Below are 115,343 nucleotides of genomic sequence, written 5' to 3'. Positions count from 1 at the left end.
TTTATGTTATCTGCATACGTGGGCGTCGTGGAATGGTGGATTAAAAACAATATGCCCCTGTCTCCGCAGACCGTTTCCGAGCAGCTATGGGATATGTTAGAAAAAAATTATATGCAAAAAATCCCACCAACAGGCGGGACGATTGATTTCTAATCATCAGATCCTACTCTTACTCATCCCATTTGGAATTTAGGACATGATGGCAAAAGTTAGGGCGTTTATATCCCGGAAGAAGCAGCTCGCACACATCAGCGTTAATCGTGCCGTATGTCGTTTCCGGTTTATGTTTGAAGCCTTCCAAGAAGGCATGTAAGATGTTGTGTTTGAAGCGGTTGCGAGGAAAAGCCTCGACGACTAGCTGCCGTGCTTCTGCTGAAAGGAGATCGAAGTTCTTCCCGACCACATCATAACCGACGCCAAAATTCATAAGCGCCACTTCAGTTTCCTTATATTCGACGATTCCGATGGTTGTATGCAGGGCAACAGCATCCCATACAAGCCGAATGGAATCTTCCGGGACACCGCGACTTTTAAGAAAATCACGGGCAGCATTAGCCCCATCGACCTCAAAGCGTTTGTCCGTGCTTCGGAATGCGGGAGTAAGACCGATATCGTGGAAAAGCGAACTGATATAAAGCAATTCTGCATCGTATTTCACTTGATTCAAGTTACCCTTCATAGATGCAAAAAGAAATACCCGGTTCGAGTGGTTCCACAGAAGGTCGTCACTATGCTCACGCAATAATTCAGCAGCTTCAACGGCTAGTTTACTATCGGGAATCTTTATATTAGCGACAAGATTCGTCATGGGCAACTTCCCCCCTCATTAATTGTTAACCTAATTATCGGACTTTATCGATTCAAGTTCAATACGTTAGTTTCTATCATAATAATAGATCAACTGAATGGAAACTTGGCATACTGCTCAATCTCGGCGAGCAATCCGCTCGCTTCCTTTCCATATTTCTCAATTATGGGACCAAATATGCCGAACAATTCACCCCAATACTGTTCAATGCCGTTTTTCAATTAAAATTATTAATCACCTATATATCCGGACCCTAGCAAGGCCTGGTAGCTCAAAATGAGCTACCCTTTCATTTTTTAAACTATTGCTTATGTTAATAAAGCACTACTTTAAAATATCAAGACCAATAACTTTCATGTCATCAGCATCGACGACTAGGCACAACCTACAGCTGAAGGAAGCAAAGAAGCGAACAGCAATTGAGTTTCTTAAATCATCTTGAAATACCCATCCAGTTGGCGATAAAGCCAGTCGTTCATTCCGTTGTACATATCCTTCTTCGACCCAATGGAGTAGTGAATCTGTTCCAATTAATTTCGTAGGCTCTAATTTATCAGGCAACACAATAAAATACCTGCATGTTCTACTCATCTTATGAGGCCCAAGTAAGTTTCTATCGCTACTTCGATAAAAGTCTTTTATTAAAGGAGACAGTTCGCCTCTTTGCTCCATAGATCTAAACATCTCTTCTGAATCATTTTTTAATTGCTCCATAATGATTGTTTCTAAGCAATTTTCAAAGAAAACAGCTTTTACAACCTCATAGTGGGGAACTAGTTCCTTCAGAATCAAATTATGGACCTCTTCGTTTACCACATTAAGCTGAACGGATGTATTGCCTGGTAGTAGAACACTGGATGCATTAAGAAATTGAGCAAAAACAGTCATATTACTAATTGACTTATCACTGTTCAATTTTTCGATTTTAAATGGCCTATGAACCAACATTGAGTTTTCAACGTCACGATCGAATAACTCTTCTATAGAAATTTCTTTCACCCATGTGAGCATAAATTCTCCTCATATAATGATGCCCATTCTAAAAAGCTTGTGATTGTTCATACTTACTTCCACCAGGTAATTTTCATCACTATATCTATGAAATTCCCTGTCTTTTTCCATAGTTTATACTTCTTATTGTCATATTGATTCTCAAAACCAAGTTGTTTCATAACCGAGTTTAATAGTATGGCGATATCAGAAGTATTTAAGTGGGTTTCTATTTCGGAATCTCTTGTACAAGTGACTTACCCTAAAACTGTAAATTGATACTACAACAAGCCCAATCACCCATATAACAGTCCATGCAGCATGTATACCAAACCTTTCAGAAAATAGCTACTGTCTACAATGGAATTTACTTCCGATTAAATTAACCATTTGCTTTCTTTACTTCCTTAAGCTGATAATACAGGCCGCTCGAATCTGACCATTCCGCGAAAAGCACATGCTCATGATGCGGAATTCCGCTAAGCTGCAGAAGCTGCTCCACCCAAATCCTGTCTCGCCCGAAGCGCTTCAATGTATCTTCATTGATGCTCCCGTTTTCAATGATATATGCGGGAAGGCTGACGCTGCCCTGCAGGTCTTTGGCATTGCCGCTGATCTCTTCCGGGTCCTTCTGGCGCAGCACGCTGATGCTGCCGTTCGTCTCGAACAAGGCATAAGCCACTTCGCGCAGCGAGAAAATATTATTTTCCCGAAGCAGCATGCCCAATTGGGCGAAATCGAGATTATTGCGCTTCATCGCCTTGAAATCGACCACGCCTTCCCGAATAATCAAATCGGGCGTTCCCGCGGCATAGCGGGACAATCTGGGGAATAGTGCGATAAACTTTTCCAACCCAAGCGCTAGAAGTGTCCAGATAATCAGAGCGAAAAGTAGATGGCTAAGATGAATTTCATCATCATAAATCGTATTGCCGACCAACTCGCTGAGCATTAAAGAGGAAACGAAATCAAAGGCGGTCAATTGGGAGATCTCTTTTTTTCCCAGCAGTCTGGTCATGATCAAAAGACCGATCAAAGCAACTGTGAGCTTGACACCGATACTTACATAAAGATTAGCATCCACCTTCATCGTTCCCTTCGGAGTATCCATTAAGCAGAAATCTTACCATGCTTGCTCTCTTTCAAAAGTAGGCGGATACCGCCCAAGCTAATCCGCCTACGACCGTGACGCAGGCCCAAAAAATGCCGTAACCCCTCCGGAACGAACGATTTGCGATTGCAATTCGTAGCAAATACTCGTTCACGATGATTAGGATGATTCCGATAAGCGCATATCCTCCCCAAATCGAAAGCAGTCTAATAGCTGACTCTCCGGTATCGTTGAAAAGAAAAGCGACTGCGAGCAGCAGTATCGCGCCGAGCGTTGCGAGCACTAATATGGTACGGGTAAAGTATGCCAGTAGCTTCATGTTTGCCTCCATAAAAAGCAAGTATTTGAATGTTCTTGTAAATTTAACCGATAAAACTTACTTAAACTTCACTATGTTTTTTAAAACAACATCATCAGATATTTGGTCGATACAAATTTATTACATCCTTCAATGCAGCTGCAGCCGCCCCTCTAGGACTGGATGAACCTCCGATCGTACAAACAGCCCCCATTGAATCCGTATGAAAAATGATACCTTTATTAGTGCCGTCAACAGCTGACAACATATGCCCAGGGCCGATTTCTGTAGGAGCGATGATGATTTGGACTTTCCCATCCTGTTTATATGCTTTGGCAAGGAGCTTAAATTTCGTCCCCCTCCGTTTAGATTCGGCTATTTGCTCTTTTGTAATACGGTCAATCCCCTGTATCGACAGATCCTCAAGTGAGTAACGAGTACCAAGTAAATCATTAGATAATAAAAGAATTTTACAAGCGCTATCTATCCCTTTTACATCCAAATCCGAATTTGTTTCCGCTACGCCTTTCTGCTGAGCAGACCGTAATGCCTCTTCAAAAGAAAGTCCTTCTTCATGCATACGGCTTAAAATATAATTTGTCGTCCCGTTAAGGATCCCTTCAATTCCAACAATTTCGCTTCCTGCTAAACTAATCTCACCAATATCCTTTGTTGGTAATGCTGCTGCAGTTGCTGCACTATATTTAATCCTTACATTGTTGGCTTTTGCCACCTCGAAAACGGTATCATAACGTGCAACAAGCGCACCTTTGGAAATGGCTACAACATCTATTCGTTTACTGAATGCTGTTAAAATGTTGGTAAGCCCCGGCTCGCCACTTTCTACATCCGTAGGAGTAGCTTCTACCAATACATCCGCATTAACATAACTGTTCGTTAGCGGTATGCCAAAATTCTGAGCATAATCCGATAACGATCTGGAGCCTAGCTCGGCCTCAGACAGCACATGGATGTTCAACCCTTCCTCCGAACTAATAAAACCATCCCGTCCTCCTAACGCTACTAACCTTAAGTCAAGATTGTATTTTTCTTTAATAATTTCTGATTTCTCTCTTAGAAGACGAATAAATTCTCTGCCTACGGTGCCAAAACCTGTTAGTACAATATTTTTTTTGATCATATACACTCCCCTTTTCTGCTCCCTTTATTTCTAATTTTCATTTATGCTTTTTCTTTGTCCTTCTGGAGTTAATTCAATATCATTCGTCAGTTTCCTGCTCGTTAAGCCAGCTACTTGAATGAACAAAATGAGGAACCGCAGCTGGGCAGGCTCCTTCCCCTTCTGAGCTGGAAAGACTGAAGGAATAAAACAAAAAAAGCAAGGCAGAGAGTACTCTGCTTTGCTTCTTTTTACTGATATTCTTATCATATTTTAGGTTAACCACGTTATTCAGCCTGCTAGACACTTAACGCTTCATACCTTTTTGCCTGTTACTTTTACAGTAAAAATACTCAGGATAATGGTAAGAATCACATATGTCCAAAATCCATGAATTTCAAATCCCGGTAAATACTTATCAAGCAGCCATAACTTTATTGGTGTCAGTACAAGTGAAGCTGCAATTAACAGCGGAGTAGTTAAACAACCAATTCCAATGACGATGGAAATCATTGAAACTGCTAATAATAAACCGTAAATCAAACTGATAACAAACATAAGCACTGTTGCAAGTATCAATGTTTTTGTATCTGATATGGATATATACGAATTGAAGTAATGGCTCCCACACCAAAAAACAAGAAGCGTAACCAGTAAGTTAAGTATGTTTCTCAAATACAGTCCTCCTTACTATCTACTGATAAAATTAGTCTTTCATCACCTACTATATGAAAATTTCTTTCGTCGCATGATTACTTAATAAACCAAAACAGGAGTTGCCTTATGCAAGCTCCTTCGTAATCGTTATAAAACCCATCGGAATATATCTCTCATCGTAGTGTACATTTTTTAGAATATATCTCCATCAATCATAAATGATGACATACTGCTGTCAGCTTTTATGAATTATACTACATTTATAACTAAAAAGAGGTTTTACTATGGAGGCACTATTTCAATGATGGAAATTGAAAATCTAATTCCAGCAAAATCGAGAAAAAATTTGAGGATTTGGCTTCAAGATAATTCTAAGACTAAGAAATCTTGCTGGGTCTTGGTTAGTATGACTTCACTCCCTGATACGTTGTTATATTTGGACGCGGTCGAGGAAGCTTTGTGCTTTGGATGGATCGATGGCGTCAAAAAGAAAATATCTGAAACTGAGATGGCTCAAAGACTATCTCCTAGAAGCAAAAAAAGCTCATGGACTGAATTAAACAAAGAACGAGTCCGCCGCCTCGAAAAGTTGGGGTTAATGAGTGACGAAGGAAGAATGGTTCTTCCTGATATGGACTACAATTCTTTTAGAATAGATAGAGTTATAGAACAAAAACTACAAGAGGAACAGCAAACATATGATAATTTCATGTCATTTCCTGATCTATATAAAAGAGTTCGGATCGACACGATACAAAGCAATAAGAATCAGCCAGAGCTATTTAAGAGCAGGTTAGACAAATTCATAGCAAACACGAGAGAAAACGAAATTTATGGTCAATGGCATGATCATGGACGTCTTCTAGATTATTAAGATGCTCTGGGGTATTTTTCCTGATTCTTATTCATATCAGAACTTTTGCATGGTCGTTCTGAACTCGAAGGCCATCTTGGAAATCTGTTCGGCCGTTGCCGTGACTTGCTCAATGCAAGCCGTCTTTTCCTGCAACTGTTGGACGCTCTCCGACGATTCGTTAACGGCGATGTGAATCGACTGCATCTGGCTGATCATGTCCTGCATCACGATGGCCACACGACCTTTTCTACTCCCGAGACGGCCTAAACGACACTCTCAACTAACATCCTGCTGCTTTTCACACGGTGAGACGGTCTTTTGCGCACTCTCAGCTTCCTTTTACTGCCACATGGGCACTTTCTTTCCACCGAGACGGCCTAATCAGCGCTCTCAGCCAAATCTAGCTACTTTTGACGCGTTGAGACGGTCTTTTACGCGCTCTCGGCCGACTTTCACTGCCACACGAGCACTGGTTGCAAATCAAATATGAAAATTACATATAAATAAATCAAAAAAGCTGCAGCACCTTGTCCACAGCTTAGGAATCTTTAAATCCATTTTGAAAAATCATCACACTTCACCCAACTGAACAGGTTGAACCAAAACCAATATCTGATTCGGCCCTGTACGTTTCATAACCCGATATCCTGTGTTTGAAGTGGTAGCAATCCCTTGATCATTAGGCTTACAAAATCCCTTAGGATGGCATGTCCCGTCGTCTCGAACAAGAATTTGGCCTAATAGACCTACAGCGACCCATTCCAGCCTCTTCGACCTTGCCGCGTAATCTTGCGCAGAATCATACTCGGGATTAATAATTGGACGGGATTCCCTCCGTTCGGGAACGATTATTCTCCCTTCTTGATCGATCACTGCAGGTATGAGAACATCCTGCAGCAGCACCCTGCCCCATTCATCCGTCTTAAATTTGTCCTTCCATCTCAATTCCCCGCTATTGGCCAAGAAAGAAGGGTTTGCACTCGTTATACCCAACAGATAATCATCATTCGATTTCGCTTTTCGTATTCGATCACCATCTCCATCCAAAGTCACCATGTAACCGGCATCTATAGGCTGGCCATCAATGGTTTCAAACATCTCTGCGAAGTCTGCGCCGCCTCCAAACCAACCGACATCCGCAAAACCCTTCCCATTATTAGTGCCTGAACCAATGATTTTTGCCGCCAGATTGTTTCCTGTACCATCATTATTGAGACCATTGGCTAAAAACCAGGAGAAATCGGTGTCCGCTTTTCCGGTTGTTCCCATAATATGGGCACCTACATGTCCATTGGTACTTGTCTGAATCCCTTCTGCATGGGAACCAGTTCCGCTGGCCGTTGTTAAAATCCCCTCTGCATGGGAATTTAGCCCGCTTGCGATCGTACCGGCACCTTCTGCATGCGAGACAGGTCCACTTGCTTGCGTGCCATTTCCTTCGGCATGTGACGCAACACCGCTCGCGATCGAAGAACTTCCTTCTGCATGCGAAGCCTCTCCACTTGCAGTAGTTCCTTCTCCTTCGGCATGGGAAGCCACTCCACTCGCTGTTGTGCCTTGACCTTCAGCATGTGAGGCAATTCCACTCGCTGTTGTGGTAAACCCTTCTGCATGCGATATCCTTCCACTGGCCGTAGTCAACCGTCCTTCCGCATGCGAAGCTAATCCGCTGGCTGTTGTATTAAACCCTTCCGCATGGGAAGCGTCGCCAATTGCTCTTGCAATTTGTCCTTCCGCATGACCTGCGAAACCACTTGCAATTGACTCCACACCTTCAGCATGGGAACCATCCCCGCTTGCAGTGACAACTACACCTTCCGCGTGTGCAGCCAGACCACTTGCTATAGTTCCAAGACCTTCGGCATGGGAAGAATTTCCGCTAGCTAGATTAGGGAAAGGTCTGCCAACAGAATCCACGCCCCCTCCTTCAACATGCGCGGCCCTTCCGCTCGCTGTATTCCCTTCACCTTCCGCATGCGCATATAAGCCAGTTAGCGTTGTATTTGTTTTCGTCCCCTCTGTGTGCGAAGCTACGCCATTCGCAACTGTTTTATATCCCTCAGCATGAGAAGCGAAACCAATAGATTTCGTGCAAGAACCCTCAGCCAATGAACACGGACCTATAGATTGCGTATTACAACCAGGAGTAAACGACCAACCAGGGGGACCTTGTGGTCCTGCTGGTCCTCGAGGCCCTCGAGGTCCCGCGGGTCCTGGAGGACAGGAGCAACATCTATCTTTATTTTTTTCTTTGTTCTTATCTTTGTTTGACATAAGCCACCTCCAAAAAAATACTAAATAATACATTTTATTTTCAAACAGCCATGTACGCATCCATCACTTGCAGGTGGAAACTAGTGGAATTTCTCTGATCTCGTTCCTATCTTCCTCATAGTTAAGAGACCCACAGCAAAAGCTGAGAGTCTCTACCAACAGATAAGCATACTTTAGAAGAGCCTCCGCTTACGCCTGACCGTAAGAAGCTTGCAGGTGTATAGACAGCCGAATTTGGCATTAAATGGATGATTAATTCACTCCAAAGATAGGCAGAATATTGTTGTTCAAAATTACTCTGAGGGGTGGGATCCTGCATGACAAATACTCAAAACAACCAACAAGAAAAGCATGTTAAACAACAAGATGACAACAAACCAAATCAAAGTAGCAGAAAAGATAAAAAGAAAAATTAATACCATGCTATAAGTTAAAAGGCAAAAAAGCCTGAGGGTACTTACCCTCGGGCTTTTGTTTTGCTCCATTTTTGCCAATTACCATACAAATGTCATCGTAACAATAACCAATAAAATGAAAAGAACCAAAATTGCAGCTGCGCTCGTACTACCTGCTGTATACCCCATAGTTCATATCCTCCTCTTAATCATACAAATGCAATAAGTTGTAAGACCTTACAAGCTGACTGAAGTTAGAATGATAACCAGTAAGATGAAAAGAACAAGGATGATTGCAGACGAAGTATACCCTCCACCACAGTTTCCAGTAGATGTCAAAGCTCCGTAACCCATAAAGAGATCCTCCTCTTGTGAAAAGTTGTAACGACTTTATAGAGTACGAACCTATTAGTTCAATTGCTTGGACGTATTAACCAGATCCATTTACCTGTATGGCGTACACTTTCGCGCTTTTTCAAATCTTTCAATGATATTTGATATCGCGCTGATGCTGATCGGCTTGCTGATGTAAGCATCCATACCTTCAGATAGATATTTCTCACTATCGCCTTTAATTGCATTAGCTGTCACTGCCACAATACACGGTCTTTTCTTACCTTTATTCTGTTCATGGATTAACTTCGTTGCCGTTAATCCATCCATCCAAGGCATTTGAATATCCATAAAGATAATATCGTAAGGATAACGCTTGACAGCTTCTACGGCTTCTTCTCCATTATGTACTAGGGTCGCTTTGTGTCCGAGCTTCTCTAACATTTTCTTTAACACATGTTGATTCACTTCATTGTCTTCTGCTATTAGAATTTTTAAGGATTGTTCCGTTGAATTTTCGGCAATGTCATCTTCTTCGCTCCTCAAGTCATATTGCAATGAGTCTGAATGATTCAATGGGACCCGAAAGTTGGCTGTGAACAAGAACGTTGATCCAGTCTGATCCTTGGAAGCTTCATGCCAGATTTGACCATCCATGAGCTCAACAAGCTTTTTACAAATAGCTAATCCTAAACCTGTACCCTCTGTTTTCCGAGTCATAAAATGATCTACTTGATAAAAGGGATCAAATAAATGACCTACCTGATCTTTGGGTACACCGATACCTGTATCACGGATTGCAAATTGAAGGCGCACCGAATCCAGTTCCTGCGACACCGTTTCGACGCTGATCGAAATCGCTCCATTAGGCGTGAACTTTATGGCATTGCTGAGTAAATTCATCAGAACTTGTCTTAACTTAGTAATATCTCCATGAACCCAATTAGGAACCTTAGGACAGACGGATGTCGTGATCTCCAGATTTTTCTCAAGAGCCTTAGGCATCACCATATACATCGTTTCTGATAAAATAATCCTCACATTCAAAGGTTCTTCCAATAAGTCAGTCTTGCCAGATTCAATTTTGGAGAAGTCCAGAATATCGTTGATAATCGTGAGCAGCGTGTCGCCACTCTTTTTAATAATTTGTACATATTCAATCTGCTCTTCATCCAATTTCGTCTCTAAGAGCACATCCGTCATACCGATAACTCCGTTCATAGGCGTCCGGATTTCATGACTCATCATAGCTAAAAACTCGCTTTTAGCCTTATTCGTCTTTTCAGCGGCTTCTTTCTCAATGATCAACTTCTTTTGTTCCGTCATGTCTTTCGCTATGATGTAAAAGCCCATAGTCTGAGTCTGGATGATGATTGGAGCCAGCGTTACCAGCACTTCAACGGAATGTCCATCCTTGTGTTGAATGAGCGTGATGTCTTTTTCAACTTTTTCGATATCTGCATGATTGTTTAAAGCCAAAAGCAAATTCGTTGAATTGTTCTCGCCAATTAATCTGGACATTCCATTGCCGATTAACTCTTCAATCAGATATCCGGTCATCTGCTGTACCACAATATTGCCATTCATAATAATGCCGTCCAAACCAAAAGAAATAATGGCATCGTGGTTGTATTTCTTTAAAGACGTATACCGTTCGATACTCTCCTGCAACTTTAGCTCTGCTAGCTTGTTCTTGGTCACATCGATAAATTGGGCAATAAAATACAAGGGCTTCCCGTCATGATCATCACGAACTAATGAAACATGCACGGAGGTCCAAATGATACTGCCATTTTTACTAAAGTACCGATTTTCTAATTCAAATGAAGGAATGAGCCCTTCTAATAATTCTGCTATTAAAATCCTAGTGCTAATTTTATCATCTGGATGTCGGAGATCTTCTAGTGTAAAGTTCATGAGTTCTTCTTCGGAATAACCAAAAATTCTGCAAACTGCCGGGTTAACATGCATCCACTTTCGGTCCATAGAGATTAAAGCGATCCCAATCGGAGCATTTAGATATATATGTCCAAATAAAGCTTGGGGATTAAATGACTTTAAATCCTGCATCCATGATTCCTCCTTTGAAGTATAGGATATGAATAATTATAACAAAAAAAGAGTACCCCCGTCCCTCGAGAACACTCTTTCTTTGATTTCTTGACACACGTTCTTATTGAGGAGACCTGCTCCTAGGTCGCCATTCGACACTTTACTGCAGTAGTCCAGCAGATTTCAGCCAAGTTTCCGCCACATCCCGAGCCTGGAGTCCTTCAAGATCCACCTTGGCGTTTAATTCGGACATTACTTTCTCATTGAGTTTGCCGGCGAGTAGATTAAGAGTCTGCTCTAGCTCCGGATGAGCCTTTAAAGCGTCCATGCGAATTATAGGAGCGGCATAATAGGGTGGGAAAAACTGTTTGTCGTCTGTGAGCACCGAAAGATGAAAAGCGGGAATGCGTCCGTCTGTGGAGTAGGCGTCATTCACGTCGACCTTCCCGTCTCTTACGGCAGCATAAGTAATGCCTGGATCCAGACCCTTCGTCTCCTTGAAGTTTAATTGGTATGTAGTTTGCAGGCCTTTGTACCCGTCTGGCCTTTCCAGAAACTCGTGCGTGGCTCCAAGAACCAGACTAGGCGCCTGTTTCGATAATTCCGAGAAAGAAGTGATGCCGAGCTGCTGAGCCTTGTCGCTCCTCATTGCCAACGTATACGTGTTATTGAAACCGAATGGCTGCAGCCAAGTGACATTGAATTGTTGCTCGTAAGCTTCCTTTACTTTTTGGTAGGTTAGTTCGGGATTTCCACCGATCGGTTGTTCCTTAAGCACAGCCGTCCATCCTGTTCCGGTGTATTCCGGATACACATCGATATCGCCACCAATAAGCGCGCTGTGAGTTACTTCCGAGCCTCCTAAGTACGTTTTGCGAACTGCTTTTAAATCCGTCTTCGCTTCAATCAGAGAAGCCATCATATGGACCAGGATATCTTGTTCCGTGAAGTTTTTGCCGCCTACGACTACGGTACTAGCGCCGTTTGACTGCCCTAAACGCGATACTAAATCGGCTGCCAATGCCAAAACCAACACCGTGCCGAGCGCGATTTCCAAGCCTTTGATCAACTTCGGTCTCCGTGTTTTTTTCCGGAGTCCGCGAGGAGTCAATGCCTTCTCCATCCGGCCTAAGAAGTAATCGAACAGTAGCGCCATAAGCGCGGCCGGAATCGTGCCTGCCAAAATTAGTTCTGAATTGACAGTGGAGATCCCGCGAAAAATCAAATCACCTAATCCACCAGCCCCAATCAGCGATGCGAGCGTGGCGACACCAATAATCATGACTGTCGCTGTTCGGATGCCGGCCATAATGACGTTAAGTGCAAGTGGCAGCTCCACCTTCCACATCACCTGCATGCTCGTCATGCCCATGCCGATTCCAGCTTCCTTGATAGGCTTTTCTACATTCATAATTCCCGTATATGTGTTCCTGAGTATCGGCAAAAGAGCGTACACCGTCAAGGCTACGATGGCCGGAGTAAAACCGATCCCGAGTAAGGGAATCATGAAACCTAACAAGGCCAAGCTAGGGATCGTCTGGAACAGGGAGGCTACCCCAATGACAGGTGCGGCCAATCTAGGCAACCGGGTCAATAACAGACCGGTGGGAATCGAGATTACGATCGCAATGATCAAAGCAATTAGAGAAATCTGTATATGTTCCAACGTGGCGCGTAAGATATCTTCTTTTCGGTTTAAAAATACTTCCCAGAGATTCATAGCTACCTCCGCATCAGAGTTGTTTCAACAAAGCATTAATTAAACTTGAATTCGTGACCAACCCTGCAACTTGTCCTTGTCCATTAACGATCGGCAGGCTGTTAATACTGTGCAGCTTCATGATCTCCACGGCTTCTGCGACGCCAGTGCCGAGGGGAGCGGAGGGCGTTTCGGATTTCATAATATCCTCAAGGATAAGATCCTCTTGTAGAAACTGTTCCTCCAATATCTCTTTCGAGACAATGCCTTTTAGAACCCGGTTCTTATCAATCACAAGCAGCCCGTTTACGCGGTGCTGTCTCATCAGCTTCGCTGCAAATGCCAATCCTCTCGTTAGATAGACCGTCACGGGATTGGGCAGCATGACGTCTTCGACTGTCAGCTTCTCTGAGTGGCTTAAGCGCTCTTCGCCGATAAAGGTACGGACGAAATCGTTACGGGGGCGCCTGATGAGGCGTTCTGGCGTATCCGCCTGGACGATCTCCCCGCTTTGCATAAGTACGATCCGGTCAGCGATCTTCAGCGCCTCGTCCATATCGTGGGAGACGAAGACAATCGTCTTCCTTACTTCCTCCTGCAGCCGGATCAGTTCATCTTGAAGCTGCTCTCTGCTGATCGGATCAAGCGCACTGAACGGCTCATCCATCAAAATAATGGAAGGCTCCGCAGCCATTGCGCGGATGACGCCGATTCTTTGCTGCTGCCCCCCGCTTAACTCCGCCGGATAACGGTTCTTGTAAAAGTTCGGGTCGAGCCCGACCATATCCATTAATTCGTCAGTTCTTCGTTCATAGACACCCTTATCCATTTTCTTCAATCTCGGTACGATTTCAACGTTATCCTTGATTCTCATATGCGGAAAGAGGCCGATATGTTGAATAACATACCCGATATTTCTACGGAGCTCGATCGGATTTATCTTCGAAATGTCTTGCCCGTCAACCAAGATAGTGCCCGAGGTGGGCTCAACCAGACGATTGATCATTTTCATCGTCGTTGTTTTCCCGCATCCGCTCGGTCCGATCAAGGTGACTAACTCTCCCTCCTTTATTTCCAAATTGATCCCATTCAGCGCCGTAGCACCATCCTTGTATTTTTTCACAACGTTGTTGAACTTTATCAAGGAAGACACCTCTATTTCCGATTTCTTCATGTATAGGTAAACTTTGATCTTATGATGTCCAAAATCCCATTACAAATGTATGGGAGTGCCTTGTATCGGCAAAATCCAAACTGTTTTCATCATTTGTGCCGTGGCGATGCGGAGTTTAAAACGTAAACTATACTATCTCCGTAATGAAAGGATAAATCCAATGAAAATTTCAAAAGCCTACATTTCGCAAGCGCTGCGTCACCGCATGTCGGGCAACACTTCAGTCAATGATGGCCACCGCCATGCTTTCAACAATTTTACAGGCATGTTTATTCGAGACGATGGCAGTCACCGTCATACCTTTTCGGGAACGACTGCGATGGCGGATGGCCACCGTCACCGGTATTCGGGCATTACCGGACTTGCGATTGGCACGGGTATCAACCATTTTCATCGCTTTCGGATCCAAACAGCCATAGCACAAGGTCACCGCCATATCATCTCAGGCAGAACGACTGGGCTCGTCCGCGTCGGCGGCATTTTGGGTCATAAATTGATCGTAGAAAAGGTCGTTCGCGTACGCGCTTAATGAATATCGATGGCTCAAAAAAAAAATCAAAGGGGCGAGCCCCTTTGATTTTTTTATTTAACCAGCCATATTATTGACAGAGTGCTTGGTATCAAATACAGAAATGTGATCTACTTTTCCGCTTGATTTAGGAATAATAAATTTCAGTTGAAACACATCGGATGCTTTGTAAATATAAATCGTGTCATCCCCGTTTACCTTCGTATCCGCAGGCTTTCCAAGCGCTTGTTCAATTTGTTTCAAAGTTAGTGTTTGCAGCTTTGAATCACTGGAACGAATATCGATGATTTGACCGCCCTTATTGAAGCCAATGACGGCATTTTTCTTGGAGTAAGTCGCATATATACCAACTCCCACCGCTTCTGTGCTATCTGCTTTCCCCCAAGCTTTCTCCACATCATCGATGAGTTTTGTTTCTGCAGCAAACTCAATGCCAGCCACCTTGCCTACCTTTGCTAATTCAAGCATATCTTTAATTTGCTTAGTAACGGTCGTTGTTTCTGACGATACTGGTTTTACATTTACGCTGCCGCTAGGTGTTGATGTCGGAGTTGCGCTTGGTGCAGTTAAAGGTGTTGATGTAGGTTCAATTGATGGACTAGATGTAGGTGTAGTGCTGGCTATTGGAGGAGCCGCGCTCGCAGCTGGTTTTTCAGTTGATGTACATGCCGTGAACATAAGCATACTCGCAATTAACATTGGATATGCCGCTGCTTTTTTACTATAACTCTTCATAATTTGCCTTCTCTCTTAAATGTTTAAGTGTTTAAGTACTTACAGTATCTAGACGATACTCAGATAACTATTGTTGCAAAATATTTTTTGCTAAATAAGAAGATAAAGAAAAAACTGCCATTTAGGGGGATTTGACTGTGACTATTTACTTTGTGCTCGGGATCGGAGTTGATTGAACAACCATATCTCATTGATTGCCGCTATCACTCATTCCATTTTTACATGTACCTGAAAATTTACTTTTAAATTCGGATAATAGTCTTCCCTCCAGTTTATTAAGTCATTATAAGGAATTTGATTACGGAAATATTGGCCAAATCCGTAAATATCCGTTTTAATTTTTTGGGCTTGTTCGAACAAATCGTAAAATCGCTTTTCGATCAGTTTCTCAAGTCCCCTTTGTATTTGATCATTCGTGACCCCTGCTTTTTTTTCTAAAACGTCTATTTTTAAAGATAAATCGCTCGTCACCATAAGCTCTTCCGTTTTCTTTGACGGTTTAATTTGTAATGAGCTTTCTTTTATCATAATGCTCGCGTAGCCCAGATTCTCAACCTTTCCTTCACCATGTTTCTTCTGTAACGCATTAACAAGTTGATTTTCACTTGGGCTAATTTGTTCCATTATTCTCCCGTTTTTCAATACGGCGGAACCTTCAAATCTTAATAAAGTATCTTTTCCGGAATTTACAACCGGTATGGCTATATCATTTGTATATGAAAACAAACTCCGATAAACTTCCCAAATGCGGGTGGTCGAGATTTCCGGTGCCCAATCCGTCCCTTTATAAAAATAGTCAATGATAGAGGTTGCATGAGCATCAAGTTTATCATTAATAGATGAAAACATTTTCTCGATATCTTCATCTGTAATGGCTAGCAACGCTATAGATGGTAATTCCTTAGATTTCATTAAAAACTTAATGACTTCACTTATATCTTCTTTTTCATCTGCCAAATTGCTTTGGATGATAATTAATCGTACTTGTTTATAGTACAAGGCATCTTCCGAATTTGTTTTTAGTTGTTCCAGAACACTTGAAACGTTTGCACCATTTTGGGTTACTGTCCTTGACAATTTGCTGCCTTTTTCCGTTACTGGAATATACAAGGTCACTTTGTAGTTGTCATCGTTTTCTTTGTGAATCCCGATGATTAAAGGAATGTCACGCTTATCTATTTCTTTAATATCCCAACAGCCGGAGAGAAGTGTTAAAGCCATAAGAACAACAACACTTTTAAAAAGATTATTTTTTTTCATAACCCAACCTACCCCTACCGGCTAAGACACCATAGATTAAAATGGTAATTGGAAAAACAACGATAGAAAAAACATTAGCACCTGCACTCCATAAAGCGATTTTATCAACCCAGACCATATTCGGAACGGATATAGCGAATATTAATGCAATAAGGGAAAAGGCGCAAATCCAATAAGAAGCCCTGCTTCTTTTCCAACTGAACAATTTCTTGGTGACTTGACCAATCATCCACAGTAGCACGGCATTTAAAATAATTGTGAAACCGACCATGGACAGACCGAAAAACATGGTTTGCTGGTTAAACACAAACCAATTCATATCAACGGAATCCGCCGCTTCCTTGGCAGGGAATAGAAATGTATCTACTGTTTCTTGCCCAAAAATAAAGAGCGGAATATATACAACAGCTAGATAGAAGCCAACCACATATGCCCATACCCCAAAAAGTTGGCCGAATGTCAGATTGGTTTCCGGAGGCACAAATCCTAAAAATATAGACGAGAATCCCATCAGATAGAGAAAATTTATATTCGTTACAAAATTAAGATTTGGCGGCAAAATCGGCAAAGCGTTCCTATAATCAAAATTTACAATCGAAGAAGAAATAACAAAAATCACCATAACATTAACGATGAAGAAAATGAAAACGGAAGAACGTAATATGGTACCTAAACCTTTTATAGCTGTATACGTTGAAATGAAGAGGAGAAGAAACATGATAGCCCAAATAGGTGTCCGAATTAAAAAAATCGCCCCAATGACTTCCGCATGGTGGCGAAAACTCATCGCAGCCAGAGCAGTCACATTGAGTACATAGGGGATTAGAATAATGAAAGCAACCCATCTGCCCATTTTCAAATAAATATCAATCATATCTTTTTTGGGAAAATAATCTAACCCTTTCTTGTAGATCATCATTAAGATCAGTTGTAAGAATCCGTAACAAAGAATCACTCCCCAATGGCCGGTTTTTGTCAACTTATATATGAGACTAGGATACTGCAAATAGCCGAATCCCATATGCATGATAATTAAAACCAATCCAAGCTGTAACCTTGAAGTCACTTCGTGTCGCCCTTTCCTTCTATGCGAAATGTCACATACGGTATATCGCATGACGTTAAACTCGTCAAATAGATGCAAACAAAAGTTAAACCAGCAAATAAACCAAAAATTCCGTATATAGATGCCAAAACTAAAATGGGATACTTTAAAGCACGAATGTACAAGGAATTTTGCACGCCAACTACGGTTGAACTTGCAATTAGCATCGCAGTAATCACGATAACTAATAAATTACTGACTAATTTCGCTTCAACCATCGCCTGGCCAAGTATGATTCCTCCAACCATAGTAATCGCAGGACCTACGCTTTTCGGGAGTCTCACAATCGCTTCAATGATTAAATCGACGATTACGACCATTGTAAGGGTTTCAATTATGGGTGTTAATGGAATACCTTCTCTACTTTCTGAGATAAACAAGGCGAGATCGATTTTTAAGACATCAGGATTAACAGAAGTTAAGGCAACATATAAAGCGGGAAGTACCAGTGTAGCTAAGGCGCCTAGTCCTCTTAGAATTCGAATCATTAATGACAAGCCATAAGGGAAATTGCGGTCGTTTACCGTACTCAACATATCCAAAAAAAGATGAGGAAAAACAAGCGCGTAGGGATAATTGTCTAGAAATAGTACAATTCTGTTCTTTTTTAATGAATCGATAGCTTGATTCGGAATTTCAGTTGAGAATAGATAGCTGACAGGGTTAAATTTACGTTGTCCAAAATGCTTATTGAGGTCATCAATTGTATCAATATCTGTTTCAATTTGTTTTAACTGCTGGTCAACTTTTTCAATAAGAGCACTTGGAGCTTTTCCTTTAATGTACAGCATAGAAATCCTTCGCTTACCAAGTTCTCCAACTTGATAAGAACTATGACACAAACGATCTGTGCTCAACCACTTTCGAAGCAACCCTAAGTTAGTATCAAGATTCTCAACAAAGGCATCCAAAGGACCAAAAACGGTGCTTTCATTCTTGGGCTGATCAATACTTCGACATAGGTTGCGGTAAATTGGTTCCACTACGGCATTGCGATTGCTTGCTGATACGAGTACTAATTTGCCTTCTACAATAGCTTTGGGTATTTGTTCTAATTCAACATCAAGCAGATCACTAAGGTTGGTGAATAGTTCATTAACTGAAGATGAGTTATTCGCCATTTGTCGAATATATAAATTTGTATCAGTGAAATCTATCAGCGAATTAAATCCCATAAGGAAAATGGCTGTTTGATCAAATTGTTCTTCCTGAATGAAAAAATCATCATGATCGGCGAATATGGATTTAATTTCCTCAACTACATTTAGCATAAATTAAACCCCTAATTTCAGACGTGGTATTAGTTTAAGCTGTGAATGGGATTTTTATACAGGTAAGAATGATTGTAAATAGGAACAAGCTCTTCCCTACACGCCATTTTATATTTTTACTCAAATTAGGGAATATTACTTATAATTTGAAGTGTGGGGGTCTAGAATTGGAACAACGTTTAGTGTTAACTGAAAAATCCATGCATGTGGCTTTACATCAATTTATTTTCCCTTTTTCCATCAATCGAAACTCTCAAATCCGCTTTAAAGAACAATTGCAGAAAGATGAATTTATGCCTTTTTTTATTTGGGAGACGAAGCAAGAAGATATGTATTATGGACCAGGCTACCAAGTGTCCCACCGGGAAATGGAACGGTATTATCTACCTTTCACAAGCAGCTTCTTATATCCCCATGAGGAGGATAATGAGGAGGGCTTCAGGCGTTATTCCAAACAAATGAATTTAGATTGTTCCCTTCACTCCCCATATTACAACTTACCTTTTAAAATTCATTCTGTTGACGTCATTTTTTGCCCATTTGATCTTGGGTTTATCACCATTCGAACGGAGCTAAAATGCGAGGATATCAATTATTCATTGGCGCTGGAATTTGCAAAGCGTTTTAGAGTACTTCAAAATATGAACAAGCAAGATGACGAATCCTACATTCAATATGACAATACGACTTTTAAAGAAAGTGAAACGTTTATTTTTCATATTTTAGGGCCAAATAGCTCAGCGTTTTTGGACAATGGACGATTGGACGAGGTCTACTTTCAGAAGCTGCCATTCTTTCTTGATGAATGCATGTATGTAGAATGTTTCTATTCGTTAGTTGAAGGCTCAGACATCTCTCTAGTGGACATTTATCGAGCTGCACGAATCGACGGGTTGGATAAAGAAGGCAAACCTTTTATCGGTGCAACAAATTTGAATTATATAAAGTCATATAGCGAGCTCCACACTTATGACAGATGGGGTCCTGACACTTTTTTTATAACAGATGAAAATGCATTTTCTTGTATAACGAAACAATCTCATCCTACAGCGGTCAAAATAGCCAATAAAATGTACGGCGAGTATTACTATGGCCTATTACTTAATTTGTTTCACAAAATCGTGCTTCTTAAAATATCAAACCAGTACTCACAAGTTCGTCTGGAGCAAAATCAGGGAAAAATTGAAGAACTAATTCGTTCCATTACGGATTTTTCTGCAAAGTATTATTTTATTGAAGTCGTTTCTCAGTCCCAAGGTAAAGAGATCTTTCTTCAGCTGCGCAAGTTCTATGGGAACGATGATCTTTTTGTTGAGGTAAAACGGACTCTGACCGATTTATTTGAATATCAGTCCAATTATACGAATAAACGTGCGAGTTATTTGCTTCGCATTTTAACGATCTATACGGTGATAAGCGGCATTTACGGCATGAACCAGGTCATTGAAGATTTAAAAGGACCAATTAACTGGAGAAAAATGCAGGATTATTCGGTTTTTCAGTATTTTGCTTTAATAGTAGCTGTATCAGGAATTCTCATCGGAATTAGTTTAGCCATTGATTCTCTGCGGCAACTAATAAAAAAGCGCAAATATTAAAATAGCGGCAGTCTAAGACTATTATTTACTAGTCCAAGGCTGCCGCTGTTTTTATAGTTAGGTTCCGTAGAATTCCTTTATTTTTTACCTACATTCTCATTATCAAAGAAAGAAGTGTCTACGATCCTCGCATAAATATAAGGATTTAAATTATGGCTTTGTACATGGATTTTGATTCTTTCCAGTCCCTCTACCTTAAACTCAAGACGCTTGATATTATCTTTTGGACTCACCGATTGCGTCTCTAGAACGGTTGTGGCAGCGTTACCTGCATTATCCGCAGCGTTATAAAGCGAAAATTCCACGTCATGTTCGCCAGGGTTAATGACAGCAACATCTAGCACGAGGCGCTTGTATTTACGGTCAATTGTAAAATACGCATCCCCATATTGGTCGATTTTCAAAACTTGTTGGAACTGCTTCTCTTTAACTAGCGTTTCTTTAGGGTCTTTGGATGAAACCATGTAGACGTTGTCAATCTCCATCGGTACTGCAAAAATCGGCGTTGCTTCTCCGGGCTTGCCGCCTATGTAAATTTTCTGAGTAGTTGCATCGTAGTCGATCGGTATTTTGAGGGCTTCAGCTAGAGCGCGGACCGGCAAGTAGTTACTTCCGTCATAATGGATCGCTGTAAGTTGTTTTCCATCAACATCTTTGGGCTGCCATAAATCTCCATTCAGTACAAACGAAACACCTCGGTTAAAAAAGGCATTGATCGGTTCCAGATTGACAGCCGCATAGGCAGAACCAATGGAACTGGTAAAGATAAGAACAAAGAATAATAAAATTTTTGCAACTTTCGTTTTCTTACCACTCATTTTCATAAAACTCACTCCTCTCAAAGGTTACAAACCAACAACCAGAATATGGAAAGCCTTTGAATTAAGCATACGACCGATTGATTTTGAAGACAAGGGCTTTACAAAATATTTGAAACCGCTACCGTGACGGTTAACGCTCTACTGTTTTGAAATAATCATATATTTTCTCTAATTTGTGCTGATGATTGCCTCGAGGACTTTCCATACTGCCAAATTCAAAAAACTTGACCTTTTTGATCCCAACATAGTTAAACAGTGCTTTTTTCATTAATACTTTGTGAGCGTTATTTAGCCAATACAACGGATACAGAACGGGTCCCTTCATACTTGAAATACACACCACTGACTTCCCCTTCAGAAGCCCTTCCGGCAGCAAGCCTCCCTTATCCTTATAGGCAAATCCCGAAGCAAACATCTGGTCTATATATCCCATTAGCATTGCTGGAGGTCGTCCCCACCAGATTGGATATACAAAAACGATTTTCTCAGCCCACTCGAGTTGTTCCCTGTAGATAGCAAGATCAGGATCGGCGTGCATATCCCTCCTACGTTTATGTTCATTGAAAACCAGGATCGGATTGAATCCTTCCTCATATAGATCCAATACCTTCACTTCACTTATTTTCGGATTCTTAGCGCTCCCCTGGACGACCTTCTGCAAAAATGCATAACTCAAACTTTGATGATTTGGATGCGTGTAAATAATCAATGTTTTCATTGTAACTCTCCTTTACTTGTCTTTTGATAAGTAAATCGTAGCACACGTCAATTTTAGTTGTCAAATGATAATTGTTAATTGATAATTAATCTGTTATTATTTTTGTATGAGGTGATCATGTGGACAAGAATGTACTGTTTCAGAAATTCGTGACCTTCACGGCCGCAGTCCACCAAGTAACGCATGATTTGACGAAAGATGTGAGATCAGAATCGCTTACACCCGTTCAATATAAGATTCTAGAATACATTGCCGTTAGCCAGCCCGTTACACTTAGCGAAATCAGTGACTGTATGCATATGTCCATGCCAAACACAAGCCGTGAGCTTAGGAAATTGAGTGAAAAACAATTGTGTGAAAAGATTGCCGATGCCGAAGATCGACGCAAGCAGTCTATCCGACTTTCAAACGAAGGAAATGCCATGATGGGCGAAATTTTTCAGCGTTTAGAATCCCAATTCGTCGAGAGAATCGGAACTGTCACCGATGACGAGTTGAAAGAGATCGAACGTGCGCTGGATGTTCTGATGAGCAGGGTATTTTATTGAATTGAAAAAACCAGCAAACTTAAGTTTGCTGGTTTTTTCATCTGGTGTCATACACCACGGTACGGGCAAACTCGAATAGCGCTTGGATCGCTGGTAAATTCAGTGAAGGCAGGCTCCTAACTGCTTGTTTCAAGCTTACGGTATTTGTTGGAATACATCATCTTTTGCGTGTATAATATCAAACAGGAAATGATTATTTAGTAGAAAAGGAAGTGCTCACTCTGGATAAATACGACGATTTATTAATGACTTTGCTACAGGAAGAAGATGAACTCCAGTTTTCCGTTTTCACGAATGAAACTGCTTACAGGGTTGGCAACAGGATTATAGAAAAGGCGCTGCGAGAGAATAAAAAAATTGTCGTCGATATCCGAAGAAACCATGAGTTGTTATTTTACAGCAGAATGGACGGCACGTCTTCTCATAACGATGAATGGGTGTCATGGAAAAATAACGTCGTCCATCACTTCGGGCATAGTTCCTATTATATGCACGTATTTCTGAAATCGACCGCTTCAACGGTGGAAGCCTCCGGACTCAATTCGAATGACTTCAAGGCTGAGGGTGGCGCTTTCCCTTTATTTTTGAAAGATGAAGGCATTGTAGGCTCAATTTCGGTATCAGGACTGCCTGGTGAGGAAGATCACAACATGGTTACTTCTGTATTAAAGGAATTTCTCTTAGGGAACTAATCAATGTAGGCAATGCATCTATATCCATCTAACAAAAGATTTATTAACCACTTTCACATTGTTATCCTTAGCCCATTTAATAATATCTTCAATGCCTCTCTCTTCATCTCTTGAAAAACGAAAACACATATGAATAGGGACTAACTTTTTACCAAATGGCTTTAATCCAATAACGGGTTTGAAATAACCCATCTTCATTATTTTTTGAACATCCTTAGCTTCAACTGTACGCCCATTTAAAGAGATTTTCTCACGATATAAGCACAACTCTTTTGGTTTCTTCAATGCTCTATACAACGTCAATGATAAAATAACTATACTCAGGAGAAACACCATAACCGAGGGGATAGTTTCCCTCATAGTAGATATTCCGTTTAATATGTCAATTATATAGGGCAATTGAATCAGACAAATAAATGCCGTGCCGATAATGACTCTAATCCCAGTAGGATTTTTCACAAAATACTTTATTTGATCCATTTTCTGCCTCCCCAACTAGCCAGCTCAAGCTTTATCAAAGCTTAAAACTAGCCCCCAAATAAAATATCCATAATAGTCCCTAACTTTCCTGACTTATGTCCTTTTAGTACATCCGGATTATAAATTTCTACAAAGCCACAATTCAAGCAAGAAACAAATAAAAAATGATTATATTCGATATCAAATATCTTACTAAAACCAGTGCCACTCATCGCAACTTCTTTGACAGAACATTCCTGAGTTCCACACTTAGCACACTTGAATTTATTAATAATAGCATCCTCAATGCTAAGTTCCTCAACATCAACGCTGTAATTCTCGTTTATTGAGTCCGTTTCATCTTCTAAATGTTCTGGTAGAACTTCTTGCTTACAACTTGGGCAAACGTTACCTTTCAAATCAATGAGTTGATTACACCATGGGCATTCAATCATAGATCTCCATTCCTTTCTAACTTTCCAAAAGTATCACCCGCAGCTCATATCACAAATTAATTTTAACACATATTGGAAGTATGCTACCCGTTTACATTACTTTCCAAGCAATGAAAAAGAAAACAAGCTGGGATCAGCTTGTTTCATTAACTTAAAACTTAGCTATGGCGTTTCCCAGATGCCCCCCAACACAATCTTTATTTCTGCTGAAAAGCCACTGGTTGATGCTTACTTCGCTTCTCTTTCAGAATGAAAGTAAGAGGAATCGCCACGATACAAATAAATACGGCGATCAGGAATACATCCTGAACCGCTAGCGTCATGCCCTGATCCTGTATGAAAGAGGCGCTTGCCGTCGCGTCAACTCCTATTTCCTTCTGATGAGCTATTGACTTTGCAGCAAGAAGGGAGCTGAACACGCCAATCGAAAGCGCCCCCGTTGCTTGCCTCACCCAGTTCGTCACGGACGAGGCGTGCCCCGACTTCTCCTTAGAAATGGACGACATTCCCGCGTTCATGACTGGCATGAAAGCTAGCGAAATCCCGACATAACGAATTGTCATCCAGCCGGCGATATATACATGGGAGGCATGCAAGCTAATATGGCTCAGCTCCCAATTAGACGCAATTAACAAGATTATACCGCTCATTATGAGAAGAAAAGGTCCCGTTCGGCTATACAGCTTACCGACAACGGGGGAACAGAGTGCCATGACCAGTGAACCGGGCAGCAGTACGAGCGCTGTAACCAGCGGGGTAGAATGCTGGACGTCCTGCACAAACACGGGAATTAATAGAGTGCCCGAGTACAGCGAAGCGGTAATAATGCAGTTTATGATCAAGCTATACGTAAAACGGCTCGTTCGGAACACGCTAAGGTTAAGCAGAGGATTAGCAACGCGCAGTTCCCTGCGGACAAAGTAGATTAGCGCTGCCACTCCGACAAGCAAACAGACGAGCGTTTTCCAATTCGTCCAGCCCCACCCGTTTCCTTCGGTAAACGAAAGAATGATAAACGAGCTGCTGAGCAGCACGGTAATAAATCCCGGAAAATCAAACGTCTTCGACGCGTTGATACTATGATAAGGCAAGCATTTGAACGCGACGGCTACAGCTGCAATTCCAAGAGGCAAATTAAGCAAAAATAACGACTGCCAACCGAAATATTCCGTCAGCAAGCCTCCCAAGGTCGGACCGCATGCAGGCGCCAGCATGGAGGACAGGCTCCATAGGCTCATCGCGAACGGTTGTCTGTCTTTTTCGATAAACTGATAAATCATTGTTAAAGTCGTCGGAATAATTAAGCCGCTGAACACACCCTGAAGCGTACGGAAAAGTATCAGCGTATCGATGCTCCAGGCCACCGTGCATAGAGCGGAGAACAGTGTAAATCCCGACAACGCGAAAATATACAGCCGCTTATAGCTGAATCGGTCACCGAAATAGCCCACAATCGGAGCGACAACTCCCGTAGCAAGTAAAAAGCCGGTAATCATCCACTGAACCTTGCCGAGCTCAGCATCGAAATCTTTCATAAAAACCGGGAACGCCACATTGATCGTGGTCGAACTGAGAATGGACATAAAATTCCCGAAAAAGATAGCTAAAATAATGAACCAAAACGCCGATCGACCGGATGAGCTGTTTGTCACTTCGACTCCCCTTTTCACTGATAACGAATGGCTTATTTAGGATTTGATTGTATGATGCAATTATTTGTTAATATATGTATTATACAACTACACGCCTATTAGTCAATAAAAGCTGCTCAATCATCTTGCACTTTCTGAGCCATTTTCGGTTCTCTAAATGAACAATAATTGCCAACAATAAGACCAATTAACCCAAAGAGAACACTCCTGCCGCGGCAGAACTGCTCCCTGTTGGGTTTTGTTTCGCTAACCACATGTTAATTACTGGAATGATTTTATCACGTTTCTTTCCAGTTTCCTGTCTAACATGGATCTTATGTCTCTAACGAGTTGAACAGATGCCTCTATTTCTACTTTCCTTGTTGAGACACTTTCAACACTACAACCAATTGGAATTCCTTTCTCCAAAGCAAAATCTAAAATCTCTTCGAAAATTCCAAGAGACAATCTAAGTGATTTGTCCAGCACATCTTTTGAATATATTAATTCATTCTCTAGCCAAGTCGGTATGCTTATCCCTAACCATTTCATGAATTCTAACGTTTTTTCGGAACCGCACGGTGCTAGATTGAATAAAATGGGCACCATTTCCAATCCATTATTTGTATAGTAATAATAGTAATCGGATAAGAAATTTTTCGAGGCCTCCACATTATAGGTTGCTTGTGATACAAAAAAGGAGCATCCATTTTGGGACTTATGATGAACTCGGATGTGCTCATCATTTTTTTTCATATGCCGTTCAGGGATGACAACTCCCCCAAAAGTTAAATTGTTATTTAACCCCTTACTTAGGTTATAAGCGTCAGAGAGATCCAAGTTAATCTCTTGCTTACTTGAAGACGCACCTACGTACACGGAATATCTATCCCGATCCATGTCGGCTTTTACCCATTTGACGAACTGATCTTCACTATACCTTCCCACGCAACGATAAATGATTTGGGGAACTCGCAAATGATTTAAATATTCATCGCTATAAGTTGCAGGATCCATCGTTGGCAAATAAGGAAATGGCCTTTGCTGTTCAACTCGATCCGTTTCTTCCTGCACATCATAAAGAATTAATGCATCTATATCGAGATCATTTATTCTTTCAACTTGCTTCTGAGCAATCTCTGCTACCTTATCTGACGTATTCGTTATCTTCGGAGGCGTCATGCCATAGGTCAAAATACCCGCCTCTTTACCTAATATTTTATCTTTTAGCATATTCCCTTTACCCTCCAGTACTATAGTCCCCCAAACCAGTCCCCCAAACCCATCTTCACTATAAAAGTAATGATAGCACTGACTATGGACTAAAAGGTAACTTCTAAATCCTATATCCTGCTATAGTTTAAAGCTATAACAAATGCACCTTTCGTTATTCCAAGCTGGCGCTGCAGGAGCTAATGAACTCGCTCCGCGGCATTCCGTTCGGACGACCAGGTTTGCCCGAAGAAGTAGCAGATCTAGCCGCCTTCTTGGTTTCCGATCGCGCAGACTCCATTACAGACAGCGAATATGTCATTGATGGCGGTATGTTGCCAACCGTTTAATCGTACAAACACAGAAAAGGAAATGACTCCAAATAGGATTCATCTCCTTTTCTGCTTACATAGCTTATTCCTGTATCTTTACTGACTTCCAATACTCCCACGCATTTAAATACTCCTCTAAATCATGCGGATGGAATCTTATGCAAATCCCTATTCGACAATAAAGTTGAAAGATGACTTCTTCAATCAATGTTGATCTATGCATCGGCTCATGATCAAGCAATTCAAAAGCTGCCGTCAAGGTTTCTAAGTTCAGATCATCCGGCGAAGAGCAAAAAGCGTAAGTAAAATCGTATATTCTAGGACCAATCATCGGCGATGGGTCAATAACACCAACCAGTGTGGATTCATCAAAGACAAAATTATGTACACCGGTATCTCCATGCAGCAAATATCTTACTTTTTCATTCTCATTCTTCGATATGTTCTCACATATTAATTCTACCCTACTGTAATCTTCACCCGATAAAAGGTTGCCCCAGTCCTTTCTCGTATCCACTAAGCTCCGATAGTTCCACTCACGCCAAGATTGAATTGAAGATCCTAGCCTTCCCCATTTGTCCATATCTGCACATTTTTCGTAGTTATTGAAAAGTTCTTTGACTAAGATCGTCAGCCAATTTATTTTTGAACCACGGTTATAATGCGTCGTACCTTTCATGTACGAATACACGATATATGCTTTTGCAGGATCAGTAATTTGAATTTCCGGAAAAAGTTTAACGTGCACGTAAGCTCCTAGAAACTGTTCAGTCAAAGCAATTTGATGCGGATGGTCAATTTTCAGAACATATTTTACTTCGTCATGCTCAGAAAGAAAGTAAACAATACCATCAGTAGTACCAGTCTTAATATTAGTTGCACTAATATTGTTATCAACAATGCCTTTTTCAAAAAGAGTAGTAATGATGCTGTTAACATCTGTTTTTTCTAACATGATCCAATCCCCCTCGAACCTACGTTTAGGTAACATACAATTTCATCCTTTTATTCTCTTAAATAATAGGGTGCTATCGAAAGGGGATACAAGATAATGTTTTGTTTTACAGAAACTATAAGCATAACGGACTATTGTTCTAATACTTTTACCCCTGCAACTCTATCTCTACTTAGCTTGCATCCCCGCAGCAAAGATCTCCAAAAAGTTGCCGATAGCCTTTTCATTACGTCTGTAATATGTCCATTGGCCATAGCGACGAGACTCCAACAATCCGATTTTCTGCATAGAGGACAAGTAGGAGGATATTACGGACTGTGCCAACCCAGATTTCTGCTGAATGCTTCCCACGCAGACTCCCCCAGGAAATTCAACTTTGATCACATTTGGCAAATCCTTACTCAATTTGTCCGGCTCACTCAGCCAGCAAAGGATGTTGAGCCGGGTCTCATTAGACAAAGCCTTCAGCACGGCAAGCATATCTTCATTTTTCATTACACGACACTCTTTTCTAGTTTGGTTATTCTCGTACCGCTTTACTGCTTCTGAATTGGCGGTATGCCGCTGATATACACATCAAAACTCCTGTTGTGACAAAACACCTGTTGGAAAACCCCAAGTCCCCCATGTTGGGAATATAAGTGGCATCAACGAGACACCAAAGGCAACAGGAACAGGCGCTTTAAACAATTTACAAAGAATGAGTGTAATCAAAACATTTATGACACCAACCCAAATGATTGAATCTGCTAGTATGTGTGGGACCCCGACTGAAAGAACGGCCGTTATCGTCAAGACGGCTAGACGGGCAGGAATCATTTTCCATTTAAAATTTTCAGTATGAAACACTTCAAAAATGAGTGCAAATACCGGTGGAACCACGATAACTGCTAGGTTTGTCGCGAATGCTAGTCCAATCCAAAGAGCTAAAATAAGGGTTATGATTACCGTATCTGTTTTCTTGCGAAACTTTTGTGGACCATCAGGCAACTTTTCTGAATATCTCATTCTAAAAGCGGCTAACATAATCACAAACGTGAAAACAGCCGTTGTTGTTGCAAAAACATAGTCGTGCAAGCCTAAAAAAATCGGCAGCAATGTTGCAGGAATCGTGGGTCCAAAATTCACGCGAAATATATGCATGAGAATGACAATAACCACAAGACCCAGCCATATTTTCGATTGTGGCGAAAGGGATATTTCGTTCATAGCGGTACCCAGGAATGCGCCTAAGGTTGGAGCAAGCCACAAGTGAACTGGCTTCTTAATCCAATGTGCGACTGGAAACACCATAACCCCCATCGCCATTCCAGCGATTTCCGGGAAGAGTATATCTTTTTGTTGAAGAACTACTGCAGCAACAAGCATGAGAATAATTAATATATATGCTGACAAAAACCTTTTAGATAGTAAAGTATTCAAAATCATATCCATCGTTCTCCTTTTCGACACAAGTACATTTCTCTACAAATCTGTCATGGTCCTTTGTCAATGAGATTATCGTTCTTTATCAGTATGATTTTTTTATTATTCTTCCAATCGAACTCAATAAAATACTCATCTAATGGCCAACCACACTTTTCCCTTCCTATTTATTAACAACAGGCCAAAGATTGATTTCTAAATCCTTTGGCCTGTTCTACGGCTAAAAGAAATCCTTCAATTATCCTTTAAGTAAATTCCCGTTAAATAGCACCTTTATTGTGCGGAAAAAAAGAATTACCAAAACGATATTAAGTAAAACTAGAATGACTGCGGAAATCCCGATGAGCAGCCAGGAATTCACGAACATCGCATATTGCAAAGCGGCATTGCTGAGAGCAGCTAGTGGAAAGCTTACTCCCCACCACGAGGCTCCAAATGGGATCGATTTTTTGAATACTTTGAAAAACAAAACGATAAACAAGAACAAACCAAAGTAAAACAAGATGGACGCGAACTGATCAATGCGATGCTCAAAGTTCACATAACCAAGAAAACCAACCTCGAACGGCGCAATCATGATAATCATGGAGGGGGTTAATCCTGCATGCAGTGGATCATGATGAATCAATCTAGACAAGATCATGGTAAGAAAAATTAACGCAACAATTCCGCCGATCGCCAGCGACAGCATATTAACTTCATGTGCCCATGGGAACGGCATAGACCCGCCGGCAACCGCAATATCAATGGTCCCTACACCGGGAATCAACCACGCAGGAACGGCATGTCCCGGTTCATGATTTCCGTTCAGCAAGCGTGCAACGATGATATAACTAAGCGCTAATGTCGTTACGGTACCGATTATCCAAATCACTTGTGCCGAAATCGGACTATAAGTACCTATCACGGAAGATAGTAATAGAATTGCAATCGTGATTGTTCCGAAAAAATTACCCGTGATGGGATGCATAAATTCAGCTTTAACTTTCTGCGGGTATAGAACACATTTTGAAATATAAGCTATGCTTAAAATGATAAACACTAGAACGGCAATAATCCCAATGGTATCTGCGACTACTAGTGAAGTACCGAATAGCTTACTTGCTTGTCTCCAAGCCAATGCTAGTCCTGAAATTCCCATAACCGACGCAAATAGATTAACGGGTAAGAATTGTATGGAACCGATGCTTCTTTGTTTCTGTACGGCAGTTATGGTTTGCATGAATAATTATCACTACTTTCGTTTGATTTTACCTATTGAAAGGTAGTTAATTTGATAAATAGTTAATTGATCTTGCACTTTAAAGGGATACGTTGTATAAATGATAAAATCACTCCTCTCTCCAACATACGTTTCATTATTGATGAATGGATGAGAAGTATCAATATTCGATATTCTATTGTTATCATTCATGAAATGAATCATTTCCACATCGTACATACTACTATTTGTCTAGATGAACATAAAAGTGAGGTCGTCCAATGGAGTTTCGACAACTCGAATATTTTTCGGCAATTTGTGAAGAATTGCATTTCACTAGGGCTTCAGAGAAACTGGGCATGAGTCAGCCGACCCTGAGTCATCATATTAAGATGCTTGAGGATGAGCTCGGGGTTCCATTATTTGACCGAATCGGTAAAAAAATTGCGATAACTGAAGCAGGTAAAATTCTTTTAAACGAATGCAAAGTGATATTCTCATCGTTGAAGAATGTCAAAGTGCAAATTATGGAGCTCCAAAAGGTTACACGCGGCACTTTATCCATAGGAGCACTCCCTGGAGAGCTCACTCAGCTCGTTTCGTCTTTGTTGATCGATTTTCACAATATATATCCTGACGTGCAAATTAAAATCGTTAATTTCGATGATATTGTGGAAAGAGTCATTCAAAATCAGATCGATCTGGCCATTACCATTCTTCCTATCGAAGATGAACGCATTGTCAAATATCCCTTATACAAAGAAGATATTTATTTGACAGTTTCTAAGGACCATTCTTTGGCCGACCGAGAAAGTATTAACTTTGACGAAATCAGCAAATATCCGTTCATCATGTTTCCTCAAACTCACAAATGCCGTCAAATTATTGATCTAACCAGCAGCACCTCTGGCTTTAATATTGAACCAATCATCGAAACGACCGCGATCGAAACCATTATGGGCCTTGTCAAAGCTGGTGCCGGAGTGACTGCCCTCTCCAGGACGTATTTGAATTTGTATAACGACACACAGTTAAAAGCCATAAAAATCGTGAATCCAACCTTAAGCAGAGAAATAGCTATCATCCACCATAAGGATAAATATATAAGCCAAGCTACTCATTTATTTATGGACTTATTATCAAATCATATTGTCGAGTTAAAGCTCGCAGAGAAAGCTGCCGTACACAGTTAGGGCCGATGAATAAAGTAATTTCCACACGAAAAATATGGAGCCACCTCTAGGTGGTTTTTTTGCATGACAAATTAAATGGCGGCTTGAGGAGCTGGTGCAACAATAAAGCTCGATTTCTCACTTTACCGTCCTTCATGACCATTACATATTAATAAAATAAAATAGCATTATCTAACTCTATATCATGATGAAGTGTTTTCATGATATCACGACGTCCTTTCCGCTAATCATTGGGCTCAATTAATTATTTCAACAAATTGTAAATGGCTTGTGCCGCTTCCGCACGGGCGGTTGGCGATCTTTTTCCATGACACATATATAGCGAAATTATGATATTATTGGAATAAATTCAAAGATAAATTAGGGGAAATGATCCAATAAGGAGTAACTAGTGAACAATTCGAGATTATCGCAACTGTTACTAACAAAATCCAAACGATACCACATTATACTTACTGCCTTTGTCATATTGCTTGTTTTGTTAATTAGTTACAATCAAAGGGATTTTCTACTTCCCCATTATTATCATTACGAACAACTGAAGACCACTAACGGAGTCGTATTACATACAATTCAGACTGCCCCGGATAATATCCGACTTCAAGCAATCGATACGAATGTAACAAAAACGCCATTCTACGGCATTAACGGGGGATTTTTCTGGGAAGGAGCTCTATTAAGCATTGCGGTTATTAACGATCAACCTCTGCAAGGATTGCCTGGCGATTATGGTTCTGGCTGGTTCAACACTGGCATTGATACTAACTTAAGACGTGGGACACTCGTTTGGGATGACGTCACTAAACACTTCTCGATTCAAGTAGTCACGCATGCCGGGGAGTTGAACGTCACAGATAAGCACCATTATTGGGCCCAGGGTGGTGTCAGTATGAGGCTTAATGATAGCTTGGGTTGGGAGAATGATATGATTAAAGAAGAGATGCCTGCTTATGACGAAAGTCGTATGCGTACGGCAATTGTTTATGACAATCAAGAGAACATTTATATGATTGTGACACCTACAAACTGTACGATAGCAGAGTTCCGAGCAGCCATTCTTGATAAGTTTGGTGACCGAAAATTAGTTGACGGCATCTATTTGGACGGTGATGGTTCCTCCCAAATGCAGTGTCGCTATATCCGATTAAAAGGTGATCAACGCCAAGTTTATCAAATGCTAACGCTGATCAAATGACGTTGTAGTTTCCAATCTATTCAGCGATCTTGAATTTACTAAACTCTTCTTTCACACTTTCCATTTGAGAAATATGTCGTTCGGCATGCTGACAGGAAATATAGACCATTAGTTTTGTAGCTGCTTTTTCTGATGCTTCCTCATAAGGATTGCGGTGAAGAGGTAGCAAATTGAAGTAACTATGAACATTTTAAAAATACTAGGTGTCATTGCTAAATAAAGGCTTATTGGAAGTGACCAGAAGAATGCAATGAACATCATGAAACGCTTATTAATTATTGAGCCTATCAACGCTACACATGCTGGGGCCAAAAGAAGCCAGCCCGTTCTTATTAAAACATCATTAGTTGGTTCTGAATTGTATGGGTTGTAGAAATTAAGAACTAGCCAGAGCGTTATCGATATGAATGACGAAAATATACCTAAATATAGCGAATACTTCACCTTTGTCCTCCTTTTAGATTAGGAGCTAATTACTCTTCAACATATTACCACATAATGGAACTTTACAGCAGAGAAACATACGAATCATTTCACTATGGTCGGCGCAGCAAATAAAATCGGGATAGAAGGACGGTTAAAGCAACCATCCTTCTATCCCGATTAATTGTATTAAGTTATTACAATATTTCAATATACCCTTCTGTTCCATGCACGCGAATTCGCTGCCCGTCTTTTATCAGTTTAGTAGCATTTTCTACGCCAACAACTGCCGGCAAGCCATATTCACGCGCGATTACAGCTCCATGAGTCATCAGTCCACCAACTTCCGTGACTAGGCCTTTTATAGATACAAATAAAGGTGTCCAGCCAGGATCGGTAAAGGATGTGACTAATATATCTCCATCTTCAAGATTAGCCTCTTCCATGTTTAAAATGACACGTGCTCTGCCCTCTATAACTCCGGAAGAAACGGCTAGACCTACAATGGCATTGGCTGGTAGATTTTCTCGTTTGTACTGACCTGCAATGATTTCACCTTCAGACGTGATTACACGTGGGGGAGTTAGCTTTTCAAAAAATTTGTAATCGTCTTTTCGTTTGCTTATTAGCTGATAATCCAGTTTGTTTGTACGTACGACTTCGTGAAGTTCTTGAAAAGTGAGATAGTAGATATCTTCTTTATCATGAATAATGCTAGCTTGTACGAGCTGTTCGGCCTCTTTCAGCAATGCCAGCTTATATATGAAGTAGCGATTAATCATGCCGTATTTTGGATATTCACGATAACCGATGAAATTCCGAATTAAGCTGATCATTCGTTTGGTCTCTTCGGCTTTTTCTTGGCCATCCGGCAATTGTTTCAATCGATCTAATAGCTCTTGTTCTTTGTCCAAAGCTTCCTGTCGCCCTTGCTCAAATCTCATCTTGCCCGCATTAGGTTCAAAATTTTTGATATTACCCAGAATCATTGAGACAAGTGTACTTGGTTTTTCACTCCAACGGGTTTTCGTCACATCGATTTCTCCAGCGCATCGCATTCCGTATTTGCTAAGATAAGCATTGATCGCGTCCTTGGTTTCCTGTCCACCATCTAATTTAACGAGATCATCCAAAAAACTATCGTCTTTTACATGTTGCAAGTACTCAATTACTTCTGGAAAAGGACGAATCACATCCGCGACATCCAATAGCGCTAAGCCCATTTCCGAAGTAATATTGTTATCCACTGACTGAGTAAGCGTGTCTGCAACATTTTTTTCACCTAACCACTCATGCATTTTTTCATTGATCAATGATGAAGTATTCATTGCAGCCATAAATACACTTGTGCTTTGTGGGTCAAATAAAATCTTCTTTAATTGTTGAAAATCTTCTAGAATAAAATCGAATAACTCCACTCCTGATTTCGACTGGATGTTTTGCTTTAACACTTCAAGGGATGTTTGACTCTTCTTAATCAAATCTGAAACGATTGATGGATCGGATTCAATTTGTGTCGAAGATGGCATAGCTATATTGCTTTTATTGGGGCTTTGTTTATTTTCATCATCTGGAGACGATTTTATGAAATCTCCCCGATTTATTACGGTCATAAGTGCGTCTTTTATGAGCGGATCGGATTGTCCCGCCATATGAAGTAGGTTTTCTCTGCTGGTGGGCGAAGCCAGATGATTGGTGACATCAACGAACAACCTCCCACCAGCTTTGCGCATAGGTGCAGGAGTCGTTAATAAGTAAAAAGACAATCCCAATGGTTTAATGGGATCGGTCATCATTTGTTGATGCCCAACAGATAAATAAACGTGATTTTCTTCGTCATTCGCTTCAGGGATCGGGAATAAGGTCGTGATAGGCCGGCTCTGGACAATATGGAACGCATCATCCACCAAACACCATTCGATATCCTGTGGGAAACCAAAATAAGCTTCGATCTTTCTTCCTAGACGTGCTAGCTGTAAAATATGTTGATCAGTAAGCGTTTGAGTCTTTTGCAGATCTGCATCGAGCTGCTGCGTCTCTGTTCCGCCTTCTGTTCGTCCATAGATAGCCAATTTTTTGGCAGATATCCTCTTATCGACGATTTCCTCGTCCTTTACTCTATAATTATCGGCAGAGACTAAGCCAGAGACCAGCGCTTCTCCAAGTCCGTAACTGGCATCGATGGATAACAGCTTCCGGCTAGAAGTAATGGGATCTGCAGTAAATAATATTCCTGAAGCCTGTGGGAAAACCATCCTCTGAACGATAACGGATAAATAAACTTGGCTGTGATCAAATCCATTTTGCATACGATAGATGACCGCGCGGTCTGTATATAGGGAAGCCCAACACTTGCTGATATGCTGCAAGATTGCTTCTTTACCGATGATATTTAAATAGGTGTCTTGTTGACCAGCAAAAGAGGCTTGTGGTAAATCTTCAGCAGTTGCACTAGAACGCACCGCATAAGCATGCTCTTCACCAAACTTAGTAAGATAATGCGCTACTACTTTCACAACATCAGAAGGAATTTCTACTTCACTAATGAGTTGTCTAATCTTCCTGCTGATTTCACCAATTTGATCTCGATCTTCTATTTTCAGTGTGTTTAGTCGCTCCAACAGACCATGATAAGTATCGTTTTGCTCAATTGCTTTTTGAAATCCCACAGTTGTAACGCAGAATCCTTCTGGTACCTGTATGTCTTGAATTTTTGACAATTCCCCTAAATTTAACCCTTTTCCGCCAACGAGCGAAAGCTGTGTATTCTCCATTTCTTGAAAATCGATAACTAAAGAACCCATTCAACATCTCTCCTAACCATTAAATTAAATAAACATTTGACAAGAGTTTGCCGACATGGTACACTTAAATTGTAAGATGAAATATTTATGACCTTATACATAAGATCAGTCGTGATCTGATTATATCATCGTGTGCGTTTTTATGCAATAAAGAAGAACCTGATATTTTATTCAGGTTCTTTTTTGATTTTCCCCAAGTATTAATTGGAAATGTCTTATCTCGTCGGTACAAGTACGACCCGCTGCCCGGAATAAGCAGAGTCGTCCCATATTTCTTCTACTTTGGATAGCGGAAAAGATACCGAATTCACTTTAAGCTTGCCGTCCGCAATTACCTCGATCAGAGATGGATTTTCAGCCACATATCCGGATGTTGAGACTGAACCTTGGCCGCTGCCTAGCAAACTAAAGTTGGCAGATCGAAGCGCGACGGAAGGCACCGCAGCCGTAGGACCTGCAACAGAACCAATCTGAATCCAAGATAATGCCCGGCTCCGATCGGATCTATTCGTCAACAATGGAATCATCGCAAGCTCTGCTGGTTTTCCCCACAAATAGTCGATCACGACATCGACTTAAGAGGCCATCTCCCCCAGTTGATTAGCAGCTTCCTCCGGATCACCCGCAAGAGAAACTGTAACATCAACCCCCAAATACTTTTAAAATTATTCGCCCAGGAAAATCACGTATTTCATTATTTAATTCGGTTCATGTGTGAGTGAGCGGCCTCTAAGTAAACTAACGAACAATAAAATAATCGGTAATCCTACGATGAAAATGGGGAAAATGTATATAATCCATACCATTTTCGCAAAATCCAAAAGACCTATGACATTGGCAGGTATTAAGGAAATCGTGAAAACGACTATTGCAACAAATCCGATGAGTACCCGCCAGTTCTTGATGCCTAGCAATTGTGCGGTTCCATAGCTGTTGATAAACAAGTAGATAGCTAACTTTACGAAAACGCTGAAAATCCAGATAAACATAATCCAGACATCCATATTTTGAATAAATTCTAAATAATTAATAAATCGAACCATACTAAAATATGGATAAATTAGTGTTGACCCTATATTGGTTCCAAAAGTCATAATAACAAAAATTGCTGCAAATACAGCAATCAAGGATGGAATGCAAATCGCAAGCAGCGCGGGTTTAAGCATCTTTTTCGAATTCACAATAAAAGGTGTTAGCATCATAATCATCATAGACTCTCCTAGAAATGATGCATTCACGAATGAGCCCTTCAGAATAGCTAATACCCCTGAGTCTGCAAAGATAGGTAAAATAAGATCTGGGTGCAGATTCGTTAAATTTAATCCAAAAGTAATGATAATGCCAACCAGAAGTAAGGGGCCAGCCATTTCACTAAAGCGAGCTATTGCTTCGATGTTTCCTGCGTAGTTTATGTAAACCATCGCAGCGACCATCAGTGCCGCGATAACCCAGATCGGCGTATCATGGAAAAGAAATTGCTTGATAAATAAGGAGAATATTCGCAATATATCTGCAGATACTGAAAACCACACCAAAATATACAGCACAGCTATTAACTTCCCTACCCACTTTCCACAAAGCTTTTGTGCAAACTCGACCAGAGTGTAAGAAGAATGCCGCTGGCTAACGAGCACCAATACTAGTGTCACGACGAGTCCAATTAAGCCTGCTACTAGTAATGAGATCCATGCATCTTGTCTAGCCATCTCGATTGTAGGAGATACAGTGAGCCAAATACTCATTGAAATTTCTAAAGTTGTGAGCATCCAAAACAACTGCCAAGGCGTGATTTTCACTTTCTATCTCCTAATCCCGGGATGCGCTTGCCAATATCTCCCGTATTCTGAATTTTCAATTTTACACTCACCGTTACTTCAACTGTCGGGAATATCTGATCCCACCTGTTACGCAGTTCTTTCCACTGGTAAGGATGTTCTCTATGAATGACTTCACCGATTCCAATCACATCCTGACCATGCTGAAGCTGCATTTTCTTAATCGTTTCTTCTACTTTCTTTGCTTTAATTTCATTTAGCTTACGTTCCAACGGAATGCGTTCTGACGATACAGAAAGATCAATATCTGTGTTGTTCTCAAGGACTCTTCCTATTCCCTCTAGTTTCACGTAAGCTTTGATAGTATTGCCATTTATTTCTGTTCGAATGGATCTTTTTAAATTGGATTCGTATAAAGATATGCTGCCTTCCTCCATCTCTTCCGTAAGAAATTGTTCTTTCAGCACACCTTTAACCCAGAACATTTCCAGTGATTCCCTCCCGCTCACTTTCCCAACCATTGCCAAACTTTTATTAAAAATAGCTACGGATTTAACTTCCATGATTTCATGTTTCTCTTGTTCATTATTCGGTGTAATTTCAACCATCGGCATGGATGGCCGGATGCCATCTCGTCCTATATCGAGTAAGACATCTCGTAAGGCCGTATCCCCTAAACGGCAGAATCGATCTTGATCAACAGCCACAATCGCTGAGAATTGACTAAAAGGACTATTGATTTTTAATACATCTTTTCCTTCTCCATTATTCACAACGAAAATATCCGTGCGCATACGTGTATCTGTATTTCGAGTAAATTGATCCATAATTTCAACTAATCCTTTTTTTGCCAGCTTTTCTCCAATGAAAATGGACCTTCGGTGTCCAAGGAAAACCCTCCGGGGAAGCTTGTCTTGAATTTGTTGTGTCAAATCTACAATGGTGGTTCCTGACGCTGTAAGCACAATGTTTGCTCTTTGTTGGGATTCCCCTCCCCCTTTGCTGCTTTTAAAATCAGCGGGAACAGCAACTTGAGCACTTTTGGTAAGTTTACCGTTATCTGATAAATCTAGGGCTGTTCCAATCCAAAAAGCATAATCATTAATTTCATTTCTGTCCCAACATCCTGAAATTAGCATTGTTACTATCATCCACAAGAGTAAACACATTTTCTTCATTGTTTTCGCTGCCCCGATACGTATCGTCTATTCATTCTTATTAGCGTATCCTTCCAGAATTTTTGCCCAATAGGTGCTGCCGGTGCCAAATAAGGAACGCCGAATGACTTAAGCGATACAAGATGAATTAAGATGAACATGACCCCGATGGCAACACCATACAGACCTAAGAATCCACCTAATACTAGCAGCGGAAACCGTAGAATTCGAAACGGCAATGCTAAGCTGTAGCTCGGAAAAGCAAACGATGCAATGCCCGTACCCGCAACGATCATTACGATAGGAGCTGAGATGAATCCAGCTTGCACAGCTGCTTCACCAATAACTAGCGCCCCTACGATGCTCACTGCTGAACCGATGGCTTTAGGCAAGCGAAGTCCAGCTTCCCGCAATCCTTCGAACATCAATTCCATCAATAATGTTTCGATTACGGTTGGAAACGGAATACCTTCTCTAGATACCGAAATACTAAGCATTAGAGCAAGCGGAATCATCTGGGGATGGAACGTTGTAAGCGCAACATATACGGAGGGAAGTAAGCAAGACATAATGGCTAGTAAGAACCGTATAAGTCTGACTGCTGAGACATATAAAAAGCGCTCATAATGGTCTTCAGCTGCTTGAAAACCTGACCAAAATGTCATTGGCAATAATAAAGCATTGGGAGAACCGTCGACGATAATGGCTACTCTGCCCGCCAATAGACTCGCGGATACGGTGTCTGGACGCTCAGTGTTTTGAATTTGCGGGAAAAAGGATAAGGACTTGTCCTCGATAAATTCTTCAATATATCCAGAGTCCAGCAGTTGATTCGTATGAAAAGAATGAAGTCTTCTTCTGACTTCTTTAAGCAACTCGGGTTTGACCTGCTCTTCGATATAGGCAACGACAAACTCCGTATTGGTCAGATCTCCTGCTTGATGCATTTCAAACTTTAAAGTGGGGTGACTTATTTTCCTTCGAATCAAACTTATATTTGTTTTCAGATTTTCGGTAAATCCTTCACGCGGGCCGCGAATAGACGCTTCATTAGAGGGTTCATTAATCGCGCGTTGTTTGAAATCAGTCAGATCAGCTAAATATGCAAAAGGCTTTCCGTCAAGAAAAACGGCCGTACAGCCTTTCAAGACCTTTGCTACAATTTCCGATAAGTGATAAACAGTTGTATACTGCTCCAATCGATCAGAATCGCGACTAATCATGCATGCCGAAATAATCTGTTCCAATCTATCCGAGTCCGTCATCTCTTGAATATAAACGAGTAGAATATTCGAGTGATCCGTAAGCTTTAATGGTCTATATACGATATCCGCACAATTTTGAAAAATATGTAGTAATGCATCGTAATTGATCTGTACATTTTCGTTAACATCCATTGAAATGCTTTGCTCCATGCCCATACCCCCTTCCCGAATTCGCTTCTTATTTTGTGTGGTTTTATGTTGATTTATTCCAAAAAATAGAAAAAGAAGCATTGCTCATAACTCGCAGCAATGCTTCTATCGTCTGTCTTATTACAACGAATTTATCAAAATCTTTCTGACATCTTCTTTATTCAGAGGAACATAGCTGCCGATTGTATCGGTGGCCATGGCACTTTTCAACATCAATTCAATTTCTTTATCGTCTACTCCGAAGTCAGAAAGCTTAGTTGGTGCTCCGATAGATTTCCAGAAACGCTTGAGAGACTCGATCGTCTCCGCTGCTAATTCACCTTCTGTTTTTCCTTCTGGTGCCAAATCGAATACTCTCACACCCAATTGTGCGATTTTGTCTGGACGAATGGCTGCGACATGCTCCATCCAATGCGGGAAGAGAATAGCAAGCCCTCCACCATGCGGAATATCATGGACGGCTGATACGGCATGTTCGATTTCATGTGTCGCCCAGTCGGTTTTTACGCCCATTGAGGTTATTCCGTTCAGAGCAAATGTTCCATTGAGCATCATGATTTCGCGATATTCGTAATTGTTCAAATCTTTCACAAGTTTTGGTGCCGTCTCAATGACTGTGAGCAGAATCCCTTCTCCGATTCTTTCCTGCAGCGGTGCATTGTTGGAAGCATGGAAATACTGTTCGAAGACATGCGACATGATATCGACGGTGCCATAAATCGTTTGATCTAAGGGAACGGAAGCGGTAAGTTCTGGATCTAGGATACTAAACCTAGGATAGGTGTGAATGGAGCCAAAGTAGCGTTTCTCATTTTCTTCCCAGTTCGTAATGACGGAGTTTCCATTCATCTCAGAGCCCGTTGCCGCCAACGTCAAGACGGTACCTATCGGAATAGCGTTGGACGGAGCAGCAACCTTCCTCGTCACGATGTCCCATACGTTACCATTGTACGGCGCGCCAGCGGCAATTGCCTTGGCGCAATCAATCACACTGCCCCCGCCTACAGCAAGAATAAAATCAAGCTGATTCTCTTTAATTAAGGTAATCCCCTTATTAACAGTCGTGAGTCTTGGATTGGGTTCCACGCCTGGCAGTTCAACGATGAAAGCGTCAAATTCCTTCAGTTCATGAATAACCTTATCGTAAAGACCGCTTTTTTTTATACTTCCACCGCCGTACAAAAATAAAACGCGTTTGCCATAAGCCGGAATTTCTTTTCTCAAATTGCTTAATTGACCTTTTCCAAATAATATCTTCGTCGGATTCTGAAATTGAAACGAGTTCATCTTCGTCCCGGCCCCTTTCTTAAATGATTGCATCAACCATACACGCAAATAACCTAAATTTCCGTTCATCTACTAGTATTCCCATGTGCTGTTTTATTCAATTCACTTAAATTAAGCAAGTATTTTTTGCTGCACATCATTCATCGCTTAGCATCTTTTCTTTTTCAGTTAGATGAGAGATTCGTTCTCAATCTCGTAGTTCGACGCATATCCAAGCACCGATGCATCATATCATTTTCAACGACAACAGACACTTGAAATTTGGATTACAAATTCCCCTTTTAAATCATAGTTAAAGAACTGCTGATACGGGGGGATAAAAATAATTTTGCCATTATTAACGGCACCAGGCACTCCGATTGCAATGGAACGAAGCCTTGGATATTTCTCGATTAACGTTTCAATTAGGTCCCCCAGCAGCTCGGCATCTTGTTGTATTACGCTTGGCTTTGTCCCTTGCTCTTTGACCTCCCCAATACAGTTGAAAATCGAATAATTTGTTTCGTTCTTCTCAATAAAAATGGCTAACTGCCTTTAAACCAATCTTTTCCTATTACAACTAGCCAACGAAATAACTCCGTTATAGGTGTTTGTTCCACATCATAAAAGCGCTCTGGCTCTTTGTCATTTCCCCCCAATGCCACTGAGAATTGTGCTTCTTGAATATAACGGTGTCGGTAAAAGTCACGTCCTTTAATAATCGTCCTATCTTTATATACCTCAACATACAAACCTTCGCTTTCGTCTGGCCCCAAAGATTTTTCGCCGCCGTGATCGTTGTCTGTCCAGGGCTGCTCCACGGACGATGAATTGACCATTGTAAATTTATCCCGCAATAGCGTATCCGGCAACTTCAACTCCCAATGGGTGTGGCCAGAGAAGAAAATCACCTGAGGGTAATCCGATAGTATTTTTTTCAATTCCTCATGTTGAACGATCGCTCTGTTATTCGTACAGCAGAAATGCGTGCCCGCCACACTATAAGGAAATGGTTGATGTAAAAAAACGAAAACTGGTTTTTTGGCATCAACATCTGCCTTCAATTTCGTACTCAACCAGTCCAACTGCTTTTGCGAGAGGTAGGCATCTTCCAAGTTGGCCTCACTCGATTGACGATATTGCTCTGATCCAAGAAATATAAAATGGTACCCCTGAATGATCCGATCATAGTAGACTTGTTTTTCTCCCGTAAGCTGTAAGAATCGGTGTATGGAGGCTTGCTCCGACTCCTTGTTCGGGAATGTATCCGCGTTCCAAACTTTGTTTGGATCAAACCACGCTTGATAGAACTCATGATTCCCAATTGTCAAAGCAATGTTCTTCGGATGCGGATTTGAGTTCAACAATTCATTTAATTTGTCATAGTCAGATGACATTCCGTTTGTTAAATCCCCATTGATGATGAGGGCATCGGAATTCGGATTCAGCTCATTTAAATCACGCAGTGCGGCTGCGAACTTGTGATGGGACTGCTTATCCCAAGCTTGCACATGAATATCGCTAATAACGGGGAAGGACAGTTGAGGCTTTTCCTCTTCCTTCGTATTGAGGGGAACAGTGAATAAAGCAAGCGACAATCCTAATCTCAATAAACCTCTCTTCACTCCTACCACACTCCATTTCCTTCCATTATGGTATTTACTATGAATTAACCATAATTCTTGAATGTAAGCAGGAGATTTGGCACAGCTAAAGATTATATGAACGATTTGAAGCACTTCACATCATTTTCACGCAAGTCGACAGCATCCGACACTAGCTGGTGCGAGCAAAATAAAAAAGCTTGATTTCTCAAGCTTTCTTTAACTAAGTTTATAATTATCGCGTATCCGATCACATGGTCCGAAAAAAGCGCACCTAAGTATCAACAGTAGTCAACCTTTCGTGGCTTGTAGCGAAAATGTGAGTGGAATATGGTTGGCGGAGTCTTTCCATCGCCACTGTCCGTCCTCGCCTTGTGCCATGAATGGCAATCGTTGATTACTACCATGGGAAAACTCATGGAGATAGTCCAAGCGAAGTCCTGCGGCTATCAAAGCATTCAATATATCACTGAAACTGTAGCTCCAGACATACTCGACACCTCGTTGATTAGCCCCTGGATCAGAATGTGGTACAAGTCCCTCGATCCGAATGGGTTCCTCCGTGTGAAAGTATGGATAGCGTGTGAGCAAATCGGCCACATCGGCAGCATCATCAAAGACATTGAGAAACGGATGCTCCTCCTGTAGGTATAATACCCCGCCAGGTCTGAGGAAATGCGCGATAATCTTCGCCCACCGATCTAGATCAGAGAGCCAAAACAAGACACCGCCTGACGTAAAAACGATATCGAACTTATCATCGAGTATCTTTGGCAGTTCATAAATGTCCGTGCAGAGAAAGCGCGCGTCCAGCCCTGTTTCTTTGCTCAAACACTCGGCGAGTGCAATCGCATCCTCTGAGAAATCTACCCCTGTAACCTGTGCACCGAGACGAGCCCAGGAAAGCGTATCCAAACCAAAGTGACACTGGAGGTGCAGCAACGACTTACCTGCCACATCGCGCAGTTCCTCCCGTTCAATCGGACCTAGGGTAGACTTGCCTGCCTTGAACCCTGCGATATCATATCTGGCTGTACTGGCGGCATTGACGGCGGTGCGGACGTTCCAGTGCGCTCGGTTCTGTTCCGTATAATCGGTCATGGATGAATCGCTCCTCTGACGTTCAGTCTTTGGCTGGCAACAGTTTAGAAGAAACTTGAAGGATTGGATGTATAACAAGAATATACAGAGAGCTCGTTCCAGTATGTCTGTTCTTTATTTCTTTCGCCCAATTACTCTCGTGACCGTGGCTTCGAGCATCCGTGGTCTGTTCCCTTCCACGTAATAGAGGCTGCCATTATACCGGCAGCCTCGTTCTGTATACGTTAATTTATGCTAATGCATGTTCACATTAAAACGCCCAGGGTTGTGTCGTCGTCGAGAGCTCCTCTCCTGACTCGATTGCCGCCTGCATCAGGATAGACAAATAATGATCCTGCATCGCCTCTTCCAACCCATAGCATGCTGGCCCACCTTGCACATAGTCCGCCATCTTAGCCAAACTCGTAGCAATGGCGATTTCATCGTCAGATAAACGCCCAGGAATGAACGGATTTTCATACACCCACTCATCATTAGCGGTAATCCCTCGGTGATAATACCCTTCTAGGTTACCATTATGTCCTGTATCGACTCTTCGGAGTTCGCCCTGGATTGGTGTCCTGAAATCACGCAAATACCGGAACGTTTCGTTCATTAATTCTCCGCGGCTTCCGCGAACGAGTACTCGATTACTGCGAATCCAAGAGAAATACTGATCCCCTGTAAAATCAAACAGAGCCAGTTTGTCTCCAAAACGAAGTGTAACGATATCCTGTACGGAATCACCGATCACTTCACTTTCGGGGGGTCCATAACGCCCCGGGCCTTTCACGAGATTGGACGTAAACCTCTGCCCCCTGATGACAGCGTTCTCGAATTCTATGCCTAGCATTTTTCGGATCAGACTGATTCCATGATAGCCGTGAGCGGCCGAGACTTGTACTTGTGAAACGTCACCGAGTTTACCCGACCTCGCGAAAGCAATATGTGCAGCATGCATCGGTTGATATAGATACTGTTCGGCTACCTGTACGCGCCCTTTCAGCTTTCGGAGCGACTCGTACAAGGCAATCATGCCAGGGATGTCCCTAGCCGGAGGTGTCTCTGTCAATACCGGAATGCCCCGCTCTGCCAGCTCCAGTGTACAGGAAGGCGCAGCATCCCATGGCACAGAAACTACCGCAAACATGAGCGACCCGCTTGAAGCAAAAGATTCCATATCACGATAGGTTTTCACACCCCATTCATCCTCAATCTCCTTGCCGCGTTCCTCGTCACGGACAAGCATCGCCTTGACAGCGAATCGCTGCGGCAATGCCTTTGCAATACGTAAATAAAAATCAGCTCTCCACCCTCTACCAACAATACCGAATTCGATTAATGACATAATTATTCCCTCGCTTTCGTTTAGATACGTCGTTCATACAAACTAGCGGCCCAGCCTTGGGATTCATATCGACCACAAAACGTGAATCCTTCACGGGTGTAATACCCATTAAGCGCCGCGTTACCAGCCATACAATCTAGACGCAGCCAAGATTTGCCTTGTTCTTCTATGTAGCCCTCTGCCCAATTGAGCAGTCGCGTGCCAATTCCCATACCTGGATAGTCCCGGGAAGCAGCCAGTCGATGTACATAACCAGCATCTTCGTGGAACTGATCTCCCCAAATCTCTTCATCTCTCCAATGAACGGATAGACAGCCGATAGGCACTCCATCCATGTGCGCCACAAATAACTCATTCTGCTCAATTAATTCGGAGACATAAGCATGCGTAAACCTTTCCTCGCGCCACTGGACAAAGCCTTGCGTCCGCTCAATCCATCGTGCCGCATTGACCAAAAGTTCACGCACCGCTTCCGCATCTTCCAATTCCGCTCTTCGAATGTCCAGCTTACCATGCCAACGGTACTCTAACAGCGCAGCTGTTTCCATCGCCAATGATTCGCTAGACATCCTTGCCACGACATGTAATGCAGCGTCGAACCCAGTAGTTACACCACCGGACATGACAATCCTGCCGTTATCGACATACCGGACATTCTCAACTACCGTTGTAGCTGGTGAAACCATGCTCCGTAAAAGATCGTAAGCCCTCCGATTTGTTGTCACTCGAAGCCCCTCCAACAAATCAGCTTTTGCCAGCAACAGAGCTCCCGTACATACCGAAAGTACAATTGCGGCATGACTCGCGGCCTCGCGAATCCAGGTGATCAGTCGTGAATTGGTTATTTCTGTGCGAGCTCCGAACCCTCCTGGTACGATGAGAATGTCAATCGCTGGGCAAGTATCAAAGCTATATTGTGGCGTGATCGTGATGCCGCTAACGGTTGTCACTGGGATTCCCTTTTCGGCAACTGTAAATACCTGAAAATGGCTACCCAAGTACCCAGCCACCCCAAAAACATCATGAGGCCCAGTAAAATCCAACGTATCCACCTTATTATACAACACAACTCCGACATTCCTTGCCTTCTTCATCGACTTCATCTCCTTAGAAATAAAAAGAGCATTTGACCCATCGGATCAAACACTCTGCCCAGGCGATCGGCTATATGTCATAAGCGCTCCCCCGTAGTCCTCTACGTTTCGCCAGTTACGCGTACCAGAATTTACCTAAATTATACTTATTAAAAGTAAAGACGTCTAGATGAAATTAATTTATTCTTTATTCATCTAATCGGAACTTTAAATAGAAGTAATAATACAATAGTTACTGGTATTGAGATCGAATACGCAAGTAATGGCCGGCAAAAATGTAATCGAAGCAATGGGAAGGTGATTATATTGAATACAATTGAATAAAACATAGTCCAACCGTTATAATGTTTAATCGCTCCTGTAAGCAAATAAATGACCTCAATAAAGGAGTATATGACCACCCAAAAACCTATCCACAATGTTGACTTAGCAACTCCGTGAGGGTACAAGCCAAGGAATATCAGTGCTGTAGAGGCAAATACCACCAAACAGCTTAACTCGACACCAATATAACTATGAATTGGCGGTTTTGGCTGATGCTGCCATAGTGGATAATTATAGGTCAGCAACATATAAAAGACGTCTCCAAGCAAGAAATACAACATCGTTGAATGATATTTTTGCCAATTTCTCCAGTCGCCCCAACGCCATGCCGCAAGTATAAATAATATTGCCACAGCAATGAAAAGCATTTGATTACCCCGTTACTTTGAATCTTTCGTTTTCCTCTTATAATTCCCAGTCCCTATATACGTATACGCACTTCATCCTCTGTTTGAACGCAACACCAGTAAATGAGAGCCGCATTACAGTTATTGACTCATTGTTGAAAGCTTCCCCGTTGTCGCGGAACCCGAAGCTATCTTTCACTTTTTTGGTTTCCAGTATTCGACGAATCCTCTCGTCAAAATGCCCGTGAGAATATAGAAAATGAAAGAATAGAAGTAGTTCCACCCATAATAAGTGATCGTTTGAGCCCAAATAGAGAATGGTTCACCAATAAATGCAAAAATAGCAGCTTGAAATAATAAAGCAATGGTAAAAGATTTCCATGTTCTAAAGTACTGATAGATCAGCATTTGTGCAACCGGAACGACAGAAAAGTCAAAAGGAAACCCAATAAGTGAATAGGGTAATAATTTATTGGGATACACCCAAGCACCGATTTCTGAACCAAGATCATCCGTAAAGGACGTAAAGATTACAACCATTAGTCCAAAAAACCAAATAGAGTGTGCTCTTTTGCGGTCAATCAGCTTGAGCAATAGAATCCATGGAATGATTAGACCAATAAGCAAGAACCACCACTGCCAAGTAAAAACGCTACTATTCAACCATCTATCCAGCTCGAATTGGGCAGCTTTTTGCTGCATGTCATGCAATTGCTCATTCATCGTTATTCCCTCGACCACTAAAAAATTTTCACATCATGTTAATTTTACCCTTATACTTGCTGCGTTAACCTGACTGTTTGATCATGGAATGTCCTTTCGCATGTCTTGGTATCCTTATATACATAAAAAAAATGCAGGTCCAAAACAATTAAATTGTTTCGAACCTGCATTTTTTATCCGCGAATCCATGAATTTGCCAACAGAATAGCGCCTTTTGCTGCACCTGTATCCGCTAGGGCGTTGAGCATGACGAAATCATGAATTGTACCTTGGAAGCGCGCAGCAGTAACCCGAACTCCTGCTTCTCTCAGTTTATTCGCATAGGCTTCTCCTTCATCCCTTAGTACGTCCGCTTCAGCTGTAATTACAAGTGCTTCCGGGAGTCCTTTCAGTTGTTCTATCGAAGCTCTTAAAGGTGAGGCAGTAATTTGTGCTCTTTCGCTTGGGTCAGTCGTATACTGGTCCCAGAACCATTTCATAGCATCCTTGCGGAGGAAATATCCTGTTGAAAAATCCGTATAGGATTCTGTCTCAAATGAAGCGTCAGTTACCGGGTAGAAGAGCAACTGTTTGCGGATATGAGGGCCTCCGCGCTCTTTGGCCATTAATGTAATGGCAGCACTCATGTTACCTCCGACACTATCCCCTGCAACTATTATGTTGTTTAAATCGAATCCCTTTTCGCTGCCTTGTTCGGCAACCCATTTTAGGGCTGTAAATACTTCCTCAATTGCAACGGGGTATCTTGCTTCCGGTGATAGGCTATAGTTTGTAAAAACAACCGCGGATTGAGACCCAACCGCTAGTTCTCGAATCAATCGATCATGCGTGTGCGCATTTCCGAAGACCCAGCCTGCACCATGAGTGTAGAGAATCACCGGTAATGTATCTGACTTATTTTGAGGACGAAGAATAGTTAGAGAGATGTCCCCGTTGGGTCCTCCCGGAATTGCTACGTTCTCGATGTCAACGGGCGGCTTGGTTATGGGGCCATTTTGAACTTCGTCTACTGTTTTCCTACCCTTTTCCGGTCCTAAATCAAAGAGAAATGGCGGATTAGCAGTAGCTTCTACAAATTCTTGTGCAGCTTTTTCAAGTACGAGCTTCTTCATTTGGGAACCACCTTTCTTTTACTTTCATTTTGTAGTCCAAATTTATTAACCAATTCGCTATGAAATCAATCTCCTTATGTTTAGATTGGTGATAGTATCTCCCGAATTTCTTTAGCCCTTAAGCAGAGAACTCCTCGATAATTTCGACGACTTCAATTTTCCCATTAATCAAAAGCTCCGGAAGCTCGTTATTTACATTCCCCTTCCAGTATTCTCTAGCCTGCTCGATTTTTATGGAAAAAGGGGTCGCATCCTCCTTAGGTAAAAGGTCTCCATCGCCCTCAAAGTAATTGCCATCAACCCGAAGTTTAACAATTTGCAAAACGTTCCGATGATAGGAATCAAATATGTTTTTCCACTTCAAAGCATCTTCATAACTTTTCGCAGCATATAAGCAAGACAATCTTGAAGGATATGCTGGATATTCTTGAAGTCTAACCATTTCAACCAGCACTTCTCTAATAGCTCTGATTGTTTGTCCTACATACTTAACTGCTACTTCTGCATTTTCTTTATCCATCATCAAGCCATCACTTGTGTAATGTCTATTTATAATTTGAATAAAGTCTTCACCATTGGCATTCAATTGTTCCTTTTCAAAAAAGAAGCGGTATAACGTGTTTTTTTGGTCATTATCAAAATAAATTACTTGTCCAAGAATCATTTTATTCCTAGTAACAATGTGATAGACATACAAATCGTGCTCACTCATGTCTATTTCCTCCCGACCGATGAGCTCTGTAAACTGTCACTTCTTAGGATGGCGTATAATTTAACGCTAACATATTTTCCTTTTACAAACATTTGCTCCCGAATCAAGCCTTCGTAGTGCATGCCAACCTTCTGCATGACTCTCTCAGAACCAGCGTTTTCAGCTATACATCTTGCTTCAATTCTATTTAATCTCAACTCATTAAAACCAAATGTCAGAATTGTACGAACTGCTTCTGTAATTAAACCTTGATTCCAATAATTTTGTGATAAGGCATAGCCGATTTCCGCACGATGATGAAGTTCATTTATGTACACCCACCCGCATGTACCAACTACTTTGTTAGTATCCTTTAATACTATCCCCCAGTCACTTGGCTGATCGTTCTCATATTTCTGTAAAACCATATTTAAAAATGTGTTTGTATCATCAATGCTTTTATGACTTTCCCATGTCGTGAATTTTGAAACTTGTACATCGGACGCATATTCGTTAATATCAACCGCATCTTTTAATGATAATTTTCTCAGTAGTAAGCGTTCACTTTCTAGTGTTTTATTGAATAATGTCATTGCTCTGCGCCTCCAATCGTTCTTTGGTGTCTCAATAGCCAGGCATACAATTCTTGATTGTTATATGTCTCTTCCATTACTTTGTGGCTGTGACCTAGTTCGGAGTAGTATGTGGCTCTGATATTTCCGTCCATATCTGTTATTGATCTAACCATCTCGATTGTCCCTGATACTCGCACAACATCATCGTCCACACAATGAAATGCCCAAATGGGCACATTCTTTAGATGACTAGCCTGATCGGGCTCAAACCACCCTGAAATTGGCACTATCGCTGAAAATAGTTCAGGTGACCTTGAAGCAAATTCCCATGTTCCGTTGCCACCCATACTAAATCCAGTTAAGTACAATCTCTCAGTATCTATGGAATAACTCATTAGGATTTCATCAATCAGAGCCATGACGGAATGGTATTCTCGTACCCAATTAGAGTCTGTCGGACACTGTGGAGTAACCACAATAAATGGGAAATCCGTTTGGCGTTCAGCTATCCAAGTAAGCCCATAGTTATCTAACAAACTAATCTCTTCACCACGTTTTTTAATACCATGCAAAAACAGGATTAAGGGGTATTTTGAATCTTGATTTAGCCCGTAATCACGCGGCAGAAATAGTTGATAATTCATGTTCACTTTAGATGGAATGAGTTTGCAGAATGTATGATTTGTAACAGACATTTTTAGCCCTCCTAAAATTCTGATTCAGAACATCTAATTGGGTCTGGCAATAGGGAGTAACACCTCTTCCAGTTATTTTCCATTCACATAATTAGACTATAGGTCAGGCCGAAGGTTGCGGCCATGACACCGTTTCCCGTTTCTGTCACTTTGCTATGAATAGAAACAAAAGTTTACTATAATATTGTTATTGCACCAACCGGCGGGAGGACAGGCCATGAACAAAGAAGATCAGGTCATAATGGGATTCAGGAACGTATTTAACAAAATGGTTTGGCTTAATAAGTTTAAGATGGAAGAAAGTCTTAAGGGTTTTAAACCTTCTGAAGTACACTGTATCGAATACATTGGAAGAAATGTAGATTCCAACGTGACTATACTTGCGGAGTCCTTTTATATGACTAGAAGTGCCATAAGTAAAATAACTAAGAAGCTCATAGAAAGAGGCTTTATCGAAAGCTACCAGAAGCCGGATAACAAGAAAGAAATCTATTTTAGGCTTACTGAGCAAGGGAAAGTAATTGATAAAGTCCATGAGGAGCTGCACAAAGAGTTTCAGGAGCGGGATAAAGCCGTATTTGAACAGGTTACCGAGGAACAATTTGACAGTATGCTTCGTTTCTTGGATACGTATAGCAGGCATTTAGATACAGAAATAAAGAAAATGGATGTAGATAGGAAGTCGGAATAAATTTGACATTGAAAATGAAACCACAGACAGCCTGGCTCTATGAAGAGCAGGCTGTCTTTTTTATCCTCACTTTTTGTTGACAAGGAAACAAAATGGTGTTAATTTGTTTCCAAGGAATCAAAAATTTATTGAGAGGAGTTTTAACGTGTCCCTATTTAGATCACACAAAGGACAGAACACAGAGCAAACCGTAGATAAAAAGGCCTTGCTGTTCGGTCTAATGTCTGTGTTTCTTTGCGGAGTAGGCTTCAGTATCATTACACCTGTCGTCCCATTCTTAGTCCAGCCTTATACGAGCAATCCGGCAGAACAAGCTATAATGGTTACGCTGCTGACCTCTGTTTATGCCGTCTGCGTGTTTTTGGCAGCACCCGCACTTGGAGCTTTGAGCGACAAGTTTGGTCGACGTCCATTGCTGTTACTATGCCTTTTGGGATCCGCAATCGGATACTTCGTTTTTGGCATAGGAGGAGCTCTCTGGATTCTATTTGTTGGGCGCATAATCGAAGGTATAACAGGCGGGAGCATAAGCACTATATTCGCCTACTTTACAGACATCATTCCTCCAGAACAAAGAACCAAATATTTTGGATGGGTTAGTGCTCTTGTAGGTGCAGGCACCGTAATTGGCCCAACTCTCGGCGGATTACTAGCCAAGTTTGGTAATTCTGCACCCATGTATTTCGGAGCAATGATAACTTTATTGAATGTTGTTTTTGGAATCTTATATATGCCTGAGAGCCTTAGTAAGAATAATAGACTGAAAGAGATTACCTTTGTAAGACTTAATCCATTTACACAGCTCGCAAGCCTGCTTTCCATGAAAAGCTTAAAAAGGCTACTTATCTCAGCTTTCTTACTTTGGGTTCCTAATGGTTCTTTACAGGCCGTTTTTTCTCAATTTACAATGGATACTTTCAGTTGGAAGCCTGCGCTAATCGGACTTATGTTTTCAATCATGGGCCTCCAAGACATCGTTTCACAAGGCTTGATTATGCCAAAGCTTTTGATAAAACTTAGTGATGTACAGATAGCAATTCTTGGAATGGTTTCGGAGATAATAGGCTACTGTCTTATTGCGCTATCTGCTTTGTTCTCATTCTATCCTCTTTTTATCGCTGGAATGTTTATATTTGGTTTTGGTGATTCGATCTTTGGGCCTTCCTTCAATGGGATGCTCTCCAAATCTGTCGATTCTAGTGAACAAGGAAGGATTCAAGGCGGCAGCCAGTCTATTCAGGCATTAGCAAGAATGATTGGACCTATCATTGGAGGTCAAATTTATGTAGCACTTGGCCATGCTGCACCTGCTTTTATGGGGATGATCCTTATATCAGCGGCAATACTAGTTTTGTATAAGCGTACGCATGTAAATAAAAAGCCGCGATAAACGCGGCTAAATATTTGACAATATCATGTTTCAGTCATAATGCCACCATTGACATGGAGAACCTGACCCGTAACAAAGGACGAATCGTCTGAAGCCAAATAAATGTAAGTCGGTGCAAGCTCAAAAGGCTGACCAGCTCGTTTCATCGGTGTTTCCATGCCAAATGTTTTCACATATTCAGCAGAGTAACTAGAAACGATGAGCGGTGTCCAGATAGGACCTGGAGCTACGGCGTTTACTCGAATTCCTTTAGTCACTAGCTGGAGAGATAACGATCTTGTAAAGGATACAATAGCTCCTTTGGTTGAGGAATAATCCACAAGTAAAGGTGCTCCAGCATACGCTGTAACAGAAGCAGTAGAGATGATCGCACTTCCTGGTTGCAAGTAAGGAAGCGCGGCTTTCGTCATATAAAAATGCGGGAAAATATTTGTACGGTATGTGTCTTCCAGTTGTTCATCCGAAATATCCATAATGCTTTCCTGCGGGAATTGAACGCCTTGATTCAGAACTAGCGTGTCCAGTCTTCCATAATGCTCTAAGGTCTGTTTGACTACCGTTTTAGATGTCAGCGGCTGCCTTAAATCACATTCGATTAATAGACATTGACCACCGTAATTCTCGACCATTTGCTTAGTTGCAATCGCATCTTCTTTCTCATACAAGTAGACAATGGCCACATCTGCACCTTCTTTTGCAAAGCCGATCGCTACCGCGCGGCCAATACCACTGTCGCCTCCCGTAATGATGGCAACTTTGCCGGCCAACTTGCCGCTTCCTTTGTAATGTGGGTTATCGGATATCGGAGTTGGATTCATTACATACTCTAAACCAGGTTGTATGTCCTGATGTTGTGGCGGAAAAGTTAACGGCTGCAGACGGCATCGTGTCTCATGGCCGAAATAAGAATACATTGGAATCATTGCGACCCCTCTTGAAATACGAACGTATGCCACACGCCAAAATTATCTTTCGCTGTTATGCCGCGCTTACCTCCCATTGCTGCATCTAAATAGTATGGATAGCTGCCTCCCATCGTATAATGCCCTGTATAATTACCTGGGAATGATACTGGAACAGCGTCGAATTGCAACTCCTGAGCCGTGACTTTCAGCACACGTGTTGTTTTCTGAGATGCCGCAAAGTTCGATTCATGCGTTTGTTGAGCCTGGCTCTCTGCTTTTAACATATTAATATCGTTCTGCATGGCCTGGATCGTTTCCATAAAGTTATTGTTTGAAGGAGACGTATAAGATGGAATACATAATTGCTGACCAACTCTAAGATTGTACGGATCGATACCTGGGTTTGCTTGGAGAATAAATGTCACGGAAACGTGATAGACTTGCGCAAGGTGATATAGCGTGTCACCCGGTTGAAGTGTATGAAGATGATGATCCGCAGGACACTGTCTATAGAAGTAAGGTTGCATAGGAAAAGCCCCTCTCATAACATAGTTTTATCACATTCTATGTAGGAAATAGGCCTTTGCTACATGTAATTTGACGACGGATCCGTCTGAAGACGGAGATGCATCTCATCCGCCGGATGGTTCAGACGTGCAGCTCGTTCTCCTATAATGAAATCATAAGATATAGAAGGAATCGATTTCATTTATAAGGAGAGCTTTGTATGATGAAAAGCATGCGGAAGAACAAGGACGTTGGCATATATGGCTTAACGGCAAAATGGTATGATAAAAATTCTCGTAAAAGCCGAATGACGCAAATGCAAAAGTATGCGAATGAAGTTGCCTCGTTCGTTCGCATACCCGCGAATGTGTTGGAAGTTGCACCTGGGCCGGGTTATTTATCGATTGAACTCGCTAAGAAAGGGTTTCACGTTACAGGCGTCGAGATAAGCCCTGACTTTGTGAAAATTGAGAACAATAATGCAGATGAGGCACAGGTGACCGTTGATTTTAAAGAAGGTAACGCCGATCATTTGCCTTGCGAAGATAACTTTTTTGATTTTATTATTTGCAGTGCTGCTTTCAAGAACTTCAAGGATCCCGTAAAGGCCCTGTGTGAAATGCACCGTGTGCTCAAAGATGGTGGAACATCCCTGATCATCGACATGAATAATGATGCGAGTTCTCAGGATATTAACAATGAAATTCGTGAGACAGGTATGAAAGGATTTGACAAGCATTTTGTGAAATTTGCATTTAAAACTTTCCTAAAACAAGGTGCTTACTCAGAAGATGATTTTGAAACGCTTATAAAAGAAACCCCTTTTAAGCACTATAAAATCAAAAAAGAGGGTATTAGTTTATTTGTCTATCTTTATAAATAATGGAATCTGAAAATGAAAAGCGACGACTCCATCTCGAACCTCGAGTCCGAATTACGCGTTGTGTTTTTGTAGAATCGTTCGTGAAATGGATAGGCCTAGACCGGTACCGCTGAATTTCTTGCTCCGAGAGCTTTCCATGACATAGAACGGTTCCCACACAAGGTCCCAAGGCCTCTCCTCACCTAAATCCGTTGAATTAGCTATCTCGAAAAATACAGTATCCCCTTTGATTTCTGATGTAACGTTAACTCTCACACCACTTGTGTACTTCATTGCATTCGTAAGCCAATTATGAAGAACGGATTCCAGCTTTGACCGATCCGACATCACCCATGTTTCGGCAGGCAGTTGGATGTCAGCCTCAAGTTCTAAGCCACATTGATGGTAGGGAGAATGATAAGCTCCAATCGTCTCGTCAAGCAGCTGCTTAAAATTGGGCATTTCAAAACGATACATCTCCTCTTGAAGTCGTGACAGTTCAAGCAAACGATCGATCAGGACGGACATGGCATTGCTCTGCTGTTGAATGACATTGGCATATGTACCGTCGTCCAAGCCGTCCTGAATGCCGCTTGCATAGTCTCGGATGAGCGAGAGCGGTGTTTTCAACTCATGTGAAATATCGGCAATAAATGTTTGAAGATTTGCGTTCTTCGCTTCTAGCGATTTATGCGCCTCTTCCAAATTGTCGCTCATCCGATTAATACTCCGTGCGAGCGACTCTATCTCGTCCCCTGTTTGTATGTCCACTTTGGTGAAAGATAAATGAGAGATCGCTTCGGCTGTCTCATTCAGCTTACCGAGCGGCTTGACAATACGAGCTGTATAAAGCGCAGAAAGCACGATAAGCAGCAAAAGCATGCCAAGCCATATATACATATTGAACAAATTCATGATTTGGATGGTCTCTGATGAATTGCTAATAGACTCGCTAGCCCATACCGCGATACGTCTTGATCCGCCTCTCGCCTATCTTCTCACGGAGCCTTCGAACGTGAGTGTCAACCGTCCTCTCTTCACCGTAGTAGTCCAGTCCCCACACTTGATCGAGCAGCATTTTGCGGGTGATAATTTGTCCCTTGTTAAGTGCCAAGTACTTCATTAATTCAAATTCCTTATGTGTCGCTTGAACGTCGTTGCCATCCCGATATACTTTCTGGGCATCAAGATCGACGGTTAGATCGCCAAACGTCATTTTCGCACCAAGCTGCAGCAGCTTTTGAGCACGCAACAGTAGAATACGCGGATCAAACGGCTTGCGAACAAAATGACCCCGTGTACTCCTTACCTTTATACAAACTTGTTTATAATGACTCCATTATTACGACAAATCATTGGGAATGGGGTACATAAAAGATTAAGGGTGAAGAAGCGGATAAAATGCTCTATGGACTTTTGTACAATGTGCCTCCTTTGTATCATTTGAACCGCTTAACCTGGGAGCAAGAAAAAGCAGTATCCTTCATTATTTAAAGGTCTGGTCCCCTCTCCATCAGCAAGCTGTCTCTCAAAAAATGAGCAAATTCACTGTATTGACAGACGACAGGCTTGTTCAAAGCGAGCAGTACGGCGACAATATCAAGGTCATTGCCAACTTCTCCGAACATGAAGTGAAGGTAGATAACGATGCGATTCCGGCGCAGTCCGCCGTTATTTATGAAGGGAAACAGCGCTCGATATTCAATGCAGCAGATAACGTTAAGCTTCTTGCTCGTAAATAAGTCAATTCTAGCTTCAACGAAAGGTGTAGACAATAAAGAACCAACCGGTTAACCGGTTGGTTCTTCTTTCCTTCTTACCTATTCAGACGATAGATGACTTGTACAACACCAGAGGAGAATGTTCTGGTATTAACCAATTTCAAATTCAACCTCTGTTTAATATCCGTAAACAACGGTTTTCCTTCTCCCAATACAACAGGATGCACAGATAATCTAAACTCATCAACAAGTCCTAGATTGATAAATGTTGTAATAAGACTTGCTCCGCCATATAGCCAAATGTCTTTACCTGGCTTATTCTTTAATTTATTTACTTCTTTAAGAATATGATCATTGATGAATATAGCTTTATCATCAGTCCCTCTTTGTGTTCTTGAAAACACATACTTCTCCTTCCTATGAACTAAATCCCAAATTTCATTTTCAGACTCTTCATTATCAAAATCAGGCGTATATTGGCCCCATAAATCATAGCTTTTTCTTCCATATAGAATGGTATCAATTTGATTTAAGAACAGGATAAAACCCATCTCAGCGTCCATCACGCACCAGTCAACTTCCCCATTATTCCCTTCAATAAAACCATCTAGAGTAACGGCTAAATCTAATATGATTCTACGGTTCATGATTCGTTAACTCCTTTCGTTGATCTACAGCCTATTATAGGTCTTAAGTATGTCAACTTATGTCATAGTCTAAACATGTCCTTTCTTAGTAGCGTAGAAAATAGTTCTTTCCAACGTTAGTTCAGTTGTTTTTAACTTGTTAACTATTCGTTTCTATGAAGGACATCTAATGTAAAAGAATCAAAACAACCGCCCTCGAGAATCCGAGGGCGGTTGTTTGTTAGACAATCATGAGAACATCAGTTGATAAATTCCAGGAACTGCAGCACACGCTTCAGAATTACAGCAGCTTGTGCACGAGTAGCAGTCTCCTTAGACGCGAAGACTGTATCGGACATTCCTTGGATGAGTCCGGCTTTCAAAGCCTGCGAAATGGCCTCTTTCGACCAATCCGCGATTTCCGTCCGGTCCGTGAACTTGTTCAATACCGCGATGTCGGCCTGAACTTCCTTGCCGCCGACTTTCATGGCCCGTATCACCATCGCAACCATTTGCTCGCGAGTAATGATTGCGTTAGGTTGGAAGGTACCGTCTACATAGCCATCGATCAATCCAGCTTTTGAGGCTGAGCCTACGGCTCCAGCAAACCAATCGGTGGATTGAACGTCTTGAAACACGTTAACTTTTGTTTCCACTAAGCCAAGTGAACGAACCAGCATGGCCGCAAACTCGGCACGTGTCACTTTAGCTTCCGGTACAAATTCCCCATCGGTCATACCGTTAAGAATCCATTTATTTGCGAGCAGCTCAATGTCTGTTTTGGCCCAATGCCCTTGCAAATCACTGAACGACTTCTCCGATTGGATGACGGTATAAACGCTGTTGTGAGGCGAACGGATCGTTATTTCCGTGGAACCGTCCTTTGTTGTTAGGACAGCCGGAACAAAATGAAGCTGCTTGTTCGAATCAACCCATACGGCGCTAAGAGTGTCAGGGTTAATCGTCACTTGGCCCAAGGTAATCGTACGATCGACGTAGGCTCCGCTGAAGTCTGTGATTTCTGAACCGTTAACTGTGATCGTAAATTCAATCGGGTTCGTAATCACTTGCTTCGCATTCAGGGTATTCACCGCAGCATTCACATCGTCTCCAGCCTTGCCGGTTACTTTCGCAATGGAAACGACGACAGTTGAGTCCTTCTGAATATTAGCAAACAGAGTTATTGGCAACTCATATCGAATCCCATTCGATTGAATAACCAATTTACTTTGCTTATCCGCCGCACTGAGAATGGCATTGCCTGATAGTTCCACTTTAATGGCCGAGTCGCTGCCCTTCACATCTATGAGGACAAGCGGATTGGCCAATGCTTTCTCCAGGGCTTTTGCATCCACGACGACTTTGGATACCGAACTTCCATCGGCAGCAGTATCTTTCGTTACTTTGGCATCCTTCTCAAGATCGATAACGCCCGGATTCGCATTGGAATCAGTTGGCGTTGCTGTTGCCGAGCCCGAACCAGAACCAGAACCAGAACCAGATGAATCAGGAGTTTCGGAAGAATCATCATCCGATTCATTGTTTGTCCGGAAGCTGGCTACTGGTCCATACACGCTTCTAACGCCATCCTTGTCTACGGCTTGAATCGTGAAGGTGTAATTGCTCCCCTCCGTCAGACCCGTCAGCCTATAAGTAAGGACATCGCCGACCGTAGCGATTTCAGAGTAAGTGCTGCCGGTTACGCTGTAAAGCTTATAACCGCTTACACCTCTTACTGCTTGCGCCGCAGTCCATCGCAAGGTTGCTGTTGTTTCGCCAACTTCCGAAACGGTTAGAAGGGATTGAGCCGGCCAAGTGACCGTACCTGAGGTAACGGCAACGTTAGCCAAAGCCTTATACACAGTGCCAGTTACTGTTCCTTCAACCGTAAAATTTCCTGGAGCCGCATATTGGATAGGATCGATGCTATTCCATACAACAGGCAGCTTTTGGGTCGAGCTGTCGCTGTATACAGCACTCGCCACTGTCGGCATAACAGGAGCTGTCCCTACTACGGTCACAATGTTCTCTGGTGCAATGCCTACAATGACAGGATTAACATCCGAAGGCACAGGGTAGGCTGGAGCCGAAATCATACGTTTCCGGGAATACGAATCCGTTCCCTTCGACCTTACCGAGAACGCAGTTGTATCGGACAAATTGGTCGGTAACGCAAAACTTGTCGCGCCTGCCGGCAATTCGGCGACTGCTATTGTCCCGTTATAAACCGTGAAACCTTCGCTCCGATCGTTAGAATCCCACTTTAGAACCGCAGCCGAACCGTTGGTTCCGATTTTCAAATTCTGTGGAGGCGTCGGTGCATTGAAGACTTGAACCTGTGTAAGCCGAGGAGGTCCAGTTAAATCTGTGCCTGCGTTGCTGCCCGAAGCGTTCTCTACCATAATTTTGATATATCTAGAATGGTAAGTCTTTCCAAGATTCAACGCATAGGAGGCATCTACTGTGTCATCCCCACCGCTAAGGTTGCCTGAAACATAGGTATAGCCTTCTGGGGTTTTAAAATCAACTTGTTTGAAAGCCAAAGCGTCCAATTCAGCAGCCGATGAATGATCACTGAAATCATCGGATACAGAAACGGTGGCGCCTTTCAGCCTGCTGGATTTGGCAAGCAGTCTGATTTGGCTGAAATCCATGGCCTGACCAAGGTCAATCACAAAGTTGCCCTTTCTAGCTCCCTCTGTACCTAGCCAAGAGTAATTGCCGATTTGATCTAAGTTGGTCACGTTGTTTACATTCCAAATCATCGGATCTTCCAGAACGCCGCTTGTCAGTTTGTTCGCATTACCGTAAACATTTGCATTAGCGGATGCAAGCTGGAGCGGGTTGGCACCTGTCGTCGGACCCACATTGTACGCTTTTTTATTCAGCGCCAGGTTCGTAGAAGATACACCGGTTGCAAGTTTGGAAATCGTGATGTCAGAAAGTTGCAGATCGGCATCGTAAGCAGAGTTGGTGGTACCGTTAGAATTGCGGTAGATGCCCCACTTCGGACGCAAATATTGGTCGAAAGTAGCCGGGTACTCGGTCTCAAAGTTGACATTGGAGCTTCCAACCTTGACGCTTCTCTCCGGTCTTCTCCACAAGTCCTTCACACCGTCGCCTGCCCCTTGTTTAGGAAAAGTTTGATACACATCCGGGCTGTCGAAAGTGTAAACCTTCCCAGTAACTGTATCCGTAATTTTAATCGTTAACCAACCAGAATCGGAGATTAATGCGTTGAGCTCAACCTTAATCCAATGACTTCCGATTTCTTTCATCGGGATTCTCAAAAGGGTCTTATCGCCGTCGTACCGGTTATGGTTGACGATAAGCTCCCTGGTATCCTTACCGGTAAGCGACATGGCGAGAACATAGGCGCCATTCTCACCGGCACTATTGCCTCCTGCCAATGTATCGGCTGCTTGGGCATTCGTGGCTTTCAATTGGAAAATATGCCTGAAGTTAGGCTGGTTCCACTGATTACCATCCGGAATGTTCCACAACCATTGATAGGAGACAATATCCCCATCATAAGCCGTAAAATCCTTGGTCGAATCTTCACTCGGACGAATTTCGATCCTTTGTCTATCGTTGATGGCCGCACCGCCGACCACATAACCTTTTTCCCAGTCAAAAACACCCTTGTGTGCATATTCGCCGTCACGGACTTTGTCCTCGAACTCATTATTGAGGCCTCTGCCTTGGGCTATGACTTTGAACACGTTTTTCTGAAGGGTGCTGTCCCAGACGCTCTGAACATGGTTGTCCGCTAGCGTCGCTTCAGGACGGTCACCGTAATATTCGTGATAAGCATCTCGAATTCGTTTGGTTACACCTTCCACAGGCTCGTCGGTACCCATCGCGCCGCCTAGCACATTATAAGGTGAAACGCCGTCAATGGCATTCATCTTGATAGTTTTGCTATTCACTCCAAAACCGCGTGCTGTCACATCCAATGCAAAGATAGACGGAGTGCCGCTACTGAGACGGACAGTTAATTCATTCGTTCCCAGTGGCAGCTTAGCAAGGAACGAAGATTCAAATGTAACTTTATTGCCTGTTACTTTGTAATCCGTATTTAAAGTAAGCTCTTTGCCTTGAGCATTCGTTATTCCCGTAATTGTCTGACCGCTGGCAAGGCTTACCGTGGTGCTGATCGGTTCGCTTTGATCCCATGTGCTGTAGACAGCTTTGGATGGTGTAAGCGCCGCAACATTGGATACCGGATCTTTGCCGTAGATGGCCAATCCGGATAACCCCATAGCCGAAATATTCTCATCTGTACGGCGATCACGCGGACCAACTAGTACGGTGTTGATCATCACATACCGCGCCGTGAACGGATATAAGAACGTTTTGGTATCGAAGCCCCATTGCTGACCATTGTAGGTCACAAAGGACCACAAGCCTTCGGTTTCCGTTCCTCCGGCCAGCTTCCAGCCGTTGCCTTCCCAATCATAGTTGCTGGCACTATCCGAAGCTATTGGGCTGCTTTCCCATGAATGTGGATCATTGGAGTAGTAGACTTCGAATCGATTAGCATTCTTTTGAATATTAGCAATGGCATTTGGAATTTCAAGATACAGTTTATCCACTGTTTTCGGTGATCCCAAGTCAAGGCTGAATGCCAAAGAGGATGGCGCATAATTCTCCTTATACACGTTGGAGCTCGAGTTCCGCCAAAATCCGCTGCCGCCCGTCTTCAGAGCGTCTGCTCCTGGATGGTCAGGTTGCTCAGAACTTACCTTGAGATTCACGCCTGCTTGTGGAGTAAAACGGGATGGCGCCAACAGATTTACTGAACCGGTCGTCGGCTGACCGATAATGTTAAATACATTGCTTTTAATTGAGCCGGCATTGTTATCGAGTGTAATATCGGAAACAAGCAGCACATATTGCGCATCGACCGTTTCGCTCAGCATCAAATCAGCCTTCTCGTTATTGCTTAGCTCCGTCGCTTTTCCAGCACCGGGAATCATAATCCAGGAGGACCCATGCTCTGTTAAGAGCGGCTTCCTGGTTGCCGATGAGGTTGGCGAGACGGAGGTGCCTTCCTTCAGCTCGTTATAGGCCGCAGCATCATTCGTATAGTACAGCTGGTAATTTTTTAGGAACTTGCTGTTGCTGGTCCATTCTAGTTGGATCTGGCTAACTTTAATGTTTTTTTCCAGCTTGACGGCAGCCCAGAATTGATACCCTTCTGTCTTGGTCAATGAACTGTTCGCTTGCCAAGCCGTATCGGACTGGTCGTCGATAAAGTTATTCTTAGTGCCTCCACTTTGAGAAACGACCTTAATTTCAGCACTTGGGGTGACGGCCCAGTTTTTAATTCCGGAAATATTGACATCGACATATGGCTTAATGTTCTTCGTGTTCGTAATGCCAATTCCGGTAAATTCCCCGTTGATTTTGTAATTTCCTGTGCCATCGGGATTGTAACCCTCCGGACTCCACGTGACATTTACCTTTTCGATCTTGCCCGTGCTTAAAGTAACATCCAATTGCGCAGGCAAGCCCAAGTTCTCGAACGCTGTTCCTGGTGCTGCCGAAACGACTGCCATCCTGTCCCATGCCTCAATATCCTTAGGCTGGCTGTTTGGATCCCAACCGTCAGGGAACACATAAGAGCTTGCATCTCTTTTGATTAAGTAAATGTCGGACAGGTACATCGTTGCAGCCTGAAATTCGTCGGCATAAACCGATTCATTCACTGTGTTGTACATGCCTCGGTACAGTCCCCATTTGGAACGATTCTGTTGCCCAGGAACTGCAGGCAGATCAACTCGTTCCTTTTTCCCCGTATCCGGGTTCAAGACTTCGGGGCGTCTCAAGGTTTCCGCCGTCATGCCGCCTTTCCAGAGCTCTGTATTGGTTGCCACGTCAACAAGCTTGCCATACACATAGCCTTTATCGGCACTTAGAATTGTTACTTCCATATCCAACCAACGGTCTGCGACCTGTTCCAATGGAATTGTGAACAGCGGCTTGATTCGGTGCGCTTCTTGCCCATCTGGATTGTTTCTGAATTCCAAATAGCCTTTGCCATTGACGGAAACAAGCGTAAGAGTCGTGACCGGCTGACCGGCTTCATCCCCTTCAATCGCCTTTAATTGAAAAATGTGAAAGAAACGTCGAGGAGCAATAAAATCGCCTGCTTCCTTCTCGGCGGCATCCAGCTGATACTTTATCGCTTCCGAAGGGAGCATCAGCTTCCAATGATGGGTCATAATGTCTCCACCCACACTATTGGCATCGATATTCGACGCGCTGGTATTGCTCTTAATCTCGAGCCGTTGACGGTCGCTGTTGACCGCACCTCGGTCACCGTCATCCCGGCTGACCCCTTCTGGCGTTTTGAAAGGTAAAAATTCATGATAACGCAAAATGTCCGTGTTAAGCTTGTCCAGTCCGGCACTATCTTCAATTCCGTACTTCGTAAGCGCATTCACATCTGTTTTGCCGATTGTCTGCAGATACATGTTATCTCCCAGCCAAGAGTCAGGAACACTCTGAGCTGCCGGGTAGTTACCAGATCGGTCGTAAACCGACTCAAACCAATCTTTCCCGCTGTAAGACGACGCCTTCCCAGGCCCTTCAATCGAGCCTGTTGTGCTGCCGAAACCCATTTTGGAAGCGCCAAGCACGTCCCATGAATGTTCGCCCGCTTTAATATTCAGTGGAGAATATTTGTCATTTGGCCCCATAGAGTCTGCTATTGATGACGGAATTTCCTTTTCTACAGATACGGTAATGGTGTATTTTCGGCTGTTACTGCTATCATTCTTGTCAGTTAGCACCAGATAGTACAAGGATGATCCACCCTGCGAAAATTGATCCAGTTTGGCATCGCCAATATTAATGCCACTGGTTGCAAATGGAATTGCTGTTGTTTCATCGCTTCTGAAAACAGTTGGAGTAACGCCAGGATTCGTCGTTACATTCAGCATTTGGTAAGAAGCGCCATAGGGCAACGTGATCCCAATGGTTAAATTAGGAACGTCAACTACTGCGTTTACCGGCTTGCTGACTTGGACTTCAAAAAGGCTTAGCATCTCTCCCGATGCGGCATGCGCCGTCGATGCAGAGAACCCAAAAGGGTTCAAAAGCGTAAGCATCATAGCAAATGTTAGAATAGCGCTTACAACTTTCTTCAAAGCTTGTTGCGTGAGCATCCTAGTGCCTCCTTATGATAGCTTCAAAAACATAATTCCAGCGGGCCAATCAATGAAAGTTATCCCCCCTCTTTGCCATCTGAGCAGCATGTTAGCCAACTGCTTTGCCGAAGAACGGAAGCAAGACGAACGTATGATTATCCGTTGTCTGGAAGTACTTACAATCATTCGGTTAGCTTCACTCTATTGCTGTTAATGGAATCAGACAATGGAGATTATTATGGTGGTATGTGTTTTTTTCGGGTTGGTGGTGATACCCATGTTGCCTGTAACGGTAAGTTTAATTTTAATTGTTTTTCACCTTGACCAAATTTTACCAGGGTAATTATAATTGAATTAACTTAAACGAACGCGAGTGATTCAATAGCAAATGCTGAAAACCGTGGAGGGAAACGCCTATGTCGTTTAGTTATTACGGAGAACTTTGCACCGAAGTCTATAACCACACCAAAAAAATTGGTCAATCTATTGACGGTGATTTGGAATATTACCAGGACAAACTGAAACATTGCAAGGGACGTATTCTTGAAGCGATGGTCGGCTCAGGACGTATACTAGTTCCGCTGCTTGAATCAGGTCTTCTTGTGGATGGGGTTGACTATTCTCCCGATATGTTGGCTTCTTGTCGGCAGCGTTGTCTGGAACGTGATTTATCCACCAATTTATATGAGTCAAGTCTCCAAGATCTCTCTTTGCCCGATACATATGAGGCTATCCTTATTCCAGCAGGATCATTTTTGTTAATTGAAAAACGAGAAGAGTCACTTCAAGCCTTGAAGCGCCTCTATGACCATCTTCAGCCTGGCGGCCGCCTAATGCTTGATCTTTTCCTGCCAGATACTAACTTTGAGTGTGGTAAATGGGATGGCGCATCGACATTCTACTTACCGGGTGGAGATGTCATCACAATGGAAGGCAAGCAAGTCGAAGCGGATTTATTCAAGCAGTATAAAGTTTCCTATATCAAATATGAAAAGTGGCGCAAAGGTGCGCTGATCCAAACCGAATTGCAGCGATATGCGTTACGTTGGTATGGCGTCGAGGAATTTAAGCTTGTTTTAGAAAGCTTAGGCTTTACAGATGTGGTTGTGTCTGCTGATTTTGATCCTAACAAAGCCCCGACTAAAGCAGAGCAGATATTTGCATTCGAAGCTGTGCGTAAGTAAATTGTTATTGCCCTGCCACCGCGCGTGGAGGGCATTTTTTTATGGCTGCATGATGTAAATAAGGCTTCTGCGATAACTCGCGGAAGCCTTCAAATATACTTGTTCATGGTCAACAAGGCGGAATTAAGGAGTGATCATTCTTAATAACACATCAACTCTCGGAAGCTGGTAGCCACCAATCTTCTGCACATTGAGCACCATCAGACCGGAGAGGACGGATAAGTACGTCGAAATCATTTCGTCCAAATCGCCCTCCACTAGCTCGCCTGCTTCCTGTCCTTCTCGGAATAAGGCCTTCAGCTGCTTGACGTAATTGTCCATCGAGTAACGCTCCATTAACTCCACGACCTTCTCAGGCACGCCATCTGAGGTTCTCGCCTGGTGAATCAGCAGAAAATAGTCCGTCCCGCCTTCATCCAACATGTCTTGCGTTAATGCTCGTATTTTATCAACCGGCGAGCCCGGAAGCTTGTAAACCAATTGCATAGCTTCATCCGAAGCAAGCATGGCTTTTTCAACAAGAGTCGTGAAAAGCTCTTCTTTCGAAGTAAAGTAATGATAAAGTAGTCCATGACTAATCTGGGCCTCAGCGGCAATCATGCTCATTTTCGTCCCAATAATTCCGCGTTTTGCAAAAACTTTAAGCGCAGCGCTCATAATTTGCTCTCTGCGTTCATCTCGAATCTGAAGCTGTTGTTCTTCATTTAACGGAGACAAGACATCCTTCACTCCTAACTTGGAATCAATCTGATCAATGCTTCTTCTAATGGCAACTCATTTTCTTTTAGCAGGTCTGCGAGTAATTGCTGTCCTTCCTCCGATGAATCAAGAACCGACTTGACCATCTGCGGATGGAACAACTCATGCAGCGGTAATGATAACGAATTAACGCCCCAGTACAAACCGAATAGTTTGAAATTATGATTAGCCGTTCCCTCTCTCAAGATCAAATTCATATACCTGCTGCCAAAATCAATTCCCTTGAGCGGTTCTGAGCCAGCCTCATATTCGACGCCATCCCACTGCAGATCCGCCGCACAATTTAACCACCAGGCAGGTGTAATAGCTTTTTCTTGAATTGTCCGTAGAAACTTATGTTCGAAATGTGGCTCAGGGTTATTTTGTCGCTCCTGCAGCATGGCATCCAGCAAATCCACTTCTATGGCAGCTACCGTCATCCCTTGACCAAAAATAGGATCATAGATGCAATATGCGTCACCTAACACTAACAATCCTTCCGGCCATTTTCCCATTTTATCATAGTGGTGACGGTATAGTTCAGGTACGCGAAAACCCTTAGGCGGTGCGATCGGTTCGAGCTCACACAGGATTTCGGCAATTATGGGACTAGGAAGCTGAGCGACCTCCTGTTCGAAAAGTTCTGCATCCGTTGGTGGATAGTGCCCGCCTGGGCGATACAGAAGAATTTCTGCCACCTGATTCTCGATAAAAGAGAATACTCCCGTAAACGTTCCCTTCACGGGTTGGCCCATGATGTTGATCACATCCCATTTCTCGATCAGATGCTTCATATGTGCAGGAACGCTATACCGACGAGTACTATAGCCGATTGCTGCTTTCATTCGATCAGGGCGAGGTACGTCATATCCAAACTCTTTCAACCATTGTGTCAACTTGGAGGCGCGGCCACTGGCATCCACAACAAGATCCGCCATGTAATCATGCTTCATGCCTAATCCCCGCTGACGGACTTCAACGCCAGTAACGGCTGTATGATTCGGAGTCGTATGCAGTCCAATGACATCATGCTCCGCTAGCAGGCTTACATTAGGTATCTTCCTTACACGTTCACGTATCACCCATTCCAGTACAGCACGACTAAATTTAATATCGTTCCGTTGGTAGGGTATGGCCACTGTCCCATATTGATTCATCATATGAACGGTCTTATTAAGCGAGCTTGGTGAACCAAGCGCCACCAGTTCTTCCTCATAGCCAGGAAAAAGCTGCTCTGTAATCATTTTACCACGCTGTGTGAACCTATGGGGATGAAAACCGTGCGGAGCACCATTCCGATCTGCGGGATGCTGCGGAAACTCATCCTTATCGATAAGCAGTACCTCTTCATAATACGACGAGAGGACCCTTGCCGTCATTAAACCTGTCATGCTGCTGCCGATCACGATAGCCTTGCCTGCTTTTTGAATACCATTCATATGATTCACCTCTATGATTTATTTTGATTGACTGGATCAGTCAATGATAGAATAAACCATTTATTTCCTGAAGTCAACATTTATTTCTACTGGAGCGAATTCCTTCTTCTCTCTGAATTCGCCCAACCAACCTCAAAATCAGCTCCAGAATTGTATGTCCATCGAACCCTTTGCATAGAAAACACCATAAGAAGGATAATAAGGAAAAATTACTGGAGCTGAATGATCTTGATATCCTCAAGAACTTCCGTTTCCTATCCTCAGGAAACCATCAGCGCCGACTTGGCCAAGAATGAAGCGTTGCTTCGGCAAATATTCGAACATTGCTTCGACATCGTCTTTCAACGGGTCATTTTGTCTGACGAGTGTACAATTCTCATGGTCTACGTCGACGGAATGATCGACAAAAACGTATTCACATCATCTTTGTTTCAGTCATGGCTAGTGGAAAAAACCGGCGTTAGCCAGAAAGAAACGGTCGACTACCCGATCTTGAAAGAGCATTTCGCGGTCGTACGTCCGCTTCGTAACGAAAGCCGTCTGAAGGAAATCGCCGAATCGATCCTGCAGGCTTACTTGGCTGTTTTCGTCGAAGGTGAACCGGAAGCAATTCTACTGGAAACGTCCGCCTGGGAGCACCGGGGAGTCGAAGAACCTGCCTCCGAGGTGGCTATTCGCGGGCCAAGAGAAAGCTTTACAGAGACACTTCAAACGAATACGAGTCTTATTCGCCGAAGAATTCAAACGCCGGTCCTAAAGTTTGAATCCGTCGTACTCGGCACGTTTTCCAAGACGAAAGTCGTCATCGCTTACGTGGAAGGACGAGCCCGCCCAGACTTAGTCGAGCTAGTCAAACAGCGGATGTCCACCATTCGAATGGATATCGTGCTCGATTCCGGCTACATTGAAGAATTCATTGAAGATAAATCGTACACTCCTTTCCCTCAAGTCATGAATACCGAGCGACCTGATATCGTGGCGGCTAATCTGTTGGAAGGGAAAGTCGCGATTTTAACTGACGGTTCGCCTCAAGCCCTTCTTGTTCCAATGACGTTCTGGACGGCATTTCAAGCCGTCGAGGATTATTACGAGCGGTTTCTATATGCCACACTTGTTAAGTGGACCCGGTTTATTCTGTTCACCATGTCCTTGTTCCTGCCTTCCACGTATGTAGCAATTACAACTTTCCATCCGCAGCTGCTTCCGACGAACTTTTTACTGAGCATCACGTCGGCTCGCGAAGGCGTACCATTCCCGGGCGTCATCGAAGCCCTTTTGATGGAATTTATGTTCGAAGGTTTGCGCGAAGCGGGAGTACGCCTGCCGAAAGCCGTCGGCTCCGCCGTCAGCATCGTAGGCGCCTTGGTCATCGGGGAGGCCGCGGTCCAGGCGGGAATCGTGTCCGCACCGATGGTCATTATCGTCTCAATAACCGGGATCGCGTCCTTTGCCATTCCCCGTTATAACATGAGCATCGCGTTCCGCATTCTTCGGTTTCCGCTACTTCTTATTTCGGGAGCGCTTGGCTTGTTCGGAATCGCCATGGGGGCGATTCTCATCTTGATCCACATGGCCAAGTTGGAGTCGTTCGGCGTCCCCTATTTAAGTCCTATCGCTCCTTTTCAACCGGACCAAATCAAGGACGTTCTCATTCGCGCTCCCTGGCGGAAAATGTTTTCAATTAAGTTCTCGATGATCAGAAAGCCTAAACGGAGGTAATATGCGAAGCAAACGACCTGGCTTGCTTGCGGCCATCCTTATCCTGCTTTTGTTAACCGGATGTTGGGATCGCCGCGAATTGAATGATCGAGCATTCGAGTTGGGTTCCGGTGTCGATTGGCTCGAGGACGGAAAATCACTGCTGATCGGACAATTCATGATTCCGACGAAAACCGGAGAATCCGGTGGCGGAGAGAAACAATCCTACTATATCGAGACGGGGGTCGGAAAGACTGTATCTGACTGCCTCTTAGACTTGCAACTCAAGTTGTCGCGAAGAATAACCCGCGGGCATCGCCACAACATCTACTTAGGAGAAGTGATGGCGAAAAACGGTATTTCGAACCTAATAGACTCGACGACCCGCGATCCAGACAGCCGGTTGAAATCGGATATTTGGGTCGTGAAAGGGGGAACAGCTCTCGAGTTTATGCAAATGTCCTATCCGTTCGAGAATATGCCCGTTATTGCCCTTTCAAAATTAAGGCGAATTATCGGCAAGCAAACCGGCAATTCGTTATTGGAATTATTAGTCGAGCAAAACGTTGAAGGAAGCGGTTCAACACTTCCTGCCGTCGAAACCCAATTCGATGCGAAACTCCGAAAAAAGTCATTTCAGGTTTACGGTCGCGCGGTTCTTAACCGTAAGCAGCAATTGGCCGGTTATTACGATCGGATGGAATCCGCTTATCGGTTATGGGTAATTGGTGAAACGGAAACCTTACAGATCACGACGTCCATGTCGGACGGAAAAGGATCGTACAGCGTCACTATCAAACAACCGGGATGTAAAGTGAGGACCAAAGTCGATGATGACCGAGTGGAAATTGACGTCGAATTGAAAGGCAATGCCAGCATTCTGGAGAGCAATACGACATTAGATCCTCGAAATATTGATTATCTGCAAAAATATGAAGCTGAGTTGAACCATCATGTCGAGACAGCCACTTTAAACGTGATTCAAAAAGCGCAAAAGCAATTCAAAGTCGATGTGTTTCATTTTGGACAATCGAGCAATCGGCAGCATCCCGGAGAGTGGGCAGATTTGAATTCCCGATGGGAGCAAGCATTTTCCGATGCAAAAATTACCGTTCGTTCGCGCGTGAAGATTAAGCGAATTGGACTCCATGGACAGACTCCCCACAAAGAATAAACCGTAAGGAGCTTGAAATGAAGCTGACGAAATATCAATTGTTTTGGCTGTTGTTTTCGATGGAGATTGGTATGACTTTAATGCTAACGATCAGCCCAACGTTCAAAGAAGCCAAACAAGGCGCACCAATGGCATTACTCTTCGCTGGTGTTACGTCCATACTTGTTACCTATATTGCAACTAAGTTAAGCCTTCTCTATCCAGAAGAAACGTTCATCGAATACGTCCCGAAAATTTTAGGAAAATGGTTGGGCAAGACGATCATCTTCGCGTACCTGCTTTTGTGGATTGTCGTAGCTGGCATTATCCTGCGCCAATATGCGGATTTCGTTCATTTAGCCTTGTTCTCGGCGACTCCTTTATGGGTTATCGTCCTGTTCATGTTGTTAGTCATTATATACGCGGTGCACGGAGGCATCCATATCGTCGGACGTTGCAGCGAAGTCATTGGACCTATTATCGTCTTTAACATCCTATTGTTTAGGTTCCTAAGTATGAAAGATTTGCACCCAGAGCGTCTGCTTCCGTTCATACCCACCGCGGGCTGGATGCAGGTATTCAAAGGGAGCGTACCGGCGGCTTCTTTCATGAGCGAATCGGTTATGATCGTGATGCTGGTCGCCTTTCTTGCGGATAAAAGGAAGGCGGTATCCTCCAGTTTATGGGGGGTTGGAATCGCCGGGTTCATTCTTTTGAACGGCGTCGTCGACACATTGATGATGTTGGGCAACACCGTTCCTGCCAAACTGCAATACCCCGTATATTCCGTCAGTCAATACATATCCTTCATGGAATTCATTCAAAACCTCGATATTTTGCTGGTTGTCGGTACGAGCTTCAGCATTTTCATCAAAGTATGCCTATACATGTTCATAACGAGCTACGGAACGGCTCAATTGTTTCATATCCGGAAATGGCGGAACATGCTTTGGATCATCAGCATTCTAGTCTTCTCAGTCGCCATGTACCCACGAAACGTAGACGAATCCCAAGTGACATTTCCCCTCTTCTGGAAAGAAGTCGCCTTCCCAATTTTTCTAGTTGGTATCCCGCTACTGCTATGGCTAGTCGGGAGTGTCAAGAATGGTATGAGACGAACTGAGCAGCCAAAAGCCCCCTGACGGGGGCTTTTGTAATGAAATAAAAAACTTCAGCATTTGCTTTTTCATTAAGCTTCGTTTGGTATCTACCTCATTGACGGTATACAGGAGCCCCCAATGGTGCTGAGCGCGCTCCCCCATCAACGGTAATTTCAGCTCCCTGCACGAATGATGATTCATCGGACGCCAGGAACAATACCGCATGGGCGATCTCCTCCGGATCACCCATTCGGTTAAGCGGTATTGTACGCGCTTGTGATCCCTCAAGCCTCGCGGTTTCTTCAGGCGTCGATTTTTTCCAAATCGGGGTGCGAGTTGCCCCTGGCACCACAGTGTTTACGCGGATGCCCCGCGGCGACAACTCGGATACCAACACTCTTGCCATGCTGCTGATGGCTCCCTTACTAGCCGCGTAAGCGGCTCTTCCCGGTGCACCGTCCGTTGCGCGAGTGGAGCCGGTCAAAATGACCGAAGCCCCTTCCTTCAGATGCGGCAAAGCGGATTGTACCGTGAAGAAGACCCCTGTCACGTTAATTTTAAGAACTTCTTCGAATACCGAAAGCTCTGTGTCACCTAATGGTGTAGCAGATGAGATGCCGGCATTCGCGTAAACGATGTCTAGTCCTCCGAAGGTTGCGACGGCTTGGGACAATGCATGATCCATGCTTGCCGGATCGGTTGCATCCGCTTGAAAGGCAAGGACACTCGGGCCAAGTTCTGTTGCAGCCTCATTTAACGTGCTTTGATTCCGGCCTGTAATCACAACCTTTGCGCCTTCTGCGATGAACAATTTGGTCGTTGTCAAACCAATCCCGCTATTTCCTCCTGTAATTAAAGCCACTTTGCCATCAAGTTTTCCCATTTCTCTTCTCCTTCGATCTGATTGACGCCTGTCATGTTTGCATCTATTCTGCAAAGTTAATATTGTATAAATTTCCCCAATTCATTCATGGGACAGTTCTGTAGATGTCATCAATCGTATTAACGAATACAAGCATGTTCCATCTTTATTTGGCATATAACGTACGACAGTGAGCGAAGTACAACGTGGCAGAAGGATCATTTCTCATTGCTTATGTATTATTTTAGAGGAGCGTTCTTATGACAAAACCATGGTTTTACCGACTTCTTTTCTCTTATTTGCCTGTATTTTTCATGATTACTTCCGTACTCATTGTGCTTATTATTCTTTCAATCAGCCAATTGTCCAAAAGAGAAGCTGAAAATGCAAATAAAACACATGCTTTACATATCATGCAATCGGTGGACTATACCTTGAAGACGATTGACGAATATGTCATCAAGGAGCTGCAGACCAATCAGCGAATTGACCAGTTCTTTGACAACAAATTAGAGGGAAATCCCTATTACTCCGCTTATGAGGTCACCGAATTAATTCGGGGAATGATGAATTACAACAAGTTCATTGATTCGGTCTATTTTTACCGGGCATCTGATCAAATGGTCATTAGTCCCAACACAATGATAGCGGCAGACCGTTTCGGGGATAAAGCTTTTATAGATGAAATGATAAAGAGCCCTTCGCAATATGAACTGACAAATCAGCGGTTTTATAAAGAATTTACGGAGATGGATCAACGTAAGCTCGTCATTTCTCTCGTGCGAAAGTTCCCTCTTTTATCCGGGCAAAAGGGCATCATTGTCGTCAATATCAGTATGGATTCAATTGTAGGAATGATAGGTGATATGTCCAATTCAAAGATCAGCTTCATCCAAGTCTACGATCCTGTAGGCAACCAACTGATGGCTTCAGGAAATAATGACGCAGCCATAGGTTCTAAGCAAAGAGGGTCTGAGCTGACTCGAATCCATTCGAACTATACGAACTGGGAATACCGCAGTGGTCTCAACGATGAGTATTTGTATACCTTCACCTCTGTCTTCTCTTATGTATGGATCGGATTGGGACTGGTTATGGTTGTCCTTGGCGGGGTTTGGATGACCTATGTGACGTATCGTAATTACAAGCCGATTAAGTTAATTATGTCTCGTATTCAACCCTTTTCCGACCTGCAATCGATAAATATCGAGGGTAAGAAAAAAGATGAATTCCAATATATTGATCGCGCCATAAGCAATCTCATGGAATTATCCAGCCGCTACGAGAAGCAGCATGAGGAAGATATCGTATTCAGGCGAAGGCACTTTTTCAAAGAATGGCTGGAAGGCAGCCGGACGGTCGACTATGCAGACTGGAAGGTCGAGATGAATCGGCTGCACTTGCCTTCAGGCTTCGGTCAGCTAGTAGCAGCAGTCATTGAGATGGATAAGTATATGGAAATATGCCGAATGTTCTCTCCGAAGGATCAAGAGCTGCTGAAATTTGTACTAAGCCGTGTCGTTTATGAAACAGCTGAATCGCTTGGCCTCACGGTCTGGGCGGAATGGATAGCTACACATAGGCTTAGTGTTGTCATCTTTGCAGATGAAAATGTCAAAAACAGTGAAAAGCTTGCAGCCAATCTCTGCGAAAATATTCGCTCCTGGGTGGAGCAGCATCTGCATTTTCGCATAACGCTGGGTGTCGGACATGTGGTCGGACAAGTACAGGAGCTGGTTCACTCCTACGAGGCTGCCACCCATGTGCTTCGCTTTAAAACAACCTTAGGGACGAATCGAGTTCTGTACCACTGGGAATCCGAAGCGTCCGCAGAGAAGGAAATGTATAAGCACTTGCCACTGATCAAATCACTGGCTCAGTCATTTCGCTTGGGGGACAAGGATTGGAAGCCGGCCTTGGAACAACTTTTCACCGAATTAAAGGTCGGGTTGTTCTCCTACGATGAGATTCGGAATCTCATGAATTACTTCGTTTATCATTTCCACCGGGAGATGTTGGAGCTCTCAACCGAGCTGCAGGAGTCCATGCAAATCGCACTGCCCCGGCTGAACAACGCCACCCAACAGTTCGATACGATCGAAGAACTATATGCCGATTGTTTTCACTTGTTAGAAGAAGTCTCTCAGCAGATGGCTGGTATTCGTGAATTCAGAAGTACACATGCTGTCATGAACCAAATTCGTTCCTACTTGGAAACCCATTATGCAGACCCCGAGTTGTCACTTACTTCGCTAAGTGAGCAATTTCAACTCCATGCCTCGCAGATCAGCCGTGCATTCAAAGAGGAATTTGGCGAAAAATTCGTCGATTATCTCGTAAAAATTCGGATGGAACAAGCGCAGCATCTGCTCCAAACGAGCCGTTACTCCGTCCAGGACATCGGTGTTCAAGTCGGATACACGCATGCGATTTCTTTTATTCGCGCTTTCAAGAAATACACGGGTGTTACGCCTGGCGATTACCGGAAGTAATCGTAGCACTGCCATTATATCCATCCTTTTATCAAGAAAAGCATATCGTTAAATGTTGTTTATTCAACTTTGCGCCAATTCACTTAAGCCTTGTACAGCAAGGGATTCAAAAGAGTTTACTCACTAATTCATGTATATTGAGAAGGACTGCACCTCTGAGGTACATTGATTCCATCGACGGCAAAGGAGCACTGGATGGTTCAATTGATACACGAAAGGAGGTGCTAAGCGATGCCACATACACCGTTAGACAATACGCAATCAGCCCCCATGATGACGACTCGAAGATATACCCGCCATACGGCCAAGTTGCTGCAGCTCCGTCGACGTTTCAAGCAAAATTTGCCTTTATTAATGATGTTTGTACCGGTCATTGCCTACTTCATTATCTTTCGATACTTTCCAATTTTAGGTAACGTCATTGCTTTCAAGAACTATAACTTGATGGAAGGCATATGGGGAAGTCCATGGGTGGGTCTCAAACATTTCAGGGCACTTTTCACCCAGCCCCAGACCCTGACGATCATCCGTAACACCATCACTTTGAGCTTGTTAAGTATTATCGCTGGATTCCCTTTTCCAATCATCCTTGCTATCTTACTGAACGAAGTTCGTGCCATGCGCTTCAAGAAGATTGTTCAGACGCTGATCTATGTACCTCACTTCTTTTCATGGGTCATTGTCGGAGGCATTGTCGTTACGATATTCTCCCAGCAATCCGGTATCATTAACAAGCTATTGGAGCTATGGACGGGTCACACCACTGCCTTCTTGTATCAGGAACATAGCTGGATAGCGATCTTCCTCGGTTCTGGCATCTGGAAGGAAGCCGGCTGGGGCGCGATCATCTATCTGGCAGCTCTGACCTCGATCGATACGCATCTGTACGAAGCTGCCAGTATGGACGGCGCGTCCAAATGGAAGCAGATCTGGCATGTCACGCTGCCTGGTATTCGCAGCACGATTATTCTTATGCTGATTCTAAGTATGGGCAATGTCATGGAAGTCGGGTTTGATCACGTTTACACCCTGCAAAATGCGGCTGTTTCGGATGTCTCGAATGTCATCAGCACTTATATCTTTATCGTAGGTGTCCAGGGAGGACAGTTCAGTTTGACTACGGCGGTCGGGTTGTTTGAATCACTGGTAGGCTTCTTCTTCGTCCTTCTTGCGAATCAACTTGCCCGCAAATTCGATCAAGGACTGTGGTAAGAAAGGAGCCTTCCTTCATGAAATCAACGTGGGATGAGAAAATCTTTTATGCAATCAATTATACGTTCCTAGCATTTGCAGCTTTAAGCTGCGTACTTCCCTTGCTGCATATCATATCTCTATCTCTGAGCAGTTATCAGGCGATTGTATCCGGGCATGTATCTCTCTGGCCGCAAGGCTGGACAATAGAGGCGTATAAGGCTTTATATAGTGGAACAAATATGGTAAAAGCATTCAGCAATAGCATCGTAATTACCGTTGTAGGCGTTCTGCTTAGCATGTGGTTTACCATCATGGCAGCTTATCCGTTAGCCAAGAAATATTTCTACGCGCGCCGTTTTTTTACACTGGCTATCGTGTTTACCATGCTGTTCGGGACGCCTTTAATTCCTCTTTTCCTGATTGTAAAAAGTCTCGGCTTATTGGACACTTACGGCGCCATTTGGATGCCTGGACTGATCAGTGCTTTTAATATGCTTGTACTTCGGACCTTCTTTATGAATGTACCTGAAGAGCTTGAAGAGGCTGCACGTATGGATGGCTGTGGCGAATGGCGACTTCTCACTCGGATTATTCTCCCTCTATCCCTCCCAGTTTTGGCCACGTTGACTTTATTTTATGGCGTCGGATACTGGAATTCCTTCTTGCATGTACTCATGTTTATCAATGACAGCACTCGGATGAATTTGGCGGTTATGATTCAACAAATGGTCGCCAGTCAATCCATTCTTCAAGAACTTAATTCCGTGCGACCGGATGATTTGCAGCAAATGACACCAGAATCCATCAAAGCAGCAGGCGTGATCGTACTCATTGTACCTATGCTAATCGTCTACCCTTTCTTACAGAAGTATTTTGTAAAAGGGGTTATGATCGGCGCGATCAAAGGGTAAGACGGAAGACCTTGAAAACGAATTATCTAAGGGGGTATTTCCATGTTTATGGTACCAAAGGGTCATCGAAAAGCAAAAGCAATCCTAGCCACACTCGTCAGCGTCGTCTTATTGGCAGGCTGCTCCACGCCACCCAAAGTCGACGATCCAGGGACATCGTCAAGTCCGAACACGACCCCAGCAGCCGAAACTGAGAAAAGAGGAGCGATTAACGTTTCCGTGTATGATCGGGGTAACATTCCTCCAGAGGAGGGCAACTGGGATAAGAACCGCTGGGTAGATTGGATCAACAAGAACGGTCCTGTAGATGTTAAATATACACCTGTTCCCCGCTGGGAATCGTTCCCGAAATTCAATGCCTTATTTGCTTCAGGAAGCGCTCCTGATTTGGTTCTGGAGTATGATGCCAATTACAGGAACAGCTGGTATTCGCAGAAATTACTAATGCCGATTGATGAAATGGTTGACAAATACAGCACTACCTACAAACAAATTCTAGAGAAGTACCCTCTGCTGCGAAAGATTGGAACCAAGGAAGATGGCAAATTGTATGAAATTGGACGCTTGAATGTCGTCGCACCGCATCATCGTCTCTTAATCCGTGAGGATTGGCTTCAGAAGCTAAATCTGCAAGTCCCAACTACAACTGAGGAATTGTATCATGTGGCCAATGCATTCGTGAACCAAGATCCAGACGGCAACGGTAAAAAGGATACGTTCGGTATCAACCTGAGCGGCGTCGGCTTCTCCGTGATCAGCCATATCTTCGGGCGTTCGATCGATTGGGCTGAGCAAAATGGTTCCTTCGTCCATGATTGGGATCGTCTCCAGGCATCTGTCGAATTCCAGAAACGTTTGTTTGACAACGGTTTAGTCGATAAGGATTATCTCACGGATAAAAACGGACAAAAAGGCATTCAGGATTTCATGAATGGGAAATTAGGGATTTTTGCGATTGACAGTGCATGGTTTACCATCTCGAACTATGAAACCTTAAAGAAGAACAATCCTACGGCTAAGGTTATTCCAATGGCATTACCGAAAAGCCAATTCGGTCAATTCAGCCCGATTATCAGCACACCTGTGCAAATGGTCGGAGTCGTCAACGCCAAAGCTAAGGATCCGAAAGCGATTATGCAATATATAGACTGGATGGTAGAACCCGAACATGCCAATTTGCTGAAAAACGGCATCGAGGGGACACATTCGCAAAAGGGTTCGAATGGTTGTTTGCAGCCTATTGATACGGAGAAGAATAAGAAAGAATTGTACACCGACGATTTGAACATGATGAGATCCGATTTACTGCTCGGCAAATGCGCGGAAGTGTATCTGGTGAACCTTCGCCCTGAAGTGCCAACGCAGAAAGAGCTGCTCGATATCAATCTCAAATCCAAAGAAATCTATATCAACAAGGATCGTCCGGTTCCTTCGCTCGGTAATGACTTCCTGCCGGTCTTGCCAGATGACCTGCAAGCTATTGTCAAAAGCACTAGTAAGTCCAATAATATCGACAAAGGTGACATTTGGTTAAAAGCTTTGGTAGGCGGCTCCGGCTATACGGCACAGCAAGCTGTAAAGGATGCTAAGGATGTATGGGAAAAAGCTGGCGGCAAGCAGGTCGACGATTATTATGCCAAATGGTATGAAAACAACAAAACCAAGATATTTAGTATTGATGATCTCTACAAATTCGCTGAACAATCGCAGAATGAATTGAAATAAAACGAAGGAGTAGCGGTGCTCCTTAGGTTAGCTGAGTCGGAGCACCGCCTACACATGACGTGGACCCCGGATAGGATTAGGGAATCCTATTGATAATCTCGTTCATTTGGAGGTAATTATGAGATCCCTACACAAGTCAAAACTCCTTGTTTCAATCCTTCTGTCGGCAATCATTGTCTCCCTGCTCCCTCTCTTCCCCGCTTACCATGCTTTCGCTGCGGGAACAGGCATCACCCAGGACTATTGGAACAATATTCCTGGCGGGAAAGTAGAACAAATCCCATTAAAGGCTCCACCTTCGGGTTCGAGGGTACTCACAAGCTTTGAGACACCGAACAATTCGGGGGATCTCTATGGTTCTCGCGTTTATGGTTTTCTGACGCCGCCAGTTAGCGGTGGTTACACCTTCTGGATTGCTGCAGATGACAGCTCCGAATTATGGCTTAGTCCGGACGGCGATCCTGCGCACAAGGAGAAAATAGCGTGGAACACGGTCTTCGCTAAGCCTAGGGAGTGGAACAAGTCTCCCACTCAGAAATCTGTGGTCATTCCGCTAACAAGCGGCAAAAGATATTATATCGAAGCGCTGCACAAGGAGAACACCTCCAATGACAACTTGGCTGTCTCCTGGCAAGGTCCGGGAATTGCCCAGCAAGTGATACCCGGTGCCTATTTGACACCCTATGTGCTGCCTGATGCACCAACGAATCCCGTGCAGGACGACACTGCGAATACATTCGGATGGACGCCTGTTCCCGGTTATTCGGATTTGGCAGCCTATGAATACAGCACGGATCGCGGATACACATGGCAGACCGTAACCGTAAACCCGCTTCAGCTGGATAATCTCAATTACACGACGGGACAAATCCAGGTTCGGTTGAAAGAAACGTCTGCACAGCCGGTTGGCAAGACCCTGTTTTCAACTTCTTTTTACACGTTAACTAAAGCTGTGGAGCCCGCGCCCGTGTATACGACGCTTTGGAGGATTGGACTTGATGATCAGCTTTCAACCGAATTTAGCGATTATCACACGACTCCGCTTGAGTCCTTCAACCTCCCGTCTGACTGGGCTTCTCGCACAGATTGGAGTTCGTTGTCCAAAGGCCTAAAGCTTAGTCGCAACGGTACGATGGCTATTACTTACAACCTCGCCGCGATTCCGGATAATGGCGTACAATTCAGCTTCAGAAGCCTCGATGCCTATGTTTCCGTACCGCAGTTAGCTGTATTTTCCAATGATACGATGGCTGGTTTAATCCAGATTGTCGGCCTTAACGGCGGAAATACGACCCGGAAATTCAAAGAAACTTACGAGCTGTACATTCCTAAGGAAATGCTAAAAGTTGGACCTAATGAGCTGAAGCTCTCACTCGATCGAGGTTTGTATGCGGGAACTGAAGGCGATGAATTTCATTGGTTTGAGTGGGATTATGCCAAACTTGAGGCTTTGGGAGCTCCCGCAACAGAACCCATTCACGGGCGCTATATCCGTCTGGGGACGGCGCTAGTCTCGCATGTGTTGAAAGACCGCGATTTGCAAACGATGGAAGTCACCAAGTGGCTGGGTCTTGCCTACAGCGGGAACGTCATTCGTTCCAGTCAATACTCGCGTGAATGGCTGTCGGCTTTGCGCGATTTGAATTTAGCACCCGTGCTGCTGCCATTCGGAACCTACATCAAGGACCCAGAGCTCTCGTCTGGCGTTGTCCCAGAGAAAGTGAAAGAGTATTACAACAACCTCATTGCTGAAAATGGGGATTTGTTTGAATACCTGGAGCTTGATAATGAACCTGGCGTGTTCAACAATGCCTTTGCCGCTGATTTGGCTCTCGCCAAATATGTTAGTGAGCAAAAACCATTGCTAAACCCATGGTTGAAAGCGGTTTCTCCAGGTTGGGCCTACTGGCCTTCCAAAGGCATTCCGGATGGCTGGGAGCGCGATCCTGCCTATCGGAAACAGATTGAAGATTACACCGATATGACAAATGGTCACAGCTATACCTTAAGCGGTATTTCAAGCGGTGAAGGCGGCGCGCTTGTTGAGACACTCAAAACTTTCCCTGACTATCAAGGTGACGGATTGGCTAGGCCGATGATGATGAGTGAAACGGGAGCGAATGATTTTCATACCGACAATAACCGATATGACACCTTCACCCATCGCTTCGCCTCCATCTTCGATCGGGAAACGCGCAGTACGATTGGCTATCTCGATTACATTATGCAGCATGCCGCTTACTTCCGAGAGTACAGCTTGCTCAAAGAGGACATCGAGATGAAGTCAGCTGACGATGCTGAAGCATGGATGAACGCAAGCGATCCTGACGAAACGCGTTTGAAGATTTTCCGCCGCTTAGCGCTCGCCTACAGTACGCACGGCAAACCGCTCCCTTATGTGTATACGAATCAGAATGAGCTCGCCGGGAAAAAAGCATATTTCCGAGCGGTGGACACATCAACGCTTGGTGTGAGCAATACTGGAGCAAAATCCAATAAAATTCTGCTCAATTTTGTTAATTTCGAAACGGCTCCAGTCACAATGAACGTTAATGTTACCCTACCTGCCAATACCCAGTATGCGGCAGAACGTTTTGGCGCCGGCAACACGTATGCGGCTGCACGCAGTTTCTCCATCGTTGACGCCGCTTCGGGCGCGCAGTTATCGGAAACGATCCAGCCCGGTGAAGCTGTTCAATACATTCTGACTCCGTATGAGAATTCCATACCGAGCACACCTACGCTGCAGGCACGTGCCGTTTCATACAAAAATATCAAGCTGACATGGCAGCCTTCTACGGATAATGCAGAAGTAGCCGGTTATAAGCTGTACGATAACGGCGTTCTCCTTGCTAAGTTTCCTAGAGCAGTAACGCGCTTTTCACATCAAGATGTCAGTCCAGAAAGCGCGCACTCGTACACGCTGATCGCTTATGATGATTCAGGCAACGAATCGGTGCCGAGCGTACCTTTAGCCATATCTTCCTTAACTCTGCCAGCTTCTCCTTTCACCACAACATCTACGGGAGCTTTACATGTTGAAGCGGAGCAAACGGAGCTGGAGGGTGTGACACATCATGGCACATTCGTTGGGATGTACTATACACAAGGGCGAATGAACATGCTAAAGCCCCCTGTTAAGGCAAATACCAATTATATTCTTAAGCTCAAATACAGTGCTGCAGCGAACAAAAAGGTCAATCTCGTTGTTAATAATCAAGTGATTCGGTCTATTGATTTGCCTGGAACTGAGCCTAACGTCTATACAACAATCGAATATAACGTCATGATGCCAGCGGACGTAAGCAATCTGGTGCTGTCCATCGTCAAGAGCAGCGATAATGTATTCGGCTACTTCGATTGGTTCGAGCTGAAAGAAGGCCTCTTGGATGAAACGCCTCAAACACTTTGGACGAATGTTGTTCATTCCAGTGCAAATACGTATTATTCCTCCGCTACCTTCGCACCCGGGGCTAATGGAGCGGATCTTCATGAAACGACAACACCTGGTGATTACGCAGCAATGGGTTTTAAAGGTTCGGGAATCCGTTGGTATTCCGATATTGAGTCTACTTTAGGAGTGGCAGATGTTTATATGGATGATGTCCTGCAAGCAACTGTCGATTTGAAAACGGCTAATACACAAGGCGCGAAAAAGCTGGTTTTCGAAAAAACGGGTCTCCCTCTGGCGAACCATATCATCAAAGTTGTCGCTAAAAACGGCCGCATTATCCATCAATCGTTTGAGTTTTTGAGTTTGGAACGCCAGCCTTTAACACCAGGACCTGATCTTATCGTAACCGATCTAGGAACAGATCCAGCTGATCCTTATGCCGGTCAAACGGGCGTTCGTTTCTATGTCACGGTGAAAAATGTCGGTCTCCTCCCCACCCCAGCCGATCTAATTACTGGAGCCGTGTTCGGTTTGAACGGCGGTTCGTTCGGCTATACGGATACGTATAATCAGTCCATCCCAGTGGGCGGCACTGCAACGCTGTATACGAATGCAGGGGGTGAAAATGGGTATTGGGAAGTGCCTAATGGAGAAGCCACCTACCAATTAAGCGTCAATATCAATGATATCGGGCGATTCACGGAGATGGATCGTACGAACAACACCAAGGAGATTACGTTTCAGGTGACTAAGCGGGATGTCTCCCCTCCTGTGACCACAGTGACAGCAGATGGAGCAACGGGTTCAGGCACATTCAATAGGCAAAATGTGCAGGTTGCATTTACAGCCGCGCATCCGACTGTTGGTGTAGGCATCAAGCGGACAGAGTACCGCATCCTGGGTGGAACTGAAACCTGGCAGGCTGTCACAGACCAGCCAGTCATCTTCGCGGATGAAGGAATTTATCAAATCCAATATCGCTCAATTGATATGATGAATAACGAGGAATTGCCCAAAGATTTGATTATTGGCATCGATAAAACCGCTCCAACAACCTCACATACCCCATTAGCGGGATGGCAGCGAATACCACAAACCGTTACCTTAGCGGTTTATGATGCTTTGAGCGGTGTACAACAGACCTATTACTCGCTAAATGGAGCAACTCCAAATGCTGGAACCTCGGTTACAGTAAACACTTACGGTATAAACACTGTGCATTATTACAGTATTGATGCTGCCGGCAATCAAGAAGTTAGCCGCTCTGCGGAAGTACGCTTTGATCCGCAAGCTCCTGTCATCAATATTACTGGTCCTTTAACTGTTTTTTGGACGGATCCGATTGTATTGAATGTTGGTATCACAGATGCTTTAAGTGGCGTAGCCTCATCTAGGGTTAAACTGGACGGCACTGATATTAGCCCTAACATTAACCTCCAGCCGCTTAGCTTGTGGTTAGGTCAACATACAATAGAAGTAACAGCAACGGATAACGCGGGCAATACAATTGTACTTACCTTTGTATTGAAGGTAATCATGGATCTTGATCATTTGGACGATCTGCTCCGGCTATTATGGAATATAGGTTATTTCAAAAACCAAAATATCTATAACGGCTTGCAGAGCGCGGTTGCTGTGCTTCAGAAACTGCTGAACCAAAGTCAGCTTAAAGATCCGACTTTCTTTGATGGTGCCATTAAAGACAGCAAGTATGTTGACAGTACGACCACCAAGATGCTTCAGGATGCCTTACAATATCTGCAGCAAAAATCACGGAAATGAATAGGAAATAAATGGCCTGCTATCCAAAGTAACTTTTGGATGGCAGGCCTTCTTTCAGCCATTTGTGAAACAGGAAAAACGTCGGAGTTTGCCCGACGTTCGAGTGGTCATTTCTTTAGAAGTATAAATAACTCCTGCTTTACCAATATTAACAATCATCTAATTAACGAGGAGGTTTGCTTATGAGTCTCCCCTCTGGTTCGTCAAATTCTATTATTTCATTCATCATAGATGCACTTGGTCATTCACCTGACTTCAACCATCACTTGTTACCTGTTACCGGGAATGAGGAAATTCATTGTTTCTACATAGAATCGCTAGTAGATAAAACACGTTTTGAAGAATTCATTTTGCAACCGCTTATTCAACTTGACGTTGGTTCTGACCACAAACAGATGACTAGCGTCCTCACTAATAACATGCCCAGTTCATTCATGCAGACGGTAAGCAATGGGGAAACAGGCATCAAATATGTATTAGATGGATTTATCTTATTCGTCCCTTTGAGAGAAGGACAGCCGTTTGCCTTAGATTTCTCCAAAATCCCTGCTCGAAGTGTGACCGAGCCCGTGAATGAAGTCACCGTACATGGACCAAAAGAAGGCTTTACGGAGGATATTAAAGTAAACTTGGCCTTGGTTCGCAAGCGCTTGAAATCGAGTCATTTAACCTATAGCAAGCTCACACTCGGGCAGAATACCAAAACGGATGTCTATCTTGTCTATTTGCAAAACCTGGCTTCTCCTGCCATTATATCCGAAGCAGAACGCAGATTGGAAAACATCAAAACGGACAGCATATTAGAAAGTGCATATATCGAAGAGTGCATACAAGATACCGAGTGGACGCCCTTTCCTCAAGTGTATTCAACGGAAAGACCAGATGTCGTAACGGCACATCTATTGGAGGGTTCATTCGCCGTCATGACCTCCGGTACGCCGTGCGTATTAATCGGACCCATTACTTTTTTTCAATTATTTAATTCACCGGAGGATTATTATGAGCGAGCGGATATCGCAACGTTGATTCGTTGGCTTCGGATGTTCTCCTTCTTGCTTGCTATCTTCGTCCCATCCGTTTACATCGCATTTGTGACTTTCCATCAGGAAGTGCTTCCCGTTTCTCTCTTAATTAGTTTGTCTTCGCAGCGAGAAGGCATTCCTTTCCCAGCGTTTTTAGAGGCGATGATCATGCTGATTACCTTTGAAATCCTGCGAGAAGCCGGGCTTCGTATGCCTCGTATTGCTGGACAAGCCATTTCCATTGTAGGAGCGCTCGTATTAGGACAATCGGCAGTAGAAGCAGGACTTGTATCTGCTTCTATGGTCATCGTGGTTTCTATTACTGCTATTGCTAATTTCGTCACTCCCTCTTACAGTTTTGGAACCGTTCAGCGTATCATCCAGTTCAGTTTTATTATCTTAGCAGGTGTAGTAGGCATGCTCGGCATTACATGCGGCGTGCTTTTGTTGCTTACGCATCTAGTGTCCATTCGATCATTCGGTGTCAAATATTTCACACCTCTCGCTCCGCTTCATATTGCAGATTTGAAAGATACTTTGATACGTGCTCCACGATCGAAAATGAAAAGATCTCGCCGATTATTTTCAAGGCGTCAACCTTAGCCTTGATGCAAGACAAGGAGAACCTGTCATGAGACACCCGAAATTTGCCGCAGCTTTCTTAACACTTATCGTGCTGACGACCGGATGCTGGGACAAGAAAGAAATTAATGATCTTGCAATCGTAGACGCAATTGGCATTGATTACGATCCAGAAACAAGCAATCGGCTTGTCTATTTTCAAGTTCTTAATCCAACCGGTGCCGGAGGCAAATCCGGTGAAGACTTCCAAGGCATCTGTCTATACATACAAAGCAACACAAGAACTTGAATCGGTTTCAGGCTTTAGTATCTATGCGAACAATCAAGTTCCTCGATTCCTCTTCACTAATCAAGTTCAAGTCTATATAATGTCACAACGCTATGCCATGAAATATTATCGTGAGATTCTGGACTGGACCGAAAGTAACCCGACTAGACGCTCAACGGGCTATTGTTTTATTGCGGATGATCCTTTGGAGAAAATCATGCACACGCTTGTCCCCTTGGATCGTATTCCAGGCGAGGCGATCCACGCCATGATGGATCTCCAACATAGAGTAAATGGAACTTATGTGCCTGTTCGCGCACGCGATGCCATTAATTCGCTTTCTCGGAAACAACCTTTCGTCGTTCCGAATATTAAGGTACTGAGCTCTAAACAGAACACTGAATTCTCAAAGCTTGAAGAGATCAATGCACCGGATAGGAGTATTATTTTAAATGGAGGAACCGTATTTCTCCAGGAGCGCAACGCAGGCAAAATTGATGACCTAACAAACAATTTAAATAATTTACTAAACAACAAAGTGGATCAATATTTAATAAAACTTTCAAATACTAAAGGAAACATTGAGGTCTTTCTTGGCGATACGAAAATAGAGCGAAGTTTACTCATTGATGGAGATTTAACCAAGCTTCACTTAACCATAAAATCATCACTACGATTAATGCTGGACAATAGACCCGTGGATTCTGATTTGTTCGACTATAAGGAAATTGAAAGATTAGCGAATAAAGAATTTGAAAAAAAATGTATAGAATTCGTAAAATTCACTAAGGAAAAAAACTGGGATTTGCTTGGCATTCAGGATCAAATCGACCGCAAGCGCAGTAAGCAATGGTCTAGGTTGAAATCCGACCCGTCAGCTTGGAGAGAGACGGATGTTAACATAACTACGGATCTCAAACTAAAGTGGTTTGGACGAACAAAGTCTTCCTACCGCAGAGAGGAGTAAAGCTGAATATGGAAAATGCGCAACTGACACCTTGGCAGATGTTCCTCCTTACGATTTCTTTTATACTAGGAACATCGTTCTTTATTCGTCCAGGAGGACTGATCACTTCTGCTAAGGAGCACGCATGGATCATACCGCTTGGAGGGGGGATATATGGCATCATTATAGCAACGCTATGGATTTATTTGTCACGGAGGCACCCCGGATTAAGTATCGTCCAGATCTGCATAGTTGTGCTCGGCCCCAAAGTAGGATATTTCTTTGCGAGTTTGTATATCGTGCTTTTCATACAACTCGCTGCTTGGGTCGTGCGTAATTTGGGGGATTTTATCAAGATGAATTTACTGCTGCAAACACCTATTGAATTCGTTCACCTTCTGTTTTTACTTGTATCTGCTTATGTCGTCATAAAAGGTGCGGAATCGCTAGCCATGCTAAACGAATTTTTGACCCCTATCTTACTTTTTGTTTTTTGGATCGTGTTCCTCCTCATGCTAAAAGGCTGGGATTGGGCAAACTTTGGTCCGGCACAAGAATTCCGCCCTTTACCACTTTTACTCAATACGAAGGAGATTCTTGGGTTTCCTTTCAGTGAGACCGTATGTCTCATCATGTTTTTTCCGTTTGTAAGTAAAAAGCTTGTAAGATCCTTCCTTATGGGGATCGGAGTAGCGGCTATTATGCTCAGCTTAATCGTTTTTTTCGTACTTGGTATGGTCGGGAGCTACCGTTCCTCTCATTTAATGTACCCGATTTTCACATTGGCGCAGGAACTGCCTTTTTCCTTTTTCTTGGATCACATGGAGGTCGTGATTGTATTTATTTGGTTTTTAGCCATCTCAATTAAACTTTCCATAGCGATGTACTGCTCCGTGCTTGGAATTAGTCAGATGTTTGGGCTGAAAAATAGAACCTTTACGACCATTTCTTTAATATGGATAATCCTACCTATCTCTTTGCTGTTTGAGAATGTTCTCGAAAATATGAACTGGGATCACCATTATTCTTTTGCCTTCGAAAGCTTGTTTGCCGTCGTGATCCCGGTGCTGCTCATCGTTGTTTCTTGGATTAGAAACGAACAATTCAAACGGATGCATGTTGCATGATTCTATTAACTATGGTCTACCTTATTTACTTGCCCCTCTCTATTTGGGGAATGTTACGCGCTAAAACTTCAACTAAGGAAAAATTTATCCATATATTTTTGACCACAATTGGCTTTCTGTTGTATGCGAGTATACTCATGGGTCAACCAATTGATACCAATAAGATAATTGGTTGGATGATTGATAAATTACTTTAAGTAGAAAAGGCTGCCGTATTTTTGAAAATACCATGAGGCTTTGCCTATTGGGCCATACGAATAATTCCCAATTTATAGTAAACACTATCTCTGGGAGGTTAGCCATGAGCAACTTTTTAGAGGTCATTCTTAAAAAAGCACAATTTCATCGTGATCTGAAAATTGAACGGATACAGCTCGGAGCGGAATATATGTGGCTGATTTGTTATGACTCTGTTGTGAATTCGCAGGAAACCATTAGGTTTATTTGGGATTCCGGAATTACGCAAGCCGTTTCCTACGACGACATTCGCTCGCGATTGGTTGGCAAGGCATGGAGCCCTGAGGAGATGAATGAGCTTCAGCAAGGACGGGTAGTTTTATTGAGTGCCGATGGTGAGCGCGCATTCAGTTTTCAAGGAATGCCCGCTTCTCTTTCCCGAGCTGTTGATAAGCCTGAGAACGAATCGATGCCATTCGCTCCGGCGGTCGCCTTCATGGAGCCCTTAACCACGAATATTGGACTCATTAGAAGAGGGTTGAATTCGCAATACTTAATTGCTGAAGGTTTTACATTTACTGGAGCAGCCACGAAAGAGGCATCCTTAGTTTACCATTCAGAGCAAGTGGATAAAGAACTGCTGCGTCAAGTCAAAGGTTTATTGCTTAACGCTTCAAACAGGGATTTACAGACAGGACAAGACCTGATGGAAATACTAGGAAGCAATCGTTTTGACTTGCTGTCTCCCTTTTATAAAACAGAAATTCCTATGCAAGCGATCTTATCAATGATGCGAGGAAGAGTCATATTGCTGATAGATGGAGAACCCGTGGCTTACGTGCTTCCCCTGCTATTTGGCGACTTCATTTCTATACAGTGGGATAGACAACTTCCCCTGCTCATTATGTTAGGTCTCCGATCCTTGCGTTTAATGAGCGTGTTGATCTCTTTGCTGACACCTGGACTTTATGTAGCTCTAGTCTCTGTGAATCCAGAAACGCTGCGAATCGAGCTTGCGCTCTCTGTAGCAAGCAGCCGAATTGGCATCCCCTTGCCTACATTTTTAGAAATGGCTTTCTTATTAATTGTTAGCGAGATCAGCATTGAATCAACACAGCGGTTACCCAAAAGCATAGCTGCTTCCATTACGGTCATAGGGGGCATTGTACTTGGAACAGCCATTGTCGATGCCAAGTTGGTAAGCAGTCTTGTTATCATTGTACTGTCAGTTTCCGTAACTGCCACCTTTGCTTTTCCTAATTACTTAAACACGTTGAATATTCGAATTATGAGAGCAGCCGTCGTTGTGCTCTCTGGTATTTTTGGTGTTTTCGGTTTGTTCGCAGGTTTTATTGCCATTTGCTTTTATGTGTGCAGAGTTGAACACTTTGGTATACCGTTTATGAGCTTTCTCGATTACAGGAAATTAAGACGAACCTAGCATTTGGAAAGGAGTGATTCTTTGAGTTATCGATGGATTTCAACGTTAACAATCCCTTTATTTTTCATCGGATGTCATTGCAGTATCATGTTTCTGCTCTTTCCAAGAGCGGTGTTACATACAACGAAATATGGACATTGGGAACCAGCCGTGATGTATATGCTTATCGAGTTAATCCTTATGGTCATTTTGATTAAAGGATTGAACAAAGCAGGGAATTTGGATTATGCAGATTTACTTCTTCCTCTCGGTAGATGGGTTAGTACAGCCCTGCTTCTGCCACTTATTCTCTATATACTCCTTATCGGTGTTCTGGGGATTCGAGGCTTTGCTGAACTAATGATTATCGTTTTCGTGGTCCGATCACCGTTAATTTCAATTTTGATATTACTTTGTTTCATTACGTTACTTGGATCATCCATCGGCCCGCATGGCATCTTGAGAGCTAGCAACTTAGTGTCAATTCTACATTTCCCTGCTCTTTTATTCGCCCTGCTGGGGTGTGCTGTTAATTCAAGGTTCACCAACATCTTTCCACTTGTAAATACAAGCTTTGACTTTTTGCAGCATGTAAAGTTTCTAATTCCATTATTTTCAATTTGCCCTTTTCTTCTACTAGGTATGCTGCCTCCTGTTATCAAAGTTCGGATGAAACCCCTCCTGATTACAATGATTCCTTTAACTGTGCTATATGTGGCCATCATCTATATTCCAGTTCTTATATTTGGGGTGAACGCGGCAACATTAATGAATTTTCCACTGGTAACAAGTATTGATACCGTCAATATTACCTGGTCCATATTTAACCGAATATCACTATTCTATGCGGTTGCTCTGCTTGCTTTCGTCTTATTAATCACCTCATATGCGCTCTGGTCCTCTGCTGTGTTAGTTCGAAAAATGATACCGGGGTGGAAGGAGTCCTATATTAGACCCATTCTTTGCTTACTTGTCTTTGTAGCATCCGCAATAATTCCGAACTGGAATTCCTATATAAAGATATACACGTTCGATATTTGGTTCCGTATCGTTGTCTTCTTGGTGATCCCAATTGTTGTCTTTCTACGAGGAGGTTTCATTCAAAGAGCGAACAGAAAGAAGGTTATCGAAAATGATGCGTAAACTTCAAACTGGTGCTCTACTAATCACTTGTGCGGCATTGTTAACCGGCTGTTGGGACATTAAGGACGTCAATCACAGGGTTCTCCCCATTGTCTTGGGCATCTCTTATGGTAAGGCTAGTAAATATAGGATTCACATTCAAATTCCATCGCCTGAAAAGCAAGGATTATCCTCCAAGGTTTATTACAAAGAAGCCGATACAATTAGTAAAGCACTTACGGAAATTGATACCGATATTGAAGCCGGCATCGATTTCATGCATGTGCAATTAATCGTTATTGATCGTACACTTGCCGAAGATGGGATTCAAGAAGCGATAGCCTTCATCGCGAGAAGCCAGCAGCTGCCTACCAAAGCGCTCGTTGCCATCACTTCCGAAGAAATCGGATCTTTTCTAGCACATACAGGGCGTGTTATCCAAACGGACGGGAGCGCACTCATGAACTTTTTCAATAAAAATGCAGGATGGAGCCCTGAAATTAGTCTCGCCTATGTTTGGAAAATCTTTGGAGCTATCCATTCAGACACGGAAGATGTGACCATACCCATTCTGCGCTCGGGGAAATCAACGATGCTGGAGTTTCTTGGTTCTGCGGTAATGGCCAAAGGGAGGATGAAAGGGGAAATTAAGAAGGAACAATCCCTGTTAATCAATTTATACGAAGAAATGTTTCAAGGCTCTGTTGTTCAAGTAACGAATCAGGCGAGCGTAGCGATTGTAAAATGTAAAAACCGCATACATACCGATTGGCGTGACGAGCATCCCGTCCTTCATATGAATATGCAGCTTTCCTTGCAACTTATTGAGAATAATGGAAGCTTTAATGAAGACCAGATCGTGGAAGCCTTTTCAAAAGATATAAAAGAACGGTATGAGGTGCTCTTTGGCCAGCTCAAAGCGATTGGATCCGATGCTTTAGGTACGGGACAATATTTTAGAAACAAACTGCCTTTCGTTCAGCTCCCCAAATGGCGTGAAGATTATTATCCGAAATTGGAGACCGATCTAACGATTGGATGCATTATCACGAATAGTGGTGATGTATCAGAAAATTAAACTGTGTGCAATAAATACCTAATAGAGGGCTTGTCCCCTCTATTTTTTTATTTCCACAAAGAATCCTCCCCCCAATTATTTTAATTTTGTGAATCGATTCTACGTCTTGACGATAGTCATTTAGAGGGATACCATGAAGCTGGGATGTCATCTTTTCTTGGAAATTGTAAGCAGATTGACTCCCAGCCGGGCTAATACTGAACCATTAAATAAGGAGGCTGTCATGACAAGTATTGACAGACAAATAACGAATCCTCGCAGCGGGCAGAGGATGATTTTCCGTTTAACCGGGAAAGAGACGAATGGTGACTTATTGGAAATTGAAAGCTTTAATCCCCCCTCTAACGAAAGAGAGCCCGAACATATTCATCCGAAGCAAAAAAGTTCATTAGAAGTGATTACCGGCAAAATCCACTTCTATATGAACGGCGAGACCCGAGTCCTCGGTCCAGGAGATCTTTTGGAGATTCCTGCCGGCGTTCCCCATTATTTCTGGAATGAAGATGCTGCCGAAGCGCATACGGTTCAAAGATTTACACCGGCACTGGAGATTGAAGGATTCTTCCGCACTTATTTCGCTCTTGCAAGAGACGGCAAGCTGAATGCGAAAGGAACACCCAGTTTGGTTCGGATGGCTTTGCCCATGCTCAATTATCAGAATGAAATTCAGGTGGTAAACCCTGCATGGTCCGTGCAGAAAATCGTCTTTACGATCCTTACTCCCCTTGCTAGGTTGCTTGGCTATAAGGAGAAATATGAGTGATTATCGTTACAAAAACTCAACTGTAAAATACTCGGGTTGATTTGGAAGAAGCGCGTTCATGCATACGGGATTCGAGCCTCCACGTTGATTAACCACTGGTCTGATATCATTTATAGTACCACAAATTACCGCAATAGAGATGCCATGTGGCTACCGATCAATTCCTCGGTAGCCTAAGACATCAATCCCGACAACTGCATGCATCTAGTCCTTTGAATTTAAGCTTATGTAAATTTCCCCATATCCTATTGTCCCGTTCTGGCGCACTTCTATATAATGAGAGTGTCATCGTTACTGATGGATGAATTTGGGAGAGAAGGTGTTGACGTGAAGGTAAGTAAGCTCATTTCTACTGGGGCTGTCGCCGGTTTATTGCTGGTCTCCGTGCCACTCGCTGCCGCTTCGGCCGCCACGACGGAACCAAACGGACAAGCTTCAATGACTGAAGGCCAACAACGAAAAGCAGCGAAGTCTCATAAGCAAGCTAGGCATGTTCAAAATCACACGGTCGGGCAACTTACGTTTATCGGTGAACAACGACTTGCAAACGATCTAAAGTTCGAGGAAACGCTTGTTGGCGGATTATCCGGTATTGATTACAACCCTGGAACGCACCAATGGGTTCTTATCAGCGATGATCGCTCGGACAATGCTCCTGCTCGTTTTTACAGCGCTAAGCTGAAATACGACACCAAGAGTTTTTACGGGGTCGAACTTACCGGTATGACGCAGTTCAAACAAGAAGATGGCACAACGTATCCGAACAAGAAAGATTACACGGCTAATAAGCAAGGCATTGTCCCAGATTTGGAATCGATCCGCTTTGATCCTAACGGCAAAACGATCTGGTATACGAGCGAAGGCGATCGCAGCCTTAACTTGAACCCTTTCATCCGCCAAGCAACATTGAAAGGCAAGTACGTGTCTTCGATCCTGACGCCTAAAGCTTTCCAAATGGATGTCAACAGCGGTAACACTACGCAGAAAGGCTTCCGTAACAATCTTGCTCTGGAAGGAAGCAGTTTCTCCCCAGACGGCAAATACTACTTTACTTCCATGGAAGCCGCGCTCTATCAGGACGGCGAAATCTCGACGGTTGATGCTGGCTCTTATTCCCGTATAACGAAATACAATCGAAGTGGCGATATCATCGCGCAATATGCGTATCCGATTGACGCCATCCCGGCTAAGCCCGGACAAGGCAAAAGCGCCGATAACGGCGTTTCGGAAATGCTTGCGATAAACGATCATCAGTTCCTGATCTTGGAACGGTCCGGCGTGCAAGCCGCCGATGGCAATTATTCCAATTACATTCGCATTTATCAAGCGGAAGCCGCTCAAGCGACCAATGTGAACAGCCTTGACGCTTTAACAGCCGGCCAATTCACACCGCTTACAAAGAAGCTGGTGCTGGATCTCAATACGCTGAACCTGCCGAAACTCGATAACGTGGAAGGCATCACTTGGGGGCCGAAGCTCCAAAACGGGCACGACAGCCTTATCCTTGTCTCTGACAACAATTTCGGCGCATCGCAAGTGACGCAGCTTCTAGCCTTTGACGTTTCACCCGAGAAGTAGTGAAGCATTCTTATAGAAAAAAGACCGCATTCTGCGGTCTTTTTTTCATTGCAACTTCTTATTTTAATCTAAAATTGCAGTCATATGCGCTTTCGTAACCGCCCAGTGGGAGGCAGCCCAATATTTCCCTTGATCCTTCACGTATATCATTTGCGGAGATTCATGTTTGACGTTCAAATCCTCAGCAATTTTGTTCGACACCGGACGGGATTCGATCACTTTGACTAACGTGTAATCGACCTCTTGACTCGGGGTACTCTTCAAATAATTTTCAAATTCTTCAAGTGCATTGGCGCTAACGGGGCATGTCGTACTATGTTTATAAATAATTTGTCCGCGTTCTGATGACTTTGCAAGTATTTCATTCCACTCTTCAAGTGTAGTGATTTCCTTCCAGTTCATTTGAGCATGTCTCCCCTCTTGAATTATTGTGTTGACCAATTTACTTACTAGTTGATAAGCTTCCACCAAAAAATTAACACTTAATAATCCGTTCTATTTGATCACTAATGGAAGGTAATATATCTTTTTCTATCACTCGATTGTACTGCAAGCTACCTTTTATCATTGACAAAACGGTATAGGCTAAAGATTCGACATCGACGGAGCTTTTAACTAAGCCTTCGTTCTGTGCTTCTCCTAGTAGCTCTCTCCAACTTGTCAATTCAAATTGGCTAATTTCTTGAACTCTTTCTTGAACTACTTCTGGAAGGGATACATAGTCGGTTTGCAGTGAAGAAATTGGACATATGCCATTTCCCCCCAGCTCTAGTTGCTTGGTCATTAAACTTTTCATTTTCTCTTCCACGGGTATTGAATCACTCTTCAAGGACATGACTAAACGTTGCAAAAACTGATGGATTCTATCCGTTAAAGCAACAGCTAAATCCTCCTTTTTTTCGAAGTGGTAATGAATGCTCGCCTTCGTTACGCCTAGCTGCTTTGATATATCGTCGTAACTAATTGCAACATACCCTTTTTCGCGAATCAGATCCAGAAACAGGTCAAGAATTTGAGTTTTTCTATTTTTCATACGGACATTCTAACTTACTAGTTGATAAGTTGTCAAGTTCGTGACTTGATCCAAATTACGAAGATTATTAAGAAGTAATTCGCGAATAATAACGATTAAACTTTACTGAATAAATTAATACATAGATAACCATGAGCGCAGCAAACGAATTAATAAGAACCAACGAATAGTTCAAACTAAAAAAATGAGTCAGTACCCCAACACCAATAGGAGGAACAATGAATCCGGCATAGGCGCTAAAATAAAATGCCGAAATGACTCGCGGACGTTCTTCCGGTTTCGGCAACTGGCTGGCATACCTCAAAGAAACTTGGAATGTCCATCCGACACCAATTGCTTGAATGAAAAATCCTGTCCATAGTAAAAATAAACTCCCTTGCTGACCAGAAAATACAATGATCCACGATCCAATAATAAGAGCAAGGATTCCCGTACGCATCCGCGTGATAGGATTGCGCGGCCAAGGTGAAAACTGCATGAGGGCCCCGCCGCCTAGTAGTACAAGAATTAATAAACCCGAGACAGAGAGATTGTTAGTGTGAATAACGTTTTTAACAAATGAAGGAATAAGAGAAAATACAACTCCGCCTAACGTGAAAACAGTGAAGATGGGAAGTGCGACAAAAGACCAAAATTGGGAACGAATATTGTCAGGTACACCTAATGAAATTTTGGCTTTCACTGGCTTCTGCGCTTGAGATTGTTCGTGTTTCGGTAATATTTCAAGTACAACCAAGGAACTCAATAACATGACGAGCAGAAACCAATATGGTATACGAAGCGGCATCATATGAACATACTGAATGATTAAACCTGAAATAGCGGGTCCGAGGCCAAAACCAATATTTACAATAACACCTGATAACTTAATTGCAGTGCCTACTTTATTTTGAGCGGTTTGTTTTAATAAAAATGCACTAGCCGTACCTGTAAAAGTACCATATGCGATACCTTCCAAAATCCTTGCCCCAAATAGCATCAAAACATTAGAACTGGCTATAAAGAGCAACGTTGATGCAATTGAAAACCAAATACTATAGCGCAGCACTCTTTTTAATCCCCATACACTCCCTCTGGACCCCACGATAAGTAAAGTTGGCAACAGAACTGCGGCATAAACGGCAAATAGAATCGTAATTTCCAGACTGCTCAAACGAAAATGTTCGCCATACAAAGGGAATAAAGAAGAAATAAATGTAGCACCACAAGACATCATAAGAACTACCCAAAGCATTCTTTTCATAAAAGACTCCTTTTATTTACTTACTAGTTGATAAGTTAAATTCAAAAGTAACTGAACAATGACCATCTCCCTACCCTTATTCGTGTGCTGATTTCTGTTTTTCATACTAACTTACTAGTTGATAAGTTGTCAAGACTGCTACGAGAATCGCCATATAAAATCTAACAGGAGCAAGTTAGAGCAGCATAGACTTTTGAAACTAAGCAATAATAAGAAAAAGGCATAGCCTTCTTCGATAAAAAACGAAGAATAGTTATGCCTTTTAGTAACTTAAAATGTATTTGATACAGTAATTTGGTCAAAAGGTAAACGGGTGGTCCGTCTTGCTGGTCTTGTTGCCAATCCAACAGTAACCAGCATGATAGGCATGTAACGAGCAGGTACATGGAACGCTTCAACGAATTTCTCAACGTCGTAACCGCCCAGTGGCGAACTATCGTACCCCATTGCTTTGGCCGCGATCATAAGCTGCATAGCGGCGAGTGAGCCATTGCGGATAGCCTCGTCGCGCGCCGTATTCGGAAATTGGTAAGCTCCTTCGATTTGTGCCACAAAGCCCTCATATATTTTAGGGATAAATTCACCGTCAGTTCCGGGATTAAATGCGATTTCCGCATTTTTATTAGCCTCAAGGTCGCCTAGAACAGCGATAACGACGGAGCTTTCAACAACTTGTTGCTGACCGAATGCAATAGGAAGCAGCTTTTCTCTTTGAGCTGGCTCATCGATAATAAGAAACTTCCAATGCTGCAGGTTCCAGGAAGATGGCGCTTGAGAAGCGGATGTTATCATTTGCTGCAAATCTTTTTGAGGGATTTGATGGCCAGGCTGGTAATATTTCACCGAGTGGCGGTCTGCAATAACCTGTAGTAGTTCGGATTTAGCGTTTTGTTGACTCATTGGTAGTATTCCTCCAGTAGTTAATTTATTTTTTAAAAAATTCTTACTCTCTTATATAAGCAAGCTTATTTGCGTATAAAAGTTGGATTCACTTGAACGACTCTTGATAGTGAATTTTTAACAGTAGAAAGCTCCATAGTTAATGCAACCAATTCTTCTATAGTTTTGTCGTCCGCATCGCTAGCAACCGTAAGTTGAACGTCAATTTCGTTAAATCCAGGATTAGCTTTTCTTAACCCGACCAATACGTTTAAATCTAATTGTCCTGAAACATTAACCTCTAGAGAGTCTATTTTTATCCCTTTTCCATTAGCATTTAGTAGGAATGCAACAGACATACAAGAACCTAGTGCACTTAATAATAGTTCCGCTGGATTTGGACCTTTCTCAGAACCTCCTAGCCAGTTTGGCTCATCAACTGTAATAGGCTCATGGTCACCTACAATAGCTTTAGTTTGGAAGCCATTGGTCCACTTCACTGTAGATGACAAATCTACGATTCCTTTATCGGGGTTTTCCTTGTATGCCTTCGCTAGGTTCTCAAAGATACTCATATCGACACCATTGATGTTAGTCATTTTACATTGCTCCTTCATTTTTATTTTTTCCATGCTGTACGACACACGTATCTTGTACCTACCGTTTGGTACATTATAGTCGTTTAGGCTTCATCATAGGCATTCAATGCATTAACCCCATGAGCCATTGCAGAACCTGCTTTTAATGCTGTTGCTACCATAATAGCTTCAGCCATTTCTTCTTTTGTAACTTGAGCTTTTTTAGCCGCTTTTACGTGAACTTCAATACAATAGGGACATCCTGTCACATGGGCTATTGCAATTGCAATCAATTCTTTCTCTTTTACGCTTAGTTCCCCAGCTTTCATCGCTTGCTGATCAAATGAGATAAAGGATTTAAAAGCTGCTCCATCCAAAGATGAAAATTCTTTTAAACGATTTAAATAGGATAGTTTATATAATTCATCCTCATCTGTTTCGTCATATGCGTTTAAAGCATTAACACCATGAGCCATTGCTGATCCCGCTTTTAATGCTGTAGCTACCATAATGGCTTCTGCCATCTCTTCTCTTGTAGCCTCAGCTTTTTTAGCTCCTTTAACGTGAACTTCAATGCAATAAGGACAACCTGTAACGTGAGCGACGCCTACTGCGATTAATTCCTTTAACTTAGACGATAAGGCGCCTGGAGCTAAAGCCTTTTGATCAAAGCTGACAAATGCCCGGAATGCTTCACCACTATATTTATTAAATTCTCCGATACGATTGAAAGATGCCTTTCGATATAAACTATCGTTCCCCATTCGTAATTTCCCCTTCAGTTCAGTTTGTATACCAACCGTTCGGTACAGAATGATGATAGCATAAACCTCATGGCTTAGGCAAGGTAAATAGATTGAAAAAATTTGGCATTTTAAGATAGTTTATATTGGGATCGAATCACATCTAGAGCACTTGTGAGAAAACCAATATCATTCTGACTCTTCATGAGTAAAACGCCGCCTTCAATCGTAGCAACGATGGTTTGAGCATGCTTTTTGGCATCCATGGTTGGTGGATAATACCCTTGTTTGATTAATTCATTTAACGTCTTCTCTACTGAGTTAATCCAATTGTCAAAAATATATTGAATCTTTAATCGAAATGTCTCGTCATGCTCGCTCATTTCAATCGCTAGATTTCCAACAGGACACCCCGATTTCCCTGTCTCATCGGAATGGAATGCAAAGGATCGCTCCATCATTTTGTTTAATTTCGTAATTGGATCAAGGTTGGATTTAAAGATTCCCACAAATACATCCTGATCCCACTCTTTCACTAGATCCTCTACAACAGCCAGACCTAGATCGCGTTTCGATGAAAAGTAGTGGTAAAACTGACCTTTCCCTATCTTAGCGCCTTCCATAATATCGTTAATCGACGTGGCTTGATAACCTTTATAATATATAATATTCCTTGAGACTGTAATGATTTCTTGTAGTTTAGACATCTAGTATCCCCTTTTCACAGAAATATAATAACTTTGGCTATTGGAGCCTCTACAATAAATGAAGGAGACAGGTCTATATCATTTATTGCAAAATAATACAGTCAATTCTGCCCTCTGTCAACTCATGACTCATAAGTCTAAGGAAAGAAGGTTACTATAAATGTGTCGATCATCCATCCTATAGCTTTGTTCAAATCAATTGGTTTTTTAAGTACAATGCTCAGCCATGAAATAAGACCGATGCAAGTAATCGCGACGAAAGCTCGTTTTTCATGACGCGGGGATTTTATTCTGCTGCTTATCATTAATCCACCTACCAGGAAAACGATAAATAGGCTAAGAAGACTGATCATCCTGCACGGTCCTTCCCTTCCCTTTTTTCTTTTTGCGCAACAAGGAGACGAAAAGCAATAACAACGGAAATCCGATTCCGAACGGCACATAATAGATAAAAAGATAGTTATGAACCCAAGTTGCGTTTTCGGTTATGTTTGAAAACAGTGTTGCATAGCTGGAGATCACCCACACTAAGGGGTACGCAACCATAGCTCGATTCTGAATGGCAAACAGCTGGCAGATCGCTGTGACTGAAAAATAATAAAGCGCGCTTAGTTTTACAAAGACGACTAATATGATGTTCACGGAGAGAACTGACTCGAAGTGCTCCATAAAACTAGAGAACTCCATTTCCCTGAAGATAACATACCCTGGGTAAATAAGATGCGACGATCGATAGACCCCTAATATACCTATGATAAAAAAGACAGAAATGACGATTTGGATGCCACCGAAGGCCGTTCCACCCAGAAAGGCAGTCTTGAGCTTCTGGCGCACCAGAGGGAAGATCATCATAAAGGAAACCGTCTCCAAATAGGGAAACCCAAGAGCGTATTTCGTATTCGCAACTGTGGGCCAAAATTCAAAATCGAATGGAATCGAGAAATTTCTCCAATCCCACTCCGTTAACATAACGGTAAATGGAACCCAGTAGGTGACGGAGATGTAGGGGACAACAATAATGCTAACCAACGCAATCGAGCGAATGCCTCTAACGGCAGCATAAGCGCAAACGATTAAAGTTACCGTGTGAAAAACGATTTGAGGTGTTTTAGGCATCAGCGTAACGTGCATGAAGTCGCTTACATTTCGTGTAACCCACGAAGTAATTTGTAGAAAGAATACGATATAACAAAGCGAGACGAGCCCGCCTAAATATTTCCCAAGGACTTTATTGGAGATTTGGATAAGCGAGAGTCCGGGATGCCGACCAGAAAGATAGATCCATAAAACACCGATCACCATCCCGAACCCCAGGCTCCATAATTGAACAACCCATCCATACTGCTTCGCATCCATGATCGAAGCAGTTGGCAGTAAGAGAAAGGTTGTTCCTAACACGAAACAAGCCGTAACAAAAGTCATTTGAATAGCACTTAACGATGTTTTCTCCAATGGAAATCTCCTACTCGTATGGTGTAATCGTGTTACCCATGAACGTTACTTTCGACTGAATATCGAACTCCACAGCAATATCCTTCCACTTCCCGTAACCTTGTCTCGTATCACCAATCCCGAGCAAGTCCCAATCATGCTCGCGTGCAAACTGAGCAAACCTCTCACTCTTTTCTAAATAATAGGTGTCGAATGACTTTGTTAGATCTTCTATATTCTCTAAAGTGAATTTTTGATTTTGCTCATTATCCACAATTTCCAGCTCCGCATCGATGCGAATCGTCATGACCTTGTCAGACTTCCACTTTCGATTGATCTGAATATCCTTCACTTCCAAATCGACACTATCTCCTTGTACCGTTATCGATTCATTGCTGCGATGTGCATACCCGTTTAAGATGTAGAATTGGCTTTTCATATCATTATCGACTTTCCCCACCATTTTGGCTTGGCTGAAGACAGCTCCTCCTTTGATATGGAAAACTTCCTTGGTAGCATCGATTCTTTCTAACCTGTCCGTTGATGAAGAAGGCGGTTCACCTAAATATTGAATGATGGGAATAATGGTCGGTCTACTGAATGGGATACCTGCAATGATATCCTTCACTTTGATTGGAAATTGCTTCATCCTATAGGTTTCTGCTTGCAAATCAAGCATCAATCGTATACTTCGGCCCGGTACTCGATCTAGTAGCGTAAACGATTTGGTAATCTTTGAAACCGGTTCGTCCGTAAGTGCGATATAGACATTCGTTCGACGTTGCGGAAAACTATCCAAGAAGTTAGACACTTTCTTCAACCCTGATCTCGCTTCTCTCTCGGAAACGATATAACATTGCAGATTAGATGTATAAACTTTTCTGGACAATACATTGGTAGATTTCTCCACGATTTGCGCTGGGCTATCAGCTGAGAATTTATACGTATATACCGCCGCTTTGGAGGGTCCCGTTTTTCTAGACTCAAGGGTTGGAGGATTTAACACCTGATAGTAAGCATAGTAGTTGTTCTCGTCGCGATCCAACACGATCATATCCACAAGAGCCAATTGGTTGATTTCCTTCATATCCCAGCATCCTGGACAGATCATTAGAACGCTGATAGTCAGCAATAGTTTTATCAAGGCGTCTCCGGTTCCCTATTTTTATTTGGTCGATTTCGATGCATTAACGGTCTGGAAATACGAATAAATGTGTCTCTCCAAGCGGATTTTCGTATAGGTGCCAGCGGTGCGAAGAAAGGAACACCAAAGGATCGAATCGAGACAACATGAATCAAAAGAAAATAGACTCCACACATTAACCCAAAAAAGCCCAGAAAACTGGCCAAAATCATAAACATAAATTGAATAATTCGCTGAGCAATTCCAAACCCATACGTCGGAGCAACGAAGTTGGCAATGGCCGTAATCGAAACAACAATGATCATCGCCGCTGATACGATTCCCGCTTCTACGGCAGCTTGGCCAAGTACCAATGCGCCTACAATTGAAATCGCTTGGCCGGCAATCCGGGGCATACGCAGCCCTGCTTCGCGAAGTACTTCGAACACGAATAACATGATGAAAGCCTCGATCGCTCCCGGGAATGGAACCCCTTCTCGCTGCGCGGCAAGGTTGGCAAGCATGACCCCAGGAAGCAAATCCTGATGGTAGCTAGCTACAGAAATATACAAAGAAGGCGTAAAGATGGAGATAATAAAAGCGCACATGCGGAGCCAGCGCAATAAGGTGGCGATATCCGCCCGTTGGTAATAATCTTCTGGCGCAGAGAATAACTGAAAGAAGGTAATCGGACCTGCTAATACGATGGGGGTACCGTCCGTGATTACAGCCGCTTGTCCTTCCAATAGTTTGGCAACAATTGCATCAGGTCTCTCTGAGGCGATGAATTGCGGGAACGGCGTCAAGGCTTTATCCTGTATAAACTCTTCAATATAAGAACTCTCAAGTATACTGTCCGTTTGAATAGCCTTCAGTCTTTTCCTAAATTCATCGACGAGCTCCGGAACTGCGATTCCACGCATAAATAACAAACATATCGTCGTATTGCTTTCCGAACCGATCACCATTTTTTCAATGACGAGCTTTTCGTTCTTTAGACGCTTTCGAATCAACGAGACATTACGTGACCAATCCTCCACGAATCCTTCCCTAGGTCCTCTGACCACGGACTCCATTTCCGGCTCCGTTATGCTACGTTGCTCTTGTTTACGAACATTAATAGACACACCTTCCCCTATTGCAGGAAGCACAATACATTGCCCATCTAATAATTCTTTGATACAATCGTCCAACCCGTCGACTGTCTTGACTTCCACCTGGTGAAACGCAGTCAACAACCATTGAAGAGAAGCTTTGTTTTCAGCAACCTCTTGTTGTGGGGATAGGATTCTACAAATTACAAGTTCATCTATGAGTTGCTTATTCGTTAGCGTCGTTAAATAAAGACAAGTCAGTATTGTCTTTTCGTCAACGATGAACGTTTTCATCATTAGATCAGGCGGGTTTACGAGCCTTTCTTTAATTGTTTCCGGCAGTACTGCTCGTTGAATGTCCACTGTATATCCCCCTATTTTAAAAAAGTTTCCCTGTTTGCAGGAAAATTATTCTATAGGAGTCTTGTGCCTGTCATGTTTTATCGTAATCACTATTTTTTCTCCTTCTTACAGTTCTGCAAGAAGCTCTTCCGTAGTCATAATAGCATGTGCAAACGTTGGCCCATTAATTTCATGCGCCGCATGCATGGCCTCTTTACTAAAAGCTGTAGTTGCATCTTTAACAAGGGTCACATGGTAACCAAGTTCCACGCCGAAGCGCGCAGTCGCTTCGATGCACGTATTGGCTAACGCGCCGATAACGATAATCTTTTGAACGCCATGCATTTTAAGCTGATGATCAAGGTCCGTGTTGGCAAATCCGCTGCTAGCCCAATGCTCCTTAATAATCACATCCCCCTTTTGAGGTTGAAAGTCAGCATGAAATTCCCCGCCCCAAGAATCTTTAGCAAACGCCTGTGATTTTTGGGATTTGACCTGATTAGGATTAGGATACAACCAAGTAGCGAAGTCATCTGGTTCAGATCTGTGATGGGGAACAAAAAATACACGAATACCGGCTTTTCGAGCCCCAGCAACGATCTCTTTTAAATGTCCATGGAAGTTTACCGATTCAGATACTTCTCGAGCCCGATCATACAACTTGCCTCCCGGTGCGATGAAGTCATTGTAAGGGTCGACCAATAGAAGCCCTGTCATTGTTTTATCATAACTGTTTGTCAATTGGATGAATTCCTTTCCATTTTTGATATCATAAAGCAACTTTCGTCCAAGTCATTTTTCCCTATCCGATATCGTCTTAACCATAATGCGAAAACGTAAAAAAGCTGCCGATCATACCCGGCAGCTTCGTACTCACATGCTTTTCTTCATTTGTCATAGGATACTGATCCAAAATCACCGCATAAATCAAGAAAGATCCCATTCATATCAAAAATCTCTTTATCTTCTTCTACATATTGAAGGACTTGTTTCCTTAACGATGTGTCGGGTTTGGCGTCTTTGACCTCAGTCAATTCATTAAATACAAAATTCCATAGGAATCGCACGGAACCCGCGGTCGGATACAGGTAGAATTGCTGCTGGAACTTTATGATATTGCTGGAAGGCGGCAGCATCTCCCGAAGTTGGGGAGTAAAGAGCCACGTGTGGCAAACCATGCCTTTATACTTGACCTCTGGAAAGTAGTTGGCATAAAATTCCTTCGCTTTTTGATAGGTGTCTTTTATAGATTCCATATTAAAAGCAGTATCTCTTGGGATGTGGATTTCAAGCAAAGTATCATCCTTGTCCAGCACTTTTTCCCATTCATCTCTTTTTAGCTTTACTTGGTCCTGAGAGCCTTTGCCAATAGGAGTAATTGGATGTCCGATGAAATAATCTTCCGTTTCCGCATATTTCGTTACAAAGCCATCGGTAGTCTTCTCTTTTTTACAAACACCTTGCATATCACCGTTTGATCTTAACTCCATACCTTCACCGCACAAGAGTAAAAAACTTTCTTCCTTGGCATTGTAGAATCCTTTGACGACTCCGGAAAATTGGGTAGCTAGAAATTGCATGCCGCCAATCCGAAACATTCTGGCTTCGAGATGCCTCCAGATCCAGCTGAAATTTCTAATGGCATAGTATCCCACTAGATTGTAGGCATTTTGTACCCATACTCCGATATCCCTTAAGGTTTCTACGAATAGCTCCTCACTCAGTCCCCACTCGGCATATTTCTGCTCGGCAAGAGGCAGTCTTTGCAAGGCTGCATGCAGATAAAACAGAGATGCTTCATTTCCGAACGTTTCTTCCACGTAAGGATCAATGGTCAATGGTTCCCAAACTGTCGTCCAGTAGCCACTTTCAATATTTTTTTTGTAAAATTCCTTATAAATATCTAATAGTTTTTGATCATTGTTCAATTTATTGGCGACGTCCACCAATATTTCGGTAGCTCCTTCAGGCATCAAAATTTTCCTGCAGTATTGCTGTGTTATGTCTTTTGATAGTAACAAAAGTTCCATGATTGTTGTACACCTCTCCTATTAAACAATTGCAAATTAGCCAATAAGCCGTGTTAGTATGTAATTTTAGCTGTAGCGACCAAATTCATTGTCACCAGCTATCAACTAACAAGTTTACAGCATATAGGAGGTTCCTCGCAATAAAATCTGGAGATGAACACCACTACTAAAAAATCAAAGGAAAAGTGAATGCAACGAGGGCTGCCCACAGTCCGTAAATCGGCAAATATTTCGTAACCGCGTCCTGAATGGTTGATGGTCCTGTTTTATTTTGCAGAAAACGCAGATAGGAGATCATAATCCATATCAGATTTGCCCAGACAAGTATGTTTACTCCAAGAACAGCAATCCTGTTAGGTGTAATCCCATAGGAAGAAAGCCTGAACACTATAGCAGATAAAGCAACACTGTCAATGATAAGCGCAAGGATAATTAGCGCAAAATTGATATAATCAGAAATGCTTTTTCTCTCGTCTTTGCCACTCTCCGAAATGGAGAATATGGTAACGGCTAATACACTAAGGAGTATCCCATTGAAGGATAGGAGGAAATTGCGATCCATGAATGGATTTTTCCCGACCGAAAATACCGTTACTAGATAGGCAACCAAAGTAATTAGTACAAGAGGACTAAAAATTTTGGCTATATAAGGTGCAATATTTTTGGCAAGTTTAAGGTTTCTTGACACCAGATATGTAGCCACGATTGCCAGAGCGGCGGCACCAAATAACACGATATTTTTAAAGTAAAATTCCGTTATATCCATGCCGACAATTCGAAATAACTGCATGGTTAATGCCGTAAGCAGCCCTCCGCTGATCGCCATAATGGCGTAAAGGATGCCAAATTCCCCGTTAAATTTGAGAAAAGCTAGTCTTGCGCTGCCTTTGCCAAATTCATTTCCTGTAAAAGCTAGCCCGACTAATATCCATAAGAAAATCGGAAGGTGTATATAAGCCAGGATAATACTATCATTTTGCTCGAGCGGCAGCATATTCAGATAAAACACCGAGATGATGAATAACGATGCAAGGATATAAAGAATTTTTTTTCTAGGGAAATTGTTATATACAAAATAGGCGGCCACAAAAGGCAGTATGCCAAAAACAAGGTTCATATGGGCGATTGATTGCTGTTCAGCAAACTGAAAAATGAACCTGCTGACAAGCCCAGCCAGAATGGCTAAAATGCCCATGGATAGGAAATCTCTTTGGAACAACGATGATTTCTCTGTATTCGCCGACTCCTTGAAATTCAGTCTTTCAAACCAGATCGCAAGCACCTGTGAATCGGGGTTTTGTTCCCACGCGGTTGAGAATGATTTTTTAAAAGCATCAGGGTCTTTTCTAAACATTCTCTCCAGTTCATGAGGGTTAGCCAAGTTTTGCATAATCAAATTGCTAATCTCCATGTTAGTCCTCCCCTTCCATGTCATCGCTTTCTTGATATTCCAAAATGTCGCCAGGCTGACAGTCTAATGCCTTACAAATCGCCTCTAACGTTGAGAATCGAATCGCTTTTGCCTTTCCATTCTTCAATATGGAGAGATTGGCCATGGTGATACCAACTCGCTCCGTAAGTTCGGTTACACTCATTTTTCTTTTGGCCAGCATCACGTCAATATTAATAATAATCGCCATAATGTTCACCTCAGACCGTCAAATCATTTTCAGATTTTATATCAATAGCCTCTTTTAATAGCTTCTGGAGAACAGCTGCAAAAACTGCGATAACGATGGAAGCAAATATCAGAACCAATCCGATAACAATGATACCCGGGGCATCGTCTTTCTCGGCTATCAGATAGAAAAGCGGCAAGCCAACCACATACAAGCCACTGAATGCAATTGCGCAGTATTTGATTATCTTTAGAGCTCGGACAGATAATTCTGAGAAAGCTTTGCTCTTGTCAATGTAGCCTAGAAGTTTAAAAGCTTGATACAGAGCAAAATAGAAGGGGATCGCTGTTGCATACAAATCCATCAAAACCAGATAATTCAAGTAACCATGATCAGGATACAATTCTACGGCATAACTCGCTATCTTTGGCACCAAAAATAGGCACAATGCCAGCACGGGGATTCCAATCAGAATTAAGGCTGCTTTTAGAAAAAATGTAGATCCTTGTTTCATAACATGCACCTCACTTCGTTATTTTCGATTTTTAATTTAACATATTATTTATCGTTTTACAATAAATAATTACCGATTATAGCTATATTTTTGTTCTTTAGTTGAACTCCCTTGTTGATAAACAGAAAAAGAGCACTCCTCTTTACAAGGAAATGCTCTTTCGTCCCTTACTTATCATCCATAATTAGCCGTGTAGACTTCCAGAATTTTGGCATCCAGCGCTGTTCGATTCATTTGTTTCAGTCCCATATGTATGACGCGGAGGGCTTTATCATTCAACTGGGCGCCATCCCCGATCATGTCCAGATCTCCTTCGTACTTCAGTCCCGCCTTGCTATCGATATCCACCTTCATTGAACTATCATCAATAAAAGCTGGCATTGAGAAAATATGGATAATCTTAGCTGGTTTCTTCAGCGCCATTTTGTCTTTGTAACCATTCGCTTCAGTCTTACTTTTCGTGATAAAGGAATGGCCTCTACTCCACTTATTGTAAGTGGCGTTGGCAGCGGCGTCTTCACGACCGTGCGTGCTGATCCCTGAACCTTTCCCGCCTTTGCTCGCTTTAATGCCTCCGGCAAGAATATTAGCGACATTTTCCTCAAACGTTGCGTGATAGAAAATCGTCGCCGCTAACACCGCTTTAATCGCTAGCTCAATCGCTCCTCCAGGGTCGGCAATCGTATCGGATACTTGGTTTTTTCTTGGATTCAGGAACATGGCTTTGAACGGTTCTTTGTTAACAACGATTTCTGCTAGCTCCCTCTCGGTATGCGTTTGGTTCACATAAACCGCCATAGCATCCTTTACTTCACCCGCGTAGTTCGGCATGCCATCTTTACCTTCACTTCGATCCCTCATTTTCGTCCATAAGGCGCTAAGCTTAATATGTGTCCAGGTGACTTTCGCTTCATCATCAAGCGAACGTTGGATGACAGTCCCTTGAGCAGTTTGCGAGGTGATTCGTCTTTGAACCATATGTGCCACTGCTTGATTCCCAATCGTGCGTTGAAGCTGCATCATTTGCGATAAACTCGCCATGGAATTCGTATCATAAGCTAGCTGCTCGGATGCTTTTGTAGCTTCTGTGGACTTGTAAGTAGGACTAGACATACTTGTCTGCTGTGCTGCATGTTGCCTTCCCGCTGAACTCATTATTCAACCCCTTTTCCTCCATATAGGTGCTATATTATAGAAAATTATACCTTATATTATCGGAATTTGGGTAGATTATCTTAAATCCTTATCTAGCTTTATTATACAAAGGATATTCGACTTTCGTCGGGATCTCAATGATAAACATTCGAAGCTTCTCACCTTCAGCGCGAACGTTCACTTCTATTTCTCCTTCGGCTTGAACAATCGAGAAGTCTTTATTTTTAAAGGAGATGCGATTCTCCTCTGAAGTCCATATCAAGCCACTCTCACCGCGAAACGCTAAAGCTGCGAACGTGCGGTTTGGCAATAGCCGATGGGTATACGTTGCCCCGATTTCAACTTCGATATCGTACATATTTACGTCGGTTACAAGTTTTTGGATCGGTGAACCTTCCCCCACTACCGTCTTCACATATACGCCTTCCTGAGTTATTCGCGGGAATTCTTCGTTATGAAAAAAGGTATAAGTGGGTTTGCGTTTCAGCGCATCATGAAAGTAAGGCTCAAGCCAAATTTGAAAGCCTTCGTATCCCGCAACGACCGTTTCGGCATGCTGCACACCCGATCCTGTTTGCATCAGTTGAACGTCGCCTGCTTCAAGTGTACTCTCCGTGCCGAGTGTGTCGCGGTGAGTGCCTTTTCCGCTGATACCGTAAGTTAAAATTTCAAACCCCTTATGTGGATGAAAGCCGATGCCGCCTTCCTTCAGCGCATGCCCCCATGACCAGTAAAAAAGAGGTCCAAGCCGAACGGTGGCAGCTCCTTGGCCAGAAAAGCCTAGCGGTTTCTGCGCGAAAATTCTCCCACCGTCGAATGATTCTTTCCCTTGAAACTCTGGACCAAGAACTTGAATGTTCATTCCCATCTCTCCTCAATTATCATATACTCATATAATATAACAATATATATTATAATAATAGGATAATTTTTTACCAATAAAAAACGACCCTCATTCCTTATCAGCTGAGGGTCGCCTTTTTACGTCTTCTCATGTTCATTTGCATCGCTTTGACGATTCTTGATGCCATACCCTATTTTCTTAAGCATCTCAATGAGCGCGAGCTTCTCTTCATCCGTCACAAAGGACAGATTATCAGAGATCGCCTGGGCATGATGCGGGAAAATCGTATCAAAGTAGCTTCGTCCTTCTCCGGTCAATGCCACATTCACTTTACGACGGTCACCCGGGATTGGAAGACGTTCTACGAGCCCCTTCTTCTCAAGCTTGTCTACCACATAAGTGATACTCCCACTTGGAATCAAGAAAGTCTCGCTTATTTTCTGTATAGGGTGAGGACCTTTATTGTATAGAAACTCAAGAATCTGGAAAGTTTCGGTACTGAGGTCGAAGCTTTCAATGTTGCTCTTCAAGGTGCCATACAACTCTGTTACCATGTTTCTTATGACACGTATTAGCCTTAAATCAAGCTCTATACCCTCTTTATCGCGTTCAGTCATACGCCAACCACCTTATCTTGCTTTCTTATACACAAGGATATTCCACTTCTGTCAGAATTTCAATTAGAAAAAATCGACGGTCTATCTCAGCTCAGTTTCAAAGTAATGACAATAACAGCCAGTATGAACAAAATAATTGGCATCATTGCTTTAGCAACTGGATCTTTCACTCGAACCAGATGAACTAGAGCGGCAATAAACATGGTGATTGCCATTAGAATACCACCAATTATGGCATACGGACTAACCCAAATGCCAATAATAATGATAGCGGCGGATAGCACTTCAAACAAACCTGTAAAGATCCTCATACCCGACGATAGCCGATATCTCTTAAATTCTTCTACCATCTGTTTGTTGCCGAACTTCATGAAACCAAATAGCAGAAATCCAATTCCTAAAATAATTTGAAGCACGATGGACAAAATATGCATATGAAGCACCCCTATTAATAATTTATATAACGTTAGTTATTCTATTATTAGAATATATATTAGTCAAGATATAAATTTAGAACGATTTGAATGAAAAAAAAGGAGCTGCCGCGTGGCAATCTCCTTGTACTCTTTCCTAATGCTAGCTATTCAGCTGGCCAAGTTTCCATATGGTAAGCCATCTCCCAGAACAAATATTCATAGCGCGTCGTGTTCAGAAATATCTCTTCCAACTTCATCAACTCGGATTCCGGCTTACCATCGGTTAGCTGATCCAGCAGCCCGATACACCACTGTGCTAACCCCCCGAACTCTTCCGAGCTATACATCTTAATCCAATCACCATAATAGGAATGTTCGCTAGCTCCAGGTAAACGGCTTAGATCTTTGCCAATTTCGGAATAACTCCACATGCAAGGAAGCAGCGCAGCAGTTAGCTCTGCTAACGATCCGTTTTGCGCCGTATGCAGCATATAATGTGTGTAGGCCAGTGTAACAGGTGATGGTTTTGCCAGTTCCAACTCCTCTTCGGTGATGCCGAACCGAGCGGCATACGCCCTGTGAAGGGACATTTCTTCATTCAATGTTGAGTCCAGCAGACCAGCAACCATGCCCATGACTGCCAAATCGTCCGACTTTACCGCTCCTAATGCGAACAGTTTGGCATAATCTTTTAAATATACATAATCTTGAATCATGTAAAAGCGAAACTTCTCTAAAGAAAGCGTGCCGTCTCCCATTTCCTGAACAAACGGATGGTTGTGATTCTTCCGCCATACCGGCTGCAGTCGCTCATATAAACGTTTTGAAAAAGTCATCATCTTGTCCCCTTTTTTATGTATCTAGTCAAATCAAAAAACCGCTCTCTGATAGAAAGCGGCTGCGTTATGATATAGGAATCCAAACGACATACAACCACTTCCCTTCGCTAGCATTACCTAGATCAGGTGTAAGGGTTAAGACCTAAGTCTTTCTCAGCTATGACAGCACCCCTAGTGTTCAATACGATTCAATTGTCTAGTCAAATCTTACCACAAGATGCTATAACAGCCAATCCCCTACCATGCTTACAATCTCCCACTGACCATCTGATCGACCCAGCAGTACGATAGAATTGCCTTGCACGTCGGTTCCAATTGAGGTCTTCCCTCCATTTGGTGTCAGAATCGACTTCCCTGGCTGTGTTTGCAGATTAAACCGATACGGTGCTTCTACCAAAAAAGTATAAGTGACCGAAGCTTTAGCTATTGGCAGAGTCAGATTGACCTCACCGGATGAGCCGGCGTTGGTGATTTTAAAGCCTATGTAATCAAAGGTAACTGATCCGGAAGAGGAAAAAGCTTGAATAGGCTGCGGTTGTTTTGCCGCATAGAGATCTTCGGCTGTGGGTGCTATTGAATAGAGCCTTTGTCCTCCACCTTTGACGGTGCAATTGATATACGCCACGTTCCGCAATAATTCCGCGTTGTTTTTCTTCAGAGAGAATCCACGTTTAATCAGCGGTACTTGACGTGTATCAACGGATTCGCACTCCGTATAGACCGCATTTCCAATGACGGTTCTTACTTGTGACGGCACCGTTGTGAGAATGAACGATGAGCCATAACCATAGGGGTCCTCAGGCTGGTTAACCGTATTACAGTTAATTGCCCGGCATCGTATATAGGAACGTTTCGCGCTGTCTGCTGAGAAGGATAAATCCGAGAATCCGCCATATTGCTCGCTTTCAGCGATGCAATCGATCAGTTTTATTTCGCCTTGCACAGCTTTGGCAGCATCTCCTCCGTAGTTCATGGAGTAACCAAACGAATTCCCTTTCGTTTTGCACTTATCAAAAACGATGTCAATCGGCTCACTGGCGGCCGTTGGTTTCAACAAAGTAACGAGGAAACCTCGTCCTGTATTCCCATCCGCCACACAATGGATGAATCGAATATTTTTGAGCAGATCAAGTTGGCCGTTCGGCTCAATATCGACTCCGCTCTGCGGAGCTGTCCCTTTCGTGCCCGAGAAGCGGCAGTTCTCTACCGTGAGACCATCTACGGAGATAACAGAGAGTCCTTGTCTACGGTTATTATCCGCACGGCAGTTACGGAGCACAATATTTCGGCAGAAACCTACAGTCGATTCGAAATACCCGATATAAAAGCCGTCTCCGCCGCTGTCATTCGCGTTGATATTCTCGAGAATAACGTTCTCCGAACCGCTGATGTCGAAGATATGGGCTTGTTCGCCTGTCGTATACGCCGCCTTGTTCATGCGTAACGTGGAGCCGTTTCCGTTGATATACACGTCTTTGACCGTTTTGATACGGATTAGCCGTTCGTAGACAGGCCCTGCTTTGCTGAGCGTATCTACCGCTTGTATGATAGTTCCTGGCTCAAATTCAATCGCAATTTGGCTCGGAATGAACAATTGACCTGTTAAGTAAAAGCCAACTCGCTGCTTGGGAATAAACAATTTGTGACCAGAAGCTGCATTTAATGCCGTCTGCAAAGCAAGTGTATCATTCGTTATGCCATCTGCTTTCGTACCAAACCAGGAAGCAATCAGCGTATCTCCATAGATCCGTTTAAACCGTTTGCCGTTAGTAGACACAAGTACGGTTCCGGTATTATCAACGGATGTACTGTCATTCGGGTCATAACGAAAGAAGCCCTCCTGCATCTCGTTCGTTACGTAATAAGCTAGTGCCGGATCAGGTTCTAGCTCTACCCTCAGATCCTCCAACTTGACAGAGACGCAGAAATTCATGTCCAGGATCTCAAGCAACTCAGCTCTACGTTTTCTGATTGCCACGCCGTATACGGAACTAGTAACGGTTTGATCACTGGCAAAGGCGGTAGACTTACCTGCAACCGCCCATAAACCGCTAGAAACAGCAGCAACTCCCCCTATTCCTAGCGTAGCTAGCAATTTCCTTCGGCTTATTAATGGCTCCTTGTGCCCTTCCCTCTCCTCTGTTCCCATTGTTCCCTCTGTGTCCGCTGAGATAGCTGCTTCTTCCATTTCATTCGATTGGTTAGATGGTTTGGACATAGCTGTAGTCACTCTCCTTCTCCCGCATTCGGGTTATTCGTTGGAGTTCAGTTCAGTCAGCCTTTCAATCCAGTTGAAGCGATGCCTTGGACGAAGTATTTTTGAGCAAATAAAAAGACGACAAGGACGGGGACAATGGTGATGACGGCGCTAGCCATGACAAGCGTCATCCGGTTCTGAACTTCGTTTTTCAGAAAAAGGAGACCGAGAGGCAGCGTAAACATCATCTTATCCTGCAAATAAATAAGCGGTTCTAACGTGTTATTCCAAGCGCTGATGAAGGTGAAAACAGCAAGTGCGGACAAGGCCGGCTTCGCTAAGGGAAGATAGATCTTGTAAAAGATTTTCCAAGGGTTCGCTCCATCTACCCAAGCCGCATCATACAGTTCCTTCGGCAGCGTTTTATAGAATTGGTGCAGGAGGAAGATGCCAAAAGCCCCGCCGAGAAAGCTCCTCAGAATGAGCGGATAATACGTATCGAGCGCACCAACGGATTTCCAGATGAAATACGTTGGAATCATCGTAATTTGGGAGGGCAGCATCATGGTGCCAAGCATCGCTAAAAAAATAAGGTTCCTGCCACGAAATTGGAAAAAGGCTAACCCGTAGGCTACGATCGCACAAGAAGCTACCATTCCGATTAAGTCCATGACCGTGACAAAAATGCTGTTCAGGGTGAATTGCAGAAAATTGACCTCAATCCATACTTGCTCATAATTTTTCCAAACGAACGGTTCCGGAATCAATTTGGGAGGGAAGGTTAACTCCGATC

At 43.0% G+C, this 115,343-nt stretch carries 108 protein-coding genes, 1 pseudogene and 2 riboswitches (2 of these 111 only partly in view); of the genes and pseudogenes, 33 read left to right on the top strand and 76 right to left on the bottom strand.

Annotated elements, in window-relative coordinates:
- Positions 1 to 153 carry the final stretch of a TetR/AcrR family transcriptional regulator gene (locus tag AC58UW_RS07045; RefSeq protein WP_497419959.1) on the top strand. The gene continues 441 nt to the left of window position 1, outside the view, so 153 of the gene's 594 nt are visible here — the last part of the coding sequence; the start codon falls outside the window, past its left edge; it ends in the stop codon at positions 151 to 153.
- A gap of 16 nt (positions 154 to 169) precedes the next feature.
- On the opposite strand, the gene AC58UW_RS07040 is transcribed toward AC58UW_RS07045, so the two are convergent.
- The 7 genes from AC58UW_RS07040 to AC58UW_RS07010 form a co-directional block, all read right to left on the bottom strand.
- The gene (locus tag AC58UW_RS07040; protein WP_497419958.1) at positions 170 to 808 is read right to left on the bottom strand and encodes an HD domain-containing protein; all 639 of its coding nucleotides are present in this window, start codon (positions 806 to 808) and stop codon (positions 170 to 172) included.
- 89 nt (positions 809 to 897) lie between these two features.
- Positions 898 to 1,029, bottom strand: a complete 132-nt coding sequence (locus AC58UW_RS07035) for a hypothetical protein (protein WP_497419957.1) — start codon at positions 1,027 to 1,029, stop codon at positions 898 to 900.
- A 103-nt stretch (positions 1,030 to 1,132) separates the two neighbouring features.
- Entirely contained in the window at positions 1,133 to 1,819 is a 687-nt protein-coding gene (locus tag AC58UW_RS07030; RefSeq protein WP_497419956.1) for a hypothetical protein, read from the bottom strand.
- A 361-nt stretch (positions 1,820 to 2,180) separates the two neighbouring features.
- Positions 2,181 to 2,909 (bottom strand): DUF421 domain-containing protein, encoded by a 729-nt coding sequence (locus AC58UW_RS07025; protein ID WP_497419955.1) that lies wholly within the window; start codon positions 2,907 to 2,909, stop codon positions 2,181 to 2,183.
- A 31-nt stretch (positions 2,910 to 2,940) separates the two neighbouring features.
- A complete protein-coding gene (locus AC58UW_RS07020; protein WP_497419954.1) occupies positions 2,941 to 3,228 on the bottom strand; it encodes a hypothetical protein in 288 nt (95 codons plus the stop codon).
- 94 nt (positions 3,229 to 3,322) lie between these two features.
- Positions 3,323 to 4,345, bottom strand: coding sequence for a homoserine dehydrogenase (locus AC58UW_RS07015; protein ID WP_497420009.1), 1,023 nt, complete (start codon positions 4,343 to 4,345; stop codon positions 3,323 to 3,325).
- 297 nt (positions 4,346 to 4,642) lie between these two features.
- A complete protein-coding gene (locus tag AC58UW_RS07010; RefSeq protein ID WP_497419953.1) occupies positions 4,643 to 5,002 on the bottom strand; it encodes a phage holin family protein in 360 nt (119 codons plus the stop codon).
- A 286-nt stretch (positions 5,003 to 5,288) separates the two neighbouring features.
- On the opposite strand from AC58UW_RS07010, the gene AC58UW_RS07005 reads away from it, so the two are divergent.
- Positions 5,289 to 5,858, top strand: a complete 570-nt coding sequence (locus AC58UW_RS07005; RefSeq protein ID WP_497420008.1) for a YdeI/OmpD-associated family protein — start codon at positions 5,289 to 5,291, stop codon at positions 5,856 to 5,858.
- Positions 5,859 to 5,894: 36 nt separating this feature from the next.
- Here AC58UW_RS07005 and AC58UW_RS07000 read toward each other — a convergent pair whose 3' ends face one another.
- The 7 genes from AC58UW_RS07000 to AC58UW_RS06970 all read right to left on the bottom strand — a co-directional run bounded on the left by AC58UW_RS07000 (position 5,895) and on the right by AC58UW_RS06970 (position 13,737).
- The gene (locus AC58UW_RS07000; protein WP_497419952.1) at positions 5,895 to 6,077 is read right to left on the bottom strand and encodes a hypothetical protein; all 183 of its coding nucleotides are present in this window, start codon (positions 6,075 to 6,077) and stop codon (positions 5,895 to 5,897) included.
- Positions 6,078 to 6,410: 333 nt separating this feature from the next.
- Positions 6,411 to 7,949, bottom strand: a complete 1,539-nt coding sequence (locus AC58UW_RS06995; protein WP_497419951.1) for a peptidase G2 autoproteolytic cleavage domain-containing protein — start codon at positions 7,947 to 7,949, stop codon at positions 6,411 to 6,413.
- A 659-nt stretch (positions 7,950 to 8,608) separates the two neighbouring features.
- Positions 8,609 to 8,698 carry a YjcZ family sporulation protein gene (locus AC58UW_RS06990; RefSeq protein ID WP_497419950.1) on the bottom strand — a complete coding sequence of 30 codons (90 nt, stop codon included), beginning with the start codon at positions 8,696 to 8,698 and terminating at the stop codon, positions 8,609 to 8,611.
- 48 nt (positions 8,699 to 8,746) lie between these two features.
- A complete protein-coding gene (locus tag AC58UW_RS06985; protein WP_497419949.1) occupies positions 8,747 to 8,863 on the bottom strand; it encodes a YjcZ family sporulation protein in 117 nt (38 codons plus the stop codon).
- Between the two features lie 90 nt (positions 8,864 to 8,953).
- Positions 8,954 to 10,912 carry a PAS domain S-box protein gene (locus AC58UW_RS06980; protein WP_497419948.1) on the bottom strand — a complete coding sequence of 653 codons (1,959 nt, stop codon included), beginning with the start codon at positions 10,910 to 10,912 and terminating at the stop codon, positions 8,954 to 8,956.
- Between the two features lie 142 nt (positions 10,913 to 11,054).
- Complete coding sequence (locus AC58UW_RS06975) at positions 11,055 to 12,614, bottom strand: glycine betaine ABC transporter substrate-binding protein (RefSeq protein ID WP_497419947.1); 1,560 nt, start codon at positions 12,612 to 12,614, stop codon at positions 11,055 to 11,057.
- A gap of 13 nt (positions 12,615 to 12,627) precedes the next feature.
- Entirely contained in the window at positions 12,628 to 13,737 is a 1,110-nt protein-coding gene (locus tag AC58UW_RS06970) for a betaine/proline/choline family ABC transporter ATP-binding protein (protein WP_497420007.1), read from the bottom strand.
- 190 nt (positions 13,738 to 13,927) lie between these two features.
- Here AC58UW_RS06970 and AC58UW_RS06965 point away from each other — a divergent pair, with 190 nt between their 5' ends.
- Positions 13,928 to 14,296, top strand: a complete 369-nt coding sequence (locus AC58UW_RS06965) for a YmaF family protein (RefSeq protein ID WP_497419946.1) — start codon at positions 13,928 to 13,930, stop codon at positions 14,294 to 14,296.
- Positions 14,297 to 14,353: 57 nt separating this feature from the next.
- Here the strand turns inward: AC58UW_RS06965 and AC58UW_RS06960 are convergent, their stop codons facing one another.
- Positions 14,354 to 14,737, bottom strand: a complete 384-nt coding sequence (locus AC58UW_RS06960; protein WP_497419945.1) for a YjgB family protein — start codon at positions 14,735 to 14,737, stop codon at positions 14,354 to 14,356.
- On the opposite strand from AC58UW_RS06960, the gene AC58UW_RS06955 reads away from it, so the two are divergent.
- Positions 14,727 to 15,023, top strand: coding sequence for a hypothetical protein (locus tag AC58UW_RS06955; RefSeq protein ID WP_497419944.1), 297 nt, complete (start codon positions 14,727 to 14,729; stop codon positions 15,021 to 15,023). The genes AC58UW_RS06960 and AC58UW_RS06955 overlap by 11 nt on opposite strands.
- Positions 15,024 to 15,238: 215 nt before the next feature.
- Here the strand turns inward: AC58UW_RS06955 and AC58UW_RS06950 are convergent, their stop codons facing one another.
- From AC58UW_RS06950 to AC58UW_RS06940, 3 genes are read right to left on the bottom strand one after another with little or no spacing between them, the layout of a single operon-like run.
- Positions 15,239 to 16,291: a Ger(x)C family spore germination protein gene (locus tag AC58UW_RS06950; protein WP_497419943.1), complete on the bottom strand. Its 1,053-nt coding sequence runs from the start codon at positions 16,289 to 16,291 to the stop codon at positions 15,239 to 15,241.
- Entirely contained in the window at positions 16,278 to 17,408 is a 1,131-nt protein-coding gene (locus tag AC58UW_RS06945) for a GerAB/ArcD/ProY family transporter (RefSeq protein ID WP_497419942.1), read from the bottom strand. Before AC58UW_RS06945 ends, AC58UW_RS06950 begins: the two co-directional genes overlap by 14 nt.
- Positions 17,354 to 18,667 carry a spore germination protein gene (locus tag AC58UW_RS06940; protein WP_497419941.1) on the bottom strand — a complete coding sequence of 438 codons (1,314 nt, stop codon included), beginning with the start codon at positions 18,665 to 18,667 and terminating at the stop codon, positions 17,354 to 17,356. Before AC58UW_RS06940 ends, AC58UW_RS06945 begins: the two co-directional genes overlap by 55 nt.
- Before the next feature lie 167 nt (positions 18,668 to 18,834).
- Here AC58UW_RS06940 and AC58UW_RS06935 point away from each other — a divergent pair, with 167 nt between their 5' ends.
- Positions 18,835 to 20,265, top strand: a complete 1,431-nt coding sequence (locus AC58UW_RS06935; protein WP_497419940.1) for a hypothetical protein — start codon at positions 18,835 to 18,837, stop codon at positions 20,263 to 20,265.
- A 77-nt stretch (positions 20,266 to 20,342) separates the two neighbouring features.
- Here AC58UW_RS06935 and AC58UW_RS06930 read toward each other — a convergent pair whose 3' ends face one another.
- Both AC58UW_RS06930 and AC58UW_RS06925 read right to left on the bottom strand, forming a co-directional pair.
- Positions 20,343 to 21,089, bottom strand: a complete 747-nt coding sequence (locus AC58UW_RS06930; protein WP_497419939.1) for a stalk domain-containing protein — start codon at positions 21,087 to 21,089, stop codon at positions 20,343 to 20,345.
- Positions 21,090 to 21,216: 127 nt separating this feature from the next.
- Positions 21,217 to 21,804, bottom strand: coding sequence for an NAD(P)H-dependent oxidoreductase (locus AC58UW_RS06925; RefSeq protein WP_497419938.1), 588 nt, complete (start codon positions 21,802 to 21,804; stop codon positions 21,217 to 21,219).
- Between the two features lie 119 nt (positions 21,805 to 21,923).
- Here AC58UW_RS06925 and AC58UW_RS06920 point away from each other — a divergent pair, with 119 nt between their 5' ends.
- Together AC58UW_RS06920 and AC58UW_RS06915 are read left to right on the top strand one after the other, a co-directional pair.
- Entirely contained in the window at positions 21,924 to 22,352 is a 429-nt protein-coding gene (locus AC58UW_RS06920) for a MarR family winged helix-turn-helix transcriptional regulator (RefSeq protein WP_497419937.1), read from the top strand.
- A 212-nt stretch (positions 22,353 to 22,564) separates the two neighbouring features.
- The gene (locus AC58UW_RS06915) at positions 22,565 to 23,044 is read left to right on the top strand and encodes a heme-degrading domain-containing protein (RefSeq protein ID WP_497419936.1); all 480 of its coding nucleotides are present in this window, start codon (positions 22,565 to 22,567) and stop codon (positions 23,042 to 23,044) included.
- Positions 23,045 to 23,062: 18 nt separating this feature from the next.
- Here AC58UW_RS06915 and AC58UW_RS06910 read toward each other — a convergent pair whose 3' ends face one another.
- The 4 genes from AC58UW_RS06910 to AC58UW_RS06895 form a co-directional block, all read right to left on the bottom strand.
- On the bottom strand, positions 23,063 to 23,524 hold the full coding sequence (locus AC58UW_RS06910; RefSeq protein WP_497419935.1) for a hypothetical protein: 462 nt from the start codon (positions 23,522 to 23,524) through the stop codon (positions 23,063 to 23,065).
- A 47-nt stretch (positions 23,525 to 23,571) separates the two neighbouring features.
- Positions 23,572 to 23,958, bottom strand: coding sequence for a zinc ribbon domain-containing protein (locus AC58UW_RS06905; protein WP_497419934.1), 387 nt, complete (start codon positions 23,956 to 23,958; stop codon positions 23,572 to 23,574).
- 197 nt (positions 23,959 to 24,155) lie between these two features.
- Entirely contained in the window at positions 24,156 to 25,610 is a 1,455-nt protein-coding gene (locus AC58UW_RS06900; RefSeq protein WP_497419933.1) for an MDR family MFS transporter, read from the bottom strand.
- Between the two features lie 261 nt (positions 25,611 to 25,871).
- Positions 25,872 to 26,822 (bottom strand): 5,10-methylenetetrahydrofolate reductase, encoded by a 951-nt coding sequence (locus AC58UW_RS06895; protein WP_497419932.1) that lies wholly within the window; start codon positions 26,820 to 26,822, stop codon positions 25,872 to 25,874.
- Positions 26,823 to 27,004: 182 nt separating this feature from the next.
- On the opposite strand from AC58UW_RS06895, the gene AC58UW_RS06890 reads away from it, so the two are divergent.
- Positions 27,005 to 27,151 carry an SDR family oxidoreductase gene (locus AC58UW_RS06890; RefSeq protein ID WP_497419931.1) on the top strand — a complete coding sequence of 49 codons (147 nt, stop codon included), beginning with the start codon at positions 27,005 to 27,007 and terminating at the stop codon, positions 27,149 to 27,151.
- Positions 27,152 to 27,215: 64 nt separating this feature from the next.
- Here the strand turns inward: AC58UW_RS06890 and AC58UW_RS06885 are convergent, their stop codons facing one another.
- From AC58UW_RS06885 to AC58UW_RS06870, 4 genes are all read right to left on the bottom strand, one after another.
- The gene (locus AC58UW_RS06885) at positions 27,216 to 28,088 is read right to left on the bottom strand and encodes a phosphotransferase (protein WP_497419930.1); all 873 of its coding nucleotides are present in this window, start codon (positions 28,086 to 28,088) and stop codon (positions 27,216 to 27,218) included.
- Positions 28,089 to 28,256: 168 nt separating this feature from the next.
- The gene (locus tag AC58UW_RS06880; protein ID WP_497419929.1) at positions 28,257 to 28,583 is read right to left on the bottom strand and encodes an ArsR/SmtB family transcription factor; all 327 of its coding nucleotides are present in this window, start codon (positions 28,581 to 28,583) and stop codon (positions 28,257 to 28,259) included.
- 81 nt (positions 28,584 to 28,664) lie between these two features.
- Complete coding sequence (locus AC58UW_RS06875; protein ID WP_497419928.1) at positions 28,665 to 29,516, bottom strand: hypothetical protein; 852 nt, start codon at positions 29,514 to 29,516, stop codon at positions 28,665 to 28,667.
- Positions 29,517 to 29,751: 235 nt separating this feature from the next.
- A complete protein-coding gene (locus AC58UW_RS06870) occupies positions 29,752 to 30,735 on the bottom strand; it encodes an SLAC1 anion channel family protein (RefSeq protein ID WP_497419927.1) in 984 nt (327 codons plus the stop codon).
- Between the two features lie 260 nt (positions 30,736 to 30,995).
- On the opposite strand from AC58UW_RS06870, the gene AC58UW_RS06865 reads away from it, so the two are divergent.
- Together AC58UW_RS06865 and AC58UW_RS06860 are read left to right on the top strand one after the other, a co-directional pair.
- Positions 30,996 to 31,907, top strand: coding sequence for a LysR family transcriptional regulator (locus AC58UW_RS06865; RefSeq protein ID WP_497419926.1), 912 nt, complete (start codon positions 30,996 to 30,998; stop codon positions 31,905 to 31,907).
- Between the two features lie 391 nt (positions 31,908 to 32,298).
- The gene (locus tag AC58UW_RS06860; RefSeq protein ID WP_497419925.1) at positions 32,299 to 33,102 is read left to right on the top strand and encodes a hypothetical protein; all 804 of its coding nucleotides are present in this window, start codon (positions 32,299 to 32,301) and stop codon (positions 33,100 to 33,102) included.
- Between the two features lie 108 nt (positions 33,103 to 33,210).
- Here the strand turns inward: AC58UW_RS06860 and AC58UW_RS06855 are convergent, their stop codons facing one another.
- The 17 genes from AC58UW_RS06855 to AC58UW_RS06775 form a co-directional block, all read right to left on the bottom strand.
- Positions 33,211 to 33,546 carry a hypothetical protein gene (locus AC58UW_RS06855; RefSeq protein ID WP_497419924.1) on the bottom strand — a complete coding sequence of 112 codons (336 nt, stop codon included), beginning with the start codon at positions 33,544 to 33,546 and terminating at the stop codon, positions 33,211 to 33,213.
- A gap of 176 nt (positions 33,547 to 33,722) precedes the next feature.
- The gene (gene ppsA, locus AC58UW_RS06850) at positions 33,723 to 36,329 is read right to left on the bottom strand and encodes a phosphoenolpyruvate synthase (RefSeq protein ID WP_497419923.1); all 2,607 of its coding nucleotides are present in this window, start codon (positions 36,327 to 36,329) and stop codon (positions 33,723 to 33,725) included.
- 215 nt (positions 36,330 to 36,544) lie between these two features.
- Positions 36,545 to 36,895, bottom strand: coding sequence for a hypothetical protein (locus AC58UW_RS06845; RefSeq protein ID WP_497419922.1), 351 nt, complete (start codon positions 36,893 to 36,895; stop codon positions 36,545 to 36,547).
- A 132-nt stretch (positions 36,896 to 37,027) separates the two neighbouring features.
- Positions 37,028 to 38,125, bottom strand: a complete 1,098-nt coding sequence (locus tag AC58UW_RS06840) for a GerAB/ArcD/ProY family transporter (protein WP_497419921.1) — start codon at positions 38,123 to 38,125, stop codon at positions 37,028 to 37,030.
- On the bottom strand, positions 38,122 to 39,273 hold the full coding sequence (locus tag AC58UW_RS06835; protein ID WP_497420006.1) for a Ger(x)C family spore germination protein: 1,152 nt from the start codon (positions 39,271 to 39,273) through the stop codon (positions 38,122 to 38,124). The genes AC58UW_RS06840 and AC58UW_RS06835 overlap by 4 nt, the downstream gene beginning before the upstream one ends.
- 5 nt (positions 39,274 to 39,278) lie before the next feature.
- Positions 39,279 to 40,676, bottom strand: coding sequence for a spore germination protein (locus tag AC58UW_RS06830; protein ID WP_497419920.1), 1,398 nt, complete (start codon positions 40,674 to 40,676; stop codon positions 39,279 to 39,281).
- Between the two features lie 120 nt (positions 40,677 to 40,796).
- Positions 40,797 to 41,963, bottom strand: a complete 1,167-nt coding sequence (locus AC58UW_RS06825; protein WP_497420005.1) for an iron-containing alcohol dehydrogenase — start codon at positions 41,961 to 41,963, stop codon at positions 40,797 to 40,799.
- A 524-nt stretch (positions 41,964 to 42,487) separates the two neighbouring features.
- The gene (locus tag AC58UW_RS06820) at positions 42,488 to 43,567 is read right to left on the bottom strand and encodes a metallophosphoesterase family protein (protein ID WP_497419919.1); all 1,080 of its coding nucleotides are present in this window, start codon (positions 43,565 to 43,567) and stop codon (positions 42,488 to 42,490) included.
- A gap of 270 nt (positions 43,568 to 43,837) precedes the next feature.
- Entirely contained in the window at positions 43,838 to 44,647 is an 810-nt protein-coding gene (locus AC58UW_RS06815; protein ID WP_497419918.1) for a methyltransferase domain-containing protein, read from the bottom strand.
- A gap of 250 nt (positions 44,648 to 44,897) precedes the next feature.
- On the bottom strand, positions 44,898 to 45,974 hold the full coding sequence (locus AC58UW_RS06810; protein WP_497419917.1) for a Gfo/Idh/MocA family protein: 1,077 nt from the start codon (positions 45,972 to 45,974) through the stop codon (positions 44,898 to 44,900).
- Between the two features lie 20 nt (positions 45,975 to 45,994).
- Entirely contained in the window at positions 45,995 to 47,068 is a 1,074-nt protein-coding gene (locus AC58UW_RS06805) for a GNAT family N-acetyltransferase (protein WP_497419916.1), read from the bottom strand.
- A gap of 49 nt (positions 47,069 to 47,117) precedes the next feature.
- A riboswitch (ZMP/ZTP riboswitch) is annotated at positions 47,118 to 47,197 on the bottom strand.
- A 62-nt stretch (positions 47,198 to 47,259) separates the two neighbouring features.
- Entirely contained in the window at positions 47,260 to 47,760 is a 501-nt protein-coding gene (locus AC58UW_RS06800) for a CBO0543 family protein (protein ID WP_497419915.1), read from the bottom strand.
- Between the two features lie 174 nt (positions 47,761 to 47,934).
- Positions 47,935 to 48,462 carry a CBO0543 family protein gene (locus tag AC58UW_RS06795; RefSeq protein ID WP_497419914.1) on the bottom strand — a complete coding sequence of 176 codons (528 nt, stop codon included), beginning with the start codon at positions 48,460 to 48,462 and terminating at the stop codon, positions 47,935 to 47,937.
- A gap of 173 nt (positions 48,463 to 48,635) precedes the next feature.
- Entirely contained in the window at positions 48,636 to 49,574 is a 939-nt protein-coding gene (locus AC58UW_RS06790) for an alpha/beta hydrolase (protein WP_497419913.1), read from the bottom strand.
- A 118-nt stretch (positions 49,575 to 49,692) separates the two neighbouring features.
- Entirely contained in the window at positions 49,693 to 50,286 is a 594-nt protein-coding gene (locus AC58UW_RS06785; protein ID WP_497419912.1) for a DUF2441 domain-containing protein, read from the bottom strand.
- A 2-nt stretch (positions 50,287 to 50,288) separates the two neighbouring features.
- Entirely contained in the window at positions 50,289 to 50,858 is a 570-nt protein-coding gene (locus AC58UW_RS06780; protein WP_497419911.1) for a GNAT family N-acetyltransferase, read from the bottom strand.
- Positions 50,855 to 51,535, bottom strand: a complete 681-nt coding sequence (locus tag AC58UW_RS06775; RefSeq protein WP_497419910.1) for a carboxylesterase family protein — start codon at positions 51,533 to 51,535, stop codon at positions 50,855 to 50,857. The genes AC58UW_RS06780 and AC58UW_RS06775 overlap by 4 nt, the downstream gene beginning before the upstream one ends.
- 217 nt (positions 51,536 to 51,752) lie before the next feature.
- Here AC58UW_RS06775 and AC58UW_RS06770 point away from each other — a divergent pair, with 217 nt between their 5' ends.
- Together AC58UW_RS06770 and AC58UW_RS06765 are read left to right on the top strand one after the other, a co-directional pair.
- Positions 51,753 to 52,226: a MarR family transcriptional regulator gene (locus tag AC58UW_RS06770; protein ID WP_497419909.1), complete on the top strand. Its 474-nt coding sequence runs from the start codon at positions 51,753 to 51,755 to the stop codon at positions 52,224 to 52,226.
- A 145-nt stretch (positions 52,227 to 52,371) separates the two neighbouring features.
- Positions 52,372 to 53,616, top strand: coding sequence for an MFS transporter (locus tag AC58UW_RS06765; protein ID WP_497419908.1), 1,245 nt, complete (start codon positions 52,372 to 52,374; stop codon positions 53,614 to 53,616).
- Between the two features lie 23 nt (positions 53,617 to 53,639).
- Here AC58UW_RS06765 and AC58UW_RS06760 read toward each other — a convergent pair whose 3' ends face one another.
- Together AC58UW_RS06760 and AC58UW_RS06755 are read right to left on the bottom strand one after the other, a co-directional pair.
- Positions 53,640 to 54,539 carry an SDR family oxidoreductase gene (locus AC58UW_RS06760; RefSeq protein ID WP_497419907.1) on the bottom strand — a complete coding sequence of 300 codons (900 nt, stop codon included), beginning with the start codon at positions 54,537 to 54,539 and terminating at the stop codon, positions 53,640 to 53,642.
- The gene (locus tag AC58UW_RS06755; protein ID WP_497419906.1) at positions 54,536 to 55,048 is read right to left on the bottom strand and encodes a LysM peptidoglycan-binding domain-containing protein; all 513 of its coding nucleotides are present in this window, start codon (positions 55,046 to 55,048) and stop codon (positions 54,536 to 54,538) included. Before AC58UW_RS06755 ends, AC58UW_RS06760 begins: the two co-directional genes overlap by 4 nt.
- A gap of 200 nt (positions 55,049 to 55,248) precedes the next feature.
- Here AC58UW_RS06755 and AC58UW_RS06750 point away from each other — a divergent pair, with 200 nt between their 5' ends.
- Positions 55,249 to 55,911 carry a class I SAM-dependent methyltransferase gene (locus tag AC58UW_RS06750; protein ID WP_497419905.1) on the top strand — a complete coding sequence of 221 codons (663 nt, stop codon included), beginning with the start codon at positions 55,249 to 55,251 and terminating at the stop codon, positions 55,909 to 55,911.
- Between the two features lie 51 nt (positions 55,912 to 55,962).
- Here the strand turns inward: AC58UW_RS06750 and AC58UW_RS06745 are convergent, their stop codons facing one another.
- Both AC58UW_RS06745 and AC58UW_RS06740 read right to left on the bottom strand, forming a co-directional pair.
- The gene (locus AC58UW_RS06745) at positions 55,963 to 56,805 is read right to left on the bottom strand and encodes a sensor histidine kinase (protein WP_497419904.1); all 843 of its coding nucleotides are present in this window, start codon (positions 56,803 to 56,805) and stop codon (positions 55,963 to 55,965) included.
- Positions 56,806 to 56,842: 37 nt separating this feature from the next.
- Positions 56,843 to 57,142, bottom strand: a complete 300-nt coding sequence (locus AC58UW_RS06740) for a winged helix-turn-helix domain-containing protein (protein WP_497419903.1) — start codon at positions 57,140 to 57,142, stop codon at positions 56,843 to 56,845.
- On the opposite strand from AC58UW_RS06740, the pseudogene AC58UW_RS06735 reads away from it, so the two are divergent.
- Both AC58UW_RS06735 and AC58UW_RS06730 read left to right on the top strand, forming a co-directional pair.
- Positions 57,031 to 57,410 (top strand): annotated as a pseudogene (locus tag AC58UW_RS06735) (glycoside hydrolase); the annotation flags it as partial. The gene AC58UW_RS06740 and the pseudogene AC58UW_RS06735 sit on opposite strands and share 112 nt — an antisense overlap.
- 15 nt (positions 57,411 to 57,425) lie before the next feature.
- Entirely contained in the window at positions 57,426 to 57,632 is a 207-nt protein-coding gene (locus AC58UW_RS06730; protein ID WP_497420013.1) for a hypothetical protein, read from the top strand.
- Positions 57,633 to 57,706: 74 nt separating this feature from the next.
- On the opposite strand, the gene AC58UW_RS06725 is transcribed toward AC58UW_RS06730, so the two are convergent.
- Together AC58UW_RS06725 and AC58UW_RS06720 are read right to left on the bottom strand one after the other, a co-directional pair.
- Positions 57,707 to 58,258: a dihydrofolate reductase family protein gene (locus tag AC58UW_RS06725; RefSeq protein WP_497419902.1), complete on the bottom strand. Its 552-nt coding sequence runs from the start codon at positions 58,256 to 58,258 to the stop codon at positions 57,707 to 57,709.
- A gap of 239 nt (positions 58,259 to 58,497) precedes the next feature.
- Positions 58,498 to 65,409 carry an S-layer homology domain-containing protein gene (locus AC58UW_RS06720; RefSeq protein WP_497419901.1) on the bottom strand — a complete coding sequence of 2,304 codons (6,912 nt, stop codon included), beginning with the start codon at positions 65,407 to 65,409 and terminating at the stop codon, positions 58,498 to 58,500.
- A gap of 398 nt (positions 65,410 to 65,807) precedes the next feature.
- Between AC58UW_RS06720 and AC58UW_RS06715 the strand changes: the two genes are divergently transcribed.
- Positions 65,808 to 66,575, top strand: a complete 768-nt coding sequence (locus tag AC58UW_RS06715) for a class I SAM-dependent methyltransferase (protein WP_497419900.1) — start codon at positions 65,808 to 65,810, stop codon at positions 66,573 to 66,575.
- Between the two features lie 123 nt (positions 66,576 to 66,698).
- Here the strand turns inward: AC58UW_RS06715 and AC58UW_RS06710 are convergent, their stop codons facing one another.
- Positions 66,699 to 67,292, bottom strand: coding sequence for a TetR/AcrR family transcriptional regulator (locus tag AC58UW_RS06710; RefSeq protein ID WP_497419899.1), 594 nt, complete (start codon positions 67,290 to 67,292; stop codon positions 66,699 to 66,701).
- A 14-nt stretch (positions 67,293 to 67,306) separates the two neighbouring features.
- The gene (locus AC58UW_RS06705; RefSeq protein WP_497419898.1) at positions 67,307 to 68,752 is read right to left on the bottom strand and encodes an FAD-dependent oxidoreductase; all 1,446 of its coding nucleotides are present in this window, start codon (positions 68,750 to 68,752) and stop codon (positions 67,307 to 67,309) included.
- Between the two features lie 228 nt (positions 68,753 to 68,980).
- Between AC58UW_RS06705 and AC58UW_RS06700 the strand changes: the two genes are divergently transcribed.
- Genes AC58UW_RS06700 through AC58UW_RS06690 form a run of 3 tightly spaced genes read left to right on the top strand, consistent with a single transcriptional unit; the run spans position 68,981 to position 72,745 of the window.
- Positions 68,981 to 70,471 (top strand): spore germination protein, encoded by a 1,491-nt coding sequence (locus AC58UW_RS06700; RefSeq protein WP_497419897.1) that lies wholly within the window; start codon positions 68,981 to 68,983, stop codon positions 70,469 to 70,471.
- Between the two features lies 1 nt (position 70,472).
- Positions 70,473 to 71,624 (top strand): Ger(x)C family spore germination protein, encoded by a 1,152-nt coding sequence (locus AC58UW_RS06695; RefSeq protein WP_497419896.1) that lies wholly within the window; start codon positions 70,473 to 70,475, stop codon positions 71,622 to 71,624.
- 17 nt (positions 71,625 to 71,641) lie between these two features.
- Complete coding sequence (locus AC58UW_RS06690) at positions 71,642 to 72,745, top strand: GerAB/ArcD/ProY family transporter (RefSeq protein WP_497419895.1); 1,104 nt, start codon at positions 71,642 to 71,644, stop codon at positions 72,743 to 72,745.
- Positions 72,746 to 72,815: 70 nt separating this feature from the next.
- On the opposite strand, the gene AC58UW_RS06685 is transcribed toward AC58UW_RS06690, so the two are convergent.
- On the bottom strand, positions 72,816 to 73,586 hold the full coding sequence (locus AC58UW_RS06685) for an SDR family NAD(P)-dependent oxidoreductase (RefSeq protein WP_497419894.1): 771 nt from the start codon (positions 73,584 to 73,586) through the stop codon (positions 72,816 to 72,818).
- 239 nt (positions 73,587 to 73,825) lie between these two features.
- Between AC58UW_RS06685 and AC58UW_RS06680 the strand changes: the two genes are divergently transcribed.
- From AC58UW_RS06680 to AC58UW_RS06615, 14 genes are all read left to right on the top strand, one after another.
- On the top strand, positions 73,826 to 76,057 hold the full coding sequence (locus AC58UW_RS06680) for a helix-turn-helix domain-containing protein (protein WP_497419893.1): 2,232 nt from the start codon (positions 73,826 to 73,828) through the stop codon (positions 76,055 to 76,057).
- 270 nt (positions 76,058 to 76,327) lie between these two features.
- Positions 76,328 to 77,269 carry an ABC transporter permease gene (locus AC58UW_RS06675; protein ID WP_497420004.1) on the top strand — a complete coding sequence of 314 codons (942 nt, stop codon included), beginning with the start codon at positions 76,328 to 76,330 and terminating at the stop codon, positions 77,267 to 77,269.
- Between the two features lie 17 nt (positions 77,270 to 77,286).
- On the top strand, positions 77,287 to 78,162 hold the full coding sequence (locus tag AC58UW_RS06670; protein ID WP_497419892.1) for a carbohydrate ABC transporter permease: 876 nt from the start codon (positions 77,287 to 77,289) through the stop codon (positions 78,160 to 78,162).
- A 42-nt stretch (positions 78,163 to 78,204) separates the two neighbouring features.
- Entirely contained in the window at positions 78,205 to 79,887 is a 1,683-nt protein-coding gene (locus AC58UW_RS06665) for an extracellular solute-binding protein (RefSeq protein WP_497419891.1), read from the top strand.
- A gap of 118 nt (positions 79,888 to 80,005) precedes the next feature.
- Positions 80,006 to 85,063, top strand: coding sequence for an OmpL47-type beta-barrel domain-containing protein (locus tag AC58UW_RS06660; RefSeq protein WP_497419890.1), 5,058 nt, complete (start codon positions 80,006 to 80,008; stop codon positions 85,061 to 85,063).
- A 182-nt stretch (positions 85,064 to 85,245) separates the two neighbouring features.
- Complete coding sequence (locus tag AC58UW_RS06655) at positions 85,246 to 86,688, top strand: spore germination protein (protein ID WP_497419889.1); 1,443 nt, start codon at positions 85,246 to 85,248, stop codon at positions 86,686 to 86,688.
- Positions 86,689 to 86,716: 28 nt separating this feature from the next.
- The gene (locus AC58UW_RS06650; protein WP_497419888.1) at positions 86,717 to 86,956 is read left to right on the top strand and encodes a Ger(x)C family spore germination protein; all 240 of its coding nucleotides are present in this window, start codon (positions 86,717 to 86,719) and stop codon (positions 86,954 to 86,956) included.
- Positions 86,904 to 87,902: a Ger(x)C family spore germination protein gene (locus AC58UW_RS06645; RefSeq protein WP_497419887.1), complete on the top strand. Its 999-nt coding sequence runs from the start codon at positions 86,904 to 86,906 to the stop codon at positions 87,900 to 87,902. The genes AC58UW_RS06650 and AC58UW_RS06645 overlap by 53 nt, the downstream gene beginning before the upstream one ends.
- Positions 87,903 to 87,910: 8 nt before the next feature.
- Complete coding sequence (locus tag AC58UW_RS06640) at positions 87,911 to 89,008, top strand: GerAB/ArcD/ProY family transporter (protein ID WP_497419886.1); 1,098 nt, start codon at positions 87,911 to 87,913, stop codon at positions 89,006 to 89,008.
- A gap of 301 nt (positions 89,009 to 89,309) precedes the next feature.
- Complete coding sequence (locus tag AC58UW_RS06635) at positions 89,310 to 90,626, top strand: spore germination protein (protein ID WP_497419885.1); 1,317 nt, start codon at positions 89,310 to 89,312, stop codon at positions 90,624 to 90,626.
- A 21-nt stretch (positions 90,627 to 90,647) separates the two neighbouring features.
- Positions 90,648 to 91,748 carry a GerAB/ArcD/ProY family transporter gene (locus AC58UW_RS06630; protein WP_497419884.1) on the top strand — a complete coding sequence of 367 codons (1,101 nt, stop codon included), beginning with the start codon at positions 90,648 to 90,650 and terminating at the stop codon, positions 91,746 to 91,748.
- Positions 91,738 to 92,805: a Ger(x)C family spore germination protein gene (locus AC58UW_RS06625; protein ID WP_497419883.1), complete on the top strand. Its 1,068-nt coding sequence runs from the start codon at positions 91,738 to 91,740 to the stop codon at positions 92,803 to 92,805. Before AC58UW_RS06630 ends, AC58UW_RS06625 begins: the two co-directional genes overlap by 11 nt.
- A 223-nt stretch (positions 92,806 to 93,028) precedes the next feature.
- On the top strand, positions 93,029 to 93,568 hold the full coding sequence (locus AC58UW_RS06620; protein ID WP_497419882.1) for a cupin domain-containing protein: 540 nt from the start codon (positions 93,029 to 93,031) through the stop codon (positions 93,566 to 93,568).
- Positions 93,569 to 93,895: 327 nt separating this feature from the next.
- A complete protein-coding gene (locus AC58UW_RS06615; protein WP_497419881.1) occupies positions 93,896 to 95,146 on the top strand; it encodes an esterase-like activity of phytase family protein in 1,251 nt (416 codons plus the stop codon).
- Between the two features lie 63 nt (positions 95,147 to 95,209).
- On the opposite strand, the gene ytxJ is transcribed toward AC58UW_RS06615, so the two are convergent.
- The 22 genes from ytxJ to AC58UW_RS06505 form a co-directional block, all read right to left on the bottom strand.
- Positions 95,210 to 95,548 (bottom strand): bacillithiol system redox-active protein YtxJ, encoded by a 339-nt coding sequence (ytxJ, locus tag AC58UW_RS06610; RefSeq protein WP_497419880.1) that lies wholly within the window; start codon positions 95,546 to 95,548, stop codon positions 95,210 to 95,212.
- A gap of 73 nt (positions 95,549 to 95,621) precedes the next feature.
- Positions 95,622 to 96,179: a TetR/AcrR family transcriptional regulator gene (locus tag AC58UW_RS06605; protein WP_497419879.1), complete on the bottom strand. Its 558-nt coding sequence runs from the start codon at positions 96,177 to 96,179 to the stop codon at positions 95,622 to 95,624.
- A 67-nt stretch (positions 96,180 to 96,246) separates the two neighbouring features.
- Positions 96,247 to 97,422: an MFS transporter gene (locus AC58UW_RS06600; RefSeq protein ID WP_497419878.1), complete on the bottom strand. Its 1,176-nt coding sequence runs from the start codon at positions 97,420 to 97,422 to the stop codon at positions 96,247 to 96,249.
- A gap of 270 nt (positions 97,423 to 97,692) precedes the next feature.
- Positions 97,693 to 98,322: a nitroreductase family protein gene (locus AC58UW_RS06595; protein WP_497419877.1), complete on the bottom strand. Its 630-nt coding sequence runs from the start codon at positions 98,320 to 98,322 to the stop codon at positions 97,693 to 97,695.
- A 65-nt stretch (positions 98,323 to 98,387) separates the two neighbouring features.
- On the bottom strand, positions 98,388 to 98,933 hold the full coding sequence (locus tag AC58UW_RS06590; RefSeq protein WP_497419876.1) for an OsmC family protein: 546 nt from the start codon (positions 98,931 to 98,933) through the stop codon (positions 98,388 to 98,390).
- Between the two features lie 50 nt (positions 98,934 to 98,983).
- A complete protein-coding gene (locus tag AC58UW_RS06585; protein ID WP_497419875.1) occupies positions 98,984 to 99,643 on the bottom strand; it encodes a carboxymuconolactone decarboxylase family protein in 660 nt (219 codons plus the stop codon).
- Between the two features lie 110 nt (positions 99,644 to 99,753).
- A complete protein-coding gene (locus AC58UW_RS06580) occupies positions 99,754 to 100,329 on the bottom strand; it encodes a TetR/AcrR family transcriptional regulator (RefSeq protein ID WP_497419874.1) in 576 nt (191 codons plus the stop codon).
- 336 nt (positions 100,330 to 100,665) lie between these two features.
- Positions 100,666 to 101,781: a GerAB/ArcD/ProY family transporter gene (locus AC58UW_RS06575; protein WP_497419873.1), complete on the bottom strand. Its 1,116-nt coding sequence runs from the start codon at positions 101,779 to 101,781 to the stop codon at positions 100,666 to 100,668.
- Between the two features lie 10 nt (positions 101,782 to 101,791).
- A complete protein-coding gene (locus AC58UW_RS06570; RefSeq protein WP_497419872.1) occupies positions 101,792 to 102,847 on the bottom strand; it encodes a Ger(x)C family spore germination protein in 1,056 nt (351 codons plus the stop codon).
- A 53-nt stretch (positions 102,848 to 102,900) separates the two neighbouring features.
- Positions 102,901 to 104,340, bottom strand: coding sequence for a spore germination protein (locus AC58UW_RS06565; RefSeq protein ID WP_497419871.1), 1,440 nt, complete (start codon positions 104,338 to 104,340; stop codon positions 102,901 to 102,903).
- A 105-nt stretch (positions 104,341 to 104,445) separates the two neighbouring features.
- Positions 104,446 to 105,060 (bottom strand): cysteine hydrolase family protein, encoded by a 615-nt coding sequence (locus AC58UW_RS06560; protein ID WP_497419870.1) that lies wholly within the window; start codon positions 105,058 to 105,060, stop codon positions 104,446 to 104,448.
- A 146-nt stretch (positions 105,061 to 105,206) separates the two neighbouring features.
- Complete coding sequence (locus tag AC58UW_RS06555; RefSeq protein ID WP_497419869.1) at positions 105,207 to 106,349, bottom strand: acyltransferase domain-containing protein; 1,143 nt, start codon at positions 106,347 to 106,349, stop codon at positions 105,207 to 105,209.
- A 166-nt stretch (positions 106,350 to 106,515) separates the two neighbouring features.
- Positions 106,516 to 107,760, bottom strand: a complete 1,245-nt coding sequence (locus tag AC58UW_RS06550; protein ID WP_497419868.1) for a DUF4153 domain-containing protein — start codon at positions 107,758 to 107,760, stop codon at positions 106,516 to 106,518.
- Between the two features lies 1 nt (position 107,761).
- Positions 107,762 to 107,989 carry a helix-turn-helix domain-containing protein gene (locus tag AC58UW_RS06545; protein ID WP_497420003.1) on the bottom strand — a complete coding sequence of 76 codons (228 nt, stop codon included), beginning with the start codon at positions 107,987 to 107,989 and terminating at the stop codon, positions 107,762 to 107,764.
- Positions 107,990 to 107,999: 10 nt separating this feature from the next.
- Complete coding sequence (locus tag AC58UW_RS06540; RefSeq protein ID WP_497419867.1) at positions 108,000 to 108,482, bottom strand: DUF2975 domain-containing protein; 483 nt, start codon at positions 108,480 to 108,482, stop codon at positions 108,000 to 108,002.
- Positions 108,483 to 108,656: 174 nt separating this feature from the next.
- Positions 108,657 to 109,637: a hypothetical protein gene (locus AC58UW_RS06535; protein WP_497419866.1), complete on the bottom strand. Its 981-nt coding sequence runs from the start codon at positions 109,635 to 109,637 to the stop codon at positions 108,657 to 108,659.
- Positions 109,638 to 109,725: 88 nt separating this feature from the next.
- Positions 109,726 to 110,499 (bottom strand): pirin family protein, encoded by a 774-nt coding sequence (locus tag AC58UW_RS06530; RefSeq protein WP_497419865.1) that lies wholly within the window; start codon positions 110,497 to 110,499, stop codon positions 109,726 to 109,728.
- Between the two features lie 119 nt (positions 110,500 to 110,618).
- Positions 110,619 to 111,098 (bottom strand): MarR family winged helix-turn-helix transcriptional regulator, encoded by a 480-nt coding sequence (locus tag AC58UW_RS06525; protein WP_497419864.1) that lies wholly within the window; start codon positions 111,096 to 111,098, stop codon positions 110,619 to 110,621.
- Between the two features lie 86 nt (positions 111,099 to 111,184).
- A complete protein-coding gene (locus AC58UW_RS06520) occupies positions 111,185 to 111,532 on the bottom strand; it encodes a DoxX family protein (RefSeq protein WP_497419863.1) in 348 nt (115 codons plus the stop codon).
- Positions 111,533 to 111,678: 146 nt separating this feature from the next.
- Positions 111,679 to 112,350 (bottom strand): thiaminase II, encoded by a 672-nt coding sequence (tenA, locus tag AC58UW_RS06515; RefSeq protein WP_497419862.1) that lies wholly within the window; start codon positions 112,348 to 112,350, stop codon positions 111,679 to 111,681.
- A gap of 85 nt (positions 112,351 to 112,435) precedes the next feature.
- Positions 112,436 to 112,536, bottom strand: a riboswitch (TPP riboswitch).
- Between the two features lie 37 nt (positions 112,537 to 112,573).
- Entirely contained in the window at positions 112,574 to 114,571 is a 1,998-nt protein-coding gene (locus AC58UW_RS06510; protein WP_497419861.1) for a putative phage tail protein, read from the bottom strand.
- Positions 114,572 to 114,627: 56 nt separating this feature from the next.
- Positions 114,628 to 115,343: the 3' portion of a carbohydrate ABC transporter permease gene (locus AC58UW_RS06505; RefSeq protein ID WP_497419860.1), read on the bottom strand. It continues 115 nt past the right edge of the window; 716 of the gene's 831 nt are visible here — the last part of the coding sequence; its start codon lies off the right edge, out of view — the gene reads right to left on this strand; it ends in the stop codon at positions 114,628 to 114,630.

This window comes from Paenibacillus sp. J22R160 (assembly GCF_059692135.1).
Note: the sequence above shows the minus strand (reverse complement) of the source record. Positions and strands in the feature narration are given on the sequence as shown.

Bases quoted from the DNA above. Each gene is read 5' to 3' on its own strand.
- AC58UW_RS06580 (WP_497419874.1), bottom strand. From the start codon at position 100,329: ATGTCTAAACTACAAGAAATCATTACAGTCTCAAGGAATATTATATAT.
- AC58UW_RS06830 (WP_497419920.1), bottom strand. From the start codon at position 40,676: ATGGAGCAAAGCATTTCAATGGATGTTAACGAAAATGTACAGATCAAT.
- AC58UW_RS06910 (WP_497419935.1), bottom strand. From the start codon at position 23,524: ATGGATCAAATAAAGTATTTTGTGAAAAATCCTACTGGGATTAGAGTC.
- AC58UW_RS06895 (WP_497419932.1), bottom strand. From the start codon at position 26,822: ATGCTAAAAGATAAAATATTAGGTAAAGAGGCGGGTATTTTGACCTAT.
- AC58UW_RS06755 (WP_497419906.1), bottom strand. From the start codon at position 55,048: ATGCAACCTTACTTCTATAGACAGTGTCCTGCGGATCATCATCTTCAT.
- AC58UW_RS06625 (WP_497419883.1), top strand. From the start codon at position 91,738: ATGATGCGTAAACTTCAAACTGGTGCTCTACTAATCACTTGTGCGGCA.
- AC58UW_RS06590 (WP_497419876.1), bottom strand. From the start codon at position 98,933: ATGGAAAAAATAAAAATGAAGGAGCAATGTAAAATGACTAACATCAAT.
- AC58UW_RS06745 (WP_497419904.1), bottom strand. From the start codon at position 56,805: ATGAATTTGTTCAATATGTATATATGGCTTGGCATGCTTTTGCTGCTT.
- AC58UW_RS06730 (WP_497420013.1), top strand. From the start codon at position 57,426: ATGAGCAAATTCACTGTATTGACAGACGACAGGCTTGTTCAAAGCGAG.
- AC58UW_RS06665 (WP_497419891.1), top strand. From the start codon at position 78,205: ATGTTTATGGTACCAAAGGGTCATCGAAAAGCAAAAGCAATCCTAGCC.
- AC58UW_RS06965 (WP_497419946.1), top strand. From the start codon at position 13,928: ATGAAAATTTCAAAAGCCTACATTTCGCAAGCGCTGCGTCACCGCATG.
- tenA (WP_497419862.1), bottom strand. From the start codon at position 112,350: ATGACTTTTTCAAAACGTTTATATGAGCGACTGCAGCCGGTATGGCGG.
- AC58UW_RS06690 (WP_497419895.1), top strand. From the start codon at position 71,642: ATGAAGCTGACGAAATATCAATTGTTTTGGCTGTTGTTTTCGATGGAG.
- AC58UW_RS06805 (WP_497419916.1), bottom strand. From the start codon at position 47,068: ATGAAGAAGGCAAGGAATGTCGGAGTTGTGTTGTATAATAAGGTGGAT.
- AC58UW_RS06520 (WP_497419863.1), bottom strand. From the start codon at position 111,532: ATGCATATTTTGTCCATCGTGCTTCAAATTATTTTAGGAATTGGATTT.
- AC58UW_RS07020 (WP_497419954.1), bottom strand. From the start codon at position 3,228: ATGAAGCTACTGGCATACTTTACCCGTACCATATTAGTGCTCGCAACG.
- AC58UW_RS06715 (WP_497419900.1), top strand. From the start codon at position 65,808: ATGTCGTTTAGTTATTACGGAGAACTTTGCACCGAAGTCTATAACCAC.
- AC58UW_RS06535 (WP_497419866.1), bottom strand. From the start codon at position 109,637: ATGAGTTCAGCGGGAAGGCAACATGCAGCACAGCAGACAAGTATGTCT.
- AC58UW_RS07025 (WP_497419955.1), bottom strand. From the start codon at position 2,909: ATGGATACTCCGAAGGGAACGATGAAGGTGGATGCTAATCTTTATGTA.
- AC58UW_RS06570 (WP_497419872.1), bottom strand. From the start codon at position 102,847: ATGAAGGAAATCAACCAATTGGCTCTTGTGGATATGATCGTGTTGGAT.
- AC58UW_RS06555 (WP_497419869.1), bottom strand. From the start codon at position 106,349: ATGGAACTTTTGTTACTATCAAAAGACATAACACAGCAATACTGCAGG.
- AC58UW_RS06890 (WP_497419931.1), top strand. From the start codon at position 27,005: ATGAACTCGCTCCGCGGCATTCCGTTCGGACGACCAGGTTTGCCCGAA.
- AC58UW_RS06940 (WP_497419941.1), bottom strand. From the start codon at position 18,667: ATGCTAAATGTAGTTGAGGAAATTAAATCCATATTCGCCGATCATGAT.
- AC58UW_RS06880 (WP_497419929.1), bottom strand. From the start codon at position 28,583: ATGAAAAATGAAGATATGCTTGCCGTGCTGAAGGCTTTGTCTAATGAG.
- AC58UW_RS06545 (WP_497420003.1), bottom strand. From the start codon at position 107,989: ATGGCGATTATTATTAATATTGACGTGATGCTGGCCAAAAGAAAAATG.
- AC58UW_RS06790 (WP_497419913.1), bottom strand. From the start codon at position 49,574: ATGAAGAAGCTCGTACTTGAAAAAGCTGCACAAGAATTTGTAGAAGCT.
- AC58UW_RS06525 (WP_497419864.1), bottom strand. From the start codon at position 111,098: ATGACTGAACGCGATAAAGAGGGTATAGAGCTTGATTTAAGGCTAATA.
- AC58UW_RS06750 (WP_497419905.1), top strand. From the start codon at position 55,249: ATGATGAAAAGCATGCGGAAGAACAAGGACGTTGGCATATATGGCTTA.
- AC58UW_RS06930 (WP_497419939.1), bottom strand. From the start codon at position 21,089: ATGAAAATGAGTGGTAAGAAAACGAAAGTTGCAAAAATTTTATTATTC.
- AC58UW_RS06980 (WP_497419948.1), bottom strand. From the start codon at position 10,912: ATGCAGGATTTAAAGTCATTTAATCCCCAAGCTTTATTTGGACATATA.
- AC58UW_RS06865 (WP_497419926.1), top strand. From the start codon at position 30,996: ATGGAGTTTCGACAACTCGAATATTTTTCGGCAATTTGTGAAGAATTG.
- AC58UW_RS06635 (WP_497419885.1), top strand. From the start codon at position 89,310: ATGAGCAACTTTTTAGAGGTCATTCTTAAAAAAGCACAATTTCATCGT.
- AC58UW_RS06775 (WP_497419910.1), bottom strand. From the start codon at position 51,535: ATGTCTGTTACAAATCATACATTCTGCAAACTCATTCCATCTAAAGTG.
- AC58UW_RS06990 (WP_497419950.1), bottom strand. From the start codon at position 8,698: ATGGGGTATACAGCAGGTAGTACGAGCGCAGCTGCAATTTTGGTTCTT.
- AC58UW_RS06770 (WP_497419909.1), top strand. From the start codon at position 51,753: ATGAACAAAGAAGATCAGGTCATAATGGGATTCAGGAACGTATTTAAC.
- AC58UW_RS06695 (WP_497419896.1), top strand. From the start codon at position 70,473: ATGCGAAGCAAACGACCTGGCTTGCTTGCGGCCATCCTTATCCTGCTT.
- AC58UW_RS06810 (WP_497419917.1), bottom strand. From the start codon at position 45,974: ATGTCATTAATCGAATTCGGTATTGTTGGTAGAGGGTGGAGAGCTGAT.
- AC58UW_RS06870 (WP_497419927.1), bottom strand. From the start codon at position 30,735: ATGCAAACCATAACTGCCGTACAGAAACAAAGAAGCATCGGTTCCATA.
- AC58UW_RS06595 (WP_497419877.1), bottom strand. From the start codon at position 98,322: ATGAGTCAACAAAACGCTAAATCCGAACTACTACAGGTTATTGCAGAC.
- AC58UW_RS06675 (WP_497420004.1), top strand. From the start codon at position 76,328: ATGATGACGACTCGAAGATATACCCGCCATACGGCCAAGTTGCTGCAG.
- AC58UW_RS07005 (WP_497420008.1), top strand. From the start codon at position 5,289: ATGGAAATTGAAAATCTAATTCCAGCAAAATCGAGAAAAAATTTGAGG.
- AC58UW_RS06905 (WP_497419934.1), bottom strand. From the start codon at position 23,958: ATGATTGAATGCCCATGGTGTAATCAACTCATTGATTTGAAAGGTAAC.
- AC58UW_RS06600 (WP_497419878.1), bottom strand. From the start codon at position 97,422: ATGAAAAGAATGCTTTGGGTAGTTCTTATGATGTCTTGTGGTGCTACA.
- AC58UW_RS06685 (WP_497419894.1), bottom strand. From the start codon at position 73,586: ATGGGAAAACTTGATGGCAAAGTGGCTTTAATTACAGGAGGAAATAGC.
- AC58UW_RS06785 (WP_497419912.1), bottom strand. From the start codon at position 50,286: ATGAGTGAGCACGATTTGTATGTCTATCACATTGTTACTAGGAATAAA.
- AC58UW_RS06530 (WP_497419865.1), bottom strand. From the start codon at position 110,499: ATGAACATTCAAGTTCTTGGTCCAGAGTTTCAAGGGAAAGAATCATTC.
- AC58UW_RS06825 (WP_497420005.1), bottom strand. From the start codon at position 41,963: ATGAACTCGTTTCAATTTCAGAATCCGACGAAGATATTATTTGGAAAA.
- AC58UW_RS06640 (WP_497419886.1), top strand. From the start codon at position 87,911: ATGGAAAATGCGCAACTGACACCTTGGCAGATGTTCCTCCTTACGATT.
- AC58UW_RS06780 (WP_497419911.1), bottom strand. From the start codon at position 50,858: ATGACATTATTCAATAAAACACTAGAAAGTGAACGCTTACTACTGAGA.
- AC58UW_RS06925 (WP_497419938.1), bottom strand. From the start codon at position 21,804: ATGAAAACATTGATTATTTACACGCATCCAAATCATCAAAGTTTGAGT.
- AC58UW_RS06705 (WP_497419898.1), bottom strand. From the start codon at position 68,752: ATGAATGGTATTCAAAAAGCAGGCAAGGCTATCGTGATCGGCAGCAGC.
- AC58UW_RS06540 (WP_497419867.1), bottom strand. From the start codon at position 108,482: ATGAAACAAGGATCTACATTTTTTCTAAAAGCAGCCTTAATTCTGATT.
- AC58UW_RS06510 (WP_497419861.1), bottom strand. From the start codon at position 114,571: ATGTCCAAACCATCTAACCAATCGAATGAAATGGAAGAAGCAGCTATC.
- AC58UW_RS06620 (WP_497419882.1), top strand. From the start codon at position 93,029: ATGACAAGTATTGACAGACAAATAACGAATCCTCGCAGCGGGCAGAGG.
- AC58UW_RS06550 (WP_497419868.1), bottom strand. From the start codon at position 107,760: ATGGAGATTAGCAATTTGATTATGCAAAACTTGGCTAACCCTCATGAA.
- AC58UW_RS06795 (WP_497419914.1), bottom strand. From the start codon at position 48,462: ATGAATGAGCAATTGCATGACATGCAGCAAAAAGCTGCCCAATTCGAG.
- AC58UW_RS06725 (WP_497419902.1), bottom strand. From the start codon at position 58,258: ATGAACCGTAGAATCATATTAGATTTAGCCGTTACTCTAGATGGTTTT.
- AC58UW_RS06835 (WP_497420006.1), bottom strand. From the start codon at position 39,273: ATGTGTTTACTCTTGTGGATGATAGTAACAATGCTAATTTCAGGATGT.
- AC58UW_RS06650 (WP_497419888.1), top strand. From the start codon at position 86,717: ATGAGACACCCGAAATTTGCCGCAGCTTTCTTAACACTTATCGTGCTG.
- AC58UW_RS06720 (WP_497419901.1), bottom strand. From the start codon at position 65,409: ATGCTCACGCAACAAGCTTTGAAGAAAGTTGTAAGCGCTATTCTAACA.
- AC58UW_RS07030 (WP_497419956.1), bottom strand. From the start codon at position 1,819: ATGCTCACATGGGTGAAAGAAATTTCTATAGAAGAGTTATTCGATCGT.
- AC58UW_RS06800 (WP_497419915.1), bottom strand. From the start codon at position 47,760: ATGCTTTTCATTGCTGTGGCAATATTATTTATACTTGCGGCATGGCGT.
- AC58UW_RS06680 (WP_497419893.1), top strand. From the start codon at position 73,826: ATGACAAAACCATGGTTTTACCGACTTCTTTTCTCTTATTTGCCTGTA.
- AC58UW_RS06655 (WP_497419889.1), top strand. From the start codon at position 85,246: ATGAGTCTCCCCTCTGGTTCGTCAAATTCTATTATTTCATTCATCATA.
- AC58UW_RS06605 (WP_497419879.1), bottom strand. From the start codon at position 96,179: ATGAAAAATAGAAAAACTCAAATTCTTGACCTGTTTCTGGATCTGATT.
- AC58UW_RS06975 (WP_497419947.1), bottom strand. From the start codon at position 12,614: ATGAATCTCTGGGAAGTATTTTTAAACCGAAAAGAAGATATCTTACGC.
- AC58UW_RS06985 (WP_497419949.1), bottom strand. From the start codon at position 8,863: ATGGGTTACGGAGCTTTGACATCTACTGGAAACTGTGGTGGAGGGTAT.
- AC58UW_RS06945 (WP_497419942.1), bottom strand. From the start codon at position 17,408: ATGCGATATACCGTATGTGACATTTCGCATAGAAGGAAAGGGCGACAC.
- ppsA (WP_497419923.1), bottom strand. From the start codon at position 36,329: ATGGGTTCTTTAGTTATCGATTTTCAAGAAATGGAGAATACACAGCTT.
- AC58UW_RS06885 (WP_497419930.1), bottom strand. From the start codon at position 28,088: ATGTTAGAAAAAACAGATGTTAACAGCATCATTACTACTCTTTTTGAA.
- AC58UW_RS06955 (WP_497419944.1), top strand. From the start codon at position 14,727: ATGCCAGCCACCTTGCCTACCTTTGCTAATTCAAGCATATCTTTAATT.
- AC58UW_RS06760 (WP_497419907.1), bottom strand. From the start codon at position 54,539: ATGATTCCAATGTATTCTTATTTCGGCCATGAGACACGATGCCGTCTG.
- AC58UW_RS06670 (WP_497419892.1), top strand. From the start codon at position 77,287: ATGAAATCAACGTGGGATGAGAAAATCTTTTATGCAATCAATTATACG.
- AC58UW_RS06660 (WP_497419890.1), top strand. From the start codon at position 80,006: ATGAGATCCCTACACAAGTCAAAACTCCTTGTTTCAATCCTTCTGTCG.
- AC58UW_RS06585 (WP_497419875.1), bottom strand. From the start codon at position 99,643: ATGGGGAACGATAGTTTATATCGAAAGGCATCTTTCAATCGTATCGGA.
- AC58UW_RS06875 (WP_497419928.1), bottom strand. From the start codon at position 29,516: ATGATTTTGAATACTTTACTATCTAAAAGGTTTTTGTCAGCATATATA.
- ytxJ (WP_497419880.1), bottom strand. From the start codon at position 95,548: ATGAACTGGAAGGAAATCACTACACTTGAAGAGTGGAATGAAATACTT.
- AC58UW_RS07040 (WP_497419958.1), bottom strand. From the start codon at position 808: ATGACGAATCTTGTCGCTAATATAAAGATTCCCGATAGTAAACTAGCC.
- AC58UW_RS06815 (WP_497419918.1), bottom strand. From the start codon at position 44,647: ATGACCGATTATACGGAACAGAACCGAGCGCACTGGAACGTCCGCACC.
- AC58UW_RS06950 (WP_497419943.1), bottom strand. From the start codon at position 16,291: ATGAAAAAAAATAATCTTTTTAAAAGTGTTGTTGTTCTTATGGCTTTA.